This window comes from Pseudoalteromonas sp. BMB (assembly GCF_001709235.1).
GTDB classification, from domain to species: domain Bacteria; phylum Pseudomonadota; class Gammaproteobacteria; order Enterobacterales; family Alteromonadaceae; genus Pseudoalteromonas; species Pseudoalteromonas maricaloris.
In genome coordinates, this window is sequence record NZ_MBQA01000057.1 from 173,015 (window position 1) to 259,387 (window position 86,373).

An 86,373-nucleotide genomic window follows, 5' to 3' on the forward strand; every position below is an offset into this window, starting at 1 on the left:
AGTTCCTTCGCTGACACATCGCGTTCATCCCAATGTGTTTGCGTCACGAACATAGTCGCCGCGCTGTTTTTGAAGCCACCACCGATGAAGTCCATCCCCGTAAACGCCACGACGTTTTCGTTAGCTGGGTTTGACTTTGCAGCAGCTATCACTTCATCGGCCACTTTAGCGGTGCGCTCTAATGAAGAGCCGTCAGGCAAGAACACCGCTATCATGTAGTAACCTTGGTCTTCGTCTGGTACCAAAGAGCTTGGTGTTTTTTGCCACAGGAATACCGTTGCACCAATCATCGCTACCATCAATGTTAGGCCTACAAAACCACGGCGAACCATAAAGCTAACCGCACCAACATAGCGCCCGGTTACACGATGGAACCAGTCATTGAACCACAAGAAAAACTTGGCATCCTGTTTGTGCTCGTGCTTAAGCAGCAATACACAAAGTGCAGGCGTCATCGTCAGTGCAACCACACCGGATAAACTTACAGAGATGGAGATTGTGATCGCAAATTGGCGGAATAGTTCGCCTGTTAACCCGCCTAGGAAAGCGATAGGTACAAACACCGAACACAATACCAATACAATCGCGACTACGGGGCCGCTTACTTCCTGCATCGCTTTAACCGCTGCTTCTCTAGCCTGCAAGCCTTGCTCATGCATAATCCGCTCGACATTCTCAAGTACCACGATGGCGTCATCTACCACGATACCAATCGATAACACCATGCCGAACAGCGTAAGCGTGTTAATCGAGTAACCGAGCATATAGAGACCTGCAAATGTACCAAGTAACGAGACTGGTACTGCAAGCGTTGGAATTAGCGTTGCACGCCAGTTTTGCAAGAACAGGTAAACCACTAAGAATACCAAGATCATTGCTTCACCAAGCGTTTTTAACACCTCTCGAATTGAGACTTCTACAAAGCGTGTGGTGTCGTAAGAGTTAACGTGAGCGAGGCCTGTAGGGAACTGAGGTTTGATCTGTTCAATTTCAGCCTCTACTGCTTTAGCGACGTCAAGCGCATTCGCGCCCGGTTGTAAGAATACACCGAGTAATACCGCTTCCTTACCGTTAATAGTACCTTGGAAGTTATAGTCTTTAGAACCAAGCTCTACGCGAGCAACATCCTTAAGGCGCAGTGTTGAGCCATCTGGGTTTGCACGAACGATGATATTTTCGAACTCTTCAGCCGTCGATAAACGTCCTTTCGCGGTGACACTATAAACGAGCGATTGCGCGTCTTGAGATGTCGGTGTTGCACCAATACTACCCGCTGCATACTGAGAGTTTTGCTCTCTAATTGCACCCGCAATATCGTCTGCTGTGACTTGCAGTTGACTCATAATATCCGGGCGCAACCAAATACGCATGGCATAGTCTTTAGCACCGAAAATCTGCACGTTAGTCGTACCAGGAATGCGTTTGACGCGGTCAAGGATATTCATGGTAACGTAGTTAGATGTCCAGAGACTTTCTCGAGTACCATCTGGCGAATAGAATGCGTGTACTTGTAAGAAGTTAGAAGATGTCTTTTGAACCACCACGCCTTGGCGTCTAGTTTCTTCAGGGAGACGAGCTTCTACTTGCTTCACCCGGTTATTTACATCTACGGCAGCCTGATCAACATCCGTTCCAATCTCAAAAGTAACAGCGATCGTCGTTACGCCAGAGTTCGTACTGGTTGATGTCATGTACATCATGCCTTCAACACCGGTAATCGCGTTTTCGATAGGGGTTGCAACAGTTTGTTCTAATACATCTGCTGATGCACCAGGGTATACCGCACGTACCTCAACTTGAGGTGGTGCAATTTCGGGATACTGTGCAACAGGCAAACTGCGCATTGCAGCAAGCCCGGCAAGCACTATCACGATAGAGATAACAAAGGCAAAAATAGGCCTGTTTATGAAATATTTGGAGAACATCAGATTATTCCCCTTGCTCGCTCACAGACACTGGCATACCTGGGAAGAAGATCCTCGCCATACCTTCAACGATGACAGGTTGACCTTCTTTTAAGCCTTCGCGAATGACCCACATATTCTCATTATTAAGCTTGACCCATTCACCAACTTTGACCGGCGCAGGTAGGGCTACGGTTGCACCTTGTTCATTTTTGGTAGCAATGTACACAAATTTCCCTGTACCGTTGTCTAGTACCGCTCTTTGTGGAAGTACAACGGCATTATTGCGTACCGCACCAGAGAGCTTAACTCGCACAAACTGACCCGGTCTTAACTCGCCATTTTCATTAGGAATACGAGCTTGTAACTCACTGGTACCCGTAAAGCGGTTTACCCGAACGTCGCTAAAGTTTACTTTTCCGGCTTGTCCGTATAGTGAACCGTCTTGCAGAATAATCGTGGTATCAAATTCATTATTTTCCGGTAATGACAAAGAGCCATTTTCTACATCTTGGCGCATTGTTAGCTGCTCACGCTCTGAAAAGCCGAAGCGAGCACGAATGGTGCTAATGTCGGTAAGTTCAGTTAATAGTACACTCGGACCAGAAACATAACTGCCTTCTGACATCAGTTCACGACCAACAATACCAGAAACAGGTGCTTCAACTTTGGCGTATTCAAGGTCTAGCTTAGCTTCACTCAATGCGACTTTTGCAGATTCTAAATTCGCAACTGCGATATCGTAGGCCGATACTGAGTTATCAAAGTCGCGCTTTGATACTGAACGCTCATTCTTCAAACGCTCAAGCCTTTCGCTCTCGCGCTTAGTTTGATCAACGTTTGCTTTTGCTGCCTGAAGTGCTGCCTGCGCTTTTTCTACCGCTAATTCAAAAGGTTTAAGCTCGATGGTGAATAATGAATGACCAGCTTTTACAAACTGACCTTCCTCAAAGTTGCGAGATTCGATGATCCCAGAAACCCGAGAGCGAATTTCAACTTCTTTATCACCCGCGAGAGTGGCCGGAAGTTCGATATCGAAAGGCACTGATTGAGTAGTAACTTGTTGTACACTCACTTGCGCAGGTGGCATTGCATGGCCCCCTTGCTGTGGTGCTTCTGAACACGCTGACAAAGTGCCTAACGTGAGCATTAAAAAAGATAGGTGTTTAACACGACTGCGTATTGATGCTGGATACATGAACACTCCAATTCCTATATTATCATTTTATGCTGCCCCGGCTTTGACGGGGAACTACCTTGCAATTTGCCTTTAATAACGCACACTCAACTGGATGCAATCAGTCAAGTGAGTTCATTTCATACCTTAACCACACCAAAGTAAAGGCTATTTGTTCGACAATTAAACAAGTAAACGGTAGTGTATACTTAAAGAAATAAAAGGTAAACGGTTGCGTGTACTTTTCTTCAATTTAGGTATACGATCATGTGTACTTTTTATTAACGACTTTATTGATTAAAATAAAGGGAATGTTGATTTATTACGAAGAAGGCTTATCTCTGTATAGAGAGGTGATTCTTGGTATACAACTGACCATGTGAGTAGCAGCTATCAATGGCTCGCTTTTCCCACTATTAATTAAAGACAGAATAAGTAAATGACGCAACTTTCACCAAAACAGCAGTCAATTTTATGTGCAGCGATAGAAGAATTCGCTCAAAAAGGCTTGCAGGCGACGACGATGGAGTCGATCAGTCAATCAGCGGAAGTATCAAAGCGCACGTTATACAAGCATTACTCGACCAAAGACGAGCTCTTTGATGCCGTTGTTGAGCTGTTAATTGAGCGGATCAAGCCAATAACTGCGATACAATTTATCCCAAACTATGACTTTTCAGTGCAACTGCAACATCTTGCGAAAAGCGCAATGACTTTGTTGAATGACGAGGATTATATGCGTTTGTCGCGTATTGTGATGATTGAATCGATGCGTAGCTTTGAGCAAGCACAGAATTTAAATGAAAAGTTTAGTCATTGTGAAGCCGCGATGATCCAATGGTTCGAAGATGCTGCGAATTCAGGGTGTCTTGGTAGTTTTGATGCGGACTTTGCCGCAGCGTACTTTTGGGGCGCACTGAAAAAGCTAGGCTATTGGGAACGCGCGATAAAATGGCAAGCTCCGCTTCCAGAAGCAGAGCTTGATATATTAGTTGAAAAGGCGGTCTCGCTATTTTGTAATGGCGTTACTCAACACCAATAAATCCACCGGTTTGATGCGACCACAGTTTGGCGTAAATACCACCTAAAGCTAGCAAGGATTGATGGCTTCCTTCTTCTACTATCTTACCTTCATCCATTACGATTAATCTGTCCATTTGTGCAATCGTGGACAATCTATGGGCAATTGCAATAACGGTTTTACCTTCCATCAGTGCATCTAAGCTCTCTTGGATAGCTTGCTCAACCTCAGAATCCAAGGCCGAAGTGGCTTCGTCTAAAATTAAAATTGGCGCATTTTTTAGTAATACACGAGCAATAGCGATACGTTGGCGTTGGCCACCTGATAGTTTCACACCGCGTTCACCTACTTGTGCGTCAAAGCCAGTATTACCGTGACTGTCTTCTAAGTCTTGGATAAAATCGTAAGCCTGCGCTTCTTTTGTTGCGGCAACTAGCTCACTTTCCGATGCATCAGGGCGACCATAAAGGATATTGTCGCGTACGCTGCGATGGAGCAAAGAAGTATCTTGCGTCACCATAGCGATATGACGTCGTAAGCTTTCCTGTTTTACTTTAGCAATACTTTGACCATCTATTTCGATGCTGCCGCCGTCTGTATCGTAGAATCTCAGTAATAAGTTCACCAAGGTCGACTTCCCCGCACCTGAGCGGCCAACTACACCAATTTTCTCGCCGGGTTTGATATGTAGGTTCAGGTTGTCGATGACGTTATGTTGTCTCGCTGCATCTTTACGCTTATAAGCGAAGGTAGTGTTACAAAAGTCGATTTTTCCGGCTTTAAAATCTAACTGCGGCGCTGTTTGTGGGTCAACAATATCAAGCGGTCTAGAGAGCGTGTTCATGCCGTCTGTAACTGTGCCAATATTTTCGAATAGACCACTAATCTCCCACATTATCCACTGCGCCATACCATTTAGTCGTAAGGCTAAACCTACTGTAATTGCGATTGCGCCAGCGGTTATCGCATTAAAAGACCATAAGTAGATGGAAAATGCTGCGACGGAAAATACTAAGAGATAATTTAAGGCTTGAATACTAACGTTCAAGCTAGTTGCTAAGCGCATTTGCTTATATACCGGTTGAATAAACACATCCATGCTGTCTTTGGCATATTCTTCTTCTCGTTTGGTATAAGAGAAAAGCTTTACGGTTGAAATATTGGTGTAGCTATCAACGATCCTTCCCGTCATTTCTGAGCGAGCGTCAGCCTGCTCACTAGAAACACGTTTTAGTTTAGGAATAAAATAGAATTGGAAACAGATATAGCAGCCAAGCCAAATAACCAGTGGGATCATCAAACGTATATCACTGTTTGCAACAAGCGCGAGCATTGCGCTGAAGTACACTAAAACATAAACCAGCACATCGAGTAGCTTCATGACTGATTCGCGCACGGCTAGGGCGGTTTGCATCACTTTAGTTGCAATACGTCCGGCAAACTCGTCTTGATAGAATGTCATAGACTGCTTCAGTAGGTATCGGTGTGCCTGCCAGCGAATAGCCATTGGGTAATTACCCAATAAACTCTGATGTAAAATGGCGCTGTGAAAAAAGACTAGCAGTGGCAGTGCCACTAACGTGATCACAGACATTCGAATTAACTCGGTTTGTTTGGCTTCAAATAGAGTTTGTGGTGTATAAGTGGAGAGCCAGTCAACTAGATCACCCATAAAGCCAAATAACGTTACTTCCAAAATTGCGAGGATCGCAGCACTTAGCGACATAAATAATAAGGGTATTTCCATTCCCTTAGTATAGAAGCGACAGAAAGCCAACAAACCTTGTGGTGGCTGACCAACTTCTTGCTCGGGAAAGGGTTTGGTAAAGCGTTCAAATACTCGATACATGGATGATCCCTAAATTTGTTCAGAAGCTAGTCTACCTTGATAGTATGAAATGCGCGAGTCACAGATTGGTGCCTAATTTGCACTAATAGTTATAGCTGTTTTTGGTTGAGTAGTTTTTGTGTAATGAGCTCACCAGTGACAGCATTATAACTACTTAAAGTCAGTGGCGTAGAATAGTGTTTTAAATAGACCTGATCATGTGGCTTTTCTACTGTAATTTTGTCGATTGGGACGAGTTTTTTACCTTCATCGACAAAAAATGACAGTTCTAAATAGCATGGAAAAACCTTTTTACATACACCAAGTGATTGTTGTTGTAGATCAAACGTTGAGGAAAGCCAGCTTGGCCTATTATTGATTTTCGTGGTTTTGGGCCAAGTTACAGAAAGATCAAATCGTTGCGGATCTGAAGAGTAGTGCTGAGATTGGCTTGCTACTCGTGCAAGCAGTAAAGGAGTATTGCCACTTACTGATTGAACCTCAGATAAGCGGACCTGATCAACGGTGAGTGGATTAATTTTTAATGTTTGCTTGAGTTCACTCGCTAGTTGGTTTTGCTCATCTAGTTGAGAAAATCCGAGGTGAACGAGTAATTTTGCATCACGATTGTTATCAAATACTTTTTCTTTTAAGTGTTCAGCCGCGGCTTTGGCTCTACCTTGTTGTGAGTCGTGATCGTAACTAATAATCTCGTAGCCAAGTGATTTGGCTTCAAATATCAAGCTAGCATAAGTCGCTTCCATGGTGTAGATCCCATGTTCGTATGTTGTAAAGCCGTGTTTATTGATTTGCTGCTCAACGCTTACCTGCGGGGTGAGTGCTTCTAATGCAAGATAGCGATAGCCTTGTTCATATAAAGGCTTCAATAGGGCAATCGTTAGGGCTCGGTGTTTAGCATTATGATACGCTTCGTTTACCATAGTAATATGCGTTTCAGTTGCCTTTTGCTCTATGATTTCTAGCGCAGGAACTAGCCGATAATCGTTTAGCAACATATCTGGATTGATCACCCCAGAGGTGAGTTTTTCTGCTTCAAAATAATTGCCGACGATAGAATGATAGGTTGCTGCATATTGAATGTTTGCTGAGCTGCTATCTAAATGCCCTTTGACTGGAATTTGGCTTTCGAGTGACCGTGTGTTTTCAAACACACGTTTATCTGAGTTAACACCAAAGATTAAAGAAGCAGGGTTAGCGCTTGAATTTGCTAATGCTGTTACAGATATCAGCGAACATGCGCAAAAAATAACGGCTTTTCCATATTGTTGAGGTAACACCTAAATCCACTCCTTGCGGTTTATTACGGTTATATTAATAGCATAAAAGCGCGGAGGGCTGAATCAAATAAAAGCAAATTTTTTACAAGTATTTTATATTTGAATTATTTACAGGGGAGAGAAGTGTGGAAGCAAATAAAAAGGCCAGTAGCTAAGTAACTGCTGGCCCTTGATATGATTATTCTTCTTTGCCGTATGTTTTACGAAGAATATAAACATAGGCATTGATGAAAGCTTGCTCTTGAAACTTTTTCAACCCAGTGTCTTCATAGTCAACAGGAATTGGGTTTCTTTTTAATTGCTCTTTAACTTCAGTGCCAGAAAGTAACTGCACGTCCACGCCTGAAATTAACTGGATTGCAGCTTCCATTTTAAAACCAGCCGCACTACCTGCGAATTTACCTTTGTGTGGGCGCTGACGAATGGCGATAGAATCTACGCCGTAATCTTCTACTAGTTTTGCAAAGTCGAATTGGAACTTGCGCATTTCATCAAGTTCTGTCCCTTGGTTACTTAACGTAAAGCGGCGCTGACGAATGTCTCTAATATCAAAAACATCATCTTCTTTCGTTAGCATACAAAGCAGAGCTTCGCTGCCTGAAATTTCAACCCCAAGTGTTCTCATTTTCGTGTCCAGATTATGCAAAAATTGAATTATCTCACAGTGTTATTTCTATTGCTATCGCTGCATGGTCAGAATAGCAAATATCTTCGTCTATACGCTTCGGATCAAGGTGAGCATCGTAACTGTAGTAATGTAACGACTTCACCCTGGGCGCTTCTCGGTTGGGATTGAACTCTTTTGAACAAAGAATGTAATCAAGTACATTGCCCTCACCTTGATAGTAATGACTGGCTGGTTTTTCTTTATGGTTGTTGTCGGCGTAAAGAAAACTGTCGAACAACCCGACACTATCAAAGCCATTACTAGCAAGGACGGGTGGAAAGGCTTGCGTCATAAAAGATAATGCCGGGCTGTCTAATGCATCATTGAAGTCGCCCATCACCAACGTTGCAGCCTGTTTCTCCCTTTGTGTTTTTAATGCATCGTAATAAATGATGGAAGCTTCGAGCGAACGTGATATCTGCGACTGCATCGTACCGACGGTTTCGTGAAGCAATGTAAGTAGCGGGTCATCTTGATTGGAATCTCCCAGCATGTGAGCCATTGAATGCACGCGTTGAGACTTAAAGTGGACGGCGTAACACGCGAGTAACCCGAAGCCTGGAATGTCGAACTTACATTTTATCGGGGTGCGATTGAATTTAAATTGATGTTGATTATTAAGGTATTCAAGTAACTCGGGGCAGGGCTCCAACGGCGCAAAAGATTTAAATGGTAGTTTTGATGCGATAGCGACTACCGGTTTAAACAGTACCGATGGGTAGACGTGATCAGGACTTGGCGCATCGACTGTGGCAAAGTGAACAAGACCTAAGTCTTCGCACAGCATCTGTAAGCTATCAGGTGAAAAGACTTCTTGAAACACAATGACATCGGGGTTTATATGCTGAATGAGTCCCGTAATAAACTGAGTTTTGGTTTGCCACTGTGTTTCATTATAGTGCTCATGAAGTTGATAAAAAGAATAAGGCGGCGCTGCAAAATTTAGTAGATTAAAGGTTGCAAACCGATATCGCTTTTTGGCCACGAATAATCCCAAAATAGTTTTTGTAAATTAATAGATTAATTTTAGCTCTAGGCTTGCACTTAGCCAAGTAACACGCGAGAATAGTGATTCTTATTCGAAAGTCCTCGGATGAGCCGCGATAATTCGCGCAAGACAATGCTTATTCGTAAAAGCGTTGATAGGCACACTTTAAAATTAATTAAATACATGTGATGCATTGTAGGTGTCACCACTGTAAATAGGATTTATCATGCCAGTTATTACTCTCCCTGACGGCAGTCAGCGTATTTTTGAAAACCCTGTCACTACTCTAGAAGTCGCTCAAGACATCGGTCCTGGCCTTGCGAAAGCAACGATTGCTGGCCGTGTAAATGGCGTTCGTGTTGATGCTTGTGACCTCATCGAAAATGACTCAGCGCTTGAAATCATCACCGCAAAAGACGACGACGGTCTTGAGATTATTCGTCACTCGTGTGCGCACTTGATTGGTCACGCTGTAAAACAATTGTTCCCAGAAGCTAAGATGGCGATTGGTCCTACCATCGACAACGGTTTCTATTACGATGTTGACCTAGAGCATTCGCTTACTCAAGAAGACCTTGAAGCGATTGAAAAGCGCATGTTGGAGTTGGCAAAAACCGACTACGACGTAGTAAAGAAAAAGGTGAGCTGGCAAGAAGCGCGCGATGCATTTGCAGCACGCGGTGAAACCTATAAGATGGAAATCCTAGACGAGAATATCGCGAAAGATGACCGCCCAGGTTTATATCACCACGAAGAATATGTTGATATGTGTCGTGGTCCGCACGTTCCAAATATGAAGTTCTGTCACCACTTCAAGATTATGAAAGTGGCGGGCGCATACTGGCGCGGCAACTCAGAAAACAAGATGTTACAGCGTATCTACGGTACAGCTTGGGCTGACAAAAAGCAGCTAAAGGCGTATCTTAAGCGTTTAGAAGAAGCTGAAAAGCGTGATCACCGTAAAATTGGTAAAGCACTCGACTTGTGGCATTGGCAGGAAGAAGCGCCAGGCATGGTATTCTGGCATAATGATGGCTGGAGCATTTATCGTGAGCTTGAAGATTTTGTTCGTGAAAAACTACGCGAATATCAGTACGAAGAAGTAAAAGGTCCGTTGATGATGGACCGTGGCTTGTGGGAAAAATCAGGTCACTGGGACAAATACTCAGATGCTATGTTCACGACTGAGTCAGAGAAACGTGAGTATGCTATTAAGCCGATGAACTGCCCAGGTCACGTGCAGATCTTTAACCAAGGTTTAAAGTCATACCGTGATTTACCATTACGTATGGCTGAGTTTGGTTGTTGTCACCGTAATGAACCATCAGGCGCACTACATGGCTTGATGCGCGTTCGTGGCTTTACTCAAGATGATGCGCATATCTTCTGTACAGAAGAGCAAATCATGGATGAAGTATCTGCCTGTATCAAAATGGTATATGACACTTACTCGACATTTGGCTTTGAAAAGATTGTTGTAAAACTTTCGACTCGTCCAGAAAAGCGCATTGGTGAAGACGAAATGTGGGACAAAGCGGAAGCTGCATTGGCTGAAGCGTTAAAAGTTAACAACATCGAGTTTGAATATCTGCCGGGTGAAGGGGCGTTTTATGGTCCTAAGATCGAATTCACGCTGTATGATTGTTTAGAGCGTGCGTGGCAATGTGGTACAGTGCAATTAGACTTCGCACTACCAGGTCGTTTAGGTGCAACTTATGTTGCGGAAAGTAACGAGCGTAAAACACCAGTTATGATCCACCGCGCAATTCTGGGTTCACTAGAGCGCTTTATTGGAATTCTAACGGAAGAATATGCTGGTCAGTTCCCAACTTGGCTTGCGCCGAAACAAGTTGTGATCATGAATATCACGGATAAACAAGCGGATTATGTCCACGAAGTTGTACAAAAGTTGAATAAACTTGGAATAAGAGCTTGTGCTGACTTGAGAAATGAGAAGATTGGTTTTAAAATCCGCGAGCATACTTTAAAACGTATACCTTATTTACTAGTGGTGGGTGACAAAGAAGTCGAGCAACAAGAAGTTGCAGTAAGAACCCGTACTGGTGAAGATTTAGGTAAATTATCGATTGGTGATTTCATCGTTAAAGTTAGCGAAGAGATTAAAAATCGACTATAAATATAAACTTGCGTGTACTTTACTTTTTCTGGTGCACGCATTTACTTTTGAATTTTTTGGAGGAACGTACCATTAGAGGCGGCAAAAAAGGGCAAAATAACGCTCAGAAAAATCGTATTAACGAAGAGATTACAGCGAAAGAGGTTCGCTTAATTGACGCTGAAGGCGAGCAAGCTGGCATTGTCTCAACAAGAGACGCACAAAACATGGCGGACGAAGCAGGTCTAGATCTAGTTGAGATCAGTCCAAACGCTGAGCCACCGGTTTGTAAAGTGATGGACTACGGTAAGTTCCTTTTTGAAAAAGCAAAAATCCAAAAAGAACAAAAGAAAAAGCAAAAGCAAATTCAGGTTAAGGAAGTTAAATTCCGTCCTGGTACAGATGTTGGTGATTACCAAGTCAAGCTACGTAGCCTTCGCAAGTTTCTTGAGGGGGGCGATAAAGCTAAAGTCACAATTCGCTTCCGTGGTCGTGAAATGGCGCACCAAGAGATTGGTATTGATCTACTAGAACGTATCAAGACTGAATTGGAAGATATCGCATCAGTTGAGTCTTTCCCGAAAAAAGTAGAAGGTCGTCAGATGATAATGATGATGGCGCCTATTGCTAAAAAGTCTTAATCTCGGCATAATACGCATCGAATTTAACGCAGGTCTCAAGTGCTAACGCCACCTGCGTTATCCGGTTTTAAAGTAAGGTATTGATCCTTCACCGGTTTTAGGTAGTAAGCTAGGCCTACAAGTGAGTTTATCTCCGCCTACTTACATTGTGTTAAAGCAATATCATTCGGAGTTATTGCAAATGGCTTATAAGCTAAAATCACACAGAGGTGCTGCTAAGCGCTTCAAAAAGACTGCTTCTGGCGGTTACAAGCGTAAACAGTCGCATCTTCGTCACATTCTGACTAAGAAATCTTCAAAGCGTAAATTACACCTTCGTGCTAAGTCTATGGTTCATAAGAATGACCTAGGCCTAATCGATCGTATGTTACCATTCGCTTAATAGAGGATATCAGAAATGGCAAGAGTTAAACGCGGCGTAGTTGCACGTGCACGTCACAAAAAAGTATTAAAGCAAGCTAAAGGTTACTATGGAGCGCGTTCACGCGTTTACCGCGTAGCTTTCCAAGCGGTAACTAAAGCTGGTCAATATGCTTACCGTGACCGTCGTGCTAAGAAACGTACTTTCCGTCAACTATGGATTGCTCGTATCAACGCAGCTGCACGTCAAAATGGTCTTTCTTACAGCCGTTTCATCAATGGCCTTAAAAAGTCATCGATTGAAATCGATCGTAAGATCCTAGCTGATATCGCAGTATACGACCAAGTAGCTTTCGCAGCACTAGTTGCTAAAGCAAAAGATGGTCTAGCTGCTTAATAAGCGGAACTAGAATTAGTCTTAGGACTAAACCTGGTATTGAAAAGGAGCCTTAGGCTCCTTTTTTAGTTTTATACTCGTTATCAACGCAAGCGTTAGCGGTTTTTTATTAAGATTTTATCCAGCATCTTACTGCTCAATATTCGTTTTAAGTATCCCATTAAATAGGTTGGAAACGTAACGTAATATCTCGGCTTTGCAGTCTTCGCACTCAGTGCGTGTTGCAGCGCTTTATAAACAGCTTCTGGTCCTAAGGTAAATTTTTGTGGTGCTTCTTCTGAGCCTAAGCGGTTAAGCTGCGCCTGATATGCATTGTGATGTACACTATTTTCGTGATCGATATTCGCTAAAAAGGCGTGTTTCGCGTTCTCTCTAAATTTAGACACGATTGGACCTGGCTCTATTAGGCTAACTTGAATATCGCTACCTGAAAGCTCCATACGTAGGGTGTCGGTAAGTCCTTCAAGTGCAAATTTACTCGCGTTATAAGCGCCACGATATGGCAGAGCGACTAATCCAAGTACGGATGAGTTATGAATAATGCGGCCTGCGCCTTGCTTACGCATTTGCTCAACTGCGAGACAGGTGAGCGTATGCCAGCCAAAAAAGTTAACTTCAAATTGTTGCCGTAACACCTCTGTAGGCAAGTCTTCTACCGCACCAGGTTGGCCGTAGGCACCGTTATTGAATAACGCGTCTAACTGACCATCTGCGATTGTCAAAGCTTGGTTAAAGCCATCATTTATACTTTGCTCGCACGCTAAGTCGAGCAAAATACATTGAATGTCTGTGCCTTCAAATTTATTCAAGTCTTTTGCATTTCTAACCGAAGCAATAACTTGATATCCTGCTTTTGACAATTGCACAGCGCAGTAATAACCAATCCCGCTAGAACAACCTGTGATTAAAATTGATTTTTGTACGCTCATTTGATCCCTAAAGTTATGGTTATCTGCGATTAACTGCAAATTTTTGTTGAATCACCGCACATTGTAAGCCGATATCTAAAATATTGATATAATTGGCAGATAAAAGCAGAGGAATAGAGAAATATGATGAGTTCCAGCATTATTATGCTTACTGCAATGCTAGGTATGAACGGTCATTTACCACCTTTGATAGAGTGGCAGGGCAAAAGTGAACAACTATTACAACAACAGGGCCCATTAACGACTGATTTTGAACTAAGCGGTGCGATAGACTCTCCTGATTATGCAGACACGATGGCATTCGTTGACCGCCTAGTGGCTGCCAATCCGACCCAGTTTAAGCTAGAGACGATTGGGTTTAGCAATAGTAATCGTGCGATTAAGATGATTGTTGCAACGGAGCAGGGCGGTGACAAGTCAAATGTTATTAATAATGGTAAGCCAACCATTTTAGTACAAGCTGGTATTCATGCCGGAGAAATTGACGGTAAAGATGCCATGTTTATGTTGCTTCGCGATGTTGCAACCGGTAAGCGCCGTGATATTTTGACGAAAGTGAATTTACTCTTTATCCCTATTCTCAACGTCGATGGGCATGAAAGGCGCAGCGAGTTTAACCGTATAAATCAACGCGGCCCGACTGTTATGGGCTTTAGAACCAATGCCAATAACTTAAATCTGAATCGTGATTACACTAAATTGGATACGCCAGGAGTTAAGGCGGTCATGCAGGTGATTAACGAATATAATCCGGATCTGTACATCGATGTTCATGTAACGGATGGCGCAGACTACCAATACGATGTCACTTATGGTTTTAACCCAACTTTTGCAAGTGAGTCACCAGCAATAGCTGAGGTGTTAGAGAATCAGATTTCGCCACAAATTAATGCAGCGCTCGCTGCCCAAGGACATATTCCAGGTCCACTTGTATTTGTGATGGATAAGCGAGACTTTAAAAAAGGGCTAGCAGGTTGGGTAGCAACGCCACGATTTTCAAATGGTTGGGGAGATTTAAAGGGACTGCCTACCATACTGGTAGAAAATCACTCATTGAAACCCTATAAGCAGCGTGTACTGGGCACCTATGTGTTTATGGATGGCGTTATCAGTGGCCTTTCAAATAATATTCAGGCATTACGAGAAGCGGTTCAGAAAGAAGCTGAATTCACGCCGAAACAATTGGTTGTTGAACGCAGCTATGCAAAAGAGCCGGATTACATTCAATTTAAAGGCATCAAATACAAGCAGTTTGAAAGTGCATTGTCTGGTCATTTGGAAGCTAAGTATTTAGGCGAGCCGCAAGACTATGAAAAGCTGCCAATTTATTGGCAGAAGGAAGTAAAAACAACGGTGAATGTACCTGAGCAGTTTTACATTCCCCCGGCATATCCGGAAGTGGTCGAAAAATTAAAACTGCACGGAATTACCGTTTCTACACTGCCGGATGGAACGGTAGTGGAAAAAGTAAGCCAAGCTACAGTAAAAGACTACAAGTTCGATACGGCTCCTTTTGAAGGGCGCTTTAGAGTAAATGCGACTTTTGACATTAAGGAGCTCTCAGACAAGGTCGATCTCAGTGGGTGGTATAAAGTAGCAACGGCACAAAAATCTGGAGAGCTGGTGACTCACTTGCTACATCCAGAGGCGCCAGACTCATTTTTTGCTTGGGGGGAGTTCAATACTATTTTCCAACGTACAGAATATGTTGAAAATTATGCACTTGAACCTTTTGCGCGAAAAATGCTAAAACAAAATCCAGCAATGGCGCTAGCCTTCGATAAAAAAATACGTGAAGACAAGCAGTTTGCAAACGATCCAAAAGCGAGGATGGAGTGGCTTTATGCAAGAACTCCGTTTTATGATAATGCGTATCTTAAATATCCTGTTTTGATGTCGTTTGGAGCAAACTAACCATGCAAGTGTTCACAATTCCAGTTACACCGTTTATGCAAAATTGTCGTGTTATCGTGTGTCCAGAAACACAAGCCACTGCAATTGTAGATCCAGGTGGTGAAGCGGAAAAAATTATCGCGCAGTTGGACACTCAGGGGTTAGTGCCAAGCATGATCTTGCTTACCCATGCACACCTTGATCATGTGGGAGCAAGTACAGAATTAAGTGAACATTTTAATATCGAGATTATTGGGCCTCATCAGGGCGACCAATTTTGGTTGGAAGCCTTGCCAATGCAATCACAAATGTTTGGTTTTCCTAATCATGCTGCTTTTTTACCATCAAAGTGGTTAAATGATGGTGATAAGGTTAAGGTGGGAAACTTAGCTCTCGAAGTCAGACATTGTCCAGGGCATACTCCAGGGCACGTGGTATTTTATGAACCAAACTCAAAACAGGTTTTAGTAGGAGATGTGTTGTTTAAAGGGTCTGTTGGTCGTACTGACTTTCCAAAAGGCGATGCAGCCCAGCTAAAACAGTCTATACAAGATAAGCTGTTTACTTTGCCTGATGAGGTCGTGGTGCATTCGGGTCATGGTGAAAATACCTCAATTGGCTTCGAAAAGGCGACAAATCCTTTTATGAGTGGCCGATTTGGTTAAATATAGTGGAAGTGGCATAGTAGTGGTATGCATTTTTTAATTTGCTATGCTTCAGGGAATAACAATCAGCATCGGTTAATAGACTGATGTGCTAACTAAACTAGAATAGATATGTCATTGAACCAAGTAGATCGCCAGATACTGGCATTGTTACAGCAAGACGCAAGTCTTTCTACCGCTGAAATCGCTGATAAAGTGGGACTCTCTCAGTCACCTTGTTGGCGTCGCATCGCTAAATTAGAGCAAGACGGTTACATCAAAGGCAAAGTTGCATTGCTGGATGAGAAGAAACTCGGATTTGATATGTTAGTTTATGCGCATGTTAGGCTTTCAAACCATGGCCGCAATAACCTTGCCGAGTTTGAAAAATTGATCTTAAGTTATGACGAAGTGACAGAGTGCTATTCTATGGCAGGCACCATGGACTTTATGCTGCGTATCATTTCGAAAGGCATTGAAGGCTATGAGCAATTTGTTCGTGATAACTTACTTAATTTAGAATTCGTCCAAGAAGTACATTCAAACGTTACAATGACTTGCGTTAAGCGCAGCACTTCCTTACCACTTTAATACAATTTGTTGCCCTGCTTCGTTGGGTAGGGCTTCCCGTCATCTTTTCACCATTGTTCTATACTACAATGTAGGCCGCTTTATTGAGCTATGTATTACAAACGAGTTTGCGATACAAGCTTGTATCTTATTTGTTAAAGGCGCTGCTTTTTGCTAAAATCCGCCGCCTTTGTGTTCATAGTCAATTCACACCAGAGGATATTGATGTTTAATCTTATCAGCAAAGCGCCTAGCTCTGCTAAAAACGATGTACTGTCTGGGCTTACGGTCGCTTTGGCACTTGTGCCTGAGGCTGTGGCTTTCGCTTTTGTTGCACAAGTAGACCCATTAGTCGGTTTATATGCAGCATTTATTGTCGGTCTTGTGACTTCAATCTTTGGTGGTAGGCCGGGTATGATCTCGGGTGCAACAGGGGCTCTTGCCGTGGTAATGGTGAGCCTTGTTGTTGAGCATGGCGTAGAATATCTCTTTGCAACCGTATTACTCATGGGTTTCTTACAAATACTCGCGGGTATATTTAAGCTCGGCAAGTTTATACGTATGGTACCGCATCCTGTAATGCTAGGCTTTGTAAATGGCTTAGCTATCGTTATCTTCCTCGCTCAGCTTGGACAATTCAAAGTACTTGACGAACAGGGTGATCTTACGTGGATGCAAGGTGAGGCGCTATATATTATGGTTGGCTTGGTTGCATTGACTATGGCCATTATTCACTTTTTACCAAAGCTAACAACCGCTGTGCCTTCGAGTCTAGCGGCGATTTTAGTGGTAACCGGTATTGTTATTGGTTTAGATTTAGATGCTCGTAATGTGCTTGATTATCTGAAAGATATGTCAGGTAACGTAGATGCAACGATAGCCGGCGGTTTTCCTGCTTTCCATATCCCTGAAGTACCATGGACATTTGAAACATTTAAAATCATCTTCCCATACGCACTTATCCTAGCAGCGATTGGTTTGATTGAATCTCTACTAACGCTCACGTTAATCGACGAAATCACCGAAACACGTGGTCACAGCAACCGCGAATGTATCGGTCAAGGTGCGGCTAACGTTACTTGTGGTGTGTTTGGTGCGATGGGTGGCTGTGCGATGATTGGACAATCAATGATCAATATTAATTCTGGTGGACGTAGCCGTTTGTCAGGTATCACAGCTGCATTATTACTACTTGTATTTATTCTGTTTGCGGCAAGCCTTATCGAAATGATCCCGCTTGCGGCGCTAGTTGGTGTAATGTTTATGGTGGTATTAGGGACTTTTGAATGGTCAAGTTTTAGATTAATAAGAAAGATCCCTAAATCAGATGCATTTGTAATCGTCTTGGTGTCGGGGGTTACAGTGATTACAGATTTGGCCATCGCAGTTTGCGTTGGTGTCATTGTTTCGGCACTCGTATTCGCGTGGGAGCATGCAAAACATATTTACACCAATAATTATATTGATGAGCAAGGCTCGAAAGTATATGAATTACACGGACCTCTGTTTTTTGGGTCGGTGAAAAACTTTGCTGAGCTGTTTGATGTTAACAATGATCCTGATGATATCATTGTTGAATTTAAACATAGCCGTGTTGCTGACCACAGTGCAATTGAAGCGATAGATGCGTTAGCTGAACGTTATAAAAAGGCTGGTAAAACGCTTCATCTTCGCCATTTAAGCCAAGACTGTAAAGTATTGCTAAGTAAAGCTAAAGATCTCGTTGAGCTAGACGGCCAAGCAGATCCTACTTATAAAGTGGCATCTGACAAGCTTGCTTAATAGCGACAGTTTGAATAGATGAATATAAATTAACTGGTTAATTTATTTCAAAAAAAGGCACTAAGGTGCCTTTTTTATTTGCGGCAAGGTGTGTAAAAACTGAGACCACCAGCAGTGAATAGAGACGACATGCTGAGATATAATCCAGTTAAGATAGAAGAGGTATAATCATTTTGAAGTGGCAATCACTGGTTGATAACAGGCAGAGATTTTTCTGGGTATTACAAATAGCCGGTTGGCTGGGCTACGCGCTAGTTAACTATATTGGCTCAAAAGTCTTTGAAATGCGTGATATTTATGTGTTTGTCATCGCATTAAATGCCTATGCAGGTTGCTTGATGACCGTACCGCTACGATACCTCTATCGTAAAATTTGGAATGCAACACCGTTGGTGCTGATATTCGTTGTGTTTACGGCGTCATATGTAACTGGAACACTATGGGCGGTCGTTCAGAAGTTTAATCATTGGGAAATATATCGCCATGGATATCGACCGGATGAGTGGTTTTATTACTTACAGCAGGGACTAGACTCTGTCTATATCATACTCTGTTGGAGTGGGCTGTACTTTGGTATTAAGTATTACCAGTTGCTACAGAGTGAGCGCCAAAAAGCTTTGAAAGCCAATACTATGGCCCATGAAGCGCAATTGAAAATGCTGAGATATCAATTGAATCCGCATTTTCTATTCAATACGCTTAATGCAATTTCAACGCTTATATTGGTTGAAGAAAACAAAGATGCGAATCAAATGGTCTCAAGGCTCAGTGATTTCTTGCGCCATACATTGAACACAGATCCAATAAAAAAGGTACCGCTTGAGCAAGAATTACATGCGTTAAAGCTGTACTTAGAAATTGAGAAGGTGCGCTTTGATGAGCGCTTATCTATTGAGCTTGATGTGACAGAAGAAGCGGAACAGGCACTAGTACCAAGCTTGATCCTACAACCACTCATTGAAAATAGCATTAAATACGCAATTGCCCATATGGAGCATGGCGGCAAAATTGAAATAAAAGCGCAGGTGTTTGCTAATGAACTACTCTTGGAAGTAGGAGACAATGGTCCTGGCGCGGAACTGGAAGATGGGCAACTGAAAAGTGCACAGGGAGTGGGTTTAGCGAATACCAAAGACCGTTTAAAAACCTTGTACGAAAACAACTATTCATTTGTGCTCTCGGATAATGAGCCAACTGGTTTGAAGGTAAATATTCGCGTTCCATATGAAAGGGCGAAGAAGTAATGAGCAAAATTAGAACACTAATCGTAGATGACGAGCCGCTAGCGAGAAAAGGGTTAGCGGTAAGGTTAAGAGATTTTTCTGAAATCGAAGTTGTAGAATTGTGTGGCAGTGGTCAACAAGCAATCGATCTATGCAAATCAGAGGACATAGATCTGGTCTTTCTCGATATTCAAATGCCGAACATGAACGGTTTTGAAGTAGCGAGAGCGTTAAGTGAAAGTGTTAAACCATTGCCTGCTATCGTATTTGTAACCGCGTTCGATCAATATGCTGTAAAGGCATTTGAGATCCATGCGCTGGATTACATCTTAAAACCCGTTGATGACAACAGATTAAAACAGGCGGTGGAGAAAGTGCAAAGCTATTTAAAAACACAACAAGACAATGCGCATAAGAAAAAGCTAGCCAGCTTTGTTGCAGGGATCACTGGTAATAACTGTGAAGAAATCCTTAAAAAACTTGCAACAGGAGATACAATTGAAGATAAAAAATTCCCGGAGTCGCTCGCGGTAAAAGAGCAGGGTGAAATCATTCGAGTATCTACATCGTCAATTCAGTGGATTGATGCAGCCGGTGACTACATGTGCTTACACTGTAGCGATGGTCAGACTCATATCTTACGTAAAACAATGAAAGATCTAGAACAAGAGTTAGATCCAACGTTATTTGTGCGCGTACATCGCTCTGCAATTGTTAATACTAAGCAGATCAGTAAACTGGTCACGCAAAGCAGTGGCGAATATTTATTGGTACTTGAGAATGGTCAAGAGCTTAAAGTCAGCCGTAGTTACCGTGATAAAGTAAAGGCCGCACTCGCAAGCTGATACGATAGCGAGCTAAAGTGATTTGCACCGTGTTTAGCCTACGGTGACGTAGTGTATTTTATGTGCTTGTACACTTTAGAGTATTCTAAGGAAAGATGAACTAGGCAGCAATGCTACCTAGTTCAACGCTTTTACACTGTGACGATTTTCAGCGTGTTACTGGCGCCGATAGTTTCCATCTTATCACCGTGTGTGATGATCACTGTGTCGCCTTTTTCCAATGAGCCTGCAGCAACTAGCGTGTCAAGCGCTTCGCGAACGGTTGAATCATCAGAGCATTGTGTCGAGTCAAATCTTACCGGATATACACCACGATAGAGTGATGCCTGCCCAAGCGTTGATTGATGGCGAGACAGTGCGTAAATAGGCAATCCAGAACTGATACGAGACATCAATTTTGCGGTATTACCCGATTCAGTTAGTGCGACAATTGCCTTTACTGAATCTAAATGGTTTGCTGCGTACATTGCCGACAGCGCGATAGTTTCACAGGTATCAGCAAAACGGCTGTCTAAACGATGTTTAGATATATGGATCTGTGGTTGAGATTCAGCACCTAGACACACACGTGCCATTGCCGCGACCGTTTGTTCTGGGTAATCACCAGCTGCGGTTTCCGCTGAAAGCATTACCGCATCTGTGCCATCAAGCACTGCGTTTGCGACATCCATAACTTCAGCACGAGTTGGCATTGGGTTGTCAATCATTGACTCCATCATTTGGGTGGCAGTGATCACAGTACGGTTTAGTGAGCGAGCACGGCTGATAATTTGCTTCTGTTTACCAACAAGAGCGGCATCGCCAATTTCTACACCTAAATCACCACGGGCAACCATCACCGCATCAGAAGCCAGTACGATGTCGTCAATCGCTTCTACGGTTTCAACCGCTTCTGCACGTTCGATTTTTGCAAGTAATTGTGCATTAGAACCTGCTTTCTCCGCCAGTCCTCTAACGTAACGCATGTCGTCACCACTGCGAGGGAACGAAACCGCGATATAGTCCACACCAATTTCAGTTGCAGTGATCAAGTCTTCTTTGTCTTTGTCAGTAAATGCAGGTGCGGTTAAGCCGCCGCCTAAACGGTTGATCCCTTTATTGTTCGACAATACGCCGCCAACTTTAACACTGGTATGAACCAAGTGACCTTGTACTTCTTCAACAACAAGTTGAATAAGTCCATCGTTTAATAACAGCAAATCACCTTGTTTTACGTCATTCGGTAATTCTTTATAGTCGATACCCACGGCTTCAACGTGACCTTGACCAGGCTCCATTTTTGCATCGAGCGTGAATTTTGCACCCACTTCTAAGAACACCTTGCCTTCTTTAAATGTTGAAACGCGGATTTTAGGACCTTGTAAATCTGCAAGGATCGCTACATTTACGCCTAAGCGTTTAGCAATTTCGCGAACGGCTTCGGCTCTATTTTTGTGATCTTGAGCGACACCGTGTGAAAAGTTTAGTCTGACTACGTTGGTGCCGGCACGAATGATTTTTTCTAAGTTGTTATCTCTATCCGTCGCTGGCCCCAGTGTTGCGACGATTTTTGTGCGTCTAAGCATCAGATTCTCCTGTTAGCTTATCAAGGTAAGCAAAAACTTATGAATGTGTTAAAAGTAAATCAAAATTGCTGCTTTTTTACACATGCCACATTGTAAAATCACGATTTAACTAATTAGAGCATAAAGAATTATGCAAAACCCTTTTTAACACTCGAATTAAGTTATATGATCTATATGTCATCATTATGACACCGGTGTCAGTGGCCGTCAATCTCGAATATTTTACCTTACAGCTTAGGGGACTATTTGAGATTTATCACAAAATTGGTGAATTCGTGCTGCTGTCACTATATTGCTATACAGTGAATTGTGTTAGCTGTCATATTTTGGGGACCGATATGATATCAGTGAATTGTGTGTCTCGCTGGTTAATCATGGTCGCTCAGGTATAATGCACATACACGAACGCATAAAGTTTTGATGTTACCGAGGAGGAAACTAAATGCAGGTTGCATTAGTTGGTTTGGGTGTGATGGGTAAAAACCTCGCGCTAAATCTAATTGAGAAGGGGATGACCTTAGTCGCTTACGACAAGAACCCCGAAGTAGGTGCGGAATTATTGAGTTGCGCACAGTCGTTAGGTATGGCGGAGCGCTTACACATAGTGTCTGATCTCGGTGATATGATCAGAAGATTAGAGACTCCTCGCTCGATTTTATTACTCGTTCCAGCAGGTGAACTAGTAGATAAAGTTTGTAGCGATTTGGTTGAAGCTGGAGTTGAAAAAGACGATATTATCGTTGACTGTGGTAACAGTAATTACAAAGATGGTATTGCACGTAAATTGAAATATCAGAATAAATTTGAGTTTGCCACTATGGGGATTTCTGGCGGTGCCGAAGGTGCACGTCATGGTCCTGCAATGATGGCAAGTGGTTCAGAAGGTGGCTGGGAGCGTATCGAGCCTTGGTTCGAAAAGGTTGCTGCGAGCTACAACAATGAATCATGTTTCGCGCGTGTTGGGCAATCGGCCAGCGGTCACTTTGTTAAAATGGTGCACAACGGTATTGAGTATGCGTTGATGCAGCTCATTGCGGAGCTTTATCAATTGCTTCGTCTGGGTACCGGTCGCTCTCCTAAAGAAGTTGCTGAGATTTTTGAATCTTGGTCTGAAGGAAAATTAAATAGTTATCTACTTGCAATTTCTAGCCACATTTTAAGTCTAGAAACAGAGCAGGGCGAGTCTTTAGTCGACCTTATCGACAATAAGGTAGGAGCTAAGGGCACTGGCCTTTGGACGGCGCAAAACGCACTGGAGCTTGGTATTGCCGTACCTTCGCTTGTGGCTGCGGTACAAGCTCGCCATCTCACCAACACTATTGATACTCCAGCTGCGAAAGAAATGACGTATGCGAATAAATCAACGCAAACAATTGACGTTGATTTAGACGAGTTAAAAGATGCGTTCTATTTTGCCAGCTTGCTATGTTACCGCCAAGGTCTTGCACTGATTAAGGGCGCGTCTCGTGCGCACCAATGGAAAGTGGATCTCAATAAAACGCTACAAACCTGGCGTGCGGGCTGTATTATCCGAGCTGATTACTTAGACGATATCGCTGAAGGTGTTGAATTTATCGATTCACTTGAGAAGCCTGCACTTGCACTACGTAGCATTACAGGTAAAGCGGTGGCGACTGGTTTGTCTTTCCCAGTGCTTGCTGCGACGCAAACTTATATTGCAACACTGAGCACGCCAAGCAACGGGCACTTGGTGCAAGCACAGCGTGATTATTTTGGTGAGCACGGCATAAAGACACACAGTGGTGAAACTTGTCACCTTACTGATCTTGTCGATATCGAAGCAAAAGTTAGATAATAATCGACATTCGGAGCAGTTCGAGCTGATTTAAAAGCCGTGGTAACGATACCACGGCTTTTTTGTTGTGTTACTTTTTCGCTTTACTGCTATCGAGTTAGCTCACCGCGCAGGTTGTCTTGCATCAAATGGCGGATCGTTTCAAGCTCTAGCTGCTGGCTAAATAAATAGTGTAGCTTTGTTAAGCACGCTTCTAGTGTCATATCGTAGCCGCTGATCACACCACAGTTTAATAACGCATTTCCTGTCGCGTAGCCGCCCATATTCACTTTTCCTTGAATACATTGGGTGAGGTTGATAATCACCACTCCGCGGTCGCTGATTGCTTTAAGCTCAGTTAAAAAATGCTCGTCTTGTGGCGCGTTACCAACACCGAAGCTTAATAAGATCAGCGCTTTCATCTCGCCACGCATTAGGTTCTTAAGGATTTCAGTTGAGATCCCTGGATACAAATGCATTACCGCGATAGGTTGAGGTGAAATCTTGGTGACTTGCAAGCTTTGCTCAACGTAAGGGCTTAGCTTCCCTTCGATCAGCTGAATATTGATCCCAGCTTGTGCCAGCGGCGAAAGGTTTGGAGAAGCGAATGCATCGAAGCCATCAGCATGAGCTTTAATTGCTCTGTTACCGCGGTAAAGTTTATTGTTGAAAAACAAACTCACTTCGGCGATAGGGTAGTTAGCAGCCAAATACATCGCGTTTAACAGATTTACTTGACCATCAGAGCGCAGTTGTGACAACGGAATTTGAGAGCCGGTCACTATCACAGGTTTAGTTAAGTTCTCAAACATGAAGGATAGTGCAGAAGCAGTATAGGCCATTGTATCTGTGCCATGGAGCACCACAAAACCATCGTAGTCGTGATATTTTGATTGAATGTCATCCGCGATAAGCTGCCAGTGATGCGGTGACATATCTGACGAGTCAATTAACGGGCAATATTCATGAATATCAAAAAGCGGCATTTCATCGCGAGTAAACTCGGCGTTATTTTTTACCGTATCTGTTAGATATCCTGCAACCGGAACGTAACCGCGACTGGATTGCTTCATACCAATGGTACCACCGGTATAGGCGATATATATTTTTTTTCTTTTCATAAAAAAGCCCAGAATAAAATCTGGGCTCAGTATAACAATTACAGCACCACAATTGCAGTGCTTAATCGATTTTACTCAGGTGAAACGTTACACACTAAGCAAAGCGTATAGACATGGTTAGGATCGTTAAGCTGGCCTAACATCTGAGTTTGTAGTGCTATTGTATTGCTAACACTGTCTAGGGCATTTAATGCAGTTTTTGCGAATATCGATTGCTCAGGTACAAGGGCACTAATGGCGCTTTGCACCATAGACGCACCAAATAATTGTTGCATCAGCTTTTCTTGCTCGGTGAGTGTTTGTTCAATAGTGATAACATCATACATCTCTAAATTGGCAAGACTTGCTGCCGCTTCAATCGCATCGTTCTTGTTGCCTAACTTATCAACTAGGCCAAAATCAAGCGCCTGAGTTGCTAGCCATACACGTCCTTGCGCAACATCGTTAACCGCTGACTTATCAAGGTTTCGCTCGGTTGCAACCATAGAGATAAACTTATCATAGGCATCTTCAACCCCCATCTGGATAAGGTTTTTATAGCCACCATCTATCCCTCTGAATGGAGATTGGCCTTTTAATTCGGTTGTCGCAACACCATCAGAATAAATTCCTAATGAGTTTGCTGCATTTTCAAAGGTCATGATCATGCCAAATACACCAATAGAACCCGTGATCGTGCTTGGCGATGCCCAAATTTCATTAGCTGATGCCGCAATCCAATAACCACCAGAAGCTGCAACTGAACCCATTGATGCTATCACAGGTTTTCCAGCGGCTTTTAGTGCAAGAACTTCATTACGAATGGTTTCAGAAGCAAACATGCTACCACCGCCAGAGTCAATTCTTAGTACAACGGCTTTCACCTTGTCGTTAAGGCGAGCCTTTTTAAGTAGTGCAGCTGTTGAATCGCCACCAATAGCTCCCGCTTTACGCTTGCCATCAGAGATTTGACCTTTAGCAACAACCACTGCGATTTTTTCGGTAAATGGATTTTCTGCAAACTCTTTAGGCGGCAACGTCGATAGATATTGATTGAACGAGACCTGTTTAAAAGATTTTCCCTTTGCATCGAGACCAACTTCATCGATCAGTTTCTGTGCAAAAGCTTGATTGGTCGTTAACGCATCGACCCATTGATTGTCGATAGCGTATTTGGCGGAATCGCCTTGTGCCGCTTCCATTTTGTCTGTTAATGCTGCGAAGGTTTCATCAAAATTCGCCACATCGAAGCCGCGGTTCTTGGCCACTTCTGTTTTGTATTGTGTCCAAAGCGGGGTGATCCATCCAAGATTTGACTCTTTTGCTTCAGGTGACATATCGCTGCGAATATAAGGCTCAACGGCCGACTTGTATGTACCAACGCGGAAAATATGTTGCGTAACTTTTAGCTTATCAAGAGCTTCTTTGAAATACAGGGGATACATGCCAAATCCGGTGATATTAACTCCACCGTATGGGTGTAGAGAAATTTCATCGGCTACCGAGGCGAGATAATATTGAGCTTGAGTGTAATAAGCACCATGCGCATAGATTTTTTTGCCTGCTGCTTTGAATTGCGCGAGCGCGTCTTTGATATCTCGTAATTTATCGAGATGGGCGCTATGAAGACGTTGTAAATCAAGATACATCACTGTAATGCGGTCATCTTGAGCCGCTTTATTGATAACATCGATGACATCATCTAATAAAATTTCGCTTGGCTCTTCTGAGTCACCAAAAGCATCACTCATTGCCGCCTCAACAGGGTCAACATAGGTCAATTGCTCAACTATGATACCGTTCAGGTTTAAACGTAGTACGCTTTTATTTTCGACCTTAACCTGATCCTCACCCGATACAATGCTTATCACGATGGCGATAAGAATGAATAAAAACAGCAGATTTAAAATTAATCGCCTGGAAAAGTTCAGTGTGGCCCAAATGCCTTTAAAAATATTCGCTATCAGTTTCAAAATGATCCCTTATGCTTAACTTCAATACAACTCTATACATTTATCATATATCAGAGCGAGTTTCATGAATAATAGAAAAACGTAACGAAGTATTTTCATGATTGAAATATCGCCAATGCTGCCAAATTCGTTAATTTCTTTCTCCTTAAGACTTGCCAAATAATAAAAAAACGTTAATGTTCACAGGTAAGACCAGTTTTGTGGGGCGGCAAATGTTAGAACAAGAACTACAACTTAAACATACCAGTTTGCGAAATCGCTTGGTAATGGGATCAATGCATACCGGGCTTGAAGAAGGGTGGCACAACCGAAAGCGACTGGCTGCGTTTTATGAAGAACGAGCAAAAGGTGGAGTGGGTCTGATCGTAACCGGTGGCTACAGTCCAAACCTACGCGGTAAGTTGACACCCATTTCTTCTTCTTTTAACTCGTTATACGATGTAATTAAACACAAAGCATACACTGATGTAGTACATAAGCATGGTGGCAAAATTTGTATACAGTTACTACATGCTGGGCGCTATGCTTATCATCCATTCAACACTGCACCTAGTGCTATCAAAGCACCGATTAATCCATATAAACCAAAAGCAATGAGCTTAAGTGCCATCAAAGGTACGATTAAAGACTTTGCTCACTCAGCTAAGTTGGCCGAAAAAGCAGGCTACGATGGTGTGGAAATCATGGGCTCAGAGGGATATTTAATCAATGAGTTTATGGCGGGTCATACTAATAAGCGCACTGATGAATATGGTGGTAGCTTAGAAAACAGAATGCGATTGGCAACAGATATTGTAAAAGCGGTTAGAGCAAAAGTGAGCGATAAGTTCATAATCGTTTTTCGTCTGTCGGTCATGGACTTAATCCCAAATGGCTCAACACCAGAAGAAGTTGTGCTTCAAGCCAAAGCTTTGGTCGCGGCCGGTGTGGATATTCTCAACACTGGTATTGGTTGGCACGAAGCGCGTGTTCCAACAATTGCGTCGATGGTGCCTCCAGGTGCTTATCGTGAAGCGTCACATAGATTAAAACAAGCCGTTGATATACCTGTTGTAGCAGTAAATAGGATTAACACCCCAGATCTTGCTAATGACATTTTAGCTAAAGGAGATGCCGACCTTATTTCTATGGCGCGTCCGCTACTGGCTGATCCTGAATTCTTTAATAAATATCAAGAGCAGCGCTCGGAACAAATCAATATTTGCATCGGCTGTAATCAGGGTTGTTTAGACCATGTATTTAAAGGTAAACGAGCAACATGTTTGGTGAATCCACAAGCCGGATTTGAATTGGATTATCCACTTCAGAGTGCCCAAAGGAAAAAACAAGTACTCGTTGTTGGCGCAGGACCTGCTGGGTTGTCTGTAAGTTATTATCTCGCTAAAAAAGGCCACCAAGTCAAGTTGATTGATAAAGGTAGCGAATTAGGTGGTCAGTTTAATTTAGCGATGCGAATACCAGGTAAAGAAGACTTCCAACATACGCTTAAATACTATGTCAGCGAAATAAATCGCTTAGGTGTTGAGCTTTGCCTAAATACACCATACGAAGAAACAATGGCAAATGCGTTTGATGATGTGGTATTTGCAACGGGCGTAAGTCCACGGATGTCGAAAATTGAATGCGCAGATGGGAAACGTGTGTTTGCCTATGACGAAGTGATTAAGGGTGAAGTAGAATTAGGTAATAAAATTGCTATTTTAGGCGCAGGTGGTATTGGCTTTGACATGGTAGCGTTTTTAACTGAACAGCGAGAACAAACGATTCCTGATTTTAAATCTCAATGGGGAATAGAATGCGAAGCGCAACCATCACAAGAGCAAAGACCGATTTATATGTTAAAACGCTCTGAAGGACGTTTTGGTAAAGACTTAGGTAAGACCACAGGCTGGATCCACAGAGCCGTTGCAAAACACCACAATGTTCAACAAATTGCAGAATGCGAATATATCAGCTTTGATAGTCAAGGTTTGACTGTAAGAGTTGCAGGTGAAGAGCAATTGTTGGATGTTGATACGGTCATTGCTTGTATTGGACAAGTTTCTAACGATAGCTTGTTCGATAAAGAGGCACTACCAGAAAATCAGCACGTTATTGGTGGGGCCAAACTGGCGGCAGCGATTGATGCTAAGCGAGCGATTGCAGAAGCCCTTCAGGTAGCAAGAAAGATCTAGGGTCTGTTGATCTTTGCTGTTTGATTTTTGTGCTCCTGAGTGTGTTTTGGTCGCGACGCTCGACTTGCCGCCTAGTAATCTAAGCAAGAGTTGAGCAACAATGAACAAAGCGCACTCAGGTGAACCCAAAGGGCAGCGCTTGATTGGCATTTCTTCTGTGTTGCCCCACAAGGATGTGGGGTAAGGTGACTTTGCAGGAGCCCAAAGTCTTTATCGACTGACTCACATAGAACAACTATGCTACGCAGGCTCTGCCTTGTATAAATACCAATCAAACTGCTGCAAAAACAAACTTGAAAGATTAACAGGCCCTAACGAAATAACCCAACCCAATCTGCGGTCTATACTGATAATTCTAACATCAACTATGGACCGCATATGCTTGCCAACCTATTAAAGCCGTATCGGCAACTACAACATTTATCTCAACATTTTTCTGGTCTTGCGCCATTACTTATGCGCCTTATTCTTGCGCCAGTTATGATCATTGCAGGTTACAATAAATTAAATTTGGCTAATCCGGACGCGGCATTTTTACAACGCCTCCTCGCCGATCCCAATATTGTCGCATGGTTTGGCAATAGTGAGTGGGGCTTAGGTTTACCTTTTCCTGACTTACTTGCCTTTCTAGCCGCTTGGACGGAGTTTTTAGGTGGTTGGTTAATTTTACTTGGCTTGCTTACGCGTTTAGTGTCTATTCCGCTCATGGTGACTATGGTAGTTGCTGCAACGACGGTGCATTTGGAGCATGGCTGGTTTTCGGTAACGCCAACAAATCCTGATACCAGCGCCGCAAAAGTATTAGACTGGCTAGGCTTTGAAGAAGCTAAAGCGAGCTTAGAAAATAGCGTAGCAGCAAAGCAACGTTTGGATTCAATTAAAGAGATAGTCGAAGAAAATGGCAGACCAAATTATCTCTATGAAAGAGGTAATATTGTTATTTTAAACAATGGAATTGAATTTTCGGCAACTTACTTTGTATTACTACTTTCATTATTTTTTACTGGTGGTGGACGTTATGTCAGTGTTGATTATTGGTTAAGGCTACTTATTGATAGGAAACAACGCGATTTACTTCCGGAGTAAAATGAATTACTGAAAGGATGCTGTCCAGAAATCCGTAATGTCACGTGGTCGAATTTAAGGGAAAATGATAGACTACAAGCCACGTAATACCAATTTGCTTAAGTATTTGGTCTATTTCGAGACACGTATTAAGTCAAATTGGTATAATTCACGGCCATTTTGAAGGCACAATACGGGATGAGTCAATGGACGCCATAGAATTACTCTTAACACGCCAGTCAGATAGCAATCTGTCTTTTCCTGGACCTAATCCAGCTCAGTTAGAAATCATTAAAAAAGCAGCACTAAAAGTGCCAGATCATGGTGGCTTAACACCGTTTAGATTTATTACAGTTGAAGAAAAAGGCCGCGAAAAGCTAGGTGAAATCTATTATCAAGCGGCGGTGAAAGAGCTGCAAGAGCAGCGGGTGATAGATAGAGCGAGAGAGCTACCAGAGCGCGCGCCAATGTTGATCATCGCGGTATCTCCTTATCAAGAACATCCAAAAGTACCTCGTATTGAGCAAATTCAAAGTGCAGGCTGTAGTGTACTTGCGATGCAGCAAGCGGCTTTTGCACAGGGGTTATCTGGTGTATGGCGTACGGGCTACTTTGCCCAGAGTCCAGAAGTGAAAAAGCAACTTGGTCTCAATGAAAAAGATGAGATCGTTGGCTATCTTTATTTAGGCACGCCTACGGTGCAGTGTACAAAGCCTATAAGGCACAAACCAGAAGATTTCTTTAGCAGTTTATAAGGATACGCAGCCATGGCATTACATGTAATTGATCACCCACTAGTTCAGCATAAACTCGGGCTCTTGCGAGAGCAGGGTATATCGACCAAAAATTTTCGCGAAATTGTCTCGGAAGTTGGCAACTTACTCACTTACGAAGCAACAAAAGATTTGACGTTGAGCGATCAGATTATCTCTGCTTGGGACGGTAACGAGTTAACAGTTAAAAGGCTGACAGGTAAAAAGATCACTTTAGTGCCAATTTTGAGAGCCGGTTTGGGAATGCTAGATGGCATACTGCAGTTGATCCCAGCAGCTAAAGTAAGTGTTGTGGGTTTACAGCGCAACGAAGAAACACTTGAGCCTGTGCCTTATTTTGAGAAGTTGGTGGGCAATATCGATGCCAGACTTGCATTAGTTATTGATCCAATGCTTGCGACTGGTGGCTCACTGATTGCTACTATCGACATGCTAAAAAAAGCCGGTTCAAAAGAGATCAGAGCGATTGTGCTGGTGGCAGCGCCAGAAGGAGTAAAGCTTGTGGAAGAAGCACACCCTGATGTTGAAATTTACACAGCAGCATTAGATAGCCATTTAAATGAGAAAGGATATATAGTCCCTGGGCTTGGTGATGCCGGTGACAAAATCTTTGGCACTCGCGCATAATTTACTGATTTACTATCATTAAATTGAGGTTCACTGCTTCAAGTTAGATAAAAAAGCTACCCACAAGAGGTAGCTTTTTGGTTTCTATAAAAGAAAGGAATCGGTATTAAAAGTAGCCTCTAATGCCAAGCTTGATGTTACGACCTGGAAGAGGGGCTTGCTCTTTGATAAACGAGCTATGCACAAAGCCTAGCTCATCTGTTAGGTTATCAAGGTTAACATAACCAACCATGTCACTGCCCATAAACTCAAAGTCATAGTTAAACGACATATCCACTAACGTATAGCCCTTAGTTTCACTTTCATAGCTCGCGATGTTGTCTTGCTTGAAATAATGCGTCACTGTGAAGTTAGCAGTTAGGTTCTCGTAACTGTGTTCGTAATCAAGACCTAGCTTGTTGCTTGGGATACGTGGCAAATATTCGTCGTTATCTAACTTCGCTGTCAGCGAATCACCAAACACTTTGACGCGTGCAAAGTTGCTTAGTTTGTAATGGGCATCAAACTCGAGACCGTATAGTTTGGCATCACTGCTTTCAAACTTAAACACTGGAACCGCGCCTTCATGTGCATGATCCGCCACTTCTAAACCGTGCTCTGGACTATAGATATAGTCTGTTAATGCCTGATAGTAGAAGTTTTCGATGTCGTTATAGAAGAAATTAACGGTATAGCCAAAGTCGCCTGAGAACTTTCTGAAACTGATGTCTAAGTTATTTGATGTCTCTTGTTCAACATCTTGTGGCTCAAAGTGTAAATGATCACCTTCAAGCTCATAACCAAGCCCTAGTTCATAGGTGCTGGTTGCGATATGAATGCCATTTGAAAGCAATTCGGCAGTTAATGGTGCGCGCTCTGAACGAGACAGCGAAACAGCAACGTTTTGGCCTTCAGCAAAGTCGTACACACCACCAATAGACAAGCTTAGATTGGTCATTTCTAGGTCATAAGAAATAAACCCATTATCTAAGTTACCACCATGGTCGTGATCATGATCGTGTTCACCTTCATGGTCATGATCTTCTTCGTACGCTTCGAGTTGATTGCCTTTGCTTGATAACTGGTAGTCTTCAATACGAGCACCTAACTCAAGTGTGAAGTCTCCAAAACGACGTTCTTCAAGGATATAAAGAGCATGCGTTTTGGTATTGGTCGATGGCGTGAAAGCTTCTTCACCGTTCGCGGCGTAATCGCTGTCGGAGAAATGATAACCAACAGTACCGTGCCATTCACCTAAGCGGTGCTCTGCGGTTAAGCGTAACTCGGTTGTATCATTTTTAAATACTGTACCTATGTTTCCATCTTCAATTTCAGCGTGTTCATAATCGGTGTAGCCGACACGTAGACCAACAGATTCAAGCCAGTCACTGTGTACTGCATAATTTACAAGCCCTTGCCAACGGTCTTGCTTTACTCGAGCAAATACGGATTCTTCTTCATGGTCATGCCCTTCCTCTTCATGCTCATGCTCATGCTCGTGATCATGGTCATGACCAATATGAGAGTGAGCAGGAATGCCATAGTCCGTATCAACACGGCCATAAGAGAAACCAACGGTCAGATGATCGCCGACGTAACTTGTACCTAAGTTAAATTGCTCAGAATCGATAAAGGTATTGTCGACGCGATTGGCGTACTCTGTTTCATGCTCTTCTGCTTCGTGGGCATGATCTTCGCCTTCATGTTCATGCGCGTGTTCTTCATGTTCGTCGTGTGGAAGCGCGAAATTAGGGGTTTCATAGTCACCACCTTTACGCTTAACGCCATCGAAATGGAAGTTAAAGCCATCAAAGCCTGATTCTAATAACACCGCAAAGGTATTGGTATTTGAGTTGGTATCATGGCTATAGTCGGCTGCGCCCTGAAGGCTTTCGATCACATCAGTCGGAATACGATTATCAACGACATTAACCACACCACCTATTGCACCTGAGCCGTATAGTAGGGTAGCTGGGCCTCTTAGCACTTCAATCTGTTGCGCTGCAAGCGAGTCGTTGGTGTTGGCATGATCAGGACCAACGCGCGAGGCATCGCTACTGTCTAACCCATTTTGCGTGATTTTGACTCGCGGTCCATCTAAGCCACGGATAATAGGGCTTGAACTTACCGGACCAAAATAACTGGCATTGATCCCAGGTTGGCCTTTTAGTGTTTCACCCAGTGTGGGTTTTGCACGGTTTTTTAGTTCATCACCGCTTAATACACTCACTGGAGAGGTCATTTCCATACTATTTTTGTGCAGGGCAGAAGAATAAACAACTATGCTCTCAACGGACGTTGGTGTTAGCTCAACACGTACGAAACCTTGTTCTTCGGTAACATTAATACGATGGTCTAAGTAGTTTGGCTTTGAGATATGAAGCTGCGAGTCAGCATCAAGCTCAATCGTAAATTGGCCAAATTTATCTGACTTTACCGATTTGCTTTTGCCATGAAGGTGGATAGTGGCGTTACTGAGCGGTTGGTTGTTTGCATCAACAACTTTACCTGTTAGTTGTGCAGCATAAGCTGGCGCTGCACCTATTATTGAAATTAATGCGCTGGCGATAAGAGACTGCTTAAACATATTTTTATTACCACGAGTTAGGTTATGTATTGAACGAGTGAGCTGTTCGACTAATAGAGTGATAATATAACACTACAAATTTTGCGGATCAATAACGTTATACTATAACTTAGTTATTGTTGAAATTAGAATTACAGCTATAGTTAAGAAACAAGCTAAAGTGAGCACAACATAATGAACAAGCCATTTGTTTTCAAGGCAAGGATTAAGGTTGCTGACTTATTTCACCATAGCCACCATGAAGAAGCGTTTACTACCGCCATGTTGTCAAAAGAAAGTAGCGAGCATTTTGCGATGAAACTGCTTGGGATCTGCGCACTGTCTTTTGATAAGCCGGCAAAGTGGAGCAAGGCGGAGAAAAAATATTGGCCGGATGTATGGTTAGAAGATGACAACGAACAAGTTGAAGTTGCTTTGTTTATTGGTACCTTAGAGGTCGATGAGATACTCAAGTATGAAAAGCTTTATGCTAAGGTTGTGGTGTTGTGTGCAGGCGGTGAGCAATGGTTTGAAGAGCGTCGAGCGCAATTACAGTTTATTGGATCTTTCTCTGTGTTTAGTATTCCTAAGGACTTTGTGGTTGAATTGTGTGAAATGCTGACGCGAAGTTTACATTGGGATGTGATTTTTGAAAATGGGGCGATGAGTGTTACTGATAGCGAACACTACATTCGTACTCAAATTACCAAGCTGATTTAACGTATTAGTTAGAGATAACGGCTATTAGACAAGTTGTTATCTCTTGGGCTTTGGTTATTTACGGCAACTCTATTTTAATATGGCTTGTGGGTCTGCTACAGCACAATAAAATTTCCCCATCTCTCACAAAAGCAAGTGGCTCGTTCGCGTACTGTGTTTGTCCGTCAATGAGCTTGGCGCGGCAGGCGCCGCAAAAACCCTCGCGACATTGATAGGGGACTTCGATATTTGCGGCTTCAAGGGTTTCAAGTATCGAAGACGAAGAAGCCACATATTCCAGTGGCTCCTCAATATTCTCAACCTGAATTAGGAAAGATGGCTTTTCAACCATTACAGGTCGAAATCGCCAAAGTCAGAGGCATCGACTTCAGAGTCGATTTGTCCAACAAGGTATGAGCTTATCTCAGCTTCCTGTGGTGCAACCTGAACATTGTCAGAAACAAGCCAAGCATTGATCCACGGAATAGGATTCGATTTGGTCTCAAATTGCGTTGGTAAACCAACTGCTGCCATACGAATATTTGTGATGTACTCAACGTATTGACACAAAATATCTTTGTTCAGGCCAATCATTGAGCCGTCTTTAAATAGATACTCAGCCCATTCTTTTTCTTGCTCAGCTGCTTCAACAAACATCTTAATCGCTTCGTCACGGCATTGTGCTGCCACGATAGACATTTCGGGGTCATCTTTGCCTTCTTGCATGATATTCAGCATATGCTGTGTGCCAGACAAATGAAGCGCTTCATCACGAGCAATTAGCTTGATGATCTTAGCATTACCTTCCATAAGCTCTCGCTCAGCAAAAGCAAATGAGCAGGCAAAACTCACGTAGAAGCGGATCGCTTCTAAGATGTTTACCGACATGATGCAAAGATACAGGAGCTTTTTCAGTTCAAACAAGTTAATGACGACCGTTGTGCCATTAATTTCATGCTTGCCTTCACCGTACTGATTATAAAGGCTTACCTTTTCAATCAGTTCATCGTAATACTTGGTAACTGCATCCGCACGTTCAACAATTTTGTCATTGCCCACGATGTCATCAAAGATCACTTCCGGATTCTGCGTCACATTACGAATAATGTGAGTGTAAGAGCGACTGTGGATCGTTTCACTAAACGCCCAAGTTTCGATCCAAGTTTCAAGTTCAGGGATGGAGACGATCGGCAAAAGAGCAACGTTCGGAGAGCGACCCTGAACACTGTCTAGCAATGTTTGATATTTTAGGTTGCTCAAAAAGATATGTCTTTCGTGCTCAGGAAGTGCCTGAAAGTCCAATCTATCCTTACTTACGTCTACTTCTTCTGGACGCCAGAAAAACGATAATTGCTTTTCAATTAGCTTTTCGAAAATAGGGAACTTCTGTTGGTCGTAGCGAGATACATTAACAGTTTGTCCGAAAAACATCGGTTCTTTTAATTGGTCGTTATGATTTCTGCTAAACGTAGAATATGCCATAAATGTGTTACTCAATACCTAAAAAAGCGGGTGAAGACCACCCGCATAAAAAGTTATATCTTACAAGCGCCGCCTTCACAGCCATCGTCTTCTGCTTCTGGTTTCAGCTCATCTTGAGCATCAGAAGCACCGTCGCGGGTATTATGATAGTAAAGTGTCTTAACACCAAGTTTGTATGCGGTGAGTAAGTCTTTTAGCAATAGCTTCATAGGAACTTTACCCGCTTCAAACTTACTTGGATCATAATTGGTATTTGCAGAGATAGTTTGATCGATGAACTTCTGCATAATACCAACTAGCGCAAGGTAACCATCGTTAGATGGAATATCCCAAAGTAGCTCATAGTTGTCTTTGAGGCGGTCGTACTCTGGTACAACTTGCTTCAAGATACCATCTTTACTCGCTTTAACACTGATATGGCCACGAGGTGGTTCAATACCGTTTGTTGCATTTGAGATTTGCGATGATGTTTCTGACGGCATCAAGGCTGACAACGTTGAGTTACGCATACCGTGTTCTTGGATACTTGCTCTTAATGCATCCCAGTCAAGGCGTAATGGCTCTTCACAGACTTTATCAAGGTCACGCTTATAGGTATCTATTGGCATGATACCTTGTGAGTAGGTCGTCTCGTTAAACTTAGGACAAGCGCCACGCTCTTTTGCCAGTTCATTCGATGCTTTCATCAGATAGTATTGGATCGCTTCAAATGTTCTGTGTGTTAGGCCGTTAGCACTACCATCTGAGTACTTAACACCATTCTTTGCAAGATAATAAGCAAAGTTAATCACACCGATGCCCAGTGTACGGCGTCCCATCGTTGCATTGTACGCAGCAGGAACAGGGTAGTCTTGATAGTCTAATAGGTTATCAAGTGCGCGAACCGCAAGCTCTGCTAACTCTTCTAGCTCATCTAGAGACTTGATGGCACCTAAGTTAAATGCTGAAAGTGTACAAAGTGCAATTTCACCTTCAGGGTCATTTACATGGCTTAACGGCTTCGTTGGTAGTGCAATTTCAAGGCATAGGTTTGACTGGCGGATCGGTGCAACCTTAGAGTCAAACGGACTGTGTGTATTACAGTGGTCAACGTTTTGCAGATAAATACGACCGGTGCTCGCACGTTCTTGCGCAAACATTGAGAATAATTCAATCGCTTTAATGCGTTTCTTACGAATAGACTCATCTTGCTCGTACTTAACATACAGTTCTTCGAATTTATCTTGATCTTCAAAGAATGCGTCGTAAAGACCAGGCACATCTGATGGGCTAAATAGCGTGATATAGTCGTCTTTAATTAGGCGGCTATACATGGTTTTGTTGAACTGCACGCCATAATCTAAATGACGCACACGGTTCTCTTCAACACCACGGTTATTTTTTAGTACTAATAGGTTTTCAACTTCAAGATGCCAAAGCGGGTAGAATAGGGTCGCTGCGCCACCACGCACACCGCCTTGAGAACAGCTTTTAACAGCCGTTTGGAAGTGCTTATAAAACGGAATACATCCTGTGTGGTACGCTTCACCATTTCTGATTGGGCTACCTAGTGCACGAATACGACCTGCGTTAATACCAATACCAGCGCGCTGACTGACGTATTTTACAATCGCAGAAGAAGTTGCGTTGATTGAATCTAGGCTATCAGCACATTCAATCAGTACGCATGAGCTAAACTGACGTGTCGGCGTACGAACACCCGCCATAATTGGCGTTGGTAATGAAATTTTGAATGTTGAAACCGCATCGTAGAATCGCTTAATGTAATCTAGACGCGTTTCTTTCGGGTAGTTTGCAAACAGGCTTGCAGCAACAAGAACATATAAGAACTGCGCACTTTCATAGATCTCACCTGTTACGCGGTTTTGTACAAGGTACTTACCTTCCAACTGCTTAACGGCAGCATAGCTGAAGTTCATATCTCGGCTATGGTCGATGTAGCTGTTTAGCTCATCAAACTCTGCTTTTGTGTAGTCAGTAAGAAGGTGCTGATCATAGCGCTTGTCTTCAACCAGCTTTACCACGTGGTCGTGTAAGTGCGGCGGCTCAAAACAGCCATAGGCTTTCTTACGCAAGTGGAAAATAGCCAAACGAGCGGCTAGATACTGATAATCTGGAGACTCTTTTGAGATCAGATCGGCTGCAGCTTTAATAATCGTTTCGTGGATATCACCAGTACGAATACCGTCATAAAACTGGATGTGTGACTTTAATTCAACCTGAGAAACTGAGACGTTATCTAGGCCTTCTGCCGCCCATGTAATGACACGATGGATCTTATCTAGATCTAACGGTTCTTTGCGACCGTTTCTTTTGCATACAGATAGCTGTTGGTTCATGTTATGTGCCTGTATTCCTTAGGAACGCGCTTTAGATATCGCACGAATATAAAATTGTTTAGCAAACCACCACTATATATGGTGCCCTAGTGGCTAGGGATCACAAGATAGTGGGGTTGACGTGAATTTGCAAGAGAACAACTCGGGCAGAATTGTGGATAAGTTTGGGATAATTTATTTATGTAAGTATCCACTAACCTATGACAATCCACTTATCTGCCCACAAAGAAAAATCAACAAAAAGATGATGCTTTTCAGCAAAAATAAAAAAAAATTCTAACTGATTTTTTTCTACACAAATTCGTATCTATTATAGCAAAAACACAATATATGGTGTTTTATTTTTTTATCGACACTAAATATGCGATAACGTGTCTAATGGGTTAGTAAGATAGAGATCCGCATACCAAGACTTAGCTTCAGCTTCAGATGGAATGAATCCCCACATTGCTGCTGCACTAATCATTTTTGCGGATTTTGCAGCAATAATGTCTCGTTCAGCATCGCCAACATAAATACACTGCTCAGGTGACACCCCCAATTTTGATGCCACTAACAGTAAAGGCTCGGGATGAGGTTTGGCCACCGCTAGCGTATCTCCGCATACTACTGTCTCGATCTTTGCAAGTTCAGGGATCTGTTTTAGTAGCGGAAGTGTTAAAAATTCAGGTTTGTTGGTCATGATCCCAACCTGAATCTCTTTTTCTAAAAGTGCCGCTAATAACTCACCAATTTGCGCAAAACATTGGGAATGTACTGATAAATTCGCCAGGTAGTAGTCGAGTACACCTTGACGTAATACTTGAATGTCGTAGTGCTTTAATGACTCACCAAATCCTACCTGCAACATTGCTGCTACGCCGTTTGAAATCGCACTGCTATATATCTGTTTGCCGACAGTAGGCATTTTATTAGCAGTTAAAACGTGGTTTAGTGCAGCGCCCAAATCATCACTGGTATCCAGCAAAGTGCCGTCTAAATCAAATAGTACCGCTTGGATCATGCCAGCTTCTCAAAGTGTAGAATGTAGTTAACTGAAACGTCTTTCGTTAAGGTAAATGTTTTGCCGATAGGGTTGTAGTTAATCCCTGTCGCCGCTCTGACTTTGAGGTCGTACTTTTCAGCCCAGTCAATTAAGGTCGAAGGGCGAATAAACTTATCATGCTCATGCGTGCCTTCAGGAACCATTTTAAGCAGTTTTTCAGCAGCGACGATAGCCAGTAAATACGCTTTTGTAGTTTTGTTTAAGGTAGAAAAAAATACATGACCGCCAGGCTTAACTAGCTGTGCGACTGAGCGAATAATGGATTCTGGATCTGGTACGTGTTCTAACATTTCCATGCAAGTTACTACATCGAACTCACCTTGGTGTAAGGCTGCGAATTCTTCCGCTGGCACTTTTTGATAGTCTACGTTAATGCCGACCTCTAATGCGTGAAGCTTTGCGACGTTAAGCGGCTCTTGTCCCATGTCGATACCGGTTGCATTTGCACCCAGCTTAGCCATGCTTTCAGTTAAAATCCCGCCACCACAACCGACATCCAATACTGTTTTTGCGAATAGGCCTTCACATTTGTCGTTAATAAAGTCCAACCTCAACGGGTTAATGTCGTGTAATGGTTTAAATTCTCCCTCTCGGTCCCACCAGCGCTCTGCTATTTCTTCAAATTTAGCGATTTCATTAGGGTCTACATTTTGATGTTCGGTCATAAAAAACTTCCTCGTCGAATTGAGCGCATTATAAAGGGGATTAGATAAAAATAGCACCTGTAAAACGGTAAAAAGTGTGTTAGCATGCTTGACGAATTTTATAATAAACAAAGCCCCCGCTGATACTCTGAGGCAATTCGGCTATTTTTTGAAGCGCGTTTAATTGGCGCTTCAGTAGAAAAAGCAATTTGATATTCAGATAGCATCTCAACACAAGTTGTAGTGTGACACAAAAGGGGTGGACACTGAAGGAAAGTGGAGTCAAATGTCTGATCTCGCCAATGAAATCCTGCCAGTCAATATCGAAGATGAATTAAAAAATTCATACCTAGATTATGCAATGAGTGTAATCGTAGGTCGTGCATTACCTGACGTACGTGACGGCCTAAAGCCTGTTCACCGTCGTGTATTGTTCGCGATGAATGAACTTAAAAATGACTGGAACAAACCTTATAAAAAGTCAGCTCGTGTAGTTGGTGACGTAATCGGTAAATATCACCCGCATGGTGATAGCGCGGTTTACGATACTATTGTACGTATGGCTCAGCCTTTCTCTCTACGCTATATGCTCGTAGATGGACAAGGTAACTTTGGTTCTGTCGATGGTGACTCTGCAGCTGCGATGCGTTATACCGAAGTACGTATGGCGAAAGTCGCTCACGAGTTACTTGCTGACCTTGAAAAAGAAACCGTTGATTATGTACCAAACTACGATGGTACAGAGCAAATTCCAGATGTGTTACCAACTAAAGTGCCTAACTTATTGGTGAATGGTTCATCCGGTATCGCGGTTGGTATGGCGACCAATATTCCACCTCACAACTTAACTGAGGTGATCAATGGTTGTTTGGCTGTGATCCAGAATCCAGACATCACCATTGAAGAGTTAATCGACTATATTCCGGGTCCTGATTTCCCGACTGCCGCCATCATCAGCGGTAAAAACGGCATCGAACAAGCCTATAAAACAGGCCGTGGTAAGATCTATATCCGCGCGAAAGCTGAAATCGAAGTCGATGAGAAAACAAACAAAGAAACCATCATCGTTCATGAAATTCCTTACCAGGTTAACAAAGCAAGACTAATTGAAAAGATTGCTGAACTTGTTAAAGACAAAAAGGTTGAAGGGATCAGTGCACTACGCGACGAGTCGGATAAAGACGGTATGCGTATTGTTATTGAAATCAAACGCGGTGAAGTCGGTGAGGTTGTACTAAACAACCTATACGCTCAAACACAACTACAAACTGTGTTTGGCATCAATATGGTTGCACTAGATAACAACCAGCCTAAGTGTTTCAACCTGAAAGAAATGCTTGATGCGTTTATTATTCACCGTCGTGAAGTGGTAACGCGTCGTACTGTATTTGACCTGCGTAAGGCAAGAGACCGAGCGCATACGCTTGAAGGCCTCGCAATTGCGCTAGCCAACATTGACCCAATCATTGAGCTTATTCGTAAGTCACCAACACCAGCGGAAGCGAAAGCGGCGCTAACTGCGCGAGCTTGGGATCTTGGTAACGTTAAATCAATGCTTGAGCGTACTGGTGAAGAAAATGTTGCGCGTCCAGATTGGTTAGCGGAAGAATTAGGGATCCGTGATGGTCAGTACTATTTGTCTGAGCAACAAGCCCAAGCAATCCTAGACTTAAGACTTCACAAATTAACGGGTCTTGAGCACGAGAAAATTCTAGCAGAATACAAAGAACTACTCGATCTTATCGCTGAGCTACTGTACATCCTTTCTACTCCAGAGCGTTTGATGGAAGTGATCCGCGATGAGTTAGTTGAAATCAAAGAAACGTATGGTGATGAGCGTCGCACAGAGATCACTGCTGCTGCGCACGATATCAGTTTAGAAGATTTGATCAACGAAGAAGACGTTGTAGTGACGCTTTCTCACGAAGGCTATGTGAAGTATCAACCTCTTAGCGATTACGAAGCTCAGCGTCGTGGTGGTAAAGGGCGATCTGCAACTAAGATGAAAGATGAAGACTTTATCGAACGTCTACTCGTTGCAAATACTCACGATACAATTCTTTGTTTCTCCACTTCTGGCCGCTTGTATTGGTTGAAAGTTTACCAGCTGCCGCTTGCATCACGTACTGCGCGCGGTAAGCCAATTGTTAACTTGTTACCACTCGAAGCTGATGAGCGTATTACGACAATTTTACCAGTTCGTGAATACGAAGAAGATAAGTTTATCGTCATGGCGACGGCAAGTGGTATCGTTAAGAAAACACCTCTGACTGCATACAGCCGTCAGCGTGCAAGTGGCATTATTGCTATCAACTTGAACGAAGGCGATAGCCTGATCGGTGCTAACATCACCACAGGTGAAAATGACATCATGCTATTTACTGAGCATGGTAAAGTTGTACGCTTTAACGAGAAGCAGCGAGATTCAGAAACAGGTGAAGTGAAGCGTGACCCTGAAACTGGCGAAGAAATGTTGGCTTTACGTCCGATGGGCCGTACAGCAACAGGTGTTCGTGGTATCAAGATGCCTGATGACGTGAAAGTGGTATCACTAATCGTACCACAAGGCGATGGTGCAATCTTGACCGTAACTGAAAATGGTTATGGTAAGCGTACACCGCTTGAAGAGTACCCAGCGAAGAGCCGTGCAACACAAGGTGTAGTGTCAATCAAAGTAACTGAAAGAAATGGTTCTGTGGTTGGCGCGGTTCAAGTTGATGACAACGATGAAATCATGTTGATCTCAAACCGTGGTACGCTAGTTAGAACGCGTGTAAACGAAGTTTCTACGGTAGGCCGTAACACCCAAGGTGTTATTCTGATCCGTACGATGGAAGAAGAAAAGGTAGTAGGTCTTCAACGCATCGAAGAAATTGAAGTGCAAGAGTTGCCTGAAGGTGACGTTGCAGAGCTAGAAGGTGAAGCAACACCTGCTGCGGGATCTGACGCAGAGGAATAAAAAAATCCTACCCAAAAAAAGCGACTTCGGTCGCTTTTTTTCTTTCTGTCAATTTTTTCAATCTGTTCCTCTATGACAAGAGCCTGAAGCCTGATAAATTAAGGCTACCAACAATCCGACATTTTAGTCGGGCAGCCCACTGTTCATCCAAAAAGTCATGAGAATAACGCTATTCTTTGGATGATCTAGATTATTTGGAATGAGGAAAAATATGACGGTTTATAATTTTTGCGCGGGTCCTGCGATGTTACCTGTTGAAGTTATGAAAAAAGCGCAAAAAGAATTTCTAGATTGGCAAAATCTGGGTGTTTCGGTGATGGAAGTGAGCCATCGTTCGGCGCCGTATCTTGAAATGGCAAAGCAATGCGAAGCAAGCTTACGTCGTTTGATGAACATCTCTGATGAATTTGAAGTCCTGTTTATGCATGGTGGTGGCCGAGGTCACTTTGCTGCTGTACCGTTAAATCTACATGTAGATGGTGTACCTGGCGTATATATCGAGAACGGGATCTGGTCTACCGGTGCGACGAAAGAAGGTGAAAAATTCACGCAAACGCATGCGATTAATATTCGCACTGACGAAAATGGTCAATTCGACATTTTACCTGTCTCCGAGTGGAAGTTACCAGAAAACGCTGCATACATTCACTATTGTCCAAACGAAACCATCGACGGTATCGAAATATTTGACGTTCCAAAGCATGCAACCGCACCAATCGTAGCGGATATGTCTTCCAATATTTTATCTCGCGAAATTAACGTCGATGACTTTGATTTGATCTATGCTGGTGCACAAAAAAATATCGGTCCTTCGGGTCTCAGTATCGCCATTGTACGTAAGACGTTATTGAAGCGTGAAGGGTTGCCAAGACCTGCTATCCTTGATTACGCCATTGAGGCTGATCAGCAAAGCATGTACAACACACCACCGACATTTGCATGGTATCTTGCGTTTGAGGTATTCAAGTATCTTGAAAGCATTGGTGGTGTTAAAGCCATGGAAGCGCACAATCAAGAAAAAGCAGCCATTTTATACGATTACATCGATGGCTCTGACTTCTATTCAAACAAAGTTGCAAAACATTGTCGCTCATTGATGAACGTACCATTTTGGTTAAATGATGACAGCCTAAATGCTAAATTTTTGGCAGAGGCAGAACAAAACGGTTTAATTGCACTTGAAGGCCACCGTTTTGTTGGTGGTATGCGAGCTAGTATATACAACGCCATGCCAATTGAAGGGATCAAAGCGTTAGTTGCATTTATGGATAAATTCGCACGGGAGAACAGTTGATGGAACAATTGACCCTCAAGCCTATTACTAAAGTCAGTGGCAGTGTGACGCTACCTGGCTCTAAAAGCTTATCAAATCGTATTTTGTTGCTTGCAGCGTTGTGCGAAGGCACGACAAAAGTGACGAACTTATTGGATAGCGATGACATCCGCCATATGTTAGGCGCATTGTCTCAGTTAGGCGTTGAAGTATCGTTAGAAGACGATAATACGGTGGCACTGGTCAAAGGAAATGCTGGTAACTTTAACACCCCCGTTGAGCCGCTATTTTTAGGTAATGCCGGTACAGCATATCGCCCATTAACTGCAGTGCTTGCAGCTATACCTGGTGATTATGAACTGATTGGTGAGCCACGAATGGAAGAGCGTCCAATTGGCCATCTTGTTGATGCGATGCAAACGCTTGGTGCAGATATTCAATATCTCAAAAACAAAGACTACCCGCCGTTGAAAATTACAGGTAAGCAACTTGCTGGTGGTGAAGTTGAGATTGACGGTAGTATCTCAAGCCAATTCTTAACTGCATTATTGATGGCAGCACCGCTTTTTAGTGGCGATACGAATATTGCGATTAAAGGTGAACTGGTTTCAAAGCCTTATATTGATATTACCATTGGCGTGATGGCGCACTTTGGGGTTCATGTCGAAAACCACGATTATCAACATTTTGTGGTAAAAGCAGGCCAACAGTATCAATCTCCTGGAACACTTATGGTCGAAGGGGATGCCTCGTCAGCCTCTTATTTCATCGCAGCAGCCGCAATTGCAGGTGGTGAAATTGAAATAAAGGGAGTGGGTAAACAAAGTGTGCAAGGTGATATCGGTTTTGCCAAAGTGATGGAACAAGTTGGTGCAAACATTGATTGGCATGATGAGCGTATCGTTGTCCGAAAAGGTGAGCTAAATGGTGTGGACATTGACGCCAATGCTATTCCCGACGCGGCGATGACGCTTGCAACCGTAGCGCTATTCGCAAAAGGTAAAACGGCAATTCGTAATATCTACAATTGGCGGGTGAAAGAAACCGATAGGCTAGCTGCCATGGCGACTGAACTTAAAAAAGTAGGCGCAGAAGTGGTAGAAGGGCACGACTTTATCGAAGTTACACCACCGGTTAATTTTAATTTTACGGATGTAGACACATACAATGACCATCGCATTGCGATGTGTTTTTCGATGGTGGCAGTGGGTGGTCAAGCTATCACGATTAACGACCCAAAATGTACGGCAAAAACTTTCCCAACCTATTTTTCAGTGTTAGAAAGCATTAGTCAGTATTAATTTCATCCAAGGTGTTGAAGATGTTCAGCACCTTAAAATCTTCTCTAAAATAGTCATCATAACAAAGTCAAATACACGCATATTTGGCTGAATTTTATTCAGTCAAAGCCAGTCAGCACCTGACTTTTAGTGCCCTTCACTTTACTAATAATTTGAGATATAACAAAAAATGACAGGTAAATAAGGATATATTCAGCAAATTGACGTATACTATGCGCCGTCAAATTCAGGTGAGCATTTTTAGGAGGTCTAAATGCAGGCAGCTATGCCAGTTATCACCGTAGACGGCCCAAGTGGTTCAGGCAAAGGAACTGTTTGTCGCTTGTTAGCTGAAACATTAAATTGGGAAGTGTTGGATAGCGGTGCGATTTATCGCGTGCTTTCGTTAGCAGCATTACACCACCAAATTGCAACTGATAACGAAGAGGGGTTGGTCCCACTTGCTGCCAATTTGGATGTACAATTTTCTATCGATAAAGAAACTAAAAAAAGCAAAATTGTACTTGAAGGTGAAGATGTTACTAACACCATTCGCAATGAAGAAGTCGGCGCGGCAGCGTCAAAAATTGCGGCGCTACCTCGAGTGAGAGAAGCATTATTACGACGTCAGCGCGCTTTTAGAACTGAAGTTGGCTTAATTGCAGATGGACGTGATATGGGAACGGTGGTGTTCCCTGATGCTGAACTTAAAATTTATTTGACTGCAAGTGCAGAAGAACGTGCTCGCAGGCGATTTGTTGAGTTGAATGAGAAAGGCCATGATGTTACACTAAGTGGTCTGTTAGAAGACATTAAAGCTCGCGATGATCGCGATATGAATCGCAAGGTTGCCCCATTAGTTCCTGCTAGCGATGCGATAGTTGTTGATACAACTGAGCATAATGCTGAGCAAGTGTTCAAACAGGTTATGTCTTTTATTCAAGACGCCATTGTGGCTGGTAAACTTCCAAAAAGTTGTTTACCTGAGTAATTTTTTAATGACACAGGCAGGAAGCTAGTGTTTATTTAACAACCCCATGCAGCATGGTTGCTAATTGGTAATTTAACTTTATAGAGACGTATTTAGTATGTCAGAAAATTTTGCGCAGTTATTTGAAGAAAGCCTACAGGGTTTTGAAGTTGAGCAAGGCTCAATCGTTAAAGGTACAGTAATCGCTATCGAGAACAACGTTGTTCTTGTTGACGCTGGCCTTAAGTCTGAAAGTGCAATCCCTGCAGAGCAATTCAAAAATGCTGCTGGTGAACTAGAAGTTGCTGTTGGCGACGAAGTTGATGTAGCACTTGACGCTATCGAAGACGGTTTCGGTGAGACTATCCTTTCTCGTGAGAAAGCGAAGCGTCACGAAGCTTGGATCCGTCTAGAGAAAGCATGTGAAGAGCACGAAACTGTTGTTGGTATGATCAACGGTAAAGTTAAAGGCGGTTTCACAGTTGAAGTTGATTCAATCCGTGCATTCCTACCTGGTTCACTTGTTGATGTACGTCCAGTTCGCGACACAGCTCACCTTGAAGGTAAAGAGCTAGAGTTCAAAGTTATCAAGCTAGACCAGAAGCGCAACAACGTTGTTGTTTCACGTCGTGCTGTTATCGAATCTGAGAACTCACAAGAGCGTGAAGAGCTTCTTCAAAACCTTGTTGAAGGTCAAGAAGTTAAGGGTATCGTTAAGAACCTTACAGACTACGGTGCATTCGTAGACTTAGGTGGTGTTGACGGTCTTCTACACATCACTGACATGGCTTGGAAGCGTGTTAAGCACCCTTCAGAGATCGTGAACGTAGGTGACGAAATCAACGTTAAAGTACTTAAGTTCGACAAAGAGAAGACTCGTGTTTCTCTAGGTCTTAAGCAACTTGGCGAAGATCCATGGGCTGCTATCGCTGGTCGTTACCCAGAAGGTGCTAAGCTTACTGGTCGTGTAACTAACCTAACTGACTACGGCTGTTTCGTTGAAATCGAAGAAGGCGTTGAAGGTCTAGTACACGTTTCAGAAATGGATTGGACTAACAAGAACATCCACCCTTCAAAAGTAGTTTCACTAGGTGATACTGTTGAAGTTATGGTTCTTGAAATCGACGAAGAGCGTCGTCGTATTTCTCTAGGTCTTAAGCAGTGTAAAGCTAACCCTTGGCAAGAATTTGCTCGTCTTAACAACAAAGGCGACCAAGTTTCTGGTAAGATCAAGTCTATCACTGACTTCGGTATCTTCATCGGTCTTGACGGCGGTATCGACGGTCTTGTACACCTATCTGACATCTCTTGGAACACTCCAGGCGAAGAAGCTGTACGTGAGTACAAGAAAGGTGACGAAATCACAGCTATCGTTCTACAAGTTGACCCAGAGCGTGAGCGTATCTCTCTAGGCGTTAAGCAAATCGACGCTGATCCATTCACTAACTACCTAGACGCCAACAAAAAAGGTGCTATTGTTAAAGGTAAAGTGACTGAAGTTGATGCTAAAGGCGCAACTGTTGAGCTAATCGAAGGCGTTGAAGGTTACATCCGTGTAGCTGACATCGCGCAAGAGCGTGTTGAAGACGCGACTGCTGCTGTTTCTGAAGGCGACGAAATCGAAGCTAAATTTGTAGGTGTTGATCGTAAGAACCGTACTATCAGCCTATCAGTTAAAGCTATCTACGAAGCTGAAGAAAAAGAAGTACTAGAGAAGCTTAAGAAAGATGAGCCTGCGTTCGAAAACGCAATGGCTGCAGCTTTCAAAAATGCTCAAAAAGACTAATTAATCAGTCTTTAAACTAGGAAGGGCGCTTAGCCCTTCCTTTTACACTAAAGGAAACATTATGACAAAGTCTGAATTGATAGAACAACTTGCACTGCAGCACGCTCACGTTCCTGTTAAAGATGTAGAGAATGCGGTAAAAGAAATCCTTGAACAAATGGCTGGCTCATTATCAGACTCGGAACGTATAGAAATCCGAGGCTTTGGTAGTTTCTCGCTTCACTTCCGTTCTCCTCGCACTGGTCGTAATCCTAAAACGGGCGAAACAGTAGAATTGGATGGTAAATACGTACCACACTTTAAGCCTGGCAAAGAGCTGCGCGATAGAGTAAACGAAAGCTTAAATAATTAAGTCTAACGGAGCTAAACTTGGTTGCAGTATTGAAAAAGGGATTAGCTGTTGTTGCCATACTGATTGCATTTTTAGTTGGAACACAAAATCCACAAGTTGTTAATGTCAATTTTGTAATTGCAAGTGCAGAGTTACCACTCGCAACCTTAATGAGTATTTGCTTAGCTCTTGGGATAGTTATTGGTTTACTTGTAACAGCGTCGGTTTTATCTAAGCTTAAATGGCAAAATCATCGCCTAAAAAAAAGTAATAGTAAGCTTAGTCAAGCAGCCGAACGCTAGTTATGATCGAGCTGCTGTTTTTATTACTACCTGTAGCCGCCGCCTACGGTTATGTTATGGGTAAAAATAGTGCTAAGAATCAAGCCCTAGAGCAAAGTAGACAAATTACTTCTGAATACAGTAAAGGCCTAAAATTCCTACTAGATAGGGAAGAAGATCAGGGTCTTGAACACCTCACCAAATTACTTGAAGTCTCAGCAGACTCCGTCGACCATTATTTAACACTCGCATCGCTTTTTAGAAAGCGGGGAGAGTTAGATAGAGCGATAAAAATTCATGAACTCCTACTTAAACAACCTAATCTAGATGAAGAAGTGGTGAAGTCCTGTCGCCTAGAGCTTGCTCAAGATTACATCTTAGCTGGCCTATTGGATAGCGCTGAAGAACATTTAGTCATTCTTGTAAAACTTGGGTTTAAAGATGCACTCGACCCGATTTTAAACCTATACTCTCAAACTAGAGATTGGCGAAAAGGCGTTCATATGTATGAAGCGCATCCTGAGCTTTTCAAAAAGTCGTCTCATTGCGCCACTATTGCAAACTTCTATTGTGAAGCTGCAAATCAAGAAAAGAATCCAAGCCTATTCGAAAAAGCAACAGCGCTCGCGCATGAAACAGTAAGACCCTTGTACGAAATGGGCAAAGATGCATACAAACATGATGATTACGTGAAGTGTATATATTATTGGCGAAAGCTCGTGAGCCAATTTGTATTTATGGCACCACTAGTAATAGAAGACCTCGAATCCTGTTATGTTCAATTAAACATTCACGATCAATTCTTTGAGTTAGTCTCAGAGTTATTAGAAAAAGGAGGCGTGCTGATCAGAATTAAGTTTTGCCAAGGATTAGTCCAAAAAGGTCATATTTCTGAGGCAATAGAGTTTCTAACTGATAGTTTAAAACGTGAACCATCAATTAGGGGCTTTAGTTATTTGCTGCAACTCATTAGCGGCAAAGATGCTAAAATAGACCACGTACTACAAGAAATAGATAAATTGGTGAAGTCTTATATTGCAACTAAACCAAACTATCAATGTGGTCATTGTGGGTTTACAAGTCATACGATGTATTGGTTATGTCCCTCCTGCAAACATTGGGAGTCACTTGCTCCAAGCCGTGGGTTAGACGGTTTTTAAGTTTTTAATTTGGCCAAATAGGGTAACTATGTCGACACAAGATTTAAAAAAGGTTTTGATTGCGCTTGATTATGATAATGAAGAAGCTGCATTATCATTTGTTTCTCAGCTTTCACCTGACGAATGCCGATTGAAAGTAGGTAAAGAGATGTTTACCTATTTTGGCCCTCAGTTTGTAAAAAAACTGGTAGATATGAATTTTGATGTATTCCTAGACCTGAAATTTCATGATATTCCAAACACAGTCGCGAAAGCAGTAACTGCTGCAGCTGAGCTTGGTGTGTGGATGGTAAATGTTCACGCCAGCGGCGGTCACGAAATGATGTCAAAAGCAAAAGAAGCGTTGGTAGCTTACGGCGATAAAGCGCCGTTACTTATTGCTGTGACCGTACTAACGAGTATGGATCAAGGACAATTATTAAAGCTTGGAATTGAAAAGACGCCTCAAGAGCAAGTGCTATATCTAGCAAAATTAGCGAAAGAATCAGGCCTAGATGGCGTGGTTTGTTCTGCACAAGAAGCCGAACTTTTAAAAGCTCAACTCGGTGAAGAGTTTAAGCTTGTGACACCGGGTATCCGACCAGCAGGTGCTGATGCTGGCGATCAAAAACGTATTATGACGCCTGAAAAAGCAGTGAAAGCGGGTAGTGATTATCTAGTGATAGGGCGTCCGATCACTAAAGCTGAAGATCCTGCAGCTACGTTGAAGGCGATTAACACTAGCATAGCCGAAATTTAAATTGCAAAGCCAACGTAATATTTACGTTGGCTTTCTTTTACTGTCCAAGTCGTGTGTCGCAACTATAGGCGAAGTAAAACTCCTCCGGAAGATATTGAGCATAGACCTTAGTCTTGTTGTGCTTATTGGTATACCACTCACCCATGAATGTGTAATTTGGATCATCGCTAGTAATGAAATTAAACTTCTCTAGCTTTGTTTTATCAGTCGCTCCAATTTTTAGCGTCAGCGAGTTGTCGTTAAGTTTGTAGTTTCCCCTAGCCAGAAAGTCATATCCTCTATTACTTTCAGTTTGCTCAGTTGCTCTAGCTATCACTAAGTTCTTGTTTGACCTTATACAAATTTCATAAAGAAGGGATTTATAACCATATTGTTCATACACAATGGATAAAATACCTTTTGTTAACTCACTAGTAGAATACGGGAATGCTGTACTAGACGAATCGCTAGTACCCAAAGAATCGCTAGTACCAAATGAGTCACTACTACCAAATGAGTCACTAGTACCAAATGAGTCACTAGTACCAAAAGAATCGCTAGTACCAAAAGAATCGCTAGTACCAAAAGAATCGCTAGTACCAAAAGAATCGCTAGTACCAAGCGATTCACTCGCGGTATTATTGGTCTGGGTTACACTTCCGTATAACTCCTGATTAATTCCATCACTAATTATTTCAGCAGCAGATGCAATTGATTGTACAGTACTTGCTAAAACCACTGTAGTAGGTAAAACAGCAAACAAATTAAATTTCACGATCTATCCTTACAATAACTTAAAATTTCTGTTTTCATCTTTGTTACTATTGCACATAGTATAGGTTTTATATTTAAGAAATAAATCTCCTTTTTGTCCTTAGGTATATGGTTTGTATGGTTGAATACTGCAAAGGTGATATACTTAAAGCTACCCGATAAGACGAGCATAACCTCTCTTTCATCTGAATTTGACTCTAAACCACGGATGAGATTAGAAAGCGCCGATTTTAATTCATTTAATGTTCTAGTTTTTTCTAAATCTTTGATGTGCGAATTTAATATTTCACAACATCTATATAAATGGTCTTTAAATGTAAAGTTTATATGGTTAAGGTTGTTTACTTTTTTTAAACTTTCTTCAAATAGTGAAAAGGAAAAAGGAACTGGGTTTTTCTTCAATTCCTTTGTTGGTATTGCACCATTTATCAATGCGCCATTACTTATATTCTCAACACTCAGATCAGGATTAATCTGGATTAACGATTCAACCGCTTTTCTTGATTCGTTGAATATTCGAGTTGTTAACACTCTTTCAGTCTGATTACCTAGCACATAGTGCTGACCAGTAAAGCGACATAGACTCAAAGCATCTCTTTCGTTATAGTATTGAGAGTGCTTACAATGATGCATTTCCTCATCAACAAAACCATAATCACATCCAGATAATACAAACTTTTTTACGCCCAGACTTACAAGTGCAGATATCGCTGTATTTGTAACAGTTGGGTTGCTGTAGTAAAGCGGAGTGATTGCATGCTCTTTTTTAATAATTTCTGTTGTAATGTCATTTGCTTTAAAAAAAACTAATCTATTCTCGAATGTTAGCAGAGTTTTATGGTAGACGGTGTTTAATGTTATCAATAGTGTATTTTTCAATAGAGGACTTTTTAGGTAATCCTCTTTAATATAATAACCATCCTTACTTCTCTCCATTTCTACATGTATATGTGGAACAATGTTTTTTCTCAGTAGGCTCGGCAATGATGTCCCACATGATACAACAATACCATTAAATTTATTTATATCATCAATTATAAGATCTAGCGAAGGACCATTTCCTACAATCAAAGCTTTATGGCTTTCTAGAAAAGAAAAATCTGATGTTTTAAAATTTTTTAGACTTTTTATGTTTTGAGAGGAATGTTTTAAACTCATCATCTCATCTTCCATAAAGCCCCATAGACTTACGAAGGAGTTTCTCCATTCCTTAAATGATTCATATATTTTGTCAAATAACTGACAGTTATAGTGTCTAAATAAACTAATATCACTAAATATTCCACAACTTCGATTAGACGAGTAGGATGCTAAACCATCTAAAAATTCACTATAGCTCTTGCAGCTAATGAGCTTTAGATTACCACCGCGTGCTTTACACTCATTTTTTATCGTTTCGAGATCGATGTTAAAACGGCCTAGGGCTTCAAGCTTTTGATCCTGCTCAATAATTATCACATCTATATAATTTAGCTTGTTAAGTAATGTGGGAACGTGATAGCCAGCACCTAAGCCAAGAATGATGAGTGTACTGGATGTAGGTGTCGAGTTTGGCTTAAAGCCCAATGCTAATGCAATGTCATGTGATTCATTTATAAATTGTTGATGGCAATACTGTGTTTCAGCTATGGATAAATTTAGAGAAAGGTGAGTTGGTCTATTAAAGAAAAGTTCCACTTGCTTAATGCACTGAACTTTAGGGTCAATGCCATAGAATTCTAATTCGATAGACTTAGCATGTAATTTATCTCGAATCTGAGGGGAGTGTGATTCGTTCTGTGAAATTTGAATACTTGCTTTCATATATTGTTCTAGTCCTTGATATCTAATTACTCGATAAGCATTAGAATTGAGTACCCATATTAGCATCAAACCTGAAAATTTTCTTTCAATTTAATAGAGAAGGCACCTTGCGAGGAGCAACCATAGATGATGGATTGAAGTCTACTCTAAAAGTAATGTGTAGGGTAACCTTGTATTTTATTCGCTATTTAGTGATAAGTTAGTTGGGTATTAAGCAATATTTGATGGAAGCTTGATTAGCCATACCGTTAGTATGGCCTATCGATAACAGGATAGTTGTCTCTTATTCTTCGTTATCAGCAGTTTCAAAATTTAAACTAAACTGACCACTGCGCTTTACTGAGAAAATGGCCTTTTGCCAGTTCTCTTCTTGATTTGATGTCGCATTTTCGAACAAGCTTAAAAAAAGGACTGAAATTTCATCACTGACTGGTATAACGTGTGCTTGTTTTGGTGTGCTGGTGTCATAGTAAAAAGCAGAACACCTAGGCATATTGTCGTCATGGTAGTCCAATACGAGTCGCGCTTCACTCCACGGCTCTTTAATTTGTTGGTATAGATACTGGCCCAATTGTTGTGGGACTTGTCGGTTTTCTTCTCGCATTCCAACTCCTTGTTATGTTCAGCGATAAATGTTGCTCTGATTTTACTGGCGACTTTTGGCTTTTGTATGTGCTATAAATTTGTAGATCCCAAAACCGACCAGTATAAATATGATCGACTGACCCGCGGCTTTACTTATGATAACCGCATTGGAAAATAGCCTTGAAAGTATAGACATACAGATAAAAAACGAAAGCACTGATGTTAGTAACACAATGGCTTTTATCCAAGGTTGAACTAGCTTATGTCTCTGTTTGCTAATCAATACAGCAACGATGAAACTGATCAAAGAAACCAAAAAACCAATAAAATACTGTTCCGTTGTGATCATGGTATTTCCTTATTAATAGGTGAGTAAATTATTTTATTCATTTTCTGTCACTTTAAAGAAACGTTTCATAAAACTGTTCGGCTCAATTACTCTCCGAAATCACTCTCGAGCCAATAAAATCATGGCATTCAAGCCAATAAATTAAGTTGTACTTTGCCAAGAGTCGGGTGAAAAAAGAGTCGTCGTTCCTGGCGCTTATAAGCACCGCGGTCGCGTGGGTAAATCTTTAGTAACTCGCCATTTTATACGGTCTTGTGAATAGCTAACTTTTAAAATAAAGGAGCTGATCAAAGATTGTACATTGGTTTTTACAAAAACTTGGCTTTTCTCTGTTTGTTTACGTAGTTTAGTCCTTGGTTTTGAGGTGAATTGATAAGAATAAGTGTGCTCAGAAGTCACCCTCGTACGAATTTCAAAAAGCGGAACCTTGAAAAAAGTGCTTATTTGAACTGGGTTGATTGTTTCAAAAGTCACATTATTCCCAGCCAAAAGTCTGTCAGAAAAATAGGGGTCTGCTCCTAAAGTGCTATGGTAAGCAAAAACTTCATTTATACAAGTGCTTAGTTCAAAACTAACGACCTTAGTTCTTTGGCTTATGCCGTAAATGGTCATCCTTGTGTGCATGATATTTAACCTTAGTTGCTTTAAAAACTCTCACAACAATCCACAAAACATTGGTTAATGTAGTGTAAACATGATTTTTTGATGTAATTATCTGTTATTAAATAAATTCATATAATAATAGAGGTTATTACATGGGTTGAGTCGAATGCAAGTGTGTTTTTTATAGCTTGATAATATTAATTTGATATTAAGGTTGATCTAGAAAATTCGTTTGTGTATCGTATGCGCCGTTCGAGAATGTACATCAAAAGTCCAGATGTTTAGTGTGGTTTTTGTTTTCAGGGAAGTGTCTATCTCAACAAGTTGTAAGAAAGCTTAATGCAAACTGAATTGCTCACTAAGCTTCATGACTTCCTCTCTGAATGCCTAATAGAAAGTAAAACCTACAAAAAAACAATGACTTAAATATTTTTTAAGAAGATTTTTGAATGTTAACTTAGTATTCAGTTACAAACTGCATACTTGTGTTCTGTAATTTCTTGTTAAATAGTTAAATCAAATGTATTTTTACTATTGTACTGGAAATTAAAAAGATTAATTGTTTCCAATAATCTAATTTGGATGTCTTATAATTGAGGCGGATATGGCTAGGAATGCTTTATTTATAATGGTTTTGTTTTTGACTGGTTGTATGTCTACTTACGTTAAGTTAGACGTAACTGCTACTGATAACATAAATTTAAACCAGTTTAACGAGCCACTACCTGTGGTATTAAAAGTATATCAACTTACTGATATTCAAGCGTTTAAAAATTCTACATTTGAACAGCTTTGGAAGTCAGATAAATCAATTCTGGCTAACACCTTAGTTACGGTGGAAGAACGCACCGTAAACCCCTCAGATCGTATAAAAATCGAGTTTGAACAAGCTGAATCTGCAAAGTACGTGGCTTTTGTTGCGCTATTTAGAGATAGAACGGGTGGTAACTGGCGCGCATTTTATGACTTAAATGATTGGCCTGTGCCTTTATCTACTTCTCTAGATATTGAAATTACAAGTAACTCGCTTCGCTTACCTGAAGTAGAGGAGGACAAGTAATGCAGCACAACAACGTATACAAACCTGTTTGGGCTGAAGGTTTAATGCTAAGTCAGCAGCACTTACAACTGTTCGATCAATACCAGCAATCTCAACTAGCTGGTGTACAGCAAAGTCTTAGAGACAATGCATATGGTTTAGACCGCATTGTATTCGACGAATCGGCATTAGCCAAAGGTGTAGTCAAACTGCAAAGTATTGCAGCAATCTTCAAAAGTGGTCGTCATATACATCATGTTTTTGCTGACAACGAAGCACCTATGTTTGAGCTTGAAGATAACAAAAGCGAATACATCATTAGTGTGGCGCTCGCGAACAATCATTCAGTAAGTAATATCCAAGGTTACCCGCAAACTGGGCAACTTAGTGCTTATGACTGTGATTTTGTTGAGCTTCAAGATGCACATGATCCAAACCGAAAAGCAGAAGTGATGGTTGCTAAACCTAAACTTATGCTGGTTGAGTTCAGCGCAAGTAACAGTTTTATCGAGCAATTGCCTTGTATAAAAGTTATACGTGGTGAGCATGGGCAGTTCGAAATTGACTCAAGTTATATTCCTCCACTGCTAAACATCAAAGCCCATGGCTATTTAGCCGAGCGTGTAAATAAACTCGTCAATATGGTTGAAGCTAAGTACACCGCGATGTTTACCAATCGTGCGAGTATGGGGATCGTGGAAGATTTTGGTCCAACAGAACTCAAACACTTTTTGTTATTACAAACATTTAGCTCTGTTTTTCCTGAGATTAAGCAGTTAAGTACCACAGCCAAAACTAGTCCTGATGCGCTGTTTATGGCACTAAATAAACTGATCTGCCAACTGATCAATTTTGAGCCAGAAGCGAGTAAATTTGAGTTACCAGTTTATGACCATCAAGACTTAACGCGCAGCTTTGGTTTAATCGAAACTCATATTCAAACCCTTATTGGTTCGATAAGCGCAGCACGCTCGTCTGATCTAGTACTCAGTGCAATCTCTCAGTCTATCTTTGAGGTTAAAGACATAGAAAGCAGTACCTTGACACGGGGTGAGCTATACATTGCGGCTTTCTATGAAAACGAATCTACGCAATGGATCGAGTTGTTTGCAGAGCAGGTTAAGCTGGCAGCGCCAAGTCAGCTAGAAATATTAATCGCTTCAGCGCTTGGTGGGGTGAAGTTAACACATTGCCAGCGTCCACCGAATAGAGTGTCTGTTAAAGGTGGATACGAGTATTTTAAAGTTGAGCCACATGGTGCTGCTTGGGAACAAGTTGTACAGGAATTAGCGTTAAGAATCTTTGTGCCATTTAGCCTTCAAGGCGTGAAACTTGAAGTGGTTTCAGTGGCGAGTAAATAGTTAGTAGGTAAAGGTCATGGAAGCGTCGAAAAATAAATCTGAACTAGTCGCCTGCATTTCTCCGGTACTTGAAGTGCTTACTTCAATTCGCCAGGGCGGGGCAGATCATCAAGGAGTTGATGGTCTACGCAGTAAAGTCATGGATGCTTTTGATGAATATGAAAAGAGCTGTTATGACGCACGGATCAGTGCGTCGGAAATGCAGGAAGCCAAATTTGCATTAACCGCTTTGGTCGACGAGCAAATCATGACGGCACAGAAGCCGTACAGTATGGAGTGGATGGCGCGACCTTTACAATTAGAATTATTTGGCAACATGCGTGCGGGAGAAGCTTTTTTTGAAAAGCTTGAAAATATCCGTCGTGCAGCAGCGCAGCAACGCACGGTTTTGGAAGTCTATTTTGTATGTTTACAACTGGGTTTCGAGGGGATCTATAAGATCAAAGGGGTAGAGCAACTCAAAGCGTTGATGTTGGATGTTAGAGCGCAATTAGAAGAGCTTGCTGGACCTGCAAAATTACAGCTTTCTGATAATGCAAAACCGCAAGAAAGTATGGTCACTAAAGTAGGAAGAAACCTACCTTATTGGGTTATTTTATCGGTAACGCTTGCTTTACTCGCCAGTATGTATGTTGGTTCAACGTATTTCATTGAGAATCGTGCGAACCAGCAAGTCGTGCAAATTGATAAGCATATTGAAGTACTAACGCAGTTAGAGAAAACAGGGAAAGCGAGGTAACATCATGTCAGGAGTAAATCGTAGTGGACTAGTGCATCTAGTCTTAGGATTTTTGTCATCTCGTGCGACGGCTCATTGGGTCGGCATATTCGCAATTTTGACGCTAATTTGGTTTGCTGGTCGGTTTATTGGCCTTGAAGATCAAAATCATCGTTTAATGGTGATGGGTGCGGTATTTGGTCTGTTTTGTCTTACTTTATTAGTTCGATGGTTGTGGGTGAAGCGCTCTGGTGACAAGTTAGCGAAAGAAATTGCCAATAATCATGCGGGGACAGAAGCCGAAGTCGAAGAAATTAAAGCCAAAATGGAAGAAGCGCTGTCTGCATTAAAAGCTTCTCATTTAGGCGCTGGCTATCGTGGTAATGCTGCGTTGTATGCATTGCCTTGGTATATGATCATTGGTCCGTCGGCTGCGGGTAAAAGTACGTTATTTGCAAACTCTGGGCTGCATTTCCCTTATTCAAAATCTAATCAACTGCATATTCAAGGTTTTGGTGGCACACGTAATTGTGACTGGTGGTTTTCAGATCAAGCTGTTTTGATTGATACTGCAGGTCGTTATACCACTGAAGAGTCAGATAATGATCAATGGTTGTCATTCTTAAAGCTGTTACGTAAATACCGCTCTAAACAGCCAATCAATGGGGTGATGGTTGCGATTAGTGTTGCCGACATCTTGACCTCAGACAGCGAACAGATCCGCGACCATGTTAAACAGATCCGCGCTCGTATTGATGAGTTAATTAACCAACTTGGACTTATCTTTCCAGTATACGTGGTGTTTACCAAATGTGATTTGATCAGCGGCTTTGAGCCTTTCTTTAATGAATTAAGTGAAGATGAGCGTAAACAACCTTGGGGCGCATATTTACTTGAGGAAGATGGCACCAATACCGGTGAAGTGGCGAGCGAGAACTTTTCAAAACATCTAACTGGCCTATACGAGCGACTGTGTGATCAGCGTCTAGTTAAAATGACGCGTGAACGTAACGCCCAACGTAAACAACTGATTTATGATTTTCCTAATCAGTTCAAAGCGGCGTCTGCCAAAGTTGAAGAATTTATTGACACATTATTTAAAGAAAACCCGTATCAGGAAGTACCATGGTTTGCTGGTGTGTATTTTACCTCTGGTACGCAAGAAGGTACGCCTATCGAGCGTAGCGCAACGAGCAAACTATCTACGTTTAGATCTGTATTGTTTGAGTATCGCCAAGAAAGCATTACCTCCGCGTTTTTTATCAACCAAGTATTCAAAGATGTGTTGTTTAAATTGCAAGATCTCACTCGGGGTAACCGGAAAAAGCGCCGCGTACAAAAATGGCTCAAAGGCTTTGCAGTATGCTTGTGTGTGACGTCGGTATTTGCTCTTGCGGGCTTGTTGGTTAACTCTTATACCCACAATCAACAGCTTTTAACAACCAGTGATAAATTAACGACTGCTGTTGTTAATACACGAGTTGAAAACCAGCCGTTGGCAGAGCAATTTAACTCAACTTTGTCTCTTTTTGCACACTATCAAGAGCTAATCGGTTATGAGAAAAAGCTGCCTTGGTATTTCTTACTTGGGGTTTACAGTGCAGATAACACCATAAAGCCAATAGAGCAGGTATTACGTCAACGTGTACAAGCGCTCATTGGTGAACCAAGTTCGGAGCTTGTGCAACAAGCGCTTTTTGAAAGTCACCAAAACTGGATTGCGCTGCTAAGTACAGAAGAGCAGGTTGCTAAACGTATCGAGCCAAAACTACGTGATAAGTACTATCAAGCACTTAAGCTGCAGCTTATGATGAGTAACGAGTTTGAACGTTTAAACAAAGACTATGCGAAGTCTGAGCTACTGGACTACACGGCGGATCGCTTAGAGCTAACGCTAAACGAAGACACACAAGCATTAACAGAGCAACTGTCAGGATTGATTGATTTTTACTTAGCTCAATTAGCAGTTGAGCCTACACCGCAGCAGCTTGCGATTTGGCAGAATAATGATTTCTTAGTGAGTCAGGCTCGTTCAGACTTAATGAGCGCGCCAGAACCGACCGCATTATATGAGCAGATCAAAGCAAAAGTAACGGTATCAAAAGCTGCACTAACGCTTGATCAAATGATGCAGCAAAACAACAAAACCTTTTTGCAGTCCAAGATTAGCATTCCATACGTTTACACCAAAGAAGCATGGGAAAACGAAGTGTACGACGCCATTAAGGTCATCGCGAGCAAAGCATTCTCTGGCGACTGGGTGATGGGCACAGACAACGCAGAAAGCCAAGGCTCTGTTGATGAAGCAAAAGCAAGCGCTTTAGTTAAATCTATCCGTGCACTGTATTTCAGAGACTATGCCAATGTGTGGTTTGAGTTTTTAAACTCGGTGGAAATAAGCCCATTTAATACGAGCAACGCGGCAAGTTTAACGCTGGCTCAGTTGTCATCACCAGAAGGTCCGTTGGTCGATTTAATGGCGTCAATCGACGACAACGTGAATCTAATTGATTCGCCAAACAAAACAGTAGAAACGGAAAAGTTGACCGAGCAGGCAAATGCATTACTTGCAAAGTCTAAAAACAGCAAGGTTAAAGGTGCAAAGATAGAAGCCGCTGCGAGAAAGCGTGTACCTGAACTGTCGAGCCGCTTTGCAGATCTTCGTCGCTATACGGCAAAAGGAGAAGAGAACGCTCGCTCTGATTACCTAGAGCAATATCTCGGTGCTTTAAGTGCATTTCATTCAGACATCAAAACGATCGCGGCGAGTAACAATGATGACTATATGGCGATGTCATTTACTCAAACGTTGTTAAACGGTGATAGCAAAAATCATGCGCTGCAAAGTGCATGGGTGGTGGTAGAAAGCCAAGTAAGAGCGCTTGACCCAGATACTAAGCAAGCACTTGAAAAACTCCTAAAAGCACCACTTTTAGCGAGTGTACAAACGGTAATGAACGAAGCGAAAGTACAGCTTAATGAGCGTTGGTCTAATCAAGTATTCTTAACATACAAAGAAAATATCCGTGGTAAATATCCGTTTAATATCGACGGGCCAGATGCTGCAGTTGAAGATATTAGCGAACTGCTGAACCAAGAGTCAGGTGTGTTTTGGCAATTTATGGCTGAAAACCTATCTCCTTACCTTCGTTTAAAACGTGGTGAGTGGGTAGAGAAAACGTGGAATGGTATTGGAATCGGCTTTAAGCCTGGGGTACTAGATAAGCTAACTAAGGCGAGAAAGGTTACGCGTTCTCTATTTCCTCGAGACGGTTCTGAGGTAGGGATTAGCTTCCAAATGATGCCTGTGGCACAAAAGGGATTAAAAGAAACTTATATCGGCTTTAGTGACCAAAATTACCGTTATAGAAACGAACCTGAAGAGTGGCGTCGTTTTAACTGGCCTGCACGTGCCGGTACTGAAAAAGCAGTGGTATATGGTTTAGACAGTGAAGGCCGCAGAATCGAAATCGAAAAGTCAGGGCCTTGGGCATTCCTAAAAGTATTGAATGAAGCGAATGTACAGTGGGTTCGTGGTACTGAATTTATGGCAACGTGGCAATTACAAAGAGAAGCAGAGGCTAGTGTTGAACCAATCCAAGTTCAAGTTGCACTTAAGTCGAGCAGAAACAGTGGCATATTCAGCAAATATTTTATGACGTCATTTGCGCTGCCTGAGTCTTTGTTTGATACCAAAGTGAGTGTGGCTTCCAATGAAAACTTGGCGTTGAGGTAACACAGGCATGTTCGGTTTTTTTAATAATAAGAAAGTCGCCAAGGTACCAACGACTCAGCCATTTGGATTTATGGGTAAGAACCCAATTCAAGCGGACTTTATTAAGTTTAACGTTGACTCAAGAGAAGCAATAGCGCTTGAACGCTGGCTTCAAGAAGGTTACGCAGACATGAGCCGACAGGCGTTGATAAAAGATGCCGCTTCTCAAAAAGAGCAGTCAACGCTATTTTTTATCGCCTCAGGTCAAGACGAAAACTGTTTATTAGGCACACTACAGCCAAGCGAAGATAAAAGTGGAAGACAATACCCATTTTGCTCGTTTGTATTATCGAGTAATGCGGACTACAAACAAAACCCTGCATTTCTATTTAGCGAATGTGGTAGTGCGTTTAAATCATTAGGTTTAAACCATGAGCTGATCAGAAACTGCAGTAGTGTTGAGCAAATGCGCCATAGCGCACAGGAGCTTAAGCAGGTAAGTGAGCTGGTTTCGCAACCGATTGATTTTGATAAGGCAATGTCTTCACTACGAGCTTCACCGATACAGCGTATATGGGATGCGCTTGAACTAGAAGATCTTGACCAGCGAGCACAATTAATCAGCCAAGTGATGTCGGCGCTCAAAATGATCAAAACCCAAGGCTGTTTGCGTTGTCAGTTCGGGTTGAAGTTACCGATGCCACAAGTGGGTGAAGATACTCAATTGTTAGGTGCATTTTGGCTGCATCTAATCACCAATATGGTGGCCGATCATCACTGGCAACCTTGGTGTTTTTATAACTATGGTCAATTGAGCCAGAAAGCTTCGCTGGTGGTGTATTGCAGACCTATGCCGGCCTCGTATTTTGCGTCAGTTTGGCTTGAGCACAATAGCTTGTCGACGACCATTAATCTAACAGGGACTTTGCCACAACATCCGGTGACACCGCATATGTATGAATTGGCAAAAGCATCAAATATGAGTGTTTTCGATGCGCTAAGAAGTTGGAGTAAGTTATGAGTCAACCACATAAGTATCAGAGCTGGCAGCAGTGGCGTGAAAATTTATTAGCGCCTCTAGGCGGCATGCCATGCGGTGACGATTTAAAATACGAAGAGTCATTTAAATTACTAAAAGCCTCTTCGTCAGGTGTTGCTGAGCCAGACTTCAAAGCTAACTTTATTTTGGCATCAGAGCTATTAGAAAAGCAGACTAAAGATATTCGCATTGCGTCGTATCTAGCGTTGGCCGCTACGAATGAGTTTGGGCTCGAAGGTTTGATCCACTCGTTAGATCTGTTTAATCAGCTTTTGCAACAGTATCAGGCGCAGATCCACCCAGTGAAAGAACGTGCGAGAGCATCGGTTCATACTTGGTTCTTACAACAACAACAGCGCTTACTTGGTGTTGCCACAGCGCATAGTGCGACAATGCCGGAGCAGTGGCCAGAGTTAAAGCGCGTACTTGAACAGTATGCAACAGAATCCGTGGCGATACTTGATGCCGACTCAGGTCCGCTTGCTGATTTAAAACACTGGTGTGAGCAAGGTTTGGTTTCACAACCAGTTCCTGTACAACCTGTTGCTACGGTACAAGAGCCTGTCGAAAAGCATGAGGTGGTCACAGCAGAGCAGCCTCAAGTACAGCAATCTGTAGCGGCGACTTCACAGCCTACAGCTGTTGCTTCAAAGCCAGTTTCTACACTTGCTATTGCCGTGGAAGCACCGCAGTCAGACTCGGCTTATACAGAGCAAGTTCGCAAACTATTGGCGTATGACAAAGAAAGCCAAAATTGGATGCGAGCGATTCGCTTGGCACGTGCAGTGAGGTGGGGGGCGCTTGCATTACCACCACACGATAATGAGTTGAAAACGCGCTTACCAGCCCCAAGGCAAGCGGCATTTGTGCCTATTGAAAACGCCTTAGCTGCACAAAACTTTGCTCAGGCGTTAGAAAAGGCAGAAGCCTTATTCATGGAAGGGGCGATGCATTTTAACCTTAATTTACAAAGGCTAACCATCGCTGCACTAGAAGGGCTCAAGTTATTTAAAGAAGCACATTGGATCGATTTAGAGCTCGCCGCAATCGCTGATCAATACCCAACACTGCTCAGCCTTAAATATGAAGACGGAAGTGAGTTTTGCTCAGCAGCAAATCGCGAGCGAATTGGCGAACATAAATTACTAAGCCAAGGTGACAGTGCAAGCACTGATGGCAATCAGAAAGTTTGGTTAGATAAATTTAAAGAAGCGCAGGCGCTTGTTGACCAAAATAAACTTTCGCAAGCACTGCAGCTAATGGAAGGGTTTGCACAAGACAAGTTCGATTTTGCAAAGCAAAAATTATATCAAGCACGTTTATTGATGCGCAGTGAACGCGCTGATCTTGCCTATCCAATGTTTGAGCAGCTGCTTAAAGACATTGAACAGTACCGGCTGGATTTATGGCACGAGTCGTTTGCTCTAGAGGTTTGGCGTTATGCTAAGCAATGCAATGAAGCAGTATCCTCGGAGCAAGGGGATGAATTTGACCTACGAGCAACCGCAATAAAGCAGCAGATGCTCGTAACCAAAGTAAGCTCAGCGATTGACTGGGTTTGATTGTTAACCGCTGGGCTTGTAACGGCAGGCGCAACGACTGATTAAATAAGGAAAGACTATGTCTGATACGTTTCAAAAAGAGATCCCAAGAGCGCGGATTAATATAGCGCTTGAGCTGGAAACCGATGGTGCAACGCAAAAGAGTGAACTACCGATGAAAGTTTTGGTTGTGGGTGATTATTCCAACGGCCAAAACGACAGTGACCTCGCTGAGCGTGAGCGCATTGCTATTAATAAAAATAATTTAGAGCAAGTGCTTAAAGACATGTCACCAAAGGCAAAGTTTCAAGTATCGAACAAAATCGCAGGTGATGGTGAAATCGGTATTAACCTAACATTTGATGATTTTAAGTCATTCGATCCAGAGCAGGTTGCAGCGCAAGTACCAGAGCTTAACAAGATGATGTCGATGCGTAACTTATTACGTGATCTGAAATCTAACTTGCTTGATAACTCAACGCTGAGAAAAGAGCTTGAGCGCATTTTGCAGAACAAACCAGAGCTTGATGAGTTAAAAGCACGCCTAAACGAGTTAGCGCCGCTTTTGTCTGAGCAAGAAAAACAACCGCAAGAGTAAGGACACAAACCGATGAATATGCAAGAAACGTTAAACGTTGAAGCGCGCAAAGAAGAGACTTTGACAGCTTCAGCTTATGAAACAATCTGTAATCTTGTGTCTATTGAGCCGGTTTCTAGTGAAATCAGCATAGATAACTTCCGTGATGCTAATAACCTTGCGGAGACCGACACCAATGAGCGCTTAACTGCTGCTATCAATGTCTTTTTAGACATGGCCACTAATGACAGCAAAGAAGTGTCGCGTATCGACAAGTTATTACTTGATGACTACATCGCTAAAGTCGACAAAATTATTTCTGAACAGCTGGACGAAATTTTACATCATCCGCAGTTTCAAAAAGTAGAGTCAGCATGGCGTTCACTGCGTTATTTGGTGAATCGTTGTCCAAATAACTCAAACGTAAAGCTTGAACTACTTGATGTTGATAAAGAAACGCTACGCGATGACTTCGAAGAAGCACCAGATACCACGCAATCTGCGCTTTATAAGCAAGTGTATACGGCTGAGTATGACACACCAGGGGGCGAGCCAATTTCGACTATGGTGTCAAACTTTGAATTTGATTGTTCAGCGCCGGATGTGTCGTTATTGCAAGAAATTTCAAGGGTGTCTGCAGCAGCACATTGTCCTTTCTTAGGCAGTGTTGGTGCCAAGTTCTTCTTAAAAGATTCGCTTGAAGAAGTGTCAAAAATTCAGGATTTGGGCTCTTACATGGAGCGTGCGGAATTTTTACGTTGGAAGAACTTCCGTGAATCAGAAGATGCACGTTACATTGGCTTAGCGTTCCCACGCTTCTTACTGCGTTTACCATACGGTGACTTAAATCCAATTCGCCATTTTAACTATCAAGAAGACGTTAGCAGCGAGCATCACGAACGTTATCTATGGGGTAACGCGACATTTGCGTTCGCGGCAAATATCGTCCGTAGCTTCCACCAAAATGGTTGGGCAGTAAATATTCGTGGCCCACAATCTGGTGGTCGCGTTGAAAATCTCCCCCTGCATTCTTTTGAGGCAGGCCGTGGTCAAGAAACTAAGATCCCAACGGAAGTACTTATTTCTGAAACCAAAGAGCTTGAGTTTGCAAACCAAGGATTTATCCCTCTGAGCTATTACAAAAACAGTGACTTTGCGTGTTTCTTTTCTGCAAATAGTGCGCAAAAGCCACAAATTTTTGAGACGCCGGAAGCCACCTCTAACTCGCGGATCAATGCAAGATTACCATACATCTACTTGGTATCACGTATTGCACACTATATGAAGGTGATCCAACGTGAAAATATCGGTTCAAGCAAACCTCGTCACGAACTTGAGCAGCAACTTAATGATTGGTTAGGTGCATTAGTTACTAAGATGAATAATCCAGACGAGTCTCTAATTGCTACGCACCCGTTAAAAGATGCCAACGTGACTGTGTCGGAGATCCCTGGTAATCCTGGTTATTACCGTGTGAATACGTATGTGGTTCCACATTTCCAAGTGGAAGGTATCGACGTACGCCTAGCACTCGTTGGTCAAATGCCTGGCGAAAAATGAAGGCCAGCTGAAGAACCAATGAAGCGTATTTAGGGCAGTGAATGCTGCCCATTAATAAGCATGACATTGAACCTTAATTGTAGAGGTTCAGAAGCCGCGGATTGGGCTTGTGCGATATTAGTTGAGCTTGTTGCGTCTAAAAGTGCAAAAAGAAGAAGTGGTTAAACGGGATTAGGTTGATAAGTGCAATGATGGAAAATGGTTACCAATAAAAAGACCAAGTTTAATATGGTTGCTAGTATTAAATGGTATATTTATGAATATAGAAGCAGACCATATTATTTGGAAAATTATATTTTTAGTGCAGCTTTCTTTAACAGTGTTTTCAATATACGACAATCAGCTTTTCACCTCGTCTGAGATTAGCGTTGCGTTTGTAGATATTGTTGTCTTTGTCTTAGATAGCTTGGTTTTGGCAGCAAACTTATTGCTCATATTACAAGTTCGTGTGTTAAGTCGAAGAACATGGGGTTTGGTTGTTTGGACGTGGTGGTTTGCAAATATATACTCGTTGTTAAACGAATTTTATTTGGGGGGTTATACCTCATCTGAAATGTTGTTTTTTGGAAATATAATCTGGTTTTTAATTTTATTCTCCTTGCCTGTATTTAAGTACGGAAGCTTTATAGGAGATCCGATTAAAGCTGAATAAAGTTAAAATGATTTATACTTCCATGATGCACTTTAGTGCATGCGTTAAACGGTGGAAGTGACGTGTGCCTTGAGCTCGTTAGTCAACATCCTAGCGATAGATAAAGGCCGCCGATATAAGTGAATAAACCTATCTAAAGCTGAAATGGTAGCTTTAGACAAGAAACGATGAGGCAATGGATTGTCATGTTTAAACGAAAAGTATGTAACTGGTTGATGGTACTAAGTACAGTCTTAGTGACTAACTTGTCATATAGCCAGGAGATGACACCAGAGCTCTTTTTCGCAAAAAAGAAATTGCAAGAAGCAACTATCTCTTACACCGCAGCGATGGAAACGTGTTTTGAGTATACTCCACGCGTTCGCCCAAGCGAGCTAGAGATAGACAAACTAGAGATAGACAAACTAGAGATAGAATTAGTCGTAGAGGCAGTAAATCACCTGCATTACGTGGCGCTTAATGATTGTATGCAAGACCATGATGTAAATTTTTTAAAAGCAGTTGAGCACTACAATCAGACGGCGCCAAAGGATGAAGTGATCACGGTAGACAGTTTTGTGACGCTTAGATGGAATGAAGAGCTTAGAGCTGAATTCGAATTTAAACAGTTACCCGAAGCAGTTCAGCAGCACTTTTTGCAGCTGGATATACTAAAAACGCCATTTGATGCGGCGACGTTAGTGATGGAATTACGTGGTGACTTGTAACATGTAGTGAAAGATTGCCCCAAGTTGGCTGCCACCAACTTGGGACATGTTCCCAAATTGGCATAAAGCGTGGCGCTTTGTTTGGGGATCAAACGTGAAAAACATGCGTTTGATCAATGCCTTTAATAATTAGGAAACATCTTATCTTAAAAGGAGAAATTAAAAATGGCAATTCCAGCGTATATGTGGTTAAAGGACGACCAAGGTAACGACGTTAAAGGTTCAGTAACTGTAGCTGAGCGTGAAGGTTCAATTGAGATTTTGCATTTCGATCACGAATTGCGTATCCCAACTGATAACGACACGGGCGAGCTAACAGGTACTCGTAAGCACGAGCCTTTTGTTATCACAAAAGCTGTGGATGCTGCTACTCCGTACATGTACAAAGCGTGTTCAAACGGTCAAACATTAAAGCAACTTGAGCTTAAATGGTACCGTATTGATGACACTGGTACTGAGCGAGAGTACTTCCGCCATACGCTTGAAGACGTGAAAATCACTTCAATCACGCCAACAATGCACAACGTTAAAGATTTGGATAAAGAGCGTTATCCTCACCTTGAAACAGTGCACATGCGTTACAAGCGCATCACTTGGACGTACCTAGACGGTAACATTGAGTTCTCTGACTCATGGACTGAAGGTCGTTAATTTCGAGTGTTGGAGGCCTGCTGGCCTCCTTTTCAAGCTTACACTAGTTCGCGCAATGAATAGAGAGCGTATTTTTCTATGGCCTTATTTGATTTGCTAGCTCAACCATCACGTCAAGCCTATAGCGATAACAATTTATCGCATCTAAGCGACAGCGTATGTAAACACCTAACGCAACTATTGAATGCGCGTAGGGGAGTGCTTGAGCACTTAGGTGATTATGGTTTACCGGATGTGGAAGATCTATATGAAGGGCTACCTTATTCGCAGCAAACACTTGCTAATGAAGTAAAAAGAACCATAGAAAAATACGAACCAAGAATTACCAACCTCATCGTTCGACCCATCGACATAAAAGAGGAAAACTGTGTGATTCGATTTGAGATAAGAGCGCAATTAAAAACCGGCGAGATAATCAGATTGAATACTAAGTTTGCGTCAGGTGGTAAAGCAAACGTCAATGCAGGAGGAGCAGATTAATGGATATGCAGCAATATTTTGATGCGCAAATGAGGCTGTTAACACAAGCAGGTAAACAATTTGCTCAGCAGTATCCTGAACATGCCGGCTTTTTAAATATTGACGCGTTAAAGGATAGAGATCCTCATGTTGAGCGCTTGCTCGAAGGAGTCGCTTACTTAACGGCATTTACGCAAAAGCGATTGGATGAGACGCTACCCGAAGTGTCTGAGCAGGTACTCAGACAGATTTGCCCAATATTATTAAATTATTATCCGTCTACGACGGTGCTAGAGTTTGCGCCAAAACTCACCATGCAAGGACTGGTGAGTGTGCCAAAAGGCGCGAAAATCTCTTCCCATAAAAGTGATAACGCCCCTGTGGCTTGTCACTTTACTACCACCGCAGAAACGAAAGTGCTGCCGTTTGAGATCTACTCTGTGGACTATCATGAGATCCACACTGGTGCGACGTTAAACTTACACCTTAAGCGGTTAGGCCAAGGCAGTTTAGATGATTACGATCTCTCTAAATTGCGGGTGTATTTGCGTGGAGACACGCCGCTTTGCGCCAGTCTTTATCAAATGATGAAGAATCCAAACGCAGCGATAGAGGTTGAGACAGGAAAGCTTGGCAGTACGACGCAATATACCTTGAACAAGTCAAAAATTGATGCGGCTTTTCATAAAGACAGCACCGGAATGTTGCCGAATAGCGAACAGAGTCATCCCGCTTATGCGTTGTTGCTTGATTACTTTAACTCTCGTGAAAAGTTCTATTTTGTTGAACTAACGGGACTGGATACACTAAATATTGATCCAGACACTAATACCATCAGCATTAAAATAGCCAGTGATATTAAATTACCGCCCGGTAACAAAGTAAATGCGGATAATATCCTGCTTAATTGTGTACCTGCGGTAAATATCTACTCGGTAGATGCCGAGCCTATCCGAGTCAGCGAAAACCAAACCGAATACCAACTACATCCAGTGCAAAATAAACTTGGAGAGAGTTTTTGTTATAGCGTTAAGTCGGTACAAGGCGCAAGCAGTAGCACTGGAGAAGCCATCGACTTTGTTTCTCGGTATAGCACGGTATATGAAGATAACGCCCATTTGTATTCATTGATAAGCCGTGATATTGGCGGGGTGTCGCCGCAGACTTACATTCAGCTTTCAATGCAAGAAGTGGGTGATATTACTACTTTATCGACGGATCTGTTGGCGCATAACGCGGCGTGGCCAAGGCAAACACTGCAAGAGGGTGATATCAATGCACAAAGCGCTGATGTACCGTCGGTACTTAGCGTTAAAAATGTCGTAAGACCGAGCAAGTTGCTTAATTCTCCTGATCAGGCTTTACATTGGCAGCTCATTAGCTTATTGAATATGCGTTTTTCTCAGCTTGCGGAGCCAACCCAGCTGAAAAAGCTATTGGCGCTGTTTGATTGGTCGGAGCGTTCTGAAAATCGAAACCGTATTGAGAGTATTCAAGGCGCTGAATCTAAACCTATCTCATTGCTACAAAAGGGCGTGTTCGTTAAAGGGATAGAGATCCACTTAACCCTAAACGAAAAGAGCTTTGTTTGCACAGCCGATGCGTATCATTTTTGTGATGTGTTGCATCAGTTCTTTAAATTATATGCGCCAATTAACGAATGTTTAAAAACCAGAGTGACGCTGCTGCCAAGTTACCATGAGTGGGAATGGGACGTGACGGCAGGCGACAGTTATCAGGTGTAAATGATGGAGCAGCAAAACCAACCCATTTGGGCAAAACTGCCAGAGCCGATAGCTAATTTGATGGCCACACCTTGGCGCTTTAGTTTGTACAAGGCGCTAACGCTTATTGAACAGCATTGGGCCAGCAATAACGAGTTACAAAGTGGCCACAGTCATCGCGTTGAAATTGCACCGTATAAAGAACTTGGGTTTCCAGCGTCAGACGTTAGACGCTGTGAATTGCAAGTAAGGCAACGAGGTAAGCTGAGGCTTGAAACGTCATTTCTCGGTTTATATGGCGTTGATGCTGCGATGCCGCACTACTTGTTAGAGCAAGCCGCAGGAGACGAAGAGGTAGGTGCAAGAACACGCGCATTTTTAGATCTTTTTAATCATGTACTGTATTGCCAGCTATTTCAAAGTTGGAAGAAGTCTCAGATTAATCTTGCTGGCATTGGTGCGCAGCAATTTGATCAAATAGTTGCTGCGGTATTTGAAAATAACCAATCGGATAAGAGCAAACTAAACCTCATTAGTGCCAAACAAACCAGTGCAGCTGGGCTTGAGCAAGTATTAAAGCAAGCGCTACAAGACGAAAGCTTAACGATTAAAGATAATATCGTTGAATGGGAAGGTATTACTGAAGCGGGCAAGTTAGGCTCAAAACAAAGCGGTTTCTCATTGGGTGGTAATGGCGTATTGGGTAAACGCGTTTTGGTCACCGGCAATCGTATTTGCATTGAGCTTGGTCCAATGGACGAGGCTGAGGCGCAGCTATATGAGCCAGGTGGTGTAAAGGCGAAACGTTTATCACAATTATTAAATTGGCACACCTCAACCAAAATGAATTGGCAACTGTTAGTGCAGATCAATCGCCAAGCGCGCGAGGGAACTCGGTTAGGGGCTGGCAAGCTTGGGATAAGTTGTGCGATAGGTAAAGTTAACGCACGCGTAGAGAAGAAAATATATTCACAATCACAGTTTTAATGCGAACGGGAATAGCAAGGATTAAAAGATGGACGCAACAGGCATAAAGAATCTCATAGACAAACTCAATCATCACAGCGCGACAGCGTTAGAAGCCGCGGCTGGATTCGCAGCGAGTCGAAAGCATTTTGAAGTGCTACCAGAGCATTACCTATTAAAGTTAATGGAAGAGCACAATGACGGCGATGTTGCGAAGATCTTACCTTTCTTCGAAGTTGATCAAGACGCATTGTGGAATAGTGCGCTCGAATTTATCAATCAACAAGATGCTGGTAACCCGAGCAAGCCGGTTTTCTCCCGTCGCCTCTATGAGTGGTTAGAAAAAGCATGGTTCAGTGCAAATATGCGCCATCAAAATGATTGGATCACAGGAGCTGCGCTGATTGACTCGTTCAAAGACATGGCGATATACAGCCCTGCATTTGGACTGGCGCGCGAGTTCGACAAGATTGATACGCACTTCTTAAAGCAGAATTTAAACAAGATCTGTAAAGGCTCGACTGAGCGTCAAGTATTTAGTAAGCCAAATGCTGACAACACGGTGTCGAATAGCCGTTCACAAGGTGAAAGCGCGCTGGAATCATTTTGTGAAGACCTCACTGAAAAAGCACGTTCTGGTGCAATTGACCCGGTTCTTGGGCGCAACGAAGAAATCCGTCTCGCAATTGATGTGTTGTGTCGTCGCCGCAAAAATAATCCAATCTTTGTCGGTGAGCCCGGTGTTGGTAAAACGGCAGTGGTAGAAGGGCTTGCTCAGCGCGTTGTTGAAGGGCAAGTTCCGTCAGAACTTAAAGAAGTTAAGATCTGCGTACTAGATATGGGTCTGCTACAAGCTGGAGCAGGTGTAAAAGGTGAATTTGAGCGTCGTCTTAAACAAGTCATTGATGAAGTAAAGAGTTCAGCGACGCCCGTTATCTTATTTATTGACGAAGCGCATACCTTGATTGGTGCTGGTGGCGACGCTGGCATGGGAGATGCCGCAAACCTACTAAAACCTGCGCTTGCACGTGGAGAAGTAAGAACACTTGCTGCAACGACATGGAGCGAATATAAAAAATATTTTGAGCGCGATGCTGCACTTGAACGCCGTTTTCAATTAATTAAAGTCGATGAGCCAACCGAGCAAGCGGCAAAGCTCATGCTCACGGGGCTGAAAGATAAATACGAAAAGCACCACCAAATTCAAATCACAGACAGTGCAATTGAAGCCGCGGTTACTTTGTCTGCACGATATATCACAGGTAGACAATTACCTGACAAAGCCATTGATGTACTAGATACTGCGGCTGCTATGGTCAGAATGGGACCGGCAACATCGCCTGTGGTGATTGATAAAGCCAAAGAGCAGATCCGTTACTATCAAAGCAGAATTGAACGCTTGGCGATCGAATCAAAGCTTGGGATTGCAGATCAAACCTGTATTCAAAGTCTCACCGATGCGCTTACACAAGCCCAAGAGCAGCTTGCTGAGCTTGAGCAAAGTCGTGAGCTGCAAATTGATACTTATAATGCCCTACACGGTGCGAGCGACGAGGAGAAACCTGCGATTAGACAAGCGCTTGCTGCATTAAATCAAGATGACAATGCGATTTTCTCCGAAGTGACCAGTGATACGGTAGCGCAAGTGATCGCAAGTTGGACTGGGATCCCTGTAGGTAACATGGTGAAAGACGAGCTGGAGAACTTACTTAAGCTTGAGCAATCACTGGCACAAAGTGTTGTGGGGCAAAATGCTGGATTGACTGCGATTGCACAAACCTTACGGGTAGCAAAAGCGGGTGTATCGGCCTCATCTGGCCCACTGGGCGTATTCTTATTAGCAGGTCCTTCAGGGGTTGGTAAAACCGAAACCGCAAAACACATAGCCGAGCTACTATTTGGTGGCGAGAAGTTCTTAACCACGATAAACATGAGTGAATATCAAGAAGCGCACACGGTATCACAACTCAAAGGCTCACCACCGGGCTATGTGGGTTATGGTGAAGGTGGGGTGTTAACCGAAGCTGTGCGCCAACGTCCATATTCTGTGGTGTTACTTGACGAAGTGGAAAAAGCCCACGCAGATGTCATGAATATGTTCTACCAAGTGTTTGAAATGGGTGTAATGCGTGATGGTGAAGGGCGTGAAATCGATTTTAGAAACACGGTTATCATCATGACTTCTAATTTAGGGGCCGAGCAAATCATCAATGCTTGTACACCAGAAACCGAGCAGCAGGCCATGCAGCAAATGGTGGATGGGATCATTCAGCAGGGTGTACCTGAAGACGAAGAAGCACAAGACAATAACGAAGAAGAAACACCGTTTGAGAGACCGAGCTTTCAGCAGCTAGTCAGCTTAATTAAGCCAAACTTGCTCGCGCATTTTGCACCAGCGCTTTTAGCACGGATGCAGGTTGTGCCTTTCTTCCCGCTTGATACTGATGTGTTAAAACATATCGTGGCACTAAAGTTAGAGAAGGTCGCAGCGCGACTTCGTGACAATCACGCTATACAACTGCGCGTAGATCAAACAGCGCTAGATTATCTAGCCGATAAATGCGCTATGTCTGATAGCGGCGCACGATTGGTTAACGCAACAATTGAACAACAAATTTTACCTGGGATCGCTCGCTCCATTTTGGGCTTTATGAGCGAAGAAGATATGCCAGATCTGCTGACGCTGACACTGGATGAAAATGGTGAAATTGAAGCCGTATTCGCCGACTTAAGTTAACGGTAGATACGAGTAAGGAGACAAAAATGGAAATGTTCGCATCACTTGCCGATAAACTGCCTAAGGCAAACGAGAGTCACTTTGCAATCGAAATTGCGGGGTTGTCTGGGAGTTTATTTAAAGTATTGAGTTTTGAATCACAGAATGACAGCTTATGTAGTGACTATCGCTTCGATATTGAGGTGTTAAGTGAGGAACTAATTGAGCCTGATCTGGTCATTGGTAAAGATGTTACATTTTCCATTACGTGGGCGATGTCTGACAGAACGGTTTCGGGAATTATTACCGAATATGTCTGCCATGGTCGCAGTCATCAAGGCTACGTGTATACCTTATCCTTTCAATCACTTTTGGTGTTGCTCAAGCATCAACGATCTAATCGCGTTTTTACCGACATGTCTGCGGATACCATCGTTAAAAGCGTGTTAGACAAGGCAGGGTTCCCGTCAGGAAAATTGCAATTGAAGGGATCATCACCTTCCCTTGCTATGACAGTACAGTATGATGAAAGTGATTTTGACTTTGTAACGCGTCTAATGCGCCGCTACGGTTTTGTTTACGGCAGCACAGAGTCAACCGGTAGCCAAGCCAATCTGTCGATATTTGTCAGCAGCAGTGATTTTTCTTCAGAGATGGAAGAGATCACTTTGCCTTACGCGTCACCTACTGGACAGGTTAGACCGAGCGAGTCTGTTTTTGCCTTTTCTAAAAAAGCGAGCTTACTAAATAGCGGCTTTAGGCTGTATGACGAAGACTATGAAAAAGGCTGTGCACTGTCCGTTAATAGCAACAATCAAACAGAGGTGGGCGGCTTTGGTGAAGACAGCATATTTGCTGAAAACTTCATGACTGAGGGTGATGGCGATGCACTTACTAAAGTACACCAGCAAAGCATTGATTGTCAGCGAAACCTTTTTGTAATCGATACCGACTGTCGAGCGCTTCGCCCGGGCGTAGCTTTAACCATAACCGATCACCTTAATTACAGCGGTCGATACTTAGTGGTGTCCGTTGCCCACAAAGGCTGTCAAGGCGGTAGTGTTGAATACGGTTCCAAGGTAAAAGGCTTAACCTATAAAAACCAAGCGACGATTATCCCAATTGATGTGCAGTTTAAAGCGCCTGTTATTAAGCGCAAAAAGGTTTTTGCATCGTTTAACGCCACGATTGAGCAAGAAGTCGATGACAAAGGGCGCTATAAAGTCAAGCTGCCATTTAACCAAGATGGTGAAGGAGAAGAGAGTAAACCGACTCGACTTATGCAGCACTATGGTGGGCCTGGTGGGCACGGCATGCACTTTCCTTTAAACAAAGGAACTGAGGTTATGGTGGCGGGCGAAAATGGAGATTTAGACAGACCGGTCATTCTTGGTGCGCTATTTAACGATGAAGCACTAAGCCCGGTAACTGCAGAGAATGCCACCGAAAATAAATTGGTGACGAAGGCAGAAAACACTTTGTTGATGGATGACAAACAAGGCGAAGAAAAAATCCAACTGTTCACCAAAGCGCAAGAAAATATGCTCGAATTTAATGCCACAGAAGGCAGCGAATTTATCAAGCTTGAAACCAAAAAAGGTTACATCGATATTAAATCGAAAGAAGCGATGACGCTGCAATCACAAGCGAATATTGTGGCACAAGCCGACAAAGAAATAAGCATTCGCGCAGAAGATGCGGTGTATATCCAAAGTATTGAGTCCAATATTGAGATCAATGCCAAAGAAGCGATTCAACTCACTGCAGACACCGACATTAAAATTCAGTCTGCTGACAGCAATATTCAATTTGAAGCGCAGCAATCCATTAATCTTGAGGCCGCGCAAGACATCAGTTACTTCAGTGTTGACGGTAATGTTGAGCTTGCGGCGCAAAATGGTAACTTCACCATCAATGCCGATAGAAACATTTCAATCGTTGGCCAAGGTAGCGGCTCAATTCAGCTTTCTCAAGGCGGCGGCAAAATAGAAATTGATGCGGCAGGTAATATTACCATTGATGCGAACAACTTGAACTTAAGCGCCAGCAACATTTCAGTGTCTGGCTCAGCAATTAGCCATAACTAAGCAGGGAGCAAAGTCTATGAAAACCAATGTCATACAATTTCCACCATCGTTGAGTAACATCGTATGGCGTGTATCTGCCATTGATAAATTAGGCAAAGTGTTACGAGTGAAGTGTGACGAATCTAATGTAGAAATGAAGGTTAAAGGTCAACTAGACAGTGTGACACGCGTAAGTATTGACGATGAAGTGTTGCTACATAGCGTGGCAATGCCTATTGTTCTTGGTCGCTTATCGGCACCGAATGACTTTCCGGCAGCGTCGGTGACAAATAACAACGGTACCGTGGTGTTAAATGGCGAGCAAAAAGTCTGTGTTAAAACCAAAAATGGCAGCATTGCGATCAACGGCAATGGTGAGATACAGCTTGAAGGTAAACTGTTAAACGCCGATATTGAGCAAGATCTCAGCCTCCAAGGCTGGCCAATTCGATTAAATTAAGCTGATACGGTGTGACTATGTTTTTAGCTGCAACCAAATTGGCCGTTCACCGTCAACAACTCAAGTCGCTTTGGCGTCATTATCAAAAGTTTAATGCGCGCCAAATAGTTGAGACTGGGCGTTTACATGCCCTTGAAAAACAACTATTAAATCATGTGTATACCTTAGCTGCGACGGACGAAGAACACTGGATAAATCGCTCTCAACTAGATTGTATCGCGCACGGGTCGATTGACGATGTATTTACGTTAACCCAAGAGATTGACTCACCTCAGCTGTTGTTACTCATTAACCATCTCTTTGGGACAAGAGCACTTGAAGATCAAGCAAGTGAAATCATCACGGCGATTAACAGCGAACCTGCGCTTGCTGAGCTGCTCATTCATAACTTGTCAGCATGGCGCATTGATTTAGGTGATGCACTCAGGCAGCGAATTTTATCAACAGATGAAAATTGGCCTACGAGCCTTATCTATTTAGCATTTAGTACGGCTAACTTGTCGCGCCACCAACTCATGGCCGCACTTGAACATAGCAACCCTGAAATTGCCTACACGGCATTGGTGAATATGTGGCTGTGTAATACAGAGCAACTTTCAGAGCACTTAGTGAAGCGGTTTGCGATGACCGATGATGCCGCGCTAAAAGCAAAACTATTGCAGCTGGCAGGCTTACTCGACGAACCAAAATGGGATGAACCATGCTTACTTTATTGCCAGCATAATCCAAGCTACATTGCAGAAGTGTTTCCGTACTTTTCTCATACCCGTTCGTTACAAAATCTAGTTAAGTTACTCGAAGTCCCCAGTACCGCTCGTCCGGCTTACGAGGCGTGGAAACAAATCACCGATCTCGACTTGCCTGAAGAATTCGCAATAAGTGATGCAGAGACTGGTATTCAATCTCAAAAATCGCAAAAACTGCCCAGTTTTAAGCAAGCAGAATACGAACGCCAAGCCTTAATAACAGCAAATACCCAACATCAACTCGCAGGGCGTAAAGTCTCTGAGCCAGCGGCTTGGTTACAACAGGGGTTGGCTGGCCTTGCAACTCAGCGCAAGCTTTCCAAGATTTCCTCGCACGCACTTGGTGCTGCGCTTTTTTACATGCCGATGGCTTATCTTCAGTGGCAATCAGTGAAACAGGAGTTGAACCATGCTAGTGAATGAATCCGAGTGGCAAAGTAGCACGGTTGAGGCTTGGGATGAGGAAAAAGATCCCATCGTAGTCATCGCTGTGAAGCAAAACTTTGAATACGACGTAAAGGGTAATGTGTATCCTGATCCAACTGGAGCGCCTGTTGTACTTGCTGATGACTTTGACGGTGAAGGGCTTGAAGCCTGCCTAACCGCCGTTAGCGAAGTTCAGCCTTATAAAACCGGTTTTGAAGTATACGGTGAATTGACCTGTTTTCCACCAACCGATAAGCAAGCGCGAGTGATTGAAGTTGGACTAAAACTCGGCTGTAACGACAGGGTATTTGTTGATAAATTACTTCGAGTTACTGGTGAGCGTGTGTGGAAGCGATCGCTATTCGGGCCCGTGGCGAGCGATCCACAAGTATTATCGTCCTGTGTATTAAATTACCAACTTGCCTATGGCGGCACAAGTCCGTCGGATGAAGAACAAGTTTCTACCCAAAACCCTCTTGGTCGTGGTTATAAGCTCAAGAATAAAGAAGCGAAAGGCCAGCCATTGCCGCAAGTGGAGTATGCTAATCAGGTATTAAAAAAACCGAGTCACGACACTGCGGTTGCAAGCTTTGCAGCGATCCCACCATTTTGGTCGCCAAGGGGTGACAAACTCCCAGAGGTTGACGAAGCCAAAGCCCTCGCGGGTAAGTTTCCATTTAAAGAAGTAGTCCCCGCTGCGCATTATCAAGTCGCGCCGCAAGACCAACAAATTCCAAACCCGTTTAGTGATGGCTGGTGGATTGAAATGATGGGCTTGACACCAGATTTACCTTATGGACAAAGCCTAAAGCTAACGTTGCCGAGAATCGTACCTCGCTGTCGTTTGGTTAATGGCCCAGACGCCACGCCTATTGATATGCAGTGTGATACGCTGGTAATTGACTCGCAAACACAGCAGTTTTCATTAATATGGCGAGGAAGGGTAAAAAAGAGCCAAACAGGCAGTAACAGTGTGTTCTTAGTAGAAGAGGCACAAGCGCAAGGAGTGGCACATGCAGTTTGAATTAATCGCGCTAGAAACCCCCGCCGGTAACCACCCCAGTGCTATATATACCGCCGTCGCAAATAACATGCGCTTTTGCACGCCAAGCAAAGCAATTGTTAGATATGATATAAGCCTCGATGCCCCATACTTGCGCGCGCAAATTGAAGAAATCTCGGTCACACGACGTAAAGACCGCTGTTTAGCCATTCTTGAATCTTTGTTAAGTCAGACAAAGCAACGGCTTGATGGCAGTGCTAACACGTGGGATGGCACCATTAATCTAATTACTGCCTACGCAAAAGCAGAAGAGCCATTTATAGAACTGTCCGATGTTAGGGCGCTTTGTGACCATCTTGACCTGAACGTTGACGATATTCAGTTGTATCAAGTGCTTGATACAGATTCGCTCTCGCCAAATAGTCTCTATATATTTGTAGATAGTTGCGTTGGTTATGATGAAGCGTCAAAGCCAAACTGGGTAGGCAAGCTACAAGTTGTTGGCGGCCCTGAAGGTGTTGTATTAAGTGAAGGCGGTTGCGTACTGCTTGGTACAAACGCGAGTAAAGATGGATGCCAAATTAAAGCATATCAGGGCGGCTTAGGTGAGCTATTAAAAGAGCTGCACGCGGAGATAAACGAGCCTTATATTTCGACCCGCTTACTCAGTGAGCAGTGGCAAAGAGAGTGGCTCAATGCCAGCCGCGCCTTGTACCAAGAACACGACGCGTTAATTGAACTCAACAACACGGCAAATACCATTGGGTATATTGGCGCTGGCCATAATGCAATGGGACTTGCGGTTGCCAGTAGTTATCTACATAACCCGTTAAATAGCCATATTGACAGAGTGTGGCTGATCACCGAGCAAGAAAAACCACAATTAATCTCAGTAACAAGGAGTGTGTTATGAGCTTTATCGCAGCAGTAAAGGGAAAAGAACCAAATTCGATTCAGTACGATCAAGATGCAATGTCTGCGACGCTTCGAGTAGGCGGGAGTGTGTCGTGGCGACATAATAATCCCGCATTGCTAAAGCTTACTATCGCAGCGAAAAATAGTGGTGCTATTGGCTGTGTAAATGGGATTGCCGTATTTCCTGATAAAGCAAGCGGTGAAAACGCATTTATAGATGAGATTGCGCGGGCTAAATATGGCGATATGATGCTGGGTGAAATGATAACCGAGTTTGCCAGTGACTATATTGTCCCACCGCCTAAGTGGAACGATGGAAAAAACGAGCCAATTCTACCTCATCAAGAGCCAGAGACTGGCATGAATATGCACATGCCCATTGACAACGCTCGGGCATTTTTAGATTTGGTTGAGCGCAAAATAGGATGGCAAGCTGGCACTGAGGAACAAATTGAAAAAGATGTAGATAGCGAAGCACAACAAGTCGGTATCGTAAGCGGCCAAAACGTATTAATTAATGGTCGCACTGCAGTCCATAAAGACAGTGGTGGCATGCTAAATACCATAGATGTTTGCTGGACTAAGATTGGTAAGGTTGTTGTGCCAATTCCTTATAGCAATCTCGCCAAATCGGGTGATGCAGCGAGCACGGCAAGTTCGGTAAAAATCAATGGCAACCCTGCAGCCAATATAAAAAGTAACTTTTCAAAAAGCACAGGCGATCAGCCCGGCAGAAAAAAAGGTATCGCTAGCGGCACTATAAAAGGCAAAGCCGAATTTATTCTCGGCTCTTTTGATGTGTATATCGAAGGAAAACCCGCCGTTCGCCAAGGAGATCTTATGATCTCTAACAGTAAAAATACGCCGCCTTCTCCCCTTAACCAACCGGGTGGTGCTACTCCTAGCTCACTGTCAGTGGCAAAAAGAGATGCAACCCCCGATAAATCAGGAAGTAAAAAGTTAAAAGTAAGCGTATCAGGTAAAGAGTATTACAAGGATGGAGTGAAACTAGGATGAGTGATTTTACAGTACCAGACTTAACGAATCTTGAAACCGCTCACAGAGAGCTGGTTTTTGAAGGGCTAGCAAACGACCAAGAGAAAGTGTCTTTGATGGTTGCTGATACTAACCCAGATCTTGGCACTTCGGGATACTACAAAATACCACTTGGTACTTCTTCGGCGAATGACACTGCGCAAGATGCAGAAGTGGAGTTGGTTCATATTTATCCGTTGAGAATGGGGATAGAGGGAGAAGATCAGCTAAGAGAAGGGTTTATCTATATTTACGTTGACGGTCATTTGTGGCGAGAACTGGAAGTACTCCCAAGGGAAAATGGTGAGGGTGTCGCGTTTAAAGATGTCAATTTAGCCTTTCAAAAGGGTCATAGAGTTATTCGTGTTGCTGAATATTCGTATAAAAAAGATAACTATGGTAAAGAGTGTAGTGTAGACAATACAGAATTAGCACTTGAGATGGTTGACAAAGGTGAGCGAAAAGCCACCACAGAAGAATTAAGTACCATCATCGTTCCAAACAAGTTGTATGGTCAACAGTGTAGTGTAGAAATTGCTTATTCAGAAACTCAATGGAGCTGGAAGCAAATTGAAGCATTTGGCGGTATGGCTGAAACGGATCCGCGTTTAAATTATGGACCAAGTGTAAAGCCCGGTCTTAACGGAGACAAAGCGACCAACAGACGTGCCAACAGAATGCAAAAACTCGATAAACTGGCAAGTTTTAAGCAGGGTTACGATAATTCGACATTACCCGATCACCTAGTTTTACCTGTTCCAGATATGTCAGGTGTGTATGTACCGGTACTAGCCGACAGTTTAGGGTTAGCCCGTGACACCAGCGCCAGAGTTGCGATATACCGCAAGGAGTTGTTAAGCCTTCCCGTAGAATCAATACAACAAGACCCTGAATTTAAATCAGAGTCAAACACAGAACGTTTTGAACCTAGTCCAAACCAATTGGCAAAGCATTCGTTAGCAACTGCAATTCAGAGCACTTTCTTTCACTATCCAAAAGGAATAGAAAAGAAGAAGGCGCTCGGAGTGGAAGTTGATGAAGACGCCGAAGATCTTGCACAGCAGTATCGGGAGTATATAGAAGATAGCTTCAGCACCACTGAATTTAGAGAATATCTACACACTGACCGCGCCTTTGAACTCGGTCTGCAAATTAATCAATCAAAAGCGAAGCTCTTTGAGATTATTAGCGACGAGCAAAAAAACAATTCTTTTTATTACTCCATTGAAGACTATGCCTACTACGATGATATACGCCGGTGCTTACTATACGCAGTATGCTCCGATGTACTCGGCCCAATAAAGGACTTAACCATTACCCTGATCAGTCATTTTGCGGTGTCAGACGATGATTTCAAAAAGTTAGATGAATTGGATGCGAATGACTTAGGGCAAGAATGTTGGCTAAAAGCGATGGGGACGCATCCGACTGAAAGGCTAAGATTAATTGAGCTGTTCTATCCTAAAAAGATAAAGGATGAGATGACTGCGTATGAGTGCCGTCTTAAAGGTTCAAACGACGAATTTGACACGCGCTTTGATCTTACGCTTATGCAAGATAACTTGCAGCCCATGCATGACCAAGACGCATCATATACAGATGCGGTAAAACAAGTGCTCCGAAGAGCCTCACAGGCGATGTGGGGATTTTTGGTGATTGGCCTCGAGGTGCCAACTGGATTAAATGCAGCCCAAGGGCAGGATATCAAATCGGTATACGGAGACCGTAAAGCCAAAGCAGAAACGTTAGCGCTTGATACAAATGCACTAAAAGATGAAAAGGTGGAACTAGAGCGCTCTATTAAAGCTAAACAAGCAGAAATTAGTGCATATATTAAAGCGCGTAACCAAATTTTAAATGCGGCTGTTGCAGGAGGGATGAATCCTGACTCAGTAGTGGCACAGCTAGACTTACAAATAAAACGCCAAGAGCAAGCATTACGTGATATCAAAAAAACTGCCTCCAATGTGCAATATCAACTAACGAATGCAAAGAGAGAGCTTAGTGCATTGTCAAGCTCTATAGAGTATGCAAAATCAGCCAGATTTGAAAACAGTGTCAGAGGGGATCTCTTTGGTCGATTTAAGCAATTAGTAGATGTTTCGACAAATGGTTTGATAAAAGAGATTAACCTATCAATTGCAGATTATTTAGATGGCAATTTACCTGATGGATTTTTACCTCTGGATTTTCAGTCAAAAGCTGAACGAGCATCTAAGCGCCTGAATGAGCTGGAGAAAGCGGCAGAGGCGTTTGCTGATAGTCATCAGAAGAATCCTGTAGCACACCCTTATGTCAGAACTGAGTTGGGTGGAGGACAGATTGTTCAGCAACAGTTAGATCATATTTTGTCTCTGGATGGTACCTTGGGTGAAATTGAAAAAACACTGGAGCGGCAAAAAATAAAAGCCGAATTTGCACAAAAACGCTTACAGCAAAAAGTATTGGTGTTGGATGCGAGAAAAGTTAAAGGCTTGACCGGTGATATAAATTCAGCTGAAGCAAAGATCAGAGACTTAGTAAATGACATTGATATACAAGAGTGGCAGTTTGATAGTCTACAAAAGGAAGTTGAGTCATTGGAAAGACTCTCAAAGTTTAGTGTAAAACCTCGAACTTACAATATAGCGTTAAATGGGACACTATCTTTTATTGCTGCATTAGAAGTAATTAATTTATACGACACAATGACAAATGCTAACGCTAGTGGGCTTGCTAAAGTGTCAGCTGTATTTGACTTTGCCGATATTATGATCAACATCGGTGCGAATGTGGTAGAAAAAAAGGCAGGGTTACCCACCGCGAAACAGGTTAACGCTATTTTAAGGAATTCAGCGGAACATATATCCCCAATTGGGATGTTAAGAGGAATACTGGTTTTTACTGCAAATGCGGTAACATTAATTGCTGCAGCTGTTAGCGCTTATGTTGCGTTTAAGGATGCGATGTTAGAAAAGGAAAGCGGAGATACCGCATTATATTATGCCAATATGACGATGATGGTGGGTTTTTTGTCACTAACCGCTTCAGCAAGTTTAGTCGCTGCAACACATTTAATTTCCGCTTTAAGTGTTGGCGCTGTCGCAACATTTGGCGCTATTGCAAGTGCGCTAGGGTTATTGGGGTTGTTGATTATCTTGATTGGTGCTGGCCTACTACTGATTTTTCATGAGTCTGAAATTGAGGCTTGGCTAAATGCCTGTCCTTGGAGTAAAAAGCGCCAACAAAAATATAAAGACGATAGCAATAAGTCTTCAGCTATACGGGCGTCAACATGGCAGCAAAAAATGGAAAATGCGTTAACCGATTTTTACAGCATGTTGTACTCTCCCTCGATAAATATTCAAAGATTTTTAAGTGTGTTTAAGGTACAGGTAAGCGCGCCACTAACCAATGAATCAGAAGGGTTTTCTGCTCGTTTCTATTGGTCAAAAGAAGGTGATGATAAAATACAGGAGATAAATCATCATCAGTTGGCCAAGCTTAGCAGTGGTTGGAAGCTATATCCTAATCGAACCGGTTATTACTTTGAGTTCACTGAAGGTAAGCTCTGTGAACTGTTAAACCTAGAAGTTGGTAGCTCTATTGAGTTAATCATAGAAGTAGAAAGTTACCCCAATGGTAAAGGTAAAAAAGTGATAGAAAGTGCAACTAAGTTGTACTCTTTACCAACGGTGGTGACTAAAAAAGACGATGGTTATTTGATCACTAAAGGGGTTCGATACATTAAAGAACTTTCAAGATTAAATCAAAAGTTCAGATTTCCTGAAAGGCCGCCATTAAGATAGAAGGAAACGAAGAATGAAAAAGATTGAAGATATGACTCAAGATGAGTTAGATAAATACCTAGAGGAAAGAGCGAAAGAAAGAGAACGATATTATCGAGAAGAAGCTACCGAAGAAGAAAAAAGAGAAAGAGCGAAGAGGCATGCCTATGTAAATCGTAGGTCAGGCTATAGACTTAGTGGTGTTTTTTATGAAGAACTATCCAAAGATCATCTTCATAACTTAAGCTATAAGGAACGCTTAGCCAAGGCTGAAGAACTAAACGGTTGTAAGTTTAAAGACGCAAAACCCTGTAAAGACAGATTTGCGCCAAGAGACGACTTTAGTGGTGTAAGTTACTCGAGTAAATGTGATGGTCGGGTTGTTTCCGTACCGCGCTCTCCAGGGCTATGGTCACTTAGATTGCTTTCATTGGTATGGGGTCCTTTGGCTGGAATAAGTTTATTAGTAGTTAGTATGACAGACGACAGTATGCCTGCTTGGCATTCATGGTTAGGGCTGTTTTTACTGACTGCATTCCCTTTAATAATGTACAAATTAGGGAATGCAATTCGTTTTATTGATGCAATAGAGTTTAATCGCCATACCGGTCTGGTAAAAACGCCTTACACCTTATTCAGAAAGCCATTTTATATCCCCATAGAAGATCTTGAGTATGTTGTTGGTCCAGAAGTAAAGAACGCACGAGGTAGCGCATCGATGCAAACGGGTTACTTAAGTTGTAGAAAATACCCAGAACATTATTGGTTTGGAAATCGTATTGGGATTGCAGGGGGAGGTGATGTTCACGATTGGTCACAAATGAATAGGTTTATGGATATTACTCAACCGATTGACGAGTACTATCACAAATCTATGGAAATCCAGTTTAAGAATAACAGGAATGCTCACGGCAATAGCCCATTTCCAGAGGTGATGAAAAAGTACTTTGATGCCGACGACTGCCAAGTAAATCGCATGGAAGTGTGGTAGGGCGTTAATCATTACAAGTGCTTTATGGTAGTCAACTAAAAGGAGTTGTTGATGAAAAAGATTGAAGAGATGACTCAGGAAGAGCGGAATATTTATTTAATTGAGAGAGCTAAAGAAAGAAACAGAAAGTACCGTGAAGAAGCTACCGAAGAAGAAAAAGAAGACTTCGCAAAAATTGATGCGTATATAGATAGAGAAACAGGTTATCGCCGAAGTGGTGTTTTTTATGAAGAACAAACGAAAGATTATCTCCATAACCTAAGCTATAAGGAACGACTCGCCAAGGCTGAAGAATTAAACGGTTGTAAGTTTAAAGATGCAAAACCCTGAAAGACGCGTTTGCGCCGAGAGACGATTTTGATGGCCCTACACGCCTTTTTGGCGCTTGGAATTGTGACGGTGAAAAAGTTGCGGTAGTTCGTCACCCAAGCCTAATACTTTTTAGAATGGTAATCACCATATTGTCCGCAATTGCTGGATTTATGTTGATTGTACTGACACTGGTTGATGCATTTCCGGTAGACTATTTATACTTGAGTTTGGCAGGTCTTTTCGTCA

General features: G+C 42.6%; 70 protein-coding genes (1 of these 70 running past the window's edge). 50 read left to right on the forward strand and 20 right to left on the reverse strand.

The annotated features are described in order from the left end of the window. Together BB427_RS04695 and BB427_RS04700 are read right to left on the reverse strand one after the other, a co-directional pair. A protein-coding gene (locus tag BB427_RS04695) for an efflux RND transporter permease subunit (protein WP_069019105.1) crosses the window boundary here: on the reverse strand, positions 1–1,925 show its 5' portion. Its footprint begins 1,249 nt before the window's first position; the window shows 1,925 of its 3,174 coding nt (coding positions 1–1,925); it begins with the start codon at positions 1,923–1,925; the stop codon falls past the left edge of the window. Positions 1,926–1,929: 4 nt separating this feature from the next. Continuing rightward, positions 1,930–3,102 (reverse strand): efflux RND transporter periplasmic adaptor subunit, encoded by a 1,173-nt coding sequence (locus BB427_RS04700; RefSeq protein ID WP_039495769.1) that lies wholly within the window; start codon positions 3,100–3,102, stop codon positions 1,930–1,932. 418 nt (positions 3,103–3,520) lie between these two features. On the opposite strand from BB427_RS04700, the gene BB427_RS04705 reads away from it, so the two are divergent. Further along, entirely contained in the window at positions 3,521–4,123 is a 603-nt protein-coding gene (locus tag BB427_RS04705; RefSeq protein ID WP_069019106.1) for a TetR/AcrR family transcriptional regulator, read from the forward strand. Here BB427_RS04705 and BB427_RS04710 read toward each other — a convergent pair. From BB427_RS04710 to BB427_RS04725, 4 genes are all read right to left on the reverse strand, one after another. Then, positions 4,107–5,951: an ABC transporter ATP-binding protein gene (locus BB427_RS04710; RefSeq protein WP_069019107.1), complete on the reverse strand. Its 1,845-nt coding sequence runs from the start codon at positions 5,949–5,951 to the stop codon at positions 4,107–4,109. The two genes, BB427_RS04705 and BB427_RS04710, sit on opposite strands and share 17 nt — an antisense overlap. 89 nt (positions 5,952–6,040) lie before the next feature. Continuing rightward, positions 6,041–7,228 carry a hypothetical protein gene (locus BB427_RS04715; RefSeq protein WP_069019108.1) on the reverse strand — a complete coding sequence of 396 codons (1,188 nt, stop codon included), beginning with the start codon at positions 7,226–7,228 and terminating at the stop codon, positions 6,041–6,043. Between the two features lie 178 nt (positions 7,229–7,406). Continuing rightward, the gene (locus BB427_RS04720; RefSeq protein ID WP_010604871.1) at positions 7,407–7,853 is read right to left on the reverse strand and encodes a DUF3010 family protein; all 447 of its coding nucleotides are present in this window, start codon (positions 7,851–7,853) and stop codon (positions 7,407–7,409) included. A gap of 34 nt (positions 7,854–7,887) precedes the next feature. Next, positions 7,888–8,880, reverse strand: coding sequence for an endonuclease/exonuclease/phosphatase family protein (locus tag BB427_RS04725; protein ID WP_069019109.1), 993 nt, complete (start codon positions 8,878–8,880; stop codon positions 7,888–7,890). Positions 8,881–9,109: 229 nt separating this feature from the next. On the opposite strand from BB427_RS04725, the gene thrS reads away from it, so the two are divergent. From thrS to rplT, 4 genes are all read left to right on the forward strand, one after another. Further along, positions 9,110–11,020: a threonine--tRNA ligase gene (gene thrS / locus BB427_RS04730; protein ID WP_069019110.1), complete on the forward strand. Its 1,911-nt coding sequence runs from the start codon at positions 9,110–9,112 to the stop codon at positions 11,018–11,020. A 56-nt stretch (positions 11,021–11,076) separates the two neighbouring features. Beyond that, the gene (gene infC / locus BB427_RS04735) at positions 11,077–11,640 is read left to right on the forward strand and encodes a translation initiation factor IF-3 (protein ID WP_017217300.1); all 564 of its coding nucleotides are present in this window, start codon (positions 11,077–11,079) and stop codon (positions 11,638–11,640) included. Between the two features lie 181 nt (positions 11,641–11,821). Continuing rightward, positions 11,822–12,022: a 50S ribosomal protein L35 gene (gene rpmI / locus BB427_RS04740; RefSeq protein ID WP_010604868.1), complete on the forward strand. Its 201-nt coding sequence runs from the start codon at positions 11,822–11,824 to the stop codon at positions 12,020–12,022. Between the two features lie 15 nt (positions 12,023–12,037). Then, positions 12,038–12,397 (forward strand): 50S ribosomal protein L20, encoded by a 360-nt coding sequence (gene rplT, locus BB427_RS04745; protein ID WP_010376973.1) that lies wholly within the window; start codon positions 12,038–12,040, stop codon positions 12,395–12,397. Between the two features lie 95 nt (positions 12,398–12,492). Here the strand turns inward: rplT and BB427_RS04750 are convergent, their stop codons facing one another. Continuing rightward, entirely contained in the window at positions 12,493–13,326 is an 834-nt protein-coding gene (locus BB427_RS04750; RefSeq protein WP_039495774.1) for an SDR family oxidoreductase, read from the reverse strand. 123 nt (positions 13,327–13,449) lie between these two features. Between BB427_RS04750 and BB427_RS04755 the strand changes: the two genes are divergently transcribed. From BB427_RS04755 to BB427_RS04780, 6 genes are all read left to right on the forward strand, one after another. After that, complete coding sequence (locus BB427_RS04755; protein ID WP_069019111.1) at positions 13,450–15,240, forward strand: M14 family metallopeptidase; 1,791 nt, start codon at positions 13,450–13,452, stop codon at positions 15,238–15,240. 2 nt (positions 15,241–15,242) lie between these two features. Beyond that, the gene (locus BB427_RS04760; RefSeq protein ID WP_069019112.1) at positions 15,243–15,884 is read left to right on the forward strand and encodes an MBL fold metallo-hydrolase; all 642 of its coding nucleotides are present in this window, start codon (positions 15,243–15,245) and stop codon (positions 15,882–15,884) included. A 111-nt stretch (positions 15,885–15,995) separates the two neighbouring features. After that, positions 15,996–16,454, forward strand: coding sequence for an Lrp/AsnC family transcriptional regulator (locus BB427_RS04765; RefSeq protein ID WP_010376979.1), 459 nt, complete (start codon positions 15,996–15,998; stop codon positions 16,452–16,454). Between the two features lie 204 nt (positions 16,455–16,658). Then, positions 16,659–18,215 carry a SulP family inorganic anion transporter gene (locus tag BB427_RS04770; protein ID WP_069019113.1) on the forward strand — a complete coding sequence of 519 codons (1,557 nt, stop codon included), beginning with the start codon at positions 16,659–16,661 and terminating at the stop codon, positions 18,213–18,215. Positions 18,216–18,388: 173 nt separating this feature from the next. Beyond that, positions 18,389–19,459 (forward strand): sensor histidine kinase, encoded by a 1,071-nt coding sequence (locus BB427_RS04775; RefSeq protein ID WP_017217305.1) that lies wholly within the window; start codon positions 18,389–18,391, stop codon positions 19,457–19,459. Next, entirely contained in the window at positions 19,459–20,283 is an 825-nt protein-coding gene (locus tag BB427_RS04780; protein WP_010376983.1) for a LytR/AlgR family response regulator transcription factor, read from the forward strand. The genes BB427_RS04775 and BB427_RS04780 overlap by 1 nt, the downstream gene beginning before the upstream one ends. 131 nt (positions 20,284–20,414) lie before the next feature. Here the strand turns inward: BB427_RS04780 and pyk are convergent, their stop codons facing one another. Then, positions 20,415–21,848, reverse strand: coding sequence for a pyruvate kinase (pyk, locus tag BB427_RS04785; RefSeq protein WP_039495777.1), 1,434 nt, complete (start codon positions 21,846–21,848; stop codon positions 20,415–20,417). A gap of 442 nt (positions 21,849–22,290) precedes the next feature. On the opposite strand from pyk, the gene gndA reads away from it, so the two are divergent. Then, positions 22,291–23,664, forward strand: a complete 1,374-nt coding sequence (gene gndA, locus BB427_RS04790; RefSeq protein ID WP_069019114.1) for an NADP-dependent phosphogluconate dehydrogenase — start codon at positions 22,291–22,293, stop codon at positions 23,662–23,664. 89 nt (positions 23,665–23,753) lie between these two features. Here gndA and ansA read toward each other — a convergent pair whose 3' ends face one another. Beyond that, complete coding sequence (gene ansA, locus BB427_RS04795; RefSeq protein WP_010376991.1) at positions 23,754–24,764, reverse strand: asparaginase; 1,011 nt, start codon at positions 24,762–24,764, stop codon at positions 23,754–23,756. Positions 24,765–24,835: 71 nt separating this feature from the next. Then, the gene (sppA, locus tag BB427_RS04800; protein ID WP_083229832.1) at positions 24,836–26,716 is read right to left on the reverse strand and encodes a signal peptide peptidase SppA; all 1,881 of its coding nucleotides are present in this window, start codon (positions 26,714–26,716) and stop codon (positions 24,836–24,838) included. A gap of 212 nt (positions 26,717–26,928) precedes the next feature. Here sppA and BB427_RS04805 point away from each other — a divergent pair, with 212 nt between their 5' ends. The 4 genes from BB427_RS04805 (at position 26,929) to upp (ending at position 31,355) form a co-directional block, all read left to right on the forward strand. Next, positions 26,929–28,890 carry an FAD-dependent oxidoreductase gene (locus BB427_RS04805; protein ID WP_069019115.1) on the forward strand — a complete coding sequence of 654 codons (1,962 nt, stop codon included), beginning with the start codon at positions 26,929–26,931 and terminating at the stop codon, positions 28,888–28,890. A 378-nt stretch (positions 28,891–29,268) separates the two neighbouring features. Further along, positions 29,269–29,976, forward strand: a complete 708-nt coding sequence (locus tag BB427_RS04810) for an HvfX family Cu-binding RiPP maturation protein (protein ID WP_069019116.1) — start codon at positions 29,269–29,271, stop codon at positions 29,974–29,976. Between the two features lie 185 nt (positions 29,977–30,161). Then, on the forward strand, positions 30,162–30,710 hold the full coding sequence (locus tag BB427_RS04815) for an NAD(P)H nitroreductase (RefSeq protein WP_069019117.1): 549 nt from the start codon (positions 30,162–30,164) through the stop codon (positions 30,708–30,710). A gap of 12 nt (positions 30,711–30,722) precedes the next feature. After that, entirely contained in the window at positions 30,723–31,355 is a 633-nt protein-coding gene (gene upp, locus BB427_RS04820; protein ID WP_069019118.1) for a uracil phosphoribosyltransferase, read from the forward strand. A 106-nt stretch (positions 31,356–31,461) separates the two neighbouring features. Here upp and BB427_RS04825 read toward each other — a convergent pair whose 3' ends face one another. Then, the gene (locus BB427_RS04825) at positions 31,462–33,921 is read right to left on the reverse strand and encodes a TonB-dependent receptor (RefSeq protein WP_069019119.1); all 2,460 of its coding nucleotides are present in this window, start codon (positions 33,919–33,921) and stop codon (positions 31,462–31,464) included. Between the two features lie 174 nt (positions 33,922–34,095). On the opposite strand from BB427_RS04825, the gene BB427_RS04830 reads away from it, so the two are divergent. Next, positions 34,096–34,620: a YaeQ family protein gene (locus BB427_RS04830; protein WP_069019120.1), complete on the forward strand. Its 525-nt coding sequence runs from the start codon at positions 34,096–34,098 to the stop codon at positions 34,618–34,620. Between the two features lie 58 nt (positions 34,621–34,678). Here the strand turns inward: BB427_RS04830 and yfaE are convergent, their stop codons facing one another. The 5 genes from yfaE to ubiG form a co-directional block, all read right to left on the reverse strand. After that, entirely contained in the window at positions 34,679–34,951 is a 273-nt protein-coding gene (yfaE, locus tag BB427_RS04835; protein ID WP_045990767.1) for a class I ribonucleotide reductase maintenance protein YfaE, read from the reverse strand. Then, positions 34,951–36,081, reverse strand: coding sequence for a class Ia ribonucleoside-diphosphate reductase subunit beta (nrdB, locus tag BB427_RS04840; protein ID WP_017217314.1), 1,131 nt, complete (start codon positions 36,079–36,081; stop codon positions 34,951–34,953). Before nrdB ends, yfaE begins: the two co-directional genes overlap by 1 nt. Before the next feature lie 53 nt (positions 36,082–36,134). Next, complete coding sequence (nrdA, locus tag BB427_RS04845; protein WP_045990768.1) at positions 36,135–38,420, reverse strand: class 1a ribonucleoside-diphosphate reductase subunit alpha; 2,286 nt, start codon at positions 38,418–38,420, stop codon at positions 36,135–36,137. Positions 38,421–38,775: 355 nt separating this feature from the next. Then, positions 38,776–39,423 (reverse strand): HAD family hydrolase, encoded by a 648-nt coding sequence (locus BB427_RS04850; RefSeq protein ID WP_069019121.1) that lies wholly within the window; start codon positions 39,421–39,423, stop codon positions 38,776–38,778. Then, positions 39,420–40,130, reverse strand: coding sequence for a bifunctional 2-polyprenyl-6-hydroxyphenol methylase/3-demethylubiquinol 3-O-methyltransferase UbiG (gene ubiG, locus BB427_RS04855; RefSeq protein WP_069019122.1), 711 nt, complete (start codon positions 40,128–40,130; stop codon positions 39,420–39,422). Before ubiG ends, BB427_RS04850 begins: the two co-directional genes overlap by 4 nt. A gap of 265 nt (positions 40,131–40,395) precedes the next feature. Between ubiG and gyrA the strand changes: the two genes are divergently transcribed. The 9 genes from gyrA to pyrF all read left to right on the forward strand — a co-directional run bounded on the left by gyrA (position 40,396) and on the right by pyrF (position 50,888). Beyond that, positions 40,396–43,068: a DNA gyrase subunit A gene (gene gyrA / locus BB427_RS04860; protein WP_069019123.1), complete on the forward strand. Its 2,673-nt coding sequence runs from the start codon at positions 40,396–40,398 to the stop codon at positions 43,066–43,068. A gap of 211 nt (positions 43,069–43,279) precedes the next feature. Then, the gene (gene serC / locus BB427_RS04865; RefSeq protein WP_069019124.1) at positions 43,280–44,362 is read left to right on the forward strand and encodes a 3-phosphoserine/phosphohydroxythreonine transaminase; all 1,083 of its coding nucleotides are present in this window, start codon (positions 43,280–43,282) and stop codon (positions 44,360–44,362) included. After that, entirely contained in the window at positions 44,362–45,642 is a 1,281-nt protein-coding gene (aroA, locus tag BB427_RS04870) for a 3-phosphoshikimate 1-carboxyvinyltransferase (protein WP_069019125.1), read from the forward strand. Before serC ends, aroA begins: the two co-directional genes overlap by 1 nt. Positions 45,643–45,895: 253 nt before the next feature. Then, positions 45,896–46,612 (forward strand): (d)CMP kinase, encoded by a 717-nt coding sequence (gene cmk, locus BB427_RS04875; protein WP_069019126.1) that lies wholly within the window; start codon positions 45,896–45,898, stop codon positions 46,610–46,612. Between the two features lie 97 nt (positions 46,613–46,709). After that, the gene (gene rpsA / locus BB427_RS04880) at positions 46,710–48,377 is read left to right on the forward strand and encodes a 30S ribosomal protein S1 (protein ID WP_017217321.1); all 1,668 of its coding nucleotides are present in this window, start codon (positions 46,710–46,712) and stop codon (positions 48,375–48,377) included. Positions 48,378–48,438: 61 nt separating this feature from the next. Next, positions 48,439–48,729, forward strand: coding sequence for an integration host factor subunit beta (gene ihfB, locus BB427_RS04885; RefSeq protein ID WP_010377033.1), 291 nt, complete (start codon positions 48,439–48,441; stop codon positions 48,727–48,729). Between the two features lie 17 nt (positions 48,730–48,746). Beyond that, positions 48,747–49,010, forward strand: coding sequence for a lipopolysaccharide assembly protein LapA domain-containing protein (locus BB427_RS04890; protein ID WP_045990774.1), 264 nt, complete (start codon positions 48,747–48,749; stop codon positions 49,008–49,010). Positions 49,011–49,012: 2 nt separating this feature from the next. After that, a complete protein-coding gene (locus BB427_RS04895) occupies positions 49,013–50,149 on the forward strand; it encodes a lipopolysaccharide assembly protein LapB (protein ID WP_045990775.1) in 1,137 nt (378 codons plus the stop codon). A gap of 28 nt (positions 50,150–50,177) precedes the next feature. After that, positions 50,178–50,888, forward strand: coding sequence for an orotidine-5'-phosphate decarboxylase (gene pyrF / locus BB427_RS04900; RefSeq protein ID WP_069019127.1), 711 nt, complete (start codon positions 50,178–50,180; stop codon positions 50,886–50,888). Positions 50,889–50,925: 37 nt separating this feature from the next. Here the strand turns inward: pyrF and BB427_RS04905 are convergent, their stop codons facing one another. The 4 genes from BB427_RS04905 to BB427_RS04920 all read right to left on the reverse strand — a co-directional run bounded on the left by BB427_RS04905 (position 50,926) and on the right by BB427_RS04920 (position 54,378). Further along, positions 50,926–51,642 carry a hypothetical protein gene (locus BB427_RS04905; RefSeq protein WP_069019128.1) on the reverse strand — a complete coding sequence of 239 codons (717 nt, stop codon included), beginning with the start codon at positions 51,640–51,642 and terminating at the stop codon, positions 50,926–50,928. Continuing rightward, complete coding sequence (locus BB427_RS04910) at positions 51,639–53,510, reverse strand: motility associated factor glycosyltransferase family protein (protein WP_069019129.1); 1,872 nt, start codon at positions 53,508–53,510, stop codon at positions 51,639–51,641. The genes BB427_RS04905 and BB427_RS04910 overlap by 4 nt, the downstream gene beginning before the upstream one ends. Positions 53,511–53,727: 217 nt before the next feature. Next, positions 53,728–54,048 carry a hypothetical protein gene (locus BB427_RS04915; protein ID WP_069019130.1) on the reverse strand — a complete coding sequence of 107 codons (321 nt, stop codon included), beginning with the start codon at positions 54,046–54,048 and terminating at the stop codon, positions 53,728–53,730. A 42-nt stretch (positions 54,049–54,090) separates the two neighbouring features. After that, the gene (locus BB427_RS04920) at positions 54,091–54,378 is read right to left on the reverse strand and encodes a hypothetical protein (protein WP_017217325.1); all 288 of its coding nucleotides are present in this window, start codon (positions 54,376–54,378) and stop codon (positions 54,091–54,093) included. 1,231 nt (positions 54,379–55,609) lie between these two features. Here BB427_RS04920 and tssJ point away from each other — a divergent pair. From tssJ to BB427_RS23710, 24 genes are all read left to right on the forward strand, one after another. Beyond that, positions 55,610–56,041 (forward strand): type VI secretion system lipoprotein TssJ, encoded by a 432-nt coding sequence (gene tssJ / locus BB427_RS04930; protein ID WP_010377046.1) that lies wholly within the window; start codon positions 55,610–55,612, stop codon positions 56,039–56,041. Beyond that, a complete protein-coding gene (gene tssK / locus BB427_RS04935) occupies positions 56,041–57,381 on the forward strand; it encodes a type VI secretion system baseplate subunit TssK (RefSeq protein WP_017217327.1) in 1,341 nt (446 codons plus the stop codon). Before tssJ ends, tssK begins: the two co-directional genes overlap by 1 nt. A gap of 16 nt (positions 57,382–57,397) precedes the next feature. Continuing rightward, entirely contained in the window at positions 57,398–58,120 is a 723-nt protein-coding gene (gene icmH / locus BB427_RS04940) for a type IVB secretion system protein IcmH/DotU (RefSeq protein WP_010377048.1), read from the forward strand. Positions 58,121–58,124: 4 nt separating this feature from the next. Then, complete coding sequence (gene tssM / locus BB427_RS04945) at positions 58,125–61,835, forward strand: type VI secretion system membrane subunit TssM (protein WP_069019131.1); 3,711 nt, start codon at positions 58,125–58,127, stop codon at positions 61,833–61,835. 7 nt (positions 61,836–61,842) lie between these two features. Further along, positions 61,843–62,835, forward strand: coding sequence for a type VI secretion system-associated protein TagF (gene tagF, locus BB427_RS04950; RefSeq protein ID WP_010377050.1), 993 nt, complete (start codon positions 61,843–61,845; stop codon positions 62,833–62,835). Continuing rightward, complete coding sequence (locus BB427_RS04955) at positions 62,832–64,415, forward strand: TssA family type VI secretion system protein (protein WP_069019132.1); 1,584 nt, start codon at positions 62,832–62,834, stop codon at positions 64,413–64,415. Before tagF ends, BB427_RS04955 begins: the two co-directional genes overlap by 4 nt. Before the next feature lie 58 nt (positions 64,416–64,473). Then, complete coding sequence (tssB, locus tag BB427_RS04960; protein ID WP_010377053.1) at positions 64,474–64,992, forward strand: type VI secretion system contractile sheath small subunit; 519 nt, start codon at positions 64,474–64,476, stop codon at positions 64,990–64,992. 12 nt (positions 64,993–65,004) lie between these two features. Then, complete coding sequence (gene tssC / locus BB427_RS04965; RefSeq protein WP_010377056.1) at positions 65,005–66,531, forward strand: type VI secretion system contractile sheath large subunit; 1,527 nt, start codon at positions 65,005–65,007, stop codon at positions 66,529–66,531. Positions 66,532–66,787: 256 nt separating this feature from the next. After that, the gene (locus BB427_RS04970; protein WP_069019133.1) at positions 66,788–67,183 is read left to right on the forward strand and encodes a hypothetical protein; all 396 of its coding nucleotides are present in this window, start codon (positions 66,788–66,790) and stop codon (positions 67,181–67,183) included. 185 nt (positions 67,184–67,368) lie between these two features. Further along, a complete protein-coding gene (locus BB427_RS04975; RefSeq protein ID WP_254663582.1) occupies positions 67,369–67,890 on the forward strand; it encodes a hypothetical protein in 522 nt (173 codons plus the stop codon). 165 nt (positions 67,891–68,055) lie between these two features. Then, positions 68,056–68,541: an Hcp family type VI secretion system effector gene (locus tag BB427_RS04980; protein ID WP_010377064.1), complete on the forward strand. Its 486-nt coding sequence runs from the start codon at positions 68,056–68,058 to the stop codon at positions 68,539–68,541. Positions 68,542–68,619: 78 nt separating this feature from the next. After that, positions 68,620–69,021, forward strand: coding sequence for a type VI secretion system baseplate subunit TssE (gene tssE, locus BB427_RS04985; RefSeq protein WP_039495807.1), 402 nt, complete (start codon positions 68,620–68,622; stop codon positions 69,019–69,021). Further along, positions 69,021–70,745 carry a type VI secretion system baseplate subunit TssF gene (gene tssF / locus BB427_RS04990; RefSeq protein WP_069019135.1) on the forward strand — a complete coding sequence of 575 codons (1,725 nt, stop codon included), beginning with the start codon at positions 69,021–69,023 and terminating at the stop codon, positions 70,743–70,745. The genes tssE and tssF overlap by 1 nt, the downstream gene beginning before the upstream one ends. Continuing rightward, complete coding sequence (gene tssG, locus BB427_RS04995; protein WP_239359309.1) at positions 70,746–71,711, forward strand: type VI secretion system baseplate subunit TssG; 966 nt, start codon at positions 70,746–70,748, stop codon at positions 71,709–71,711. It begins immediately after the preceding gene. Between the two features lie 28 nt (positions 71,712–71,739). Further along, positions 71,740–74,427: a type VI secretion system ATPase TssH gene (tssH, locus tag BB427_RS05000; RefSeq protein WP_069019137.1), complete on the forward strand. Its 2,688-nt coding sequence runs from the start codon at positions 71,740–71,742 to the stop codon at positions 74,425–74,427. Positions 74,428–74,453: 26 nt separating this feature from the next. After that, positions 74,454–76,493 carry a type VI secretion system Vgr family protein gene (locus tag BB427_RS05005; RefSeq protein ID WP_069019138.1) on the forward strand — a complete coding sequence of 680 codons (2,040 nt, stop codon included), beginning with the start codon at positions 74,454–74,456 and terminating at the stop codon, positions 76,491–76,493. Between the two features lie 16 nt (positions 76,494–76,509). Continuing rightward, complete coding sequence (locus tag BB427_RS05010) at positions 76,510–76,932, forward strand: hypothetical protein (protein WP_069019139.1); 423 nt, start codon at positions 76,510–76,512, stop codon at positions 76,930–76,932. Positions 76,933–76,949: 17 nt separating this feature from the next. Beyond that, a complete protein-coding gene (locus tag BB427_RS05015) occupies positions 76,950–78,101 on the forward strand; it encodes a hypothetical protein (protein ID WP_069019140.1) in 1,152 nt (383 codons plus the stop codon). Further along, positions 78,088–79,128 carry a DUF2169 family type VI secretion system accessory protein gene (locus BB427_RS05020; protein WP_254663583.1) on the forward strand — a complete coding sequence of 347 codons (1,041 nt, stop codon included), beginning with the start codon at positions 78,088–78,090 and terminating at the stop codon, positions 79,126–79,128. The genes BB427_RS05015 and BB427_RS05020 overlap by 14 nt, the downstream gene beginning before the upstream one ends. Then, positions 79,118–80,020 carry a hypothetical protein gene (locus tag BB427_RS05025; RefSeq protein WP_069019142.1) on the forward strand — a complete coding sequence of 301 codons (903 nt, stop codon included), beginning with the start codon at positions 79,118–79,120 and terminating at the stop codon, positions 80,018–80,020. Before BB427_RS05020 ends, BB427_RS05025 begins: the two co-directional genes overlap by 11 nt. Beyond that, positions 80,017–81,039: a DUF4150 domain-containing protein gene (locus tag BB427_RS05030; RefSeq protein WP_069019143.1), complete on the forward strand. Its 1,023-nt coding sequence runs from the start codon at positions 80,017–80,019 to the stop codon at positions 81,037–81,039. Before BB427_RS05025 ends, BB427_RS05030 begins: the two co-directional genes overlap by 4 nt. Then, positions 81,036–84,845 (forward strand): toxin VasX, encoded by a 3,810-nt coding sequence (locus tag BB427_RS05035; protein ID WP_069019144.1) that lies wholly within the window; start codon positions 81,036–81,038, stop codon positions 84,843–84,845. Before BB427_RS05030 ends, BB427_RS05035 begins: the two co-directional genes overlap by 4 nt. A gap of 13 nt (positions 84,846–84,858) precedes the next feature. Further along, the gene (locus BB427_RS05040) at positions 84,859–85,815 is read left to right on the forward strand and encodes a hypothetical protein (protein WP_069019145.1); all 957 of its coding nucleotides are present in this window, start codon (positions 84,859–84,861) and stop codon (positions 85,813–85,815) included. A gap of 51 nt (positions 85,816–85,866) precedes the next feature. Further along, entirely contained in the window at positions 85,867–86,145 is a 279-nt protein-coding gene (locus tag BB427_RS23710) for a hypothetical protein (RefSeq protein WP_069019146.1), read from the forward strand. Positions 86,146–86,373: the final 228 nt, after the last annotated feature.

Excerpts from the sequence above, each read along its gene's own strand:
- tssM (WP_069019131.1), top strand. The coding sequence starts at position 58,125 with ATGTCAGGAGTAAATCGTAGTGGACTAGTGCATCTAGTCTTAGGATTT.
- tagF (WP_010377050.1), top strand. The coding sequence starts at position 61,843 with ATGTTCGGTTTTTTTAATAATAAGAAAGTCGCCAAGGTACCAACGACT.
- BB427_RS04850 (WP_069019121.1), bottom strand. The coding sequence starts at position 39,423 with ATGATCCAAGCGGTACTATTTGATTTAGACGGCACTTTGCTGGATACC.
- BB427_RS05030 (WP_069019143.1), top strand. The coding sequence starts at position 80,017 with ATGAGCTTTATCGCAGCAGTAAAGGGAAAAGAACCAAATTCGATTCAG.
- BB427_RS04770 (WP_069019113.1), top strand. The coding sequence starts at position 16,659 with ATGTTTAATCTTATCAGCAAAGCGCCTAGCTCTGCTAAAAACGATGTA.
- yfaE (WP_045990767.1), bottom strand. The coding sequence starts at position 34,951 with ATGGTTGAAAAGCCATCTTTCCTAATTCAGGTTGAGAATATTGAGGAG.
- ihfB (WP_010377033.1), top strand. The coding sequence starts at position 48,439 with ATGACAAAGTCTGAATTGATAGAACAACTTGCACTGCAGCACGCTCAC.
- BB427_RS04815 (WP_069019117.1), top strand. The coding sequence starts at position 30,162 with ATGGACGCCATAGAATTACTCTTAACACGCCAGTCAGATAGCAATCTG.
- pyk (WP_039495777.1), bottom strand. The coding sequence starts at position 21,848 with ATGCTTAGACGCACAAAAATCGTCGCAACACTGGGGCCAGCGACGGAT.
- serC (WP_069019124.1), top strand. The coding sequence starts at position 43,280 with ATGACGGTTTATAATTTTTGCGCGGGTCCTGCGATGTTACCTGTTGAA.
- rpsA (WP_017217321.1), top strand. The coding sequence starts at position 46,710 with ATGTCAGAAAATTTTGCGCAGTTATTTGAAGAAAGCCTACAGGGTTTT.
- BB427_RS04970 (WP_069019133.1), top strand. The coding sequence starts at position 66,788 with ATGAATATAGAAGCAGACCATATTATTTGGAAAATTATATTTTTAGTG.
- BB427_RS05010 (WP_069019139.1), top strand. The coding sequence starts at position 76,510 with ATGAAAACCAATGTCATACAATTTCCACCATCGTTGAGTAACATCGTA.
- tssC (WP_010377056.1), top strand. The coding sequence starts at position 65,005 with ATGAATATGCAAGAAACGTTAAACGTTGAAGCGCGCAAAGAAGAGACT.
- BB427_RS04755 (WP_069019111.1), top strand. The coding sequence starts at position 13,450 with ATGATGAGTTCCAGCATTATTATGCTTACTGCAATGCTAGGTATGAAC.
- tssJ (WP_010377046.1), top strand. The coding sequence starts at position 55,610 with ATGGTTTTGTTTTTGACTGGTTGTATGTCTACTTACGTTAAGTTAGAC.
- BB427_RS04915 (WP_069019130.1), bottom strand. The coding sequence starts at position 54,048 with ATGCGAGAAGAAAACCGACAAGTCCCACAACAATTGGGCCAGTATCTA.
- BB427_RS04975 (WP_254663582.1), top strand. The coding sequence starts at position 67,369 with ATGTTTAAACGAAAAGTATGTAACTGGTTGATGGTACTAAGTACAGTC.
- thrS (WP_069019110.1), top strand. The coding sequence starts at position 9,110 with ATGCCAGTTATTACTCTCCCTGACGGCAGTCAGCGTATTTTTGAAAAC.
- BB427_RS04780 (WP_010376983.1), top strand. The coding sequence starts at position 19,459 with ATGAGCAAAATTAGAACACTAATCGTAGATGACGAGCCGCTAGCGAGA.
- BB427_RS05020 (WP_254663583.1), top strand. The coding sequence starts at position 78,088 with ATGCTAGTGAATGAATCCGAGTGGCAAAGTAGCACGGTTGAGGCTTGG.
- BB427_RS05005 (WP_069019138.1), top strand. The coding sequence starts at position 74,454 with ATGGAAATGTTCGCATCACTTGCCGATAAACTGCCTAAGGCAAACGAG.
- BB427_RS04700 (WP_039495769.1), bottom strand. The coding sequence starts at position 3,102 with ATGTATCCAGCATCAATACGCAGTCGTGTTAAACACCTATCTTTTTTA.
- pyrF (WP_069019127.1), top strand. The coding sequence starts at position 50,178 with ATGTCGACACAAGATTTAAAAAAGGTTTTGATTGCGCTTGATTATGAT.
- BB427_RS04710 (WP_069019107.1), bottom strand. The coding sequence starts at position 5,951 with ATGTATCGAGTATTTGAACGCTTTACCAAACCCTTTCCCGAGCAAGAA.
- BB427_RS04955 (WP_069019132.1), top strand. The coding sequence starts at position 62,832 with ATGAGTCAACCACATAAGTATCAGAGCTGGCAGCAGTGGCGTGAAAAT.
- BB427_RS04750 (WP_039495774.1), bottom strand. The coding sequence starts at position 13,326 with ATGAGCGTACAAAAATCAATTTTAATCACAGGTTGTTCTAGCGGGATT.
- BB427_RS05040 (WP_069019145.1), top strand. The coding sequence starts at position 84,859 with ATGAAAAAGATTGAAGATATGACTCAAGATGAGTTAGATAAATACCTA.
- nrdB (WP_017217314.1), bottom strand. The coding sequence starts at position 36,081 with ATGGCATATTCTACGTTTAGCAGAAATCATAACGACCAATTAAAAGAA.
- BB427_RS04760 (WP_069019112.1), top strand. The coding sequence starts at position 15,243 with ATGCAAGTGTTCACAATTCCAGTTACACCGTTTATGCAAAATTGTCGT.
- tssF (WP_069019135.1), top strand. The coding sequence starts at position 69,021 with ATGGATATGCAGCAATATTTTGATGCGCAAATGAGGCTGTTAACACAA.
- cmk (WP_069019126.1), top strand. The coding sequence starts at position 45,896 with ATGCAGGCAGCTATGCCAGTTATCACCGTAGACGGCCCAAGTGGTTCA.
- BB427_RS04920 (WP_017217325.1), bottom strand. The coding sequence starts at position 54,378 with ATGATCACAACGGAACAGTATTTTATTGGTTTTTTGGTTTCTTTGATC.
- BB427_RS04895 (WP_045990775.1), top strand. The coding sequence starts at position 49,013 with ATGATCGAGCTGCTGTTTTTATTACTACCTGTAGCCGCCGCCTACGGT.
- BB427_RS05035 (WP_069019144.1), top strand. The coding sequence starts at position 81,036 with ATGAGTGATTTTACAGTACCAGACTTAACGAATCTTGAAACCGCTCAC.
- rpmI (WP_010604868.1), top strand. The coding sequence starts at position 11,822 with ATGGCTTATAAGCTAAAATCACACAGAGGTGCTGCTAAGCGCTTCAAA.
- tssG (WP_239359309.1), top strand. The coding sequence starts at position 70,746 with ATGATGGAGCAGCAAAACCAACCCATTTGGGCAAAACTGCCAGAGCCG.
- upp (WP_069019118.1), top strand. The coding sequence starts at position 30,723 with ATGGCATTACATGTAATTGATCACCCACTAGTTCAGCATAAACTCGGG.
- gyrA (WP_069019123.1), top strand. The coding sequence starts at position 40,396 with ATGTCTGATCTCGCCAATGAAATCCTGCCAGTCAATATCGAAGATGAA.
- BB427_RS04825 (WP_069019119.1), bottom strand. The coding sequence starts at position 33,921 with ATGTTTAAGCAGTCTCTTATCGCCAGCGCATTAATTTCAATAATAGGT.
- BB427_RS04810 (WP_069019116.1), top strand. The coding sequence starts at position 29,269 with ATGCTTGCCAACCTATTAAAGCCGTATCGGCAACTACAACATTTATCT.
- tssE (WP_039495807.1), top strand. The coding sequence starts at position 68,620 with ATGGCCTTATTTGATTTGCTAGCTCAACCATCACGTCAAGCCTATAGC.
- gndA (WP_069019114.1), top strand. The coding sequence starts at position 22,291 with ATGCAGGTTGCATTAGTTGGTTTGGGTGTGATGGGTAAAAACCTCGCG.
- tssB (WP_010377053.1), top strand. The coding sequence starts at position 64,474 with ATGTCTGATACGTTTCAAAAAGAGATCCCAAGAGCGCGGATTAATATA.
- ansA (WP_010376991.1), bottom strand. The coding sequence starts at position 24,764 with ATGAAAAGAAAAAAAATATATATCGCCTATACCGGTGGTACCATTGGT.
- aroA (WP_069019125.1), top strand. The coding sequence starts at position 44,362 with ATGGAACAATTGACCCTCAAGCCTATTACTAAAGTCAGTGGCAGTGTG.
- tssH (WP_069019137.1), top strand. The coding sequence starts at position 71,740 with ATGGACGCAACAGGCATAAAGAATCTCATAGACAAACTCAATCATCAC.
- BB427_RS04980 (WP_010377064.1), top strand. The coding sequence starts at position 68,056 with ATGGCAATTCCAGCGTATATGTGGTTAAAGGACGACCAAGGTAACGAC.
- rplT (WP_010376973.1), top strand. The coding sequence starts at position 12,038 with ATGGCAAGAGTTAAACGCGGCGTAGTTGCACGTGCACGTCACAAAAAA.
- nrdA (WP_045990768.1), bottom strand. The coding sequence starts at position 38,420 with ATGAACCAACAGCTATCTGTATGCAAAAGAAACGGTCGCAAAGAACCG.
- ubiG (WP_069019122.1), bottom strand. The coding sequence starts at position 40,130 with ATGACCGAACATCAAAATGTAGACCCTAATGAAATCGCTAAATTTGAA.
- BB427_RS05025 (WP_069019142.1), top strand. The coding sequence starts at position 79,118 with ATGCAGTTTGAATTAATCGCGCTAGAAACCCCCGCCGGTAACCACCCC.
- BB427_RS04830 (WP_069019120.1), top strand. The coding sequence starts at position 34,096 with ATGAACAAGCCATTTGTTTTCAAGGCAAGGATTAAGGTTGCTGACTTA.
- BB427_RS23710 (WP_069019146.1), top strand. The coding sequence starts at position 85,867 with ATGAAAAAGATTGAAGAGATGACTCAGGAAGAGCGGAATATTTATTTA.
- icmH (WP_010377048.1), top strand. The coding sequence starts at position 57,398 with ATGGAAGCGTCGAAAAATAAATCTGAACTAGTCGCCTGCATTTCTCCG.
- BB427_RS04765 (WP_010376979.1), top strand. The coding sequence starts at position 15,996 with ATGTCATTGAACCAAGTAGATCGCCAGATACTGGCATTGTTACAGCAA.
- BB427_RS04805 (WP_069019115.1), top strand. The coding sequence starts at position 26,929 with ATGTTAGAACAAGAACTACAACTTAAACATACCAGTTTGCGAAATCGC.
- BB427_RS04705 (WP_069019106.1), top strand. The coding sequence starts at position 3,521 with ATGACGCAACTTTCACCAAAACAGCAGTCAATTTTATGTGCAGCGATA.
- BB427_RS05015 (WP_069019140.1), top strand. The coding sequence starts at position 76,950 with ATGTTTTTAGCTGCAACCAAATTGGCCGTTCACCGTCAACAACTCAAG.
- tssK (WP_017217327.1), top strand. The coding sequence starts at position 56,041 with ATGCAGCACAACAACGTATACAAACCTGTTTGGGCTGAAGGTTTAATG.
- BB427_RS04910 (WP_069019129.1), bottom strand. The coding sequence starts at position 53,510 with ATGCTAATATGGGTACTCAATTCTAATGCTTATCGAGTAATTAGATAT.
- BB427_RS04720 (WP_010604871.1), bottom strand. The coding sequence starts at position 7,853 with ATGAGAACACTTGGGGTTGAAATTTCAGGCAGCGAAGCTCTGCTTTGT.